We start from the raw sequence: 110429 nt of genomic DNA, 5'->3' as shown, positions 1-110429 counted from the left end.
CGTGGTCGCTGTCATGCAGGCTGGTCACATTCGCACCATTGCGGGCGAAAAGCGCAGGCGTCCTTAACGCCTCGGTCTCGGCGTCGCAGATCACATAGTCGACCGAATAGCGGAAACGGTTCTCGACCGCGCCCTTGCGGCCATGGAAGGTCTGGCCGCGGATATGATCGACCTGCGCCGTCACTCCGCCGCCAAGGGCGCCGCCCGCGCGGCTTGCATCCGTTCGACCACATCCACCGCGCTGGCCAGCCCGTCCTCGTGGAAACCATTGCGCAGCCATGCCCCGCAGAACCATGTGTTATGGCTGCCGTTGAAGGCGCGCACCTCCTCCTGCGCGGCCAAGGCGGCAAGATCATAGACCGGGTGGCGCAGGGTCACTTGGTCGTAAATCAACTCCTCGCGGATGGTGCGTTTGGTGTTGAGCGTCACAAAATGCGGATCATCCTGCGGGATCGGCTGGAGCGAGTTCATCCAATAGGTCAGGTCGATCCGGTCGGACTTCTGCTCGCGATCCTCGGTATAGACCCACGACGCCCAAGTAGAGCGCCGCTTGGGCATGATGCTGGCGTCAGCGTGTAGCACGATGTCATTGGGTTGGTAGCGGATCGCGCCTAGGGCGCGTTGCTCAGCCTCTGTCGGATCGGCCAGCATCGCCAGCGTGTCATCGGAATGGGTGGCAAAGATCACCTTGTCGAACGCCTCCCACTCGCCACCATGGGCGCGAACCTCGGCCCCTTGCGCCGTGCGGCGCACGGACTGCACGGGGCTGTCGGTGCGCAGGTCGACGCCCTTGGTACGCAGGGCGGTCTCCAGCCGGTCGACATATTGCCGCGAACCGCCTTTGACCGTGTACCATTGATGCTGACCGGAATAGTTCAACAGCGCGTGGTTCTCGAAAAAGTTGACCATGGCATGGGCCGGGAAATCCATGATCTTTTCCGTCGGGGTGGACCAGATCGCGCCCGAAAGGGGCGACAGATAGAAGTCGCGGAAATATGGCCCGGTGCCCAGCTGTTCGAGAAATTCCGCAATGGTCATCGACGGATCGCGCGAGACGGCAAGCGCGTTCTTGTTGAAATGGACGATGTCGCGCAGCATCCGCAGAAACGGCGGGCTGAACATATTGCGTTTCTGGGCGAAGACGGCGTTGAAATTGGTCAGCGCATATTCCAGCCGCCCACCGTCAATCGACGCGCCAAAGCTCATGTTCGAGGGCACGACCGGCACGTCCAACTCCGCAAAGAGCGCCGCGAGATGCGGGTAGTTGGCATAGTTGAACACGATGAACCCGGTATCGACCGGCTGATCGCCATTCTTGCCCGCGATCACCGTCCGCGCATGGCCGCCGATCTTGGCCCCCGCCTCATAGAGGGTGACGCGGTCCGCAGGTGCCAGCATATGCGCCGCCCCCATGCCGGAAATCCCGCCGCCAATCACGGCGACACGCCGCCCAAGCGGCTGTGGGGGGAGGGTACTGTCGTTCAGAGCTTCGAAAGGCATAGGCGTCCTGCTTTGGTCCGGAACTTTGGATATGGGGCACCCACGGGTAAAGGGGAGTTAAAGTTGCAGCGCCCGATAGATTTTCTTGGAAAATGCACGCAGCACCGCGACCACGTTCAAAGGCCCTTGGAGGGCACTAGGACAGCAGGCTGTCGAGCGCCGCTTGCCCGCGGCTGAGTTGGCCCAAATAGCTGTCGGTGTCGATATTGGCCCCGCAGACGATCACGCCGACCCGCCGCCCTGACAGTTGCCCGCGCAGGGGGCCGAGCGCCCCCGCCATCGCGGCCCCGGCGGCAGGTTCCACCGCCAGTTTCGCCGCCTGTTGCAGCACCACCATCCCAGCACAGATCGCATCGTCGCTGACCGTGACCACATCATCGACATAGACCGCGCAAAGCGCATGGCCGAAAGGCAGCGCCATTGGCGGCCCAAGGCTGTCGGCGATCGTGTTGACCTGAGGAATGGTCACCGGCGCACCGGAGGCGAGGCTTTGCGACATGCTGTCGGCGCCCTCGGGCTCCACGCCATAGACCCGACAAGCGGGGTTGATCGCCTTGACCGCGGCGGCGACACCGCTGATCAGCCCGCCACCGCCGACCGAGACGACGACCGCGTCCAAATCCGCCACCTGCGTCATCAGTTCCAGCCCCACCCCGGCGGTGCCGAGCGAGGTGTGCAGCCCCTCGAAAGGATGGATAAAGAACCGCCCCTCTTCGCGCACCAACCGCTCGGCCTCGGCAAAGGTCTCTTGCCCGGCGGGTTTCAGGATGACCTCAGCCCCGGTGGCACGGGCGAGGGCGACGCGAAAGGGGTTGGCATTGTCCTGCATCACCACCTTGGCGCTGATGCCAAGCTTGGCCGCGGCCCAGCCTGCGGCAATGGCGTGGTTGCCCGCGCTGGCCGCGGTGATCCCGCGCCCGCGGGTGTCATCGTCAAGCTGTCGCGCCACCGACAGCGCGCCGCGGGCCTTGAAGGTGCCGGTATGCTGAAAACACTCCAGTTTGAGCGCGACCCGCGCGCCGCCCAGCACCTCGTCGACCATGGGAGAAGACAGCGTCACCACCGGCGTTTGCAAGATATCGCTGCGCAACGCAGCGGCCCGCGTCTGCATCGCCTCCAGCGTCATCCCGGTAATGTCTACGTCGTTCATTCAGCCGTTCCCTTCGGGTGTCCTTAGGGGAACAATAGCCTCGGTTTTGGCTTCTGCCAGCTCTTCGAAGTCGAAATTATGCAAGCGCCCCGCGCGTTTGGCGGCTTTTTCGCTGCTGACCTTGATCTCTTCCACGTCCCGTCGGGCTTGGGTGAAATGCCGATCAAGGTTGCCCACCCGCGTCGCCAGACGTTCGACATCCTTGTTCAGATTGCCCAACTCTTTGCGGATCGCGCCTGCCTGTTCGCGCATCCGCGCGTCCTTCAGGATCGCACGCATGGTGTTGAGCGTGGCCATGCAGGTGGTCGGGCTGACGATCCAGACGCGTTTCTCAAAGCCTTCGCGCACGAGTTCGGAAAAATTTGCGTGCAACTCGGCATAGACCGCCTCGGAGGGCAGGAACATCAAGGCGCCTTCCGCCGTCTCCCCCTCCAGAATGTATTTGTCGGCGATGGCATTGAGGTGCACCCGCACGGCGGTTTTCATCTGTTGAGCGGCGGCGCGGGTCTCGGCTTCGGTCTTGGCGCGGCGCAGGGCCTCATAGGCTTCCAACGGGAATTTACTGTCGATCACGATCGGGCCCGGAGGATTGGGCAGATGGATCAGGCAATCGGGCCGCTTGCCGTTGCTGAGCGTGGCTTGCAGCGAATAGCTGTCCGAGGGCAGGGCTTTCGACACGATATCGCGCAACTGGATTTCACCAAAGGATCCGCGCGTTTGCTTGTTGCTCAGAATGTCTTGCAGCGACAGCACGTCGCCCGACAGTTTGGTGATATTGTCCTGCGCCTTGTCGATGGAGGCGAGCCGCTCCTGCAATTGCGCAAGGCTGGAGGTGGTGCGTTTGGACGAGCCGTGCAGCGTCTCGGTCATGCGCTGCTGCATCTCGGCCAGCGAGCGGGCCGAGCGGGCGGCGTTGTCGGCCAGACGGTCCTGCATCTGCTGCTGCACATAGGCCAGCCGCGCTTCCATCGTCTGCATCATCTGCGCTTGGGTATTGCTTTGCGTGTCCGAGACCATTTGCAAGCCACCCCGCAACTGCTCCTGCCCCTGCCCCAACTGCTGCACATGGCCGCCAAGCACGCGCATCTGCTGTGCCAAGGGGGCGGCGACCCGGGCCGACCGACCCGCCGCGCGCACCGCCATGATCAGCAGGATGACGATGAGAAACAGCAGCCCCGCCCCCGCGAGCGCCGCGAGAGTCACAGGGTCAGACAGGGTCAAAGTCGCGCCGCCAAGCTCCATCAGGTGCGCCCGAAAAGCCGTTCGATGTCCGCCAGTTTAAGCTCGACATAGGTGGGCCGCCCGTGGTTGCACTGGCCGGAATGCGGCGTCGCCTCCATCTCGCGCAAAAGCGCGTTCATCTCTTCGGCGCGCATCCAGCGGCCCGAGCGGATCGAGCCGTGACAAGCCACCCGGCTCAGGATTGCTTCGATCTTGGCCTGAACGATGTTGCTGCTCTCGCCCTCAGCCAACTCATCGAGCACGTCGAGGATGAGCGCACGCGCGTTGACGGTGCCGAGGATCGCAGGCGTCTCGCGCACCGCGATGGCGCTGCCGCCGAAGGCTTCGATGCCAAGGCCGAGTTTCGCCAGTTCCTCCGCCAGTTCCAGCAGCCGCGCGCAGTCATTGGCGGACAGTTCGACGATCTCGGGGATCAGCAACGCTTGGGCCGCGACGCCGTTCTCGTTCATCTGCCGTTTGAGTTTCTCATAGACCAGCCGCTCATGCGCCGCATGCTGATCGACGATGACCATGCCATTGGCGGTCTGGGCGATGATGTAATTTTCGTGCACCTGCCCCCGCGCGGTGCCAAGCGGGTAATCGGGGGTGGGCGCGGCCTCTTCCGCTTCGGGGGCGGCGGCATGGCTCGGCGCGGGGGTCTCGGGCAGCGGCGTGCCCTCCACCCGGCCCCAAACGCCTGCGGTCTCGGCAAAGCCCGGGGCCTGCGCCTGATAGGCGGCCTCCCGCGCGGCGGGGCTGGGGCGGTCCATGCCGGCGCGGTCCATCTGGTAGACCCGCGCGCCCTGCGGCTCGGGTTGCATCGCGCCCAAGGTCGCCTGCGCCACGGTGGTCGAGGCACGGTGGCCCGCTTCAGCCAGCGCGTGGCGCAGGGCCGAGACGATCAGCCCGCGCGCCAACCCCGGATCGCGAAAGCGCACTTCGGATTTCGCGGGATGCACGTTCACATCGACCAGCGTCGGCGGGCATTCCACGAAAAGCGCCGCTGCCGGGTGACGGTCGCGGCTGAGGAAATCGAAATAGGCGCCGCGCAGGGCGCCCGTCAGCAGCTTATCCCGCACCGGGCGGCCATTCACGAAGAGATATTGCGCCACGGCAGAGCCGCGCGAGTAGGTCGGCAGGGCAGCGAAACCGGTCAGATGCAGCCCCTCGCGCATCGCATCAATAGGCAGGGCATTCTCGGCAAACTCGCGGCCCAGCACCTGCGCCAGACGCCCATGCAGCGCGTCGAAAAGATCGCCCTGCTCGGCCTCAGCACGGAACACATCGCGGCCTTTACCGTCGCCCGACACATCGCGCAGCACAAAACGCACAAAGGGCTCGGCCATGGCAAGGCGCTTGATGACATCGCCGATCGCCTGCGCCTCGGCCCGGTCGGTACGCAGGAATTTGAGCCGCGCAGGCGTGGCGAAGAACAGATCGCGCAGGGTGACGATGGTGCCGCCGTTCAACGCCGCCGGGCGCACCTCGCCCATGCGGCCGCCGTCGACGGTGATCTCGGCCCCGTCGAACCCAGCCGCGCGGCTGGTGATCGTGAGCCGTCCGACAGCGCCGAGCGACGGCAGCGCCTCGCCGCGGAAGCCGAAGGTGTGGATATCCAGCAGGTCGGAACCGTCGATTTTAGAGGTCGCATGACGCGACAGGGCCAGCGGCAAATCTTCGGGCGCGATGCCGCAGCCATCGTCCGTCACCCGGATCATCGTCTTGCCGCCATCGGCATATTCCACGGTGATGCGCCGCGCGCCCGCGTCGATGGCGTTCTCGACCAATTCCTTGACCGCCGAAGCGGGACGTTCGACCACCTCCCCCGCGGCAATCCGGTTGATCGCGGAATCGTCCAATTGACGGATGACGGGGCGATTTTCGCTTATATTGGGGGTCGGGCTGGGCATACCGCAAGACCTAGCATGGCGGCTTTTGATTCTGCCAGATGTGAATGCGTCTATCAGAGCCGGGTATCAGAGGTTCTGGGGAAAGTCAGCGGACCGCCGCCAAAGGTGGGGCGATCCGCTGCTGGGTCGGCTACTCGGCGCACTGGTGCTTTTGTTATTCCGGTCTTATCAGAGCGGCGGGCGACCCGGGTACAAGTCGTCTCCGGCGGAGCTTGCCACCTGTATAGACGCAGGACGAATCACAGGTCAAAGCAAAAGCGAATCAGTCGCCGATAAAACGAATCGTTGCGATTCGGTTAAGCGGCGGGCGCGGCGGCACCTCTATGCCGATGCGGCCCCATCACTGCCGCGGCGCCAAGGATCAGCCCTGAGACAGTCGCGATCATCCCCGCCGCCGAGACCGAATCCCGCAGCCCAATCCACAGCGGCCCGTAACCTGCCAAGACATAGCCCAAAATCGCGGCCACCGTGGCAAAACCCACCGACCATGCGATCTGATGCTCCAGCCGGTTGGTCATCATCCGCGCGGCAGCGGGCGGGCAGATGAACATGGCGATCACGATGATGCTGCCCACCGCGTCAAAGGCGGCCACGGCGGCAATGGCGGCAACGATCACCAGCCCGAGGCCCAAGGGGCCGGTCTTCATCCCGATGGTGCGGGCAAAGCCTTCGTCGAATGTGCTGATCTTGAGCGGACGCCAGAACACCGCCGTGAAAAGCGCCACGAAAAGAAACGTGATCGCCATGCGCGGCAGCTCCACCGGGATGGTCGCCAGCGCCTCGGGGTCGAGCAGCGACCCCCAGCCGGTCGCATCCAGCCAGATCAGGCTTTCGAGGTTGCCATAAAGCGCATGTTCCACGTCGAGATGCACGTTGCTGGTGTCGGATTGTTCCAGCAGCAGCACGCCGCCCGCGAACATCGCGGTAAAGACCACGCCCATGGCCGCGCCGGATTCGATCTTGCCCAAACGCCGCACGCCTTCGATGGCCAGCACGGCGACCAGCGCCGCGCCCGCCGCGCCCAGCAGCATCGGCCAAGTGCTGACCACACCGGTCAGCAGGAACGCCACGACGATCCCCGGCAGCACCACATGGCTGATCGCGTCACCGATCAGCGCTTGGCGGCGCAGGACAAGGAAGTTCCCCGGCAAGGCGCAGGCCACCGCCACGAAGATGCCCGTCAGCATCGGCACCAAGGACAGGGGGACGAATTCGGAACCGTTCATGCCATCACCCCGCCGCGCATGTCGATGCGGCTGTCGATTTCGCGGATTTGGTCGGCGGTCAGCACCGTCTCAATGGGGGTCAGACCGTCATATTGCTGGGCCGCCGCTTCGTAAGCTGGATCGCGGCGGATCAGTTGCCAGCGGGTTTCATCGCGCAGCGCCTTGGCCGCGCGGCCCCGGCCCGCCTTGGTGGCGACCCCATCGGGCAGGGCGTAGCCCTCGGCCCGCAGCAGGCGGAGGGTAAGTTGTTCGTAGATCGGCTGCCCATGGGCCAAGGCCAAGAGCCCCTGCCGCAGATGGACCCGACGCTGATAGCGCCGATGCCGCAGTAGCGCCGACAGCGCCCCGCGCCCCGGTGCCAACAGCAGCGACAGCGCAAAGAGCGCGAAGCCCACCAGAACGATGATCGGTCCCGTCGGCAGGTTCGGCTGCGCCGCCGACAGCGCCGCGCCGATATAGGCCGCGATGCCGCCGAGCGCGCCCGAGATCAGCACCACATGGTCGGTCCGCTCGCTCCAGAACCGGGCTGTCACGGGCGGGATGATCAGCAGCGCTACGATCAGGATCAGCCCCACGATCTTGAGCCCGACCACCGTCACGGCCAGCACCAGCCCCATCATCGCCAGATCCGTGCGCGGCACGTTCTGCCCGATGGCGGTGCCATATTCGGGATCGAAAGAGGCCAGCGTCAGCGGGCGGCGCAAGAGCAGCACCAGCGCCAGCGTCAGCGCCGCCGCCACGGCGATGATCAGCGCATCGCTGCGCAGCATCCCGGCGGTGGAGCCCAAAAGGAAATCCTCCAGCCCCGCCTGACGCCCCGCGCTCATGGTTTGGATCACCGTGAGCAGCACGATGCCAAGGCCAAAGAAAACCGACAGGACCGAACCGATGGCCGCATCCTCGGCCAGTCGCGTGCGGTTGCTGAGCCATGAGACCAAGAGCAGCCCCACCCCCGCCGACAGCGCAGCCCCCAGCAGCAGGCCGATCAGGTTGCGCCCATCGCCGCCCAAAGCGACCATCACCATGAAGGCCAGCGCCACGCCGGGCAGTGTCGCATGCGAAATCGCATCGCTCACCAACGCCCGTTTGCGCAGAAACAAAAAGGTGCCGCCGACGCCTGCCGCCATGCCCAAAAGCGTGGCCCCCAGCGTCACCAGCGTGGCGTTATAGCCCAGTTGCAGTGTCAGCGCGTCCCAGATCATGACAACTGCAAAGCATCCATCTGCGCGCCTGCCAAACGCCCGCCATAGGCGTCTTGCAGGTGGTTGGACTTGAAGACCTCAGCGACACTGCCTTCGGCGACGCGGTGGGTGTTGATCAGGAAGACATTGTCGAAATACTCAGGCACCGTGGACAGATCATGATGCACGGCGACGACCGTCTTGCCCGCATCCCGCAGGGATTTAAGCACCGCGATGATCGCCTTTTCCGTCGCCGCATCGACCCCGGCAAAGGGTTCGTCGAGCAGGTAGAGATCCGCATCCTGCGCCAAGGCCCGCGCAAGGAACACCCGCTGCTGCTGGCCGCCCGAGAGTTGGCCGATCTGGCGGGTGGCGAAATCCTCCATCCCGACGCGGGCCAGACAATCGGCGGCGCGGGCGCGGTGTACGGGGCGGATGCGGCCCAGAAGGCCCAGTTGCGGGTAAAGCCCCATCAGCACCACGTCGATCACGCGGGTTGGGAAGTCCCAATCCACGCTCGCACGCTGCGGCACATAGGCGATGCGGTGGCGCTGCTCGGCCACCGGCTTGCCATAGACGGTGGCGGTGCCCGCCAGCGGGGTAAGGATGCCCAAAGCGGCCTTGAGCAGCGTCGATTTCCCCGCCCCGTTCGGCCCGATGATCGCCGTCATCTTGCCCGGCGCGACGGTCATATCGACCGAAAAGACCGCAGGCTTCTGCCCGTAGGATACGGTCATCCCACGCACGGCGAGCGGGCTGTCGGCGCGGGCGGTCGGCGCGGTCTCACGCGTGCTGGCGATTTCGAGTGTCATGGATCAGCTTCCCTGTGCCAGCTTGCCGGTCATCCCGCCCGCATCCACCGGCGCGCCGAGCGCGCGGGCGATGGTGGTGACGTTGTGATCGATCATACCGATATAAGTGCCCTCATAGCTGCCGGGTTCCCCCATGGCGTCACTATAGAGCGACCCGCCGATCACGACCTCATGGCCGCGCGCCGCCGCGCCTTCGACCAGTGCGCGCATGTTACGGTCGGACACCGAGGTTTCGACGAAAACCGCGCCGATCTCGCGTTCGACAAGCTCATCGACGAGCGAAGAGATGCGATTGAGCCCTGCCTCGCTGTTGGTCGAGATGCCTTGAATGCCGATCACCTCGAAGCCGAAGGCGCGCCCGAAGTAGCTGAAAGCATCATGCGCCGTGACCAAGACGCGCTGGCCTTCGGGCACCTGCGCCACGGTCTCGGCGGCATAGGCGGCGAGTTGGTCCAGTTCCGCGCGGTAGGTCTTGGCATTCGCGGCAAAGGTCTCGACCCCCGCCGGATGTGCTTCGCTCAGCGCGCGGGTCACCTCATCCACCACGGCGGTCCAAGTGTTGGGGTCCATCCAGACATGCGGGTCATAGCGGCCCTCGTAATCCGGGTGGCTGAGCAGCCCCTCCTTGGGCAGGGCTTCGGCCACGGCGATCACGGCGCGTTTGCGGCCCAGATCCTCAAAGAACCGCTCCATCTGCGCTTCAAGGTAAAGGCCGTGCCAGAGCACCAGATCGGCCCGCGTCAGCGCCACGATGTCGCTGCGCGTCTGGCGGTAGCTGTGCGGATCGACGCCCGACCCCATGAGCGAGCGGACCTCCACCAGATCGCCACCAATCCGCCGGGCGGCGTCGGCGATCATGCCGGTGGTCGCAACGACGTTGAGCTTTGGAGCGGCAAAGGCGGCGGGCGCGGCCCCGAGCAGGGCAAATGCGCTCAGGCTGCCGATCAAAGCGGTGCGGCGGGACGGGCGAAACGGATCAGATGCATGTGTCATGGAGGTATTAGTGAGAACGATTCTCAATTAAGTCAACATTTGAGAATGGTTCTCATTAACAATTTCCGCATTTCGCCTGTTTTTCAGGCATTCGACCGGTGACGCGGGGTTAGCGTCGCTTGCTTTGGCCCCTGCCCCATGCCATTTTGCGCGCCAGACCAAACCGGAGAGACCCCGATGGCCACCCAGACGACCCCGCAGCACCGTGAGACAGAAACCGACGCGCCGGGCCATCTGCCCCAGGTCACCGAACCCCGCGTCGAACCGATGCCGCTTGATATGGATTGGCTGCGCTCGGTGCAGGCGAATACCTCGGCGATCGAACGCCGCGCCGCCGCCCTGCCCGCCCGCCGTTCGCTGAAAAAGGACCACCAAGCCGCGTGGCTGCTGCGCGCGGTGACCTGTATCGACCTGACGACCCTTTCGGGCGACGACACCGCACGCCGGGTCGAGCGGCTTTGCGCCAAGGCGCGCCAACCGATTGCGCCCGATCTGCTCGAGGCGCTTGGCATGGCGCCGATCACCACCGGCGCGGTCTGCGTCTATCACGAGATGATCCCCGCCGCGCGGCGCGCGCTGGAGGGCACGAACATTCCCATCGCCGCCGTCTCAACCGGCTTCCCAGCGGGGCTGTCGCCCTTGGAACTGCGCATTCGCGAGATCGAAATGAGCGTCGAGGCCGGGGCGAGCGAGATCGACATCGTGATCTCGCGCCGTCATGTGCTCTCAGGCGACTGGCAGGCGCTTTACGATGAGATGCGCGCCTTCCGCGAGGCCTGCGGCGAGGCCCATGTGAAGGCGATCCTCGCCACCGGCGAATTGGGCTCGCTGCGCAATGTGGCGCGGGCGTCGCTGGTTTGCATGATGGCCGGGGCCGATTTCATCAAGACCTCGACCGGCAAGGAAAGTGTTAACGCCACCCTGCCCGTGAGCCTCGTCATGATCCGCGCGATCCGCGAGTATTATGCGCGCACCGGCGTGCGCGTGGGCTACAAGCCCGCGGGCGGCATCTCGAAGGCCAAGGATGCGATCACCTATCTGGCACTGATGAAGGAAGAGCTGGGCGACCGTTGGTTGCAGCCTGACCTGTTCCGCTTTGGGGCGTCCTCGCTCTTGGGCGATATCGAGCGGCAGTTGGAGCATCACGTGACCGGCAATTATTCGGCGGCTTACCGCCACGCGACCGCCTGAGCCCGTTGCAGGCTGCGGGAAGGTATTTGGAAAAGGATGAAGGCATGAGCGTGTCCGACATATTCGAAAGCATGGAATACGGGCCAGCCCCGGAATCGGCGGCAGATGCGCTGGCGTGGATCGTCGATCAGGGCGGGCGGTTTGGCCATTTCATCGATGGCGCCTTCACTGCGCCGGCGGCGGGGTTTGACAGCACGAACCCGGCGACGGGTGAGGTCTTGGCCAGTCTAACGCAGGCGTCGCAGGGCGATGTGGATGCCGCCGTGAAGGCGGCGCGCAAGGCGCAGCCCAAGTGGGAGAAGCTTGGCGGCCATGGCCGGGCGCGGCATATCTATGCGCTGGCGCGGCTGTTGCAGAAACACGCGCGGTTGTTTGCGGTCTTGGAGGTCTTGGACAACGGCAAGCCCATTCGCGAGGCGCGCGATATCGACGTGCCCTTGGCGCAGCGGCATTTCTATTATCACGCGGGCATGGCGCAGTTGATGGAGAGCGAGTTGCCCGATGCGCAGGCGCTTGGGGTTTGCGGGCAGATCATCCCGTGGAACTTCCCCCTGCTGATGCTGGCGTGGAAGATCGCGCCCGCGCTTGCGATGGGCAATACCGTGGTGTTGAAACCTGCGGAATACACTTCGCTGACCGCGCTTTTGTTTGCCGATATCTGCCGTCAGGCTGGGCTGCCCAAGGGTGTGGTCAATATCGTGACGGGCGATGGCACCGTGGGCGAGATGATCGTCGGCCATGACGATATCGACAAGATTGCCTTTACCGGCTCCACCGCCGTAGGCCGCCGCATTCGCGAGGCGACGGCGGGGTCCGGCAAGGCGCTGACCTTGGAGTTGGGTGGCAAATCGCCTTACATCGTTTTCGACGATGCCGATTTGGACAGCGCCGTCGAAGGGCTGGTCGATGCGATCTGGTTCAATCAGGGGCAGGTCTGCTGTGCCGGGTCGCGCTTGCTGGTGCATGAGCCGGTCGCGGATCGGTTTTATGCCAAGCTGCGCGCGCGGATGGAGAAGCTGCGCGTTGGCGACCCCTTGGACAAAAGCATCGATGTGGGCGCGCTGGTCGACCCGGTGCAATACAAGCGCGTGAGCGAGATGGTCGAGGCCAATACCGCCGGTGAGCGTTTCGTGACGCCGGGGGAGATGCCGGAGAATGGCTGTTTCTATCCGCCGACGCTGATCACCGGGCTGAACCCGGCGGATCGGCTGATGCAGGAAGAGATTTTTGGGCCTGTGCTGGTCTCCACCACCTTCCGCACGCCCGGCGAGGCGGTGCAGCTGGCCAATAACACGCGCTACGGTCTGGCGGCGACGGTCTGGACCGAGAATGTGAACCTTGCCCTCGACATCGCGCCGAAGTTGGAGACCGGGATCGTTTGGGTCAATGGCACCAATATGATGGATGCCGCAGCCGGGTTCGGCGGCAAGCGTGAAAGCGGCTTTGGCCGCGAGGGCGGTTGGGAAGGTCTGGCGGGCTATACCAAGCCCAAGACGGCGCGGAAGCCTTTGAAGGAGATCGAAGCCTTCTCAGGTGAGGGTGTGCCGGAGGATGGGATCGACCGGACTGCGAAGCTCTATATCGGTGGCAAACAGGCGCGGCCCGATGGCGGCTATTCCGCGCCGGTTTGGGGCAAGTCGGGCGGTCTGTTGGGGCATGTGAGCCTCGCCAACCGCAAAGACCTGCGCAATGCGGTCGAGGCGGCGCATGCGGCGAAGGACTGGTCGAAAACCACCGGCCATCTGCGGGCGCAGATCCTGTACTACATTGCCGAGAACCTTTCCGCACGGGGGGATGAATTCGCAGCACGTCTGGATGCGATGCAGGGCACGAAGACGGGCCGTAGGGAGGTCGATGCGGCCATCGACCGGCTTTTCACCTATGCCGCTTGGGCCGATAAATACGACGGTCAGGTGCACAGCGTGCCGATCCGCGGCGTGGCGCTGGCGATGAAGGAACCCGTGGGTGTGATCGGCGCGCTTTGCCCTGCCGAGGCGCCTTTGCTGGGGCTGATCTCTTGCATGGCCCCCGCCATCGCCATGGGCAACCGGGTGATCCTCTCGGCGTCCGAGCCCTTCCCGCTGGCGGCGACGGACTTCGTTCAGGTGCTCGAAACCTCGGACGTGCCTGGGGGCGTGGTGAATATCCTGACCGGGCCGCAGGGGGATCTGGCCGAAGCGATGGCGCGTCATATGGATGTGGATGCGGTCTGGTCCTTCGGCGCCGCAGCGCTTTCCGGCATTGTCGAGAAAGGGGCCGCGGGCAACATCAAACGCAGCTGGGTCAACCATGGCATGGCGCGGGATTGGTTCGGGGCCGAGGGCGCGGGGCGCGACTTCCTGCAGGCCGCGACCGAGGTCAAGAATATCTGGGTGCCCTACGGCGAATAACGCCCACTGCCCGGCCTAAGCAGAAGCGCCGCCCCCTTTCGGGAGCGGCGTTTTTTTCATTCCTGCGCTGTGTCTGCGGCCTCTAGCCCTTCGGGCTGGCCGACGACAACGAAATGCAGGTTTTCGGGCTCCAACAGCTCGGCAGCGACGCGTTTGACGTCTTTGAGGGTGACCGCCTCGACCCTGTCGTTGCGGGTGGCGATATAGTCGGTCGGCAGGCCAAGCATCTGCATCCCGACGAGGATGTTGGCAATGGGCGTATTCCCATCGAAGCGCAGCGGATAGGCGCCGGTGATATAGGTTTTGGCGGCGTCCAATTCCTCTTGCGTGATGCCTTCGGCGGCGGCCTTGGCCCATTCGGCGCGGATCATCTCGATCGCTTCGGCGATGCGGTCATTGGCCGAACTGACGGAGCCGAGATAGGTCTCGGCCAGATCGCGTGGGGCGAGGTAGGAATAGACGCCGTAGGTCAGGCCACGTTTCTCGCGCACCTCGGTCATCAGCCGGGATTCGAAACCGCCGCCACCGAGGACGTGGTTCAGCACCGTCGCGGTGAACCAATCGGGATCGTCCTGCGCGAGGCCGGGCTGACCAAAGAGCGCGACGGATTGCGGCGTGGCGAAATCGACGACCGTGGTGCCACTGGGGATATCGACCTCGGCCCGGGGCGGCATCGGCGCGCCTTCGGCGGGCAGCCCCCCCAGCAGTCTGTCGAGCATTTGGCCCAATTCCTCGGGTGTGATGTCGCCCACCGCGCCGACGATGATGCGGTCCCGCGCCAGCACCGCGCGATGCGCGGCGAGCAGATCGTCACGGGTCAGGCCCGCGACGCTTTCCAATGTGCCGTTCAGCGAACTGCCATAGGGGTGATCCCCAAAGGCGATCCGGTCAAAGGTCTGTTGGGCGATTTTGTTGGGGTCTTTCTGGTTCGACTGGATGTTCGAAATCACTTGGCCGCGCACCCGCTCAATGGCGTCTTCGTCGAAACGCGGCTCCTGAAGGGCCGCGCGCAGAAGGTCGATCGAGGGCGCGCGGTTCTCGGTCAGGAAACGTGCGGACACGGAAAGCGCATCGTCAGAGACATCAAAGCTGAGGTTCGTGGCCAGCGCTTCGGTCGCGCGGCTGAAGGCGCGGGCGTCCATCTCGCCCGCCCCTTCTTCCAAGAGGCCGGTCATCAGGTTGATCGCGCCGCGTTTGCCGGGGGCATCGAGAGACGCGCCGCCACGGAAACGGATTTCGAGTGCCACGAAGGGGATCGAGTGTTCCTCGACCAGCCAAGCGGTGATGCCGCCGGGGCTGGTCACCTCCTGAATATCGATCTCGGCGCGGGCGGGGAGTGCGGCAATTACCGTCAGGATCAGGGCGTAGATCAGTCTCATTGCGCGTCCTCCTTCATCAGCCAGCCGGTGACCGATGCGCGTTTGTCGAACAGGTCGCGGGCGGCCTGCATGATGTCCTCGGCGGTGACGGCCTGAAGCACATCGGGCCAGACCTGCACGTCTTCGACCGTGAGGCCGATGGCGAGGGCCGAGCCATAACGATGCGCCACGCGGTCCGCGTCGTCGCGGGCGTAGATTTGATCGGCGCGCAACTGCGCCTTGAGACGATCAAGGTGTTCCGGGTCCACACCGGCCTCCATAAACTGCGCGAGCGCCTCGTCCAGCGCCTCTTCGGCCTGTTGCAGGCTGACGCCGGGCACGGGCAGCACGACGAGGTCAAAAGTCGTGTCGTCCAGCGTGTCGGCCTTGTAGAAGGCGCCGGTGTAATTGGCGATCTGCGCATCGAATTGCAGTTTCTCGGCAAGGTAGGACGTGGTGCCGCCGCCCAGCAATTCGCTGAGCAGCAAGAGCGCCGCCGCTTCCTCCTGTTCGCCGCTGTCACGTTCTTGGGCAAGATAGGAGCGGCGGACATAGGGCTGGGCCACGCGGGCGTCTTTGTAGATCAACCGGCGCTCCGCGATCTGGGGCGGCTCTTCGGTGCGCAGGCGTTCCGGCAAGGCGGGGTTGGCGGGGATTTGGCCATAGGTGGCCTCGGCCAGTTCGCGCACCTCTTCCGGCGTCACATCGCCCGAGACTACGAGGATGGCGTTATTGGGCGAGTAGTAGAGTTCATAGAACGACAGCGCATCTTCGAGGTCCAGCTCCTCCATCTCATGTTTCCAGCCGATGATCGGCACGCCGTAGCGGTGATTGAGATATTGCGCGGCGTTGATTTGTTCACTGAACAGCGCGGCGGGGTTGTTCTCGGTCCGCTGGTTGCGCTCTTCGAGGATCACATCGCGTTCGGTTTCGATGTTTTCGGGGGTCAAACGGATGTTCTTCATCCGGTCGGCCTCCATCTCCATCATCAGGCCAAGGCGGTCTGCCGCGACGCGCTGGTAATAGGCGGTGTAATCGTAGCTGGTGAAAGCGTTGTCGCGCCCGCCGTTGGCCGCCACCGTGGCGGAAAATTCGCCCGCTTCCAGCTTGTCGGTAGCTTTGAACAGCAGGTGTTCAAGGAAATGCGCCACGCCCGATGACCCTTTGGGTTCATCAGCCGAGCCTGCGCGGTACCAGACCATCTGCTGCACGACCGGGGCGCGGTGGTCTTCGACGACCACGACCTCCATGCCGTTATCAAGGGTGAAATGGGTGACCGCTTCGTTCTCGGTCTGCCCCGCCTGCGCGGCGGGAGCTGTGAAGAGCGTCGCCACCAGGGCCGCCATCATCGGCAGTCGGATCATTGCTTACCTCGAAATATATCGCCTCTCGCATTACCTACGCGGTCTGGCGCTACTTTCAAGAAGCCTAGCGAAAACGTGTGTCCTGCGGCGGGTAGGACGGCGTGCGTCCGCCTGCCTTGCGCCAGCGCTCCGCCTCGCTATGGGCGTCGAGGATCATGCGCTTGTAGGCTTGGCCGTAGCGGTCAACCGGCACGATACGGAATTGGGTGAAACGGCCCTTGCGCTTGCGGAATTCCGCGTCGGCCTCGGCCAAGCTCTCACGGATGCCGGGCTGCACGCCCATCCGGCCCGCATGTTGGACCAGCGCCGCATCCCCCGCCGGGATGCCAGCAGAGGTATCCAAACGCCCGCCGAATGCCGCCACCCCTTCGGCCACCGCCGAGCGGTCGGTCAGGTTCGCCTGCCCCGGCGCCGGCGTGGGCAGGGTGTTCAAGTTGTCGGGGCGTTCCAGCGGCTTGACCGGTTGGATCAGGAACTCATCGGGCCCTTCAGAAGTCGGCTGCAAATCGCGAAGGCCCTGATTGCTGCAGGCGGCGAGGGCCAGCGGGATCAAGCTGATGAGGGCAATGCGGCGCATGGTGTCTCCTTTCGGGGTCTGCTTGTTCAATATCGCAGGCAAGCGGGCAATGTCACTGACCTTTTTTGCCCCGGCGCTTGGGCGCGCTTTTCGGCTCTCCGGTAAAGAGGATCAGCCCCAAGGCCCCGGCAAAGATAAAGACATCCGCCAAGTTGTAGACGAAAGGGTTGTTGATGCCGCAGCAGGAGTTGTTCAGGAAATCGAGCACATAGCCGTAGATCAGCCGGTCCGCCACATTCGCCAGCGCCCCGCCGACCAGCAGGCCACCGCTGAGCTGCGCCCAACGCCCATGCGGGCTGCGCCAGAGCCATAGGGTGACGCCCGCGCAGATCACTAGCGCCACCACGATCAGCACCCATTGGCTCATGTCGCCGCCAAGGCCAAAGTTGATGCCCCGGTTTTCCCCGTAGCGGAAATTCAGCACCGGCGGCAGCACGTCGATGGAGCGGACACGCGCCAGTTCCATCATGTGAATGACCACGTATTTGCTGATCTGGTCGATCAGAAAGGCCACGAAGGCCGCGATGCCGAATGTCCGCATGGGACTCCCCTTCGTTTAGTGCCGGAAGTGGCGCATGCCGGTGAAGACCATGGCAAGCCCCGCCTCATCCGCCGCTGCGATCACCTCGTCATCGCGCATGGAGCCGCCGGGCTGGATCAGCGCCGTGGCACCGGCCTCAGCGGCGGTGATGAGGCCGTCCGCGAAGGGGAAGAAGGCATCAGAGGCCACGACCGAACCCTGCGTCAGGGGGGCGTCGATGTCCATCACCTCGGCCATGTCTTGGGCCTTGCGCGCGGCGATGCGGGTGCTGTCCACGCGGCTCATCTGGCCCGCGCCCACGCCCACGGTGGCGCCGTCCTTGACGTAGATGATGGCGTTAGACTTGACGTGTTTCGCCACGGTCCAGGCAAAGAGCATGTCATCGAGTTCTTGATCCGATGGCTTGCGCTTGGTCACGACTTTCAGATCATCGCGCGTGATGCGGCCTACGTCCTTGTCCTGCACAAGGAAGCCGCCCGAGACCTGCCGCACCGCCAGTTCGGCAGCGGTCGGATCGGCGAGGCCTTCGGTGGTCAGCAGGCGCAGGTTCTTTTTGGCGGCGAAGATGCGTTTGGCATCCTCATCCGCGCCGGGGGCGATGACGACCTCGGTGAAGATCGCGGCGATGGCCTCTGCTGTCGGCCCGTCCAGCGGCTGATTCAACGCGATGATGCCGCCGAAGGCCGAGGTGCGGTCACAGTCGAAGGCGCGTGTGTAGGCTTCCAGCAGCGTCTCGCCCCGGGCCACACCGCAGGGGTTGGCGTGTTTGATGATGGCGCAGGCGGGGCCGTCCTTGGGGTCGAACTCGCTAACCAGCGCAAAGGCCGCGTCGGTGTCGTTGATGTTGTTATAGGACAGCTCCTTGCCCTGATGCTGCACCGCGTTGGCCAGACCGGGGGCGTTCGAGCCATCGGTGTAGAAGGCCGCCTGCTGATGCGGGTTCTCGCCATAGCGCAGGGTCTGGGCCAACGTGCCGCCAAAGGTGCGGCGGCGCGGCGTGGCCTCGACCTGCGCGGCCATCCATGTGCTGACGGCGGTGTCATAGGCGGCGGTGCGGGCATAGGCGGTCTGCGCGAGACGCTGGCGCAGGGCGTAAGAGGTCTGGCCGTCGTTGGCCTCCAGCTCCGCGATGACCTCGGCGTAATCCTCGACATCCACCACCACATTGACGAAACCGTGGTTCTTCGCCGCCGAGCGGATCATCGCCGGGCCGCCAATGTCGATGTTCTCGATCACCTCGGCGTATTCCGCGCCCTTGGCGACGGTTTCCTCGAAGGGGTAGAGGTTCACCACCACCAGATCGATCGCGCCGATGTTGTGTTCGTTCATCGCGCCGACGTGTTCGTCATTGTCGCGCAGGGCCAACAGACCGCCGTGCACGACCGGATGCAGCGTTTTCACGCGCCCGTCCATCATTTCGGGAAAGCCGGTCACATCGGCTACATCCAGAACCTCCAGCCCCGCGTCGCGCAGCGCTTTCGCGGTGCCGCCGGTGCTGAGCAATTCGACGCCCCGCGCCGCCAAAGCCTTGCCAAGGTCCAAAAGACCGGTCTTGTCGGATACGGAAAGCAGGGCGCGTTTGATGGGATAGAGGTCGGGCATGGGGCTGGTTCCTTGGTCAGTCTTCATCAGCATAGGGATCGTCGATCGACAAATCTCGCACGCCAATCGCAGTTTCCTGCGCTTTTGACAACGACCAGCGCACCCGCGTGGCATAGTTCATGGCATAGCCCGAGAGCACGATCTGCTGCGCGGCGCGCGGTTTCAGACGGGTTGTCTCAAGGTAAACCCCCGGTTCCAAAGACAGATTATGCGTGCCGTCATGGCGAAACACCCAAATCTCCCCGCTTTTCAGCGCCATTGAGATCGCAGCCCCGCCAAGGTCCAACGTGGCATCCACATCCGGGTGCAGGTGAAACCGGATATCGAAGGCGACCCCCTTTGACTGGGCGGCGTTCAGCACTTTGTCAAAACGCCGCTTCTCCGCCCCCTCGATCGCCAGCAGCATATCCTCCCCCGAAAGGCCGCGCCCGTCTGCGGTCAGCTCAAGCCGCCGCGCATGGGTCAGCCCGTGGCTGCGCAGATAGGCGTCATGCGCGCCTTCGAAACGCAGCCCATCCGCCGCCTCTCCGATCTCGACGGGCACATGGCGCGGGCCCGCGATCAGCGCCTCCGCCCCGCTATGCGGATCAGGCTCCGCCAGTCGCGCGCTGGAATGGCCGACGAGCGACAGGGCCGAATGCGACGGCGTGGCCCGCCCCGCCCGCCGCCACTCTAGCCCGAAGGACGCGCCGGAGCCGCAATTCACCACCAAGGGCCGCCGCCCCGAGGTCAGCTCGAATGCCAATGTCGAGGCATGGGCGTTGGTCGAGGCCGCACCGCTTGGCGGGGCTGCCGCATCGACGATCACGCTGGTGCGGCCTGCGGACAGTCTTGCAAAGCCCATGGCCAGCCCATCGGGCTGCCGCGTCCTGACTTTGGCCGCCGCCAGCGCGTGGTCCAGCCAGCCCTCCATGCCGCGCCCGCCGCCGTGAAACCGCGCCAACGCCCCATCCGCATGGCGTAGGCTGCGCAGGGTCGGCGCGATGCGCTCGATCGCGGTCAGATGCTCTTTGGGCGCGCTGCGGCCCGCATCGCTCAGCGCGGCGGCGGCCCATGTCAGCAGGGTGAAGACCGCCAGCAGTTCCTCGGGATTGCGCGTGGGCAGCCCCCCCTCGGCATCGATCTGGCTGGCGCATTCCCGGGCGAGGGCCTTGACCGCCGGATCGGCCAGTTCGGCCAGCCCCTCCAGCGACAGGCTGGCATAGATCAGCCCGGCCAGCGCCTCAAAACGCGGCAGGCCAGGGGCCGCCCCGCGCCAGCGTTTCGACAGGAACCGGGTCTGCTGTTCAAGGGATCGGTAGAAGGCATCGCTCTGCTCGGTCTCCGTCCCCCGCAGCATGAAAAGCGCGTGATTGATCCACCGGATCAGCCGCCGCCCGGTTAGCGCCGGGGTCCAGCCCGGCCCCTGCCCGCGCCCGAAACGGTCTATCCAGCCCCAAAGCCACGCCTGCGCCGCCCCCCGCGCCCGCGCATCGCCCACGGCAGCGAGGTCATCGAGCCACGCAAAACCGTGCAGTTCCGCAGCAAATGCGGGGTCAGGCGGGCTAAGGTCCCACATGGCGGCTTGCGGCGCGGTCAGCAGGCTGCCGGCAAAGAGGTAATTGCCCGCCATCAACTGCCGCCCCCGCGCGAAAGAGCCGATGGTGCGCGGCTCGGGCGAGGAGGTGAACGCGACGACCCGCCCTCGGCCCCGGGTCGCACGCCAAGCGTGCCAGCGGTTCAGAAACCGCGCCCTGCGAGCCATGACGCTGGAAAGATTAATCATATCAAGCTGCCCCTGACGCTCTGCTGGCGTTTGGCGGCAGCATAACCGCGGCCCCACAATGAGTCACCGGATTTTCCCCGCGCGGCGGAGGATCGGCGGGGAACCGACGCTTGCCACCGCGCGGCGGCGCGGCCTAAACAGGAACACCCCAAGCGGAGCCGCCGATGATCGCCAGCCTGATGATGTACCTGCGCCCCGAGACCGCCGAGGCGACAGGGCGCTACTGGGCCATGATCCGTGACGCCCTGCGCGCGCAGGGCATCCCGGCCCCGGAAAGGCTGAGCAATGATGCCGAGGAATTCGCCGTCTGGACAGCGCCCGACCTCACCTTATCCCAGACCTGCGGGATGCCTTACCGCCTGTGGCTGCATGACCGTGTCACGCTGATCGGCACGCCGGACTTTGGCGTCGAAGGCTGCCCGCCGGGGTATTACAACAGCGTTTTCGTGGTCCGCGCCAATGATCCCCGTGAAACAATTTCCGATTTCCACGCGGCGCGCTTCACCTACAACCAGACGTTCTCGCGATCAGGCTATGCCGCCCCTTACGCGCATTGCCGGGCGCGGGGCTTTTGGTTTGCAAAGCGTAGCCAAAGCCACGGTCACCGCGCCTCGGCCAAGGCTGTGGCCGAGGGACGCGCGGATATCGCGGCGCTGGATGCGGTGTCTTGGCGGCTGATCGAAAGCCATGACGCTTTCGCGGGTGACCTGCGGGTGCTGGAACGCACGGCCCCGACCCCCGGCCTGCCCTATATTGCGGCGGCGGATGCCGATGCGGCGGCAATAACCGCGGCGGCGCGCGCGGCCATTGCCGGGCTCACGGCAGCAGATGCCGCCACGCTAGGGCTCCGCGGCCTCATAGACATCCCGAAAGCGGCCTATCTCGTCGTCCCCTCCCCGCCCGACGGGGCGTGAGGGTCAGCCCTTGCGCAGGCAGGCAATGTAGAACCCGTCCATCCCACCTTGATCGGCCCAGAAATCGGGGCGCAGCCGCAGCCCGCCCTCTTCGGTGTGCCAATCGGCCTCGACGCCGGGCACCTCCAGCGCAGCGGTGTCGACGGTCATATCGCCATGCCGCTCCAAGGCTTCGTCGACCTGCACTTCGCCCTCGTCCGGCAGCAGGCTACAGGTGCAGAACACCAGCCGCCCGCCGGGCTTGAGCAGGCTCCACGCGTGGTCGATCAACTCGGATTGCAACTCGATCAGATCACCGAATTCCGATCCGTCTTTGGCATAAGGCAGGTCCGGGTGGCGGCGGATGGTGCCGGTGGCGGAGCAGGGCGCGTCCAGCAGAATGGCGTCGAATGTGCCCTGCACGGCGCGCGCGTCTTTGGTCAGCGTCTTGGCCTTCAGCCCGACGCGGGCGAGGTTTTCCTTCACCCGCTGCATCCGGGGGTGCGACTGGTCAACGGCGGTGACGACCGCCCCCGCGGCGGCCAGTTGCATCGTCTTGCCGCCCGGCGCGGCGCAGAGGTCCAGCACCGTCTCGCCCTCCTTGGGCGCCAGCACCCGCACCGGGATCGCGGCGGCGGCATCTTGCACCCACCAATCGCCCTCGGCAAAACCCGGCATGGTTGAGACCTGCCCGGCATCTGTCACCCGGACGGAGCCTGTCGGCAGCAGTGTGCCCCCCACGGCCTCTGCCAAAGCGGCGGCGTCGCCCTTGGCGGTCAGATCAAGCGGTGCGCCCGCGAAATGCGCCTGTTCCATCGCGGCCATGGCATCGGTGCCCCAAGCTTCGGCCAGCGGTCCGCGCAGCCATTTCGGCAGGCGCGGCGCGCGCAGGGCATCCCACGCCTCGGGCCCCTGAGCGGCGATCTTGCGCAGCACGGCGTTGGTCAGCCCCTTGAGATGGCTCAGCGTGCGGTGTTGCGAGACGAGGTTCACCATCGCATTCACCACCCCATGCGCGGCCCCGCCCTGACAAAGCTCAACCGTGCCGACCCGCAGCACATTGCGCACGGTCAGCGGCGGTGCCTTTTGCAGGTGCTTTTGCAGCAACCGATCCGCCCGCTCCAACCCGCGCAGCGTGTCCTGCGCCAAACGCTGCGCCCGGGCCCGATCATCGGGGGGCAGCTTGTCCAGCGCGCCCGCGGCAAGAAGCTCGGACATCAGCCGCGGCTCATCGTCCAAAATCTGATCCAGCAGATAAACCGCGCTTCTGCGGGCCTGAACGCCTGTGTCTGCCATGGTCATATCCTATCTGGGTCTGGCTTGAGGGGTTGCCGGGTTGTCTGGGCCAGCGGGCGACGTATATCAAGGGAGAACTTGGCTCAAGAGGACCATGATGCCCGATCAACGCCCCATTCCCGACAGCAAACCCGGCCCTGATCCCACGCCCAGCCCCGCGCCGGACCTGCCCCCGCAACCCAAACCGGGGCCGAAACCGATCCCCGACACACCGCAAGACCCAACGCCGGCCCCCGGCCCCGATCTGCCTGCCGCCGCCCAGCGCGCCTTGGCCGAGGCTGCCGCCCGGCGTGAGGCGGCAGCCGCGCTCGACATGCCCACCGAACTTGGCGGGCGCGATGGGCCAGAGCCTGTGCGCTATGGCGATTGGGAGAAGAAGGGCATCGCTGTCGATTTCTAAGCGCTTCAGCGCAGGGTCAGCACTGCCGACTCCCCCGCGCCCCTGTCGGAGGTAAAGCGGAGTTTCGCGCCATCGCGGGCGACCAATTGGCAGTTATAGCCCAGCTCCTTGCCGCCCCAGACCAGCGTGCGGCAGAAATAACCGTCTTGCCACGACCACTTGCCGGTCACCTCCCAAACCGCACCCTTGCCGGAAATGACCCCGCCGGAGGTGACCCGCAGATCGACCAGCGGGCGGGTCAGGCGCTTGCCATTCACCGCCGCGACGAAGTCCGACTTGCTCTGGATACGGGCATATTCCGCCGCAGCGGGCAGACCGACTGACACCAGTATCGCTGTCACGGCCAGTGCAAAGGTAATCTTCATCGAAACCTCCCTTGGGGTGAGTTGCCTGAGGCACTCACGTAGCCAAGGAAGGTAAAGTTTCAGAAAATCTGTTTGCGCCTCAGCCCTTCAGGCCAAGCACGTCCAACATGTCATATTCCCCCGGCGCTTTGCCCTGCCCCCAAAGCGCGGCCTTGAGCGCCCCGCGGGCGAAAAGCGCACGGTCCGAGGCGACGTGGCGCAGGATGATCCGCTCTCCGGCGGCGGCGAACATCACGTCATGTTCGCCCACGATATCGCCGCCCCGGATCGCGGTGAACCCGATATCGCCCTTTTGCCGCGCGCCGGTGATCCCATCGCGGCCCCGGTCCGAAACATCCGCCAGTTTGACACCGCGCCCTTCGGCAGCGGCTTCGCCCAGCATCAATGCGGTGCCCGAGGGGGCATCGACTTTCTGATTGTGGTGCGATTCGATGATCTCAATGTCGTAATCCACGTCCAGCGCGGCGGCGACCTGCCGGGTGAGCTGCGTCAGCAGGTTCACGCCGAGGCTCATGTTCCCCGCACGGACGATGACGGCCCCCTGTTCGGCAGCGGGGGCAAGCTGGGCGATTTCATCTTCGGTCATGCCGGTGGTGCCGATGACATGGACGATCCCGCCCTTGGCGGCCTCACCGGCAAAAGCGATGGTGGCCTGCGGCGCGGTGAAGTCGATGACGGCCTGCACCTTGCCAAAAGCCTCTGCCGCATTGTCCGTCACGGTCACGCCCGAGGCCGTGCCGCCCATCGCCTCGCCCAGATCGCGGCCAATCCAATCATGGCCCGGACGCTCCAGCGCGGCGGCCAGATGCATTTTCTCGCTGGCGTTGATCTCACGGATCAACATTTGGCCCATGCGGCCAGAGGCGCCGGTGACGGCAATGCCGGGGGTCTGTGTCATACTCGGTCTCCTGCGGTTCTGGCCGTGACTGGCAGGGCCGGTTTAGCCCGTCGCGGAGCGCTTGGCAAAGTGCAACCGAAGCCTTAGATGGGGGGCATGGCAAAGAACAAGTTTCATGAGGGCCCCGGCCCGTCGCAACGACAACTCCGCGTGGGCGAAACCGTCCGCCGCGCCTTGTCAGATGTCCTCGCACGCGGGGATGTGCATGACACCGATCTCAATCGGATGTCGATCACCGTGGGCGAGGTGCGCATCTCTCCCGACCTCAAGATCGCCACGGCCTATGTGCTGCCCTTGGGCGGGGAGGGTCAGGATGAGGTTCTCAAACTGCTGGCCCGCAACAAAAGCGAATTGCGCCGTCAGGTCGCCAAGAAACTGACGCTCAAGTTCTCGCCCGATCTGCGCTTTCAGTTGGACCAGACCTTTGACCGGATGGACGACACCCGCCGCATGCTGAACCAAGAGGTGGTGCGCCGCGATGCGGATGCCCCCGATCACGATGATGCGGGCGACAGCGCCGACGGCGCGCCGGACCAGTGATCCGCGCGGGTCTGATCGCATTCGCGCTAATCGCGCTGAAAGGCACGCCTGCGGATGCTGCCGAATGTCGCAACATCACCTTCGACGGCAGTTCCTACACGATCTGCGAAGTCGATCTGGAGCGGGACGACCTGCGGCTTTTCCTCAACGACGAGGCGGGCGCGCCCTATGGGTTCTTCGGCTCGCTTGACGAGGCGCTGAAAGCGCAGGGGCTGCGGCTTGGCTTTGCCATGAACGCGGGCATGTACCACGAAGACCGCTCTCCGGTTGGGCATTACATCGAAGAAGGGGTCGAGACGCGCGGCGTGATCGACAACGCGGGCCCCGGCAATTTCGGCCTGCTGCCCAATGGTGTCTTCTGCCTACGCGAGGGCCGCGCCGATGTGATCGAGACCAAGCGCTATCTCAAGGCCAAGCCGAACTGCCGTTTCGCCACGCAATCCGGCCCGATGTTGGTGATAGACGGGGCGCTGCACCCGCGTTTCCTGCCCGACAGCACCTCGCGCTATATCCGAAACGGGGTTGGCACAACGGCAGATGGCAAACGCGCGGTTTTCGCGATTTCCAACGATGTGGTCACCTTTCACGAATTCGCCCGGCTCTACCGGGATGAGTTGGACCTGCCTAACGCGCTGTATTTCGACGGCAATATCTCGCGGCTGCGCGCACCCGGTCTGCGTCGCAGCGGGGCGGGCTTTACCACCTTGGGGCCGATCGTGGGCATCGTGACGCCCGCAAAGTAAGCTTTTCCCCGCTTGGGGGCTGGGCAGGGCGGCGCGGCTCCGATAGAGGGCAGCACCACAAAAGCGAAGGGGCAAGACATGGCACGCAAACGCAAGGGTCGCGATATTTCTGGTTGGCTGGTGGTGGACAAACCCGCTGGCCCCACCTCGACCGCCGTGGTCAACAAGGTCCGTTGGGCGCTGGAGGCCAAGAAGGCGGGCCACGCAGGCACGCTCGACCCCGAAGCGACCGGCGTTCTGGCCATCGCCTTGGGCGAAGCGACCAAGACCGTGCCCTATATCACCGACGCGCTCAAAGCCTATGAGTTCACCGTACGTTTGGGGATCGCCACCAATACCGACGACGCCGAAGGCGAAGCCATCGGCACCTCTGACCTGCGCCCCGATGACGCCGCGATCAAGGATGCGCTGAACGGCTTTATCGGTGACATTCAGCAGGTGCCGCCGCAGTTCTCCGCCGTGAAGATCGACGGCCAACGCGCCTATAAACGCGCCCGCGACGGCGAAGAGATGGAGATCGCCGCCCGCCCCCTATGGGTGGAAAGCCTGCTGCTGGTCGACCGCCCCGATGCCGATCATGTCACGCTTGAAATGGTCTGCGGCAAGGGCGGCTATGTCCGCTCCATCGCGCGCGATCTGGGGCAGAAGCTTGGCTGTCTCGGCCACGTCCGCGAATTGCGCCGCACATGGTCCGGCCCGTTCGAGGCAGGCAACGCCCTGACGCTGGCGCAGGTGGACGAACTGGCCCGGACACCGGAACTCGACACCTATCTGTTGCCGCTGGCCGAAGGGCTCGCCGACCTGCCCGAGGTCAAAGCCACCCCCGAAGGCGCCACCCGCCTGCGCAACGGCAACCCCGGCATGGTCATCGCCCATGACGTGGAATATGGCGATGAATGCTGGGCCTCGCTCGACGGGCAGCCTGTCGCCGTGGGCCGCTTCAAGGCGGGGGAGCTGCACCCGAGCCGGGTGTTCAACCTGTCGTCGGACGCGAATGAGGGCTGAATGGCCCTAATTACCCGCAGCCACACCAAGGGCGACGCCCCTTCGACCGCGGTCTACTCGCCCTGCGAGCAATACCGCTACAGCCTTACCCGGATCTGGGAGCCAGGCGCGCCGCGGGTGATGTTCGTGATGCTGAACCCTTCCACCGCGACCGAGGTGCAGAACGACCCGACGGTCGAGCGCTGCGAGCGTCGGGCGCGGGTGCTGGGCTTTGGCGGCTTCCGGGTGACCAATATCTTCGCCTTCCGCGCCACCGACCCGCGCGACATGCGCGCAGCGGCCGATCCCATCGGCCCCGACAATGACGCCACGCTGGTCGAAGGGGCCGATTGGGCCGACCGCATCATCGCCGCTTGGGGCGTGCATGGCGCCCATCTCGACCGCGGTCTCGCCGTCGCGGCTCGGCTGGCTGAGGGGGCGAAACCGCTCTACCACCTCGGCCTCTCCAAAGCCGGGCATCCGCGCCATCCGCTTTACCTGCCCTACACCCAAGAGCCGGTTCTGTGGCAGCCCGAGCCCCCGGCGCGGGCAGGCATTCGTTAACCATTTCCCCGCTATTCCTTTGATTTTACAGCCACGACATGCCCTTTTGAAGCTGGGACGATGTGTGGGGCATCAAGCAATCAACGGGTGGAACTGCGGATGTTGTGGCTGGCTGGGGTAATGGGTCTGATGGCGGTCGGCGCCGTCACTTTCGTGGAAATCGAAACGCCGTCGGAGGACGAGCTGCCGGATGGGGACAGCCCGGGCGGTGGCGGCACCACCACGGTCGGAGATATCCTGTCGGGCAGCGATGACGGTGAGACGGTGGAGGGCGGCCCCGGCGACGACCATCTTGGCGGCTACGGCGGGGATGACCTGCTTCGTGGCGGCGGCGGGGATGATGACCTACACGGCCACGGCGGCAATGACACGCTCCAAGGTGGCGCGGGCGGCGACATCCTGCATGGCAATGACGGGGATGACGACCTTTTTGGCGGCGCGGGCAACGACAGCCTCTTTGGCCACAATGACGATGACTTTCTCTATGGCGGGGCGGGCGATGACGCGCTGCATGGCTCTGCCGGTGATGACCTGCTTGAGGGCGAGGCTGGTGATGACGCCCTTCAAGGCGGGCTTGGCGACGATGCGCTGCGCGGCGGCGCGGGCGTGGATACGCTCTTTGGCGGCTGGGGCGACGACACGCTCACCGGGGCCGATGACCAACAAAGCCCCGATTTCCTGAACGGCGGCGGCGGCGACGACCTGATCATCGCGGGCGCCGGGGATGTGGTGACCTCGGGCGACGGCACCGATCAAATCGCCTTGGGGGACTGGATCGGCCAAGGCGGGGCGGCGCAGATCACGGACTACCACGCGGCGGACGATTCGCTGCTCTTTGTCTGGGACGACAGCAGCGCGGGCGGGGCGGAGCCGCCGCTTTCCATCCTGCCCGACCCGGAGGATGCAGGCCAAACCCTCGTCCTGCTGGACGATATCATCGTCGCACGGGTGGCGGGGGACAGCGTCACGCTGGACGATATCGCGCTGATCCCGCTCTCTGCAGCCTTCGACCTCGGCCTCGCGGCCTAAGGCGGGGCGGAGCCCATGCGCAAATCACCCTTTGCCAAAGGCGAAAATTCCTCCTATACGCCCCCATCGCCTGCTGATTCCGTCAGCGGGTGATATCTCCATGGGCCTGCGCTGGACGACATCCCGGCCTGCGCCATCCATTTTAACTCTTTTCGAAAGGAGACCCCGATGTCGATCACTGCTGAAGAAAAAGCAAAAGTCATGAAAGAATTCGGCACCAAAGAAGGCGACACCGGTTCGCCCGAAGTTCAGGTTGCCATTCTGACCTCGCGCATCACCACGCTGACCGAGCACTTCAAGACCCACAAGAAAGACAACCACGGCCGCCGTGGTCTTTTGAAAATGGTCGCGACGCGCCGCAAGCTGCTGGATTACGTTAAGGCCAAAGACGAGTCCCGCTATCAGGACCTGATCAAACGCCTCGGCCTGCGCCGCTAATCGCGCGCAAGCCGCCGGAAGTTCCGGTGACAGGACGACCAAAACCTCCCGGCCCCGCCGGGAGGTTTTTTGTTGCGCGCAGACCGGGGCGCGCTGCGGCGGAGAGAACCCGCCGCTTATGGCCCCGAGGCGACAGAACACTTCCCATTTGCCATGAAAACATGTATGCCCGCGCAATCTGAAATCCGGCGCCCGGACTCCAGCGCCTGAAAAAGAAGATACCGGAGTCAGGGGCAATACGGCCCCTATGCAATGGCCAATGGGCCAAAAAGGAAACGTAGATGTTTAATGTAACGAAAAAATCGATCCAGTGGGGCGAAGAGACGCTGACACTGGAAACCGGTAAGGTTGCCCGTCAGGCGGACGGGTCGGTGATTGCCACGCTGGGTGAGACCAGCGTCATGGCCAACGTGACGTATGCACGTCAGCAAAAGCCCGGGCAGGACTTCTTCCCCCTGACCGTGCACTACCAAGAGAAATACTATGCCGCCGGTAAAGTACCGGGTGGCTTCTTCAAGCGTGAGGCCCGCCCCACCGAGAAGGAAACCCTGACCGCGCGTCTGATCGACCGTCCGATCCGCCCGCTCTTCGTCCCCGGCTTCAAAAACGAAGTTCTGGTGATGTGCACCGTGTTGAGCCACGATCTGGTCAACGACCCCGACATGGTCGCCATGATCGCCGCCTCCGCCGCGCTGACGCTCTCGGGCGCGCCCTTCATGGGTCCGATCGCGGGCTGCCGTGTGGGCTATGAGGGTGGCGACTATGTGTTGAACCCGACCATCGACGACATGCAAGACCTGCGCCTGAACCCCGACCAGCGCCTCGACCTCGTGGTCGCGGGCACCAAGGACGCGGTGATGATGGTCGAATCCGAAGCCTATGAGCTGTCGGAAGAGGAAATGCTGGGCGCCGTGAAATTCGCGCATGAGCAGATCCAGCCGGTCATCGACCTGATCATCGATCTGGCCGAAGAAGCCGCGAAAGAGCCTTTCGACTTCCAGCCCGACGACTATTCGGACCTGTCGGCAGCCGTGAAAGCCGCTGGCGAAGACGAAATGCGTGCCGCTTTCGCGATCGTAGACAAGCAAGAGCGCACCGCCGCCGTTGCCGCCGCCCGCGAAACCATTAAGAGCAAGCTCACCGAAGAGCAGCTTGAGGACAAGAACCTCAGCTCCGCGATGAAGGGCCTTGAGGCCAGCATCCTGCGCGGCGACGTGGTGAAAACCGGCAAGCGTATCGACGGTCGTCGCACCGACGAAATTCGTGACATCGTGGCCGAAACCGGCATCCTGCCACGGACCCACGGTTCGGCGCTGTTCACCCGTGGTGAAACGCAAGGTCTCGTCGTGACCACGCTCGGCACCGGCGACGATGAGCAGTTCATCGACGCGCTACACGGCAACTTCAAATCGAACTTCCTGCTGCACTATAACTTCCCGCCCTACTCGGTCGGCGAAGTGGGTCGCGTGGGCCCTCCCGGACGCCGCGAAGTCGGCCACGGCAAGCTCGCATGGCGCGCCCTGCAGGCGGTTCTGCCCGCGGCAACGGACTTCCCCTACACCATCCGTCTGGTCTCCGAGATCACCGAATCCAACGGCTCTTCTTCGATGGCATCGGTCTGCGGTGGCTCCCTGTCCATGATGGACGCGGGCGTGCCGCTGAAATCGGCCGTGGCCGGTGTGGCGATGGGTCTGATCCTCGAAGATGACGGCTCCTACGCGATCCTGTCGGACATCCTGGGTGACGAAGACCACCTCGGCGACATGGACTTCAAGGTCGCGGGCACCGAAGCCGGCATCACCTCGCTGCAGATGGACATCAAGGTCGCAGGCATCACGCCCGAGATCATGGAGAAAGCCCTGGCACAAGCCAAAGAAGGCCGTATCCACATCCTCGGCGAGATGAACAAGGCGATTTCGGGTGCCGCGGACTTCTCCGTTCACGCGCCGCGTATCGAGACCATGCAAATCCCGACCGATAAGATCCGCGAAGTGATCGGCTCGGGCGGTAAGGTGATCCGCGAGATCGTCGAGGTTTCCGGCGCCAAGGTCGACATCAACGACGAAGGCACCATCAAGATCGCCAGCCCCAACGGCGAAGCGATCAAGAAAGCCTATGACATGATCTATTCGATCGTGGCCGAGCCCGAAGAAGGTGCCATCTACACCGGCACCGTCGTGAAGATCGTCGATTTCGGCGCCTTCGTGAACTTCTTCGGCAAGCGCGACGGTCTGGTGCATGTCTCCCAGATCGAAAACCGCCGCCTGAACCACCCTTCGGACGTTCTGAAGGAAGGTCAGGAAGTGAAAGTCAAGCTTCTGGGCTTCGACGATCGCGGCAAGGTACGCCTGTCGATGAAAGTCGTCGATCAGGAGACCGGCGAAGAGATCACTGCCGAGAAGAAAGAAGCGGCAGAGGGTTAATCAAAACCTGCTGCGGACCCTCACCGGGGTCCGCAGTTTCCCCTCAGGGCAGTACGAGACATGCGCGCAGAAAATCTGGTCACGATTTGCATCACCATGGGGCTGCGCCCCGATGTCTTGCAACAAACGCTCGAAAGCCTCGGCCCCGAGCTGCGCAAGCTCCCGATCATTGGCATCAACGACTTCGGCGATGCCGAAACCAGCGCGGTCTTCGACCAGCTCTGCCCTCATGGGCAACGCATCGATCTGGGCAAACAGGTCGGCCACCACCCCGCCGTCGACGCCATGTATGCCAAGGTGCGCACGCCTTATGTCTTTCACATGGAAGACGATTGGGAATTCACCCGCCACGATTTTTTAGATGACGCCCTGCGCTTGCTAGAGGCCCATCCCGATGTCTCTTCGGTCTGTTTCCGCGACACCGATAACTTCTTCATCGAAGATGCGGCCCGCGCCCAGATCGTCACCGAAGAATGCGCCGGCATCCCCTATGCCCGGATGGATGCGCTCAGCCCCAAATGGTACGGCTATACCTTCAATCCGCATTTGGCCCCGCTTTCCCTTTGGAAAGAGGTCGGCGGCTTCAGCGGTTTCAAACGCGAAAGCCACATCTCGCGCCAATTGCGCAAACAGGGTAAATTCACCGCTTTCATGAAACCCGGCGCTTGCCAGCACATCGGGTTTGTCAGCGTCGCCCACAAACCGCCCTCCGCTTTCAAACGGTTCAAGAACTGGCTGCGCGGGCGGCCCACCCCCAAAGTTTAACCCGTATAAGCCTGTCATCGCCCCGCGCGCCGCAGGAATGAGGTCACATCGATGTCACAGCGCCCAAAGGGATTCGTCATCAATCTGGCCGCCTCCCCCCAGCGACTGGACAGTGCGAAGGCCGAACTGGACGCCGCACAGATCGAGGCGGTCCGCGTGGATGCCTTCGACGGGCGCGAGATCGATCTGGCCCAATTCGCCCCCTATGACGATCGCAAGGCCCGGCGTTTCATGGGCCGGTCGATGACCCAAGGCGAGGTCGGCTGCTACGTCTCGCACCAACGTGCCGCCGCCGCCTTCCTAGAGAGCGGGGATGAGCTTGGTTTCGTCTTCGAAGATGACATCGCCCTGGAACCCACGTTCAGAACCGTCGTGCCAGAGCTGATAGAATGGCTGCGCCCCCGCACCGATTGGCACTGCGTAAACCTGGGCGCGACCCGTTTGAAAATCACCACCCCCATGGCCGAAGTCGCCGGCATTCCGGTGCTCCGCGCTCATTACTTTCCGATGCTCGCCCACGCGCTGATCTGGAACCGTGCCGGGGCCGAGACGTTCCTCGCCGCCTCCGAACCTATCTTCTGCCCCGCCGATAACATGCTCAGACAGGTCCTCACGCGCTCCGACATGGGGCTGGCCACGGCCCAAAGCCTCGTCACAGCAGGCCGGTTCGACAGTGACATTTCCGCTCGCTCTGGAGGGAACAGAGGGCAATACCGGCGCTCCGCCCTCTATGGCCTGCGCAAACAGCGTAGGTTACTATATGAAAAAGCGATGGCTTTCGCCCATAAGCTCGGCCATCGCTAAGGGCACATCAGCCCGGCAGCTGCGCTTTGCGCAAATAGGGCAACACCGTCTTAAACGCCCCGAACTTCGCCTTGGCGTCCTCATCCGACACCGTCGCGGGGATGATCACATCCTCACCCACCTGCCAATCCGCAGGCGTGGCCACAGCGTTCTTCGCCGCCGTTTGCAACCCGTCCAACGCCCGCAGAACCTCGGCAAAATTCCGGCCCACGTTCATCGGATAGGTCATGCTCAGCTTCAACTGCTTATCCGGCCCGATGATGAAAACCGACCGCACCGTGGCGCTGTCATTGGGCGTGCGGCCATCGGGCAGATAGGCCTCCGCAGGCAGCATATCAAAGGCTTTCGACACTTCCAGCCCCGCATCCGCGATGATCGGGAAACCGGCCTCGGCGCCTGCAACCTTCTCGATATCGCCCTTCCACTTCTTATGCTCTTCAACACCGTCGACACTGACGCCGATCACCTTGGTGCCGCGCTTTTCCCATTCCTCGGAAAGCCGCGCCACGGCGCCGAACTCGGTGGTGCAAACAGGGGTGAAATCCTTGGGGTGGGAGAACAGGATCGCCCAATTGTCACCGACGAACTCATGCAGGGAAAATCTGCCCTGATCGGTTTCGACTGTAAGATCGGGAATAGTGTCGTTGATACGCAAGCCCATGATATCCTCCGGGTCAATCTGTGAACAGATAGGTCAGAGGTAATCGCAAACCCCGCCGGTTTCACCCCCCGATCGCCACAAAGCACAACTTCACCGCAGCGCCACGGCCCCCCTTCCCCTTCATCCTTTCTCAAATACCAATCCCGCCCCCACCTCACGGCGCAAGGCCGGGCACGGAGCGCAACTCAAAAAGGCGCCTTGGCCCGCACCTTCGTCGATGCGCCACCCTGCGGATGATTGAACCGCAATTCCTCGCTATGCAGCATCAACCGCGGAAAATCCCGCGCGGGCCCCGTGGCATAGAAAGGGTCGCCCAAAATCGGATGCCCAAGCGCCAGCATATGCACGCGCAGCTGATGGCTGCGCCCGGTCTTGGGGAACAGCCGGAGGCGCGCAGTCTCCCCATCGTTCTTGACCATCTTCCAATCGGTCTGCGCAGGCTTCCCGGTCTCATGGCAGACCATCTGCCGGGGGCGGTTGGGCCAATCGACGATCAGCGGCAGATCGACACCGCCGGATTTCTCCGCTGGCACCCCCCAGACCCGCGCGACATAGGTCTTGCGCGTCATACGCTTTTCGAACTGCAACCCAAGGTGACGCTGCGCATGGGGCGTCAGGGCAAAGATCATCACGCCCGAGGTGTCGCGATCCAGCCGGTGCACCAGCAGCGCTTGAGGAAAGACCGCCTGCACCCGCGTGATCAGGCAATCGGCCAGATGTTCGCCCTTGCCCGGCACGCTGAGCAGCCCCGAAGGTTTGTCGACCAGCAGAACTTCAGCATCTTCATGCAGAATGACCAACGGGTCCTGCGGCGGGTTATATTCGCTATCCATGGCTCCCCCTCGCAGATGCAGCCCCGCGGATCAAGCGGGGGCGATGCCGTCAGGCGACGGCGGCGAAACTATCCTTGAGGATCGCGCTCAGCGCATCGGCATCGGCTTGGGTGAAAGCGTTTGGCTGGTCGCTGTCGATGTCGAAAACGCCCAGCAACTCCCCCGCGCCGTTCCAGACCGGCAGCACCAATTCCGAACGTGTCGAGGAGGCGCAGGCGATATGGCCCGGGAAGGCGTCGACATCCTCGACCAATTGCACCTCGCCCGTGCGCGCCGCGGCCCCGCAGACCCCGCGCGAAAAGGGGATCACCAGACAGCCGTGCCCGCCTTGATAAGGGCCGATCTTCAGCAATTCGGGCGCGGTCACCCGGTAAAAGCCCGTCCAGTCAAAGCGGTCATCCGCGTGATGCACTTCGCAGGCGATGGTGGCCATCAGGGCCACGGCATCGTCTTCGCCCTCGGTCAGGGCGGCGATGGTCTTGGCGAGGGTTTGGTAGTCGACGGTCATGGGGATACTCATATTGCAGACGGGAAAAGGGAGGCGGACCGCCTCTCCCATAAATACTCTAGTTGGCCCGTAGGATCAGGGGCGTTCGATCGCAATCGCGGTGCCTTCGCCACCACCGATGCAGATCGCCGCGACACCACGCTTCAGCCCGCGCTTTTCCAGCGCGTTCAACAGGGTCACCATGATCCGCGCGCCCGAGGCACCGATGGGATGGCCAAGCGCGCAGGCGCCGCCGTTGACGTTTACGATGTCATGCGAGAGGTCCATTTCATGCATGAAAGCCAGCGGCACAACGGCGAAGGCTTCGTTGACCTCCCACAGATCGACGTCCTCTTTCTTCCAACCGATCCGCTCCAGCAGTTTCTGCGCCGCAGGGACAGGTGCCGTGGTGAACAGCCCCGGCGCTTGGGCGTGGCTGGCGTGGCCGACAATGCGGGCGCGGATGGTCTGGCCGCGGGTCTTGGCAGTCTCCTCATCCGCCAGCACCAGCGCCGCCGCCCCATCTGAAATCGACGAAGAATTCGCGGCCGTCACCGTGCCGCCCTCGCGGAAGGCCGGTTTTAGCTGGGGGATCTTCTCGGGCCGGGCGCTGGCGGGCTGTTCGTCGGCGCTGACCGTCGTGCTGCCGCGGCGCGAGGTGACCTCGACCGGGGCAATCTCATCCGCGAAGGCGCCGCTTTCCTGCGCCTCGATGGCGCGCGACAGAGAGGCCAGCGCATAGTCGTCCTGCGTCTCGCGGGTGAACTGGAAGCGTTCGGCGCAATCTTCGGCAAAGGTGCCCATCAGGCGGCCCTTGTCATAGGCGTCTTCCAACCCGTCGAGGAACATGTGGTCGATCACCTGACCGTGGCCGAGCCGCGCGCCGCCGCGCATCTTGGGCAGGACGTAGGGCGCGTTCGTCATGCTTTCCATGCCGCCCGCGACCATCACATCGGTATGACCAAGCGCGATCTGGTCAAAGGCCATCATCGCCGCCTTCATGCCCGAGCCGCACATCTTGTTCAGCGTCGTGGCGGGCACCTCTTCGCTCAGACCGGCTTTGAACCCGGCCTGACGCGCGGGGGCTTGGCCCTGGCCTGCGGGCAGCACGCAGCCCATCAGCACCTCTTGCACCTCGGCAGGATCCGTCTTGCCCAAGGCCGCCTTGATCGCGCTGCCGCCCAATTCCGCGGCGGTCAGCCCTTCAAAGGCCCCTTGGAAACCGCCCATCGGGGTTCTGGCTGCACCGGTTATCACGACATTGCGCATCACGTTCTCCTAGAGTTGCACCGCATACCAGTTGGTAAGGTTTTACGGTTAATCACGTCTCGAACTTCAAAGTCTTGGGGCATGTCTATGGAAGTTTCCGCCAAAACAGAAGACCGCTTTTGCGTGGTCAGCGTGCTGCATGACCGGATCGACGCCGCCGCGGCGCTGGAGTTCAAGGATGCGTTGCGCCGTGCCGCGGCCCATGCGCCGCCGGTGGTGATCCTTGATCTACACCGGGTCAATTTCATTGATTCCAGCGGGCTCGGCGCGATCGTGGCGGCGATGAAACATCTGGCGCCGCAGCGCGCGCTGGTGCTGGCCGGGCTGACCCCGGCGGTGGAAAAGGTCTTTACCCTCACCCGGATGGATAGGGTCTTTGGCATTTTCCACTCGCTTGACGCCGCCCTCACCGCGCATCGAGAATAGCGCGATGCGGCTCTCCGCCGCGCGGTCCGCGCTCTGCCCGTTCGAGATCACCGTTCACAGCGGCCCGCAGGCCGCGCGGGAGGCGCTCACGCTTTTGCTAGACGCGCTCAGCTGCCTTTCGCTCGGGGCCGAGGAGGTCTGCGTGGTGCGTTTGGTGGTCGCCGAAATGCTGAACAATATCGTCGAACACGCCTACCCCGACCCGCACCACCCCGGCCCCATCCATATCGCCTGCCATCACGCGCCCGACGGCCTGCACCTTGCCGTGTCGGACGAAGGGCTGCCGATGCCCGACCTGCAAGTGCCCTTGGGCCTGCCGCAGGAGATCGACCGCCCGGTTTGCGACCTGCCCGAAGGCGGCTTTGGCTGGTTCCTGATCCGCGATCTGGCGAAAGACCTGACGTATCGCCGCTTGGCCCAAGAGAACCGAATCGACCTGCGGCTCCCGGTTGGCTTACCGCCGCGTTAACATCTGCGGCAGCGCGTCCCGCATATTTCCCAAAACGGCCCCGCTGGGATCACAATTGCGCCTTGGTTGCCGGTCATAAACGGGGCTGTAGCTGCATATGGCTTCCCTCGGTGCCGTGTTTAATAGCCCCCACCCAGTACGCGGTGCCGAGGAACTTTCCCCCGCATTGGCAGAACCGAGATCTCCGTCTAGGGTCGCGCTGACGTAATTCAGCGAGGGGCAGCACATGCGCGATTTTCACCTTCCCGGCCGGTCACCGGTCTTGGCCACCAACGGCATCTGCGCCACATCGCATCCGCTGGCGGCGCGGGCGGCGGTCGATATCCTTGCGCGGGGCGGCAACGCGATGGACGCGGCCGTCGCCGGGGCGGTGTTGCTCGGCATTTGCGAGCCGCAGATGACCGGGATCGGCGGCGACTGTTTCGTGCTCTACTCCCCGGCGGGGAGCGAGGAGGTCCATGCCCTTAACGGGTCCGGCTGCGCGCCAGCGGCGCTGGATGCCGCGAAACTGCGGGACCGAGGCGAGCAGACGGTGCCACTGCGCTCGGCGGATGCCGTGACCATCCCCACAGCCATCGACGCCTTCTGCCAGCTCTCCGAAAGCGCCGGCAAACTGGGGTTGGACGCCCTGCTCGCCCCCGCAGTCCACTACGCCGAGGCGGGGGTGCCCGTCGCCCCGCGCGTCGCCTTTGACTGGGCCACCGATGGCGGCACCCTTCAGGGGCGCGCGCGGGATCACTTCCTCATCAACGGCAAAACGCCCCGCACCGGCGACATCTTCCGCGCGCCGGGACAGGCCGAAGTGCTGCGCCGCGTGGCCGCGCAGGGCCGCGATGCCTTCTACACCGGAGAGATCGCCGAGGACATGATCGCCACCTTGCAGGCCGCAGGCGGCAGCCACAGCGCCGCGGATTTCGCCAAGGCCCACGCCGAGGTCACGACGCCCGTGTCAGGCCAGTACAAAGACCTTGAAGTGGTCGAACATCCGCCCAACGGCCAAGGGGCGACCGCCCTGTTGCTGATGAATATCCTTAATCACTTCGACATCGCCGGGATGGACCCGCTGGGGGCCGAGCGGCTGCATATCGAAGCCGAGGCAACCAAACTGGCCTATGACGCGCGCAACCGCTTTCTGGCCGACCCGGACCACACCACCCGGCTTGACCACATGCTGGCGCCTGAAACCGCCCGCGCCCTTGCGGCCCTGATCGACCCCAAACGCGCCATGGCCGCCGCCGCCCCGATCAGCGAGGCGGTGCATAAAGACACGATCTATATCACCGTGGTCGACGGCGACGGCATGTCGGTCTCGCTCATCTATTCGATCTTCCACGGCTTCGGTTCTGGCATCGCCTCGGACAAGTTCGGCATCCTGCTGCAAAACCGTGGCGCGGGTTTCACATTGGAGGAAGGCCACCCGAATGAGCTGAAAGGCGGCAAACGCCCGATGCATACGATCATCCCCGGCATGATCCGCGAGAATGGCCGGGTGACCATGCCCTTTGGCGTGATGGGCGGGGCCTATCAGCCCTGCGGCCACGCGCGCTTTGCCTCGAACCTCACCGATTTCGACATGGACGTTCAAAGCGCCATCGACGCGCCGCGCGCCTTTGCCGATGGGCAGGTGATGAAGGTCGAACGCGGCTTTGGTGGCGATGTGCGCCAAACCTTGAGCGATCTGGGCCATAGGGTCGAAGTGCCCGAAACGGCGATCGGCGGGGCACAGGCGATCCGCATCCGCGAAGATGGCGTGCTGGAAGGTGCGAGCGATCCGCGCAAGGACGGCTGCGCCTTGGGCTATTGATGAAAACGTCTGGCGGGCTGGCAACGGCCCGCCTGGCTCAGTTCATCTGGAAGTGCAGCGGATAGGCACCGTCGGTGAAGGGGCCAAACAGATCGGGGATGTCGGGGTGATCTACAGGCTCCCCCGAATAATCGGCCACGAGGTTCTGCTCCGACACATAGGCCACATAGTAGCTCTGATCGTTCTCGGCCAAGAGATGATAGAACGGCTGATCTTTCACCGGCCGGTTCTCTTCGGGAATCGCCTCATACCATTCTTCGGTGTTGGCGAATTCCGGGTCGACGTCAAAAATCACGCCCCGAAAGGGATGCTTCTTGTGACGGACAATCTGCCCGAGGTGATATTTTGCGCGTGTTCGTATCATAACATGCTGCCCCTACCCCTCGACGGTAGCCCTTTCAAGGGGCTTTTGTCCAATCACAGCGGCTGTGCGCGGGGAAACAGACTGTGAACGCCGCGCCGACAGTGGGTTTCCGGCGGCATCATAGCTGGGGATCAACCGCTTTGCTGCATTTCCGCGAAATACCGCCTGCGCGGAGCCGCATGGTCAGCGCAATACCGCCCAGCAAACCGAGCATTTTCCCAATTTAGTGATGTGATGGAGGGGGTGAATCGGTTAAACTCCTCCGAAAAAACGACCCTAATAAAAAACGAGAGGCGAGAGGCAGATGACCAAGCATTTTTGCGCAATGATGATCGTACTGCTGGTGGCATCCTGCGGCGGCGGGCCTCAAACGGCCCCGCGTGATCTGGATAACGCCTGCACGATCCTGAAAGAGCACCCCGACTACCTGCGCGCATTCCGCGCGACCGAGCGGAAATGGGGTGTCCCCATCCACGTCCAAATGGCCACTATCCACCAAGAGAGCAAATTCGTGGCGGATGCCCGGACGCCGTTCAAATATGTGCTGGGCGTGATTCCGATGGGCCGCCAATCCAGCGCCTTTGGCTATTCGCAGGCTTTGGACGCGACATGGGATGAGTATCTGGAGTCCGAGGGCCGCTGGCGCGCCAAACGCGACCGGATTCGCGACGCGAGCGATTTCATGGGCTGGTACATGAACCTGACGCGGGAGCGGAACGGCGTCTCCCTGCATGACGCCCGCAACCAATACCTCGCCTATCACGAGGGCCACACCGGTTTTGCCCGCAAGAGCTATAACAGCAAGGCGTGGCTGGTCGGGGTCGCGGGCAAGGTCGATTCCCGCGCCAAACTCTATCAACGGCAGATCGCCGGTTGCCGTCTGGGCCGCTGGTAAACCCGCTTACTCCAATGCAAACCGCCCCGGCCTGATCAGCCGGGGCGTTTTTCGTTTCAATAGGGCCGCTTAGCGTCTGCCGCCTGCCCGTGCGCCCGCGGTGTCGAACAGGCTGTTAGAGATATTGCCCCCCACCTGCATGTCACCCAACACAACGGTCGTGGCGCTGCCGTTGCCATCGTTGATGATCCACTGACGCAGCTGCACCGGGTTGCCGGTAAACTTCATCTGGATGTTGCCATATTGCGGGTTGGCGGGGTCTTGGGCCGTGACCGTGGTGGCGGTGCCGTCATAGCTGTGCCCCGTCACCATCTTGGCGCGGCCCAAATTGACGTTGTCGGCCAAGATGATCGACAGCGGTGTTCGCGCCAGCGGATAGGTCTCAGCCGGTTGGTTCGACTTCTTGTCGTAGATCACGACCGTATTCGCCCCCGCGACGACCAGCCCGGAATCCGGCGCGTTATATTCGAAACGTACCTTGCCGGGGCGTTTGATATAGATCGTGCCCGTGCTGATCGACCCGTCATCGTTGATCTGGGTAAAGTCGCCCTTGGCGGTGCGAAGCTGGTTCAGATAGCCCGAAATCTCATTCAGCGACAGTTGCTGCGCCGCCGCCGCGAGGGGGGCTGATACGGCCAGTCCAACCGCCAGAATCGCAGAAGTAAGTTTACGCATGTTGTTCGTCCTGTGTTGCCTCACGTTCAGACATAGGGCGGGTGGCCGTGATATTCGATATCAGGGGGCGGTTTTTCGCTATCGCCCGCCCTGCCCCATAAAAAAAACACCGCCGGGAGGGTGGCCCGGCGGTGTTTCTGATTGTCGCCCCCAAGAGGGGGGGGGGGAGAGGTCGCCCTATGCCTGTTCCGGCACCAGAATCTCACGCTTGCCAACATGGTTCGCCGGTGAGACCAGCCCCTCTTCCTCCATCTGCTCGACCAGACGCGCGGCTTTGTTATAGCCGATCGCCAGTTTGCGCTGAATGTAAGAGGTGGAGCATTTGCGGTCTTTGATCACAACCTGCACGGCGGTGTCATAAAGCGCGTCTTCGCTATCGGTATTGCCGCCAAGGCCCAGCACCGCGTCGATGTTGCTTTCCTTTTCCTCGGACGGCCCTTCGACCACGCCCGAGACATAATCCGGCTCGCCGAATTGCTTGAGGTGGTTGACGATCTCTTCGACCTCTTCGTCGCTGACGAAGGGGCCGTGGCAGCGGGTGATCTTGGCACCGCCCGCCATATACAGCATGTCGCCCATGCCCAAGAGTTGCTCGGCCCCCATCTCGCCCAAGATAGTGCGGCTGTCGATTTTCGATGTCACTTGGAAGGAAATCCGCGTGGGGAAGTTCGCCTTGATCGTGCCCGTAATCACGTCGACCGAAGGGCGCTGTGTGGCCATGATCAGGTGGATGCCGGAGGCCCGCGCCATCTGTGCCAGACGCTGGATGCAGGCTTCGATCTCCTTGCCTGCGACCATCATCAGGTCGGCCATCTCGTCGACGATGACGACGATATAGGGCAGCGCCTCGGGGGTGTTTTCCTCGGTCTCAAAGATCGGCTCGCCGGTGTCCTCGTCGAAACCGGTCTGCACGGTGCGCGAGAACATCTCGCCCTTGGCCAGCGCTTCGCGGACGCGGCCGTTGTAGCCTTCGATGTTGCGCACGCCCATTTTGGACATCTTGCGATAGCGTTCTTCCATCTCGCCCACGACCCATTTCAGCGCCACGACGGCCTTCTTGGGGTCGGTGACGACCGGGCTCAGCAGATGCGGGATGCCGTCATAGACCGACAGTTCCAGCATCTTGGGGTCGATCATGATCATCCGGCATTCCTGCGGTGTCAGCTTGTAGAGCAGCGACAGGATCATCGTGTTGATCGCCACGGATTTACCAGAGCCGGTAGTACCGGCGATCAGCAGGTGGGGCATTTTCGCAAGGTTGGCGACGACCGGATCACCGCCGATGTCCTTGCCAAGCGCCAGCGGCAGGCGGTGGTTGCCATCGCCGAAATCGCGGCTTGAGAGGATCTCGCGCAGGATCACCTTCTCGCGGTTCTCGTTGGGCAGTTCGATGCCGATCACCGAGCGGCCCGGCACGGTGGAGACGCGCGCCGAAAGGGCGGCCATGGAGCGCGCGATGTCGTCTGCCAGACCGATCACGCGGCTGGCTTTGAGACCGGGCGCGGGTTCGAGTTCGTACATTGTGACGACGGGGCCGGGGCGCACGGCGACGATCTCACCTTTCACGCCGTAGTCGTCGAGCACGGTTTCCAGCATCCGCGCGTTTTCCTCCAACGCCTCGTCGCTGAGGTGCAGGCGCTGCACGCTTTCGGGGCTTTCCAGGAGGCTCAGCGGCGGCAGTTCAAACCCGGGGTGCGTGTCGTCGAAGGTCAGGGTGGGCTGCGCTTCGACCTGCGCCTGTTTCGAGGGCTGGACGGGTTTGCGGGCGGGCTGCTGCACCACTTTGCGCGGCTCCGCCACGGGGATCTTCATCGCCTCAGGCGCGGGCGCCTGCTGCAACGGCAGGGTCTCAGACGCCACAGTGTCTTCGTAAGGCGCGGCCATCGGCGCCTGCGCTGCCGGTTCCTGAACCATCGGCTCGGGCTTCGGGGCGGGCGCGGGCTGGGCCTGCGGCCTGCGCAGCAGCGGCTCGGGGCGCAGGGTGGCCGGTTCGGCGGTCAAGGGCGGCTCGGCACGCAGCCCGGCGGGCTGGGCGGCGGGCTGGCTGGTGTTCAGCACCAGCGGGTCCGGCCCACGGCCCCGGCCCTTGGTCAAGGGCGCGGTCGTCGGCGTGTGGATCGCATTGGCATGGCGCACGCGGTTCTTGATGACATCGGCGATCTTGCTTTTGATGCGCTCTTCGCCCGGTGTCTCATCCACGATGGCGTCGCTGTAGGTCTCGATCAGTTCCGGCTCGGGCATGTCGTCTTCGGGTTCGGGCCGTTTGATCAGCCCGGGCATCCGACCAAACAGGCTGCGCGGTTCGGCTTCCGGCTCGGCCACCGGGGCGTGCTGCGGAGCATAGCTCTGCTCGGCTTCCTGCGCGGCCCAGGCTTCGGCGTCTTCGGCTTCCTGACGGCGGCGCTCACGACGTTCGGCCTGACGGGCTGAGAGGTTCTGCGCGGCGACGACGGCCCCATTGGCCCCACGGCCCAAAAGGGTCATCAGCCCGGCATAGGCCATGATCAGACCGACCAGCAGGAACCGCGCAATGCGGAACAGCTCGGCCTTGGTAAAGCCTAGCACAAAGGCGCCCAACGCGAGAATTGCGACGCCCATCAAAAGCGACATCAGCTTGACCGTCAGGGTCGAACCGATGGGCAGGATCGTCAGCAGCGCGCCCATGACGGTATCGCCAAAAAGCCCGCCCAGACCGAAGCTATGGGTCAGCAGCCATTCCTGACCGGGGGCCAGTGTCGCGGCATAGATTGCGCCAAGTGCCACGGCGATGGGCGCAAAGATCAGCCGCCCAAGCGCGCGGTCATCGCCCTGATGCAGCGCGAAACGTCCGCCCCAGAACAGCAGGACGATGGCGATGCCCCAAGCGCCCCAACCGACGATCATGAACAGCGGCGCGGCGATAGAGGCACCGATCCGGCCCATCCAGTTCTGCACCGGCGCATCGGTTGAGACCATCCAGTTGGGATCGTCGGGCGTGTAGCTGCCGATCATCATGGCGGCCATGATGCCCAGCATGATCAGCGCCAGCCCCAGCAGTTCACGACCGCGCTTTTCGATTGCCTCGGCCATGTTGCTGTCTAGCAATGGATCGCGTCCCCGTGTCTGATATGCCATGTCGTCCCTCGCTTATGCCGAATACAGACAGTCGCGGATCGCTTCCAATCCGCGCGTCGTTTCGTCTTTTGGGGCCACCAAGGCGACCCGAATGTAATTCTGCCCCGGGTTCCCCCCGGCGACGTTCTGCGCCAGATAGCTGCCGGGCAGCACCCGCACGCCGGTCTCGCGCCAAAGTTTCAGCGCCGCGGCCTCGTCATCCTCGACCGGAAGCCAGAGGAAGAACCCCGCCTCGGGGCTCGCATAGCCCGGCACATTGCCAAAGATGCGGTCGGCGATGGCGTATTTCTCTTGATAGAGCGCGCGGTTCTCTTCCACATGCGCCTCATCGGCCCAGACCGCGGCGGCGGCCTGCTGCAAGGGCAGCGGCAATGGCGCGCCCGCGTAGTTGCGCAACTGTTTGATCTGGCGCATCGTCTCGCCCCCGCTGGCGGCAAAGCCCGACCGCAGCCCCGGCAGGTTCGAGCGTTTCGACAGCGAGTGAAAGATCACCACGCGGTTGCGGTCGGTGCCCAATTCTTTGACCACCTCCAGCGCCCCGGTGGGCGGCGTGTCGCGGTAGATCTCGGAATAGCATTCATCGGCGAAGATCAGGAAATCATACTTCTCAGCCAGCGCGATCAGCTCGGCCCAGTAATCGCGCGAGGCGACAACGCCCTGCGGATTGGCAGGGGAGCAGAGATAGGCCGCCGTAGTCCGGCGCAGCACCTCTTCAGGCAGGCTGGCGAAATCTGGCAAATGCCCGGTCTCGGCAGTGGCGGGCACCATGATCGGGTCCGCCTCACCGGAAATCGCCCCGATCATATAGACTTGGTAGAAGGGGTTCGGCATCAGGATGGCCGATTTCTCCCCATTCTTGGTGGGCGGGCAAAGCGCGATGACGGCGTTATAGAGCCCCTCACGCGTGCCGTTCAGGGCCATCACCTCGCTGTCGGGGTCCATCTCGACCCCGTAACGCCGCCCGATCCATGAAGCGATGGCCGCGCGCAATTCGGGCGAACCGTCGTTTGGCGGGTATTTGTTGAACCCTGCGGCGTGTTTCGTGATCTCATCGGTCACCCAAGCCGGAAACGCATGTTTCGGCTCGCCAATGGTCATATGGATCGGCGTGCCGCCGCCCTCATGCCCGTCAAGCAATGCGCGCAGGCGCGGCCACACGTGGGCCGGAAGGTTCGAAAACCGCTCGGTATACATCATCAAAACTGCCTCGGATCGGGATCATTCGCGCCCCGTTTGCCCCAAGGTACCCAAGGGCGCCTCTCCCGTCCAGAAAAACCGGGGAGTTTTGCCGCCCTTGTGGCTTTTCGGTCGTGCGCTCTTAGGCCTCGCGCAGGGCCGCTTCAGCCGCCGCACCAAGGCGCAAAAGCTGTTCTTCGGCCCCCGGTGCGCACATCAGAGAAATGCCGCAAGAGGGCGTATCGGTCGGCAAGGTAAGCGCGCAAAGCCCCATGAGATTCGCGACTCGCGTGTTGCGCAAGGATAGGAGATTCTGCGCAAGGTAGTAGTCGTGGTCACTGTTCAGCCGTTCGATGTTCGGCGGCAGCATGGGTGCAGTGGGCACCAACACGGCGTCATAGCCCGCCACGGCCCGGTCATAGCCTGCCCGCGCCAGATCGAGCTTGGCCCAAGCGGCGACGTAATCGGGGCCGGAGAACCCCTTACCCAACCGGAAACGCTCAAGAATTTCGCTGAACATGGCTTCCGGGTCGGCTTCGATCACATCGCGCCACAGCCCATAGGCTTCGGTGGTGTAGAGACAAGAACTTAGCGGCATCGCCTCATCGACTTCGGGCACTGCGATTTCATCTACCTTGGCACCGGCCTCTCGCAACCGCGCCACCGCCGCGTCAAAAGCAGCCTTTGGCTCATCGGAAAGCTCATCCATGACAACATTGGTCAGCACCGCAAAACGGCAGCCCTCCAATTCGCTCTCTTCCAGATCGGCAGGCTTGCCCCCCTCCAAGGCGGCGAGCAGCAGCGCCGCATCTTCGACCGAACGGCAAAGCGGGCCAACCGTGTCGAACTTCGCCGCCAGCGGCACGGTCCCGGCAAGGGACACACGGCCCGCGGTGGTCTTGAGCCCCACCAGATCGTTCCACGCCGCCGGGATGCGCACCGACCCGCCGGTATCCGACCCGATCGCCGCTGCCGCCAAGCCAAAGGCAACCGAGGCCGCCGCGCCTGAGGACGACCCGCCCGAGACGCTGTCCGGCTCGTTCACGCAGGGCGGTGTGGCGGTGCTGGGGTTGTGGCCAAGACCCGAGAAGGCCAATTCACTCATATGCGTCTTGCCCAAGCAGACCAGCCCCAAGGCCGTCGCGCTGGCGAGCACTTCGGCGTCACGCTCTGGCACCCGGCCTTCCAGCAGTTTGGAGCCCGCCTCGGTGGCCGTTCCGGCGGTATCGAAGAGGTCTTTCCAAGAGATCGGCACCCCGTCGAGCGGTGACAGGCGCTGGCCGTCGCGGGCCCGCTCAGCCGCGGCGGCGGCTTCGGCGCGGGCGCGGTCAGGGGTGACGCGGGCATAGATACGGTCGCGCATCGGATGTGCGTCGATGGCATCGAGATAGGCATCGCAAAGCGCCACCGGGTCGATATCGCCCGCCGCGATCCCGCGCCCCAAATCCGCCGCCGTCATTTCCAACCATTCTTGCATGTCGTGCCCCTTACCGCTGTTCTTGGCGAACCTAGCGACCGTTCGGCGCATGGACAATCCCCGCGCGCAGGTCATATCTAGGGCCATGGATTTTGACCACGATATCGCGATCATCGGCGGGGGGCTGAATGGCCCCGCCCTTGCCTTGGCCCTCAGCCGCGCGGGATTGCGCGTGGCTGTGATTGACGCCCAGCCCGCACAGACCTTTGAGAACGCCGCCTTCGATGGGCGCGCCTATGCGCTGGCGCTGACCTCGGTCAGGTTGATGGAAGGCATCGGCATCTGGCCCGACATCGCGGATGACGCCCAGCCAATGCTGGAGATCAAGGTCACCGATGGGCGTGCTGGCACCGGCCCCTCGCCCATGTTCATGCATTTCGATCATGCCGAGATCGAAGAAGGCCCGATGGGCCAGATGGTCGAAGACCGCCATCTGCGCCGCGCGCTGCTGAAAGCGGCTGCTGCTGATCCGGCGATCACGATGATGAACGACACCCGCGTCACGGGGCAATCGGTGGCGCCGACCGGCATCACCCTGACGCTTGAGGGCGGCAAGATTCTACGCGCGCGCTTGGCCGTAGGGGCCGATGGCCGCGCCAGCGGCACGGCGGGACGGGCGGGCATCAAGCGTGTCGCATGGTTCTATGGTCAGACGGCGCTGGTCTGCGTGGTAGATCACGAAAAGCCGCACCACGGCATCGCGCATCAATTCTTCATGCCCCCCGGCCCGCTGGCGATCTTGCCGCTGACCGGTAACCGCTCCCTCATCGTTTGGAGCGAAGCGAGCGCCAATGCCACCGCGATCAACGCCCTGCCGGATGCGCAATACCTCGACGTGCTGCGCCCGCGCTTTGGTAGTTTTCTGGGGGAGCTTTCGCTGACCGGCCCGCGCTACAGCTATCCGCTGGGCCTGTCGCTGGCGCATTCCATGACCGCCCCGCGCGTGGCGCTTTTGGGCGACGCGGCCCATGGGGTGCATCCCATCGCCGGTCAGGGGCTGAACGCGGGCCTGCGCGATGTGGCGGCCTTGGCCGAGGTGATTGCCGATGCGGTTCGCCGGGGCGAAGACCCCGGAAACGACGCGGTCCTCGCACGCTATCAGGAATGGCGGCGCTTCGACAATGCCAGCCTCGCGCTGGCGACCGACAGTTTCAACCGGCTGTTTTCAAACGATAATGCGCTCTTGCGGCTGGCCCGCGACATGGGCATGGCCGCGATCAACGCCCTGCCCGGCCTGCGCCGAACCTTTATCCGCGAAGCCGCAGGGCTGACGGGCGAACTGCCCCGGTTGATGCGTGGCAAGCCCCTTTAACGGAGCCGCAGGCCGTTACAGCCTCCGCGCTTCGTCCGGCAGCATGACGGGAATGCCATTGCGGATCGGATAGGCCAATCCGGCGGCTTTCGACACCAGCTCTTGCTTTTCCGCGTCATAGGTCAGCGTTGTCTGCGTGCGCGGGCAGATCAATGCCTCCAGCATCCGGCGGTCGAATTGAACGGTCGCATCCGTCATTGCATCAAGCCCTCTTCCTGACCGCCGCGCATCGCGAATTCGATCAATGTCACCAATGTCTCCCGCCGGGTTTCCAGCGAAGGCGCCTCCAACAGCGCCTGTTTATCCTCGGCCTCGAACTCCAGCATCATCGACAGGGAGTTGATCAGCAACTCATCTTCGGCATCTTTCAACGTGTCCCAATCGGCGGAAAGCCCGCGGCTGTCGAAATAGCGCCCCAGAAGGTCAAGAAACCGCGCCCGGTCAAAGCTGTCGTCGACCTCATCCTCGCCCAGATCGCGGTCAAAGCCCGACCAATTCACATCGCAGCGGCGATAGGGGGAAAAGCCCTCTATTTCCTCCACCACGCGAAAGCGCGAGACGCCGCCAAGGGTCACCATATAACGGCCATCCTCGGTCTCGGAAAACTGGGTGATGCGGCCTGCGCAGCCGATCTGGTGCAGCCCGTGGCCGTCACGGCCGGGCAGTTCGTTGGGCTGGACCATGCCGATCAACCGCGTGTCGGTCTTGAGCGCGTCTTCGATCATCTGAAGATAGCGCGGCTCAAAGATATGCAGCGGCAGCCGTGAGCGGGGCAGCAGCAGCGCCCCTGCCAACGGAAAGATCGCAATAGTCTTGGGCAGTTCTGCTGGCTTGATCATGACAAGGGACTTAGCGCGACCGACGCCTCAGGCAAATATCATTGATGACAGTTTGCGACGGCCATTCAGCACCACCGGATCATTGGGCTTAAGTGCCTCGAAAATAGTGAAAAGTTGCGTCTTGGCGGCGCCTTCGTTCCACTCCCGATCGCGGCGGAAAAGCTCTAGCAGGTGCTCGACGGCAGCCTCGGCATTGTCATGGGCATAGAGCGCTTGAGCCAGATCGAAGCGCGCCTGATGGTCGTCGGGATTGGCCTCGACCTTCTCGGTCAGCTCGGCCACGGGGCCGGCATCGGCGGCCTGATGCGCCAGTTGCAACTGGGCATGGGCAGCTTCGAGTTCGGGGGCTTTGGAGATTTCGATCGGCGCGCCGTTTAGCAGGGCTTCGGCCTGATCCAATGCGCCCATGGCGATATGGGACCGGACCATGCCGCCATAGGCAGGCGCGTTAATCGGGTCTTCTTCTAGGATCGCGGCAAAGGTCTGCGCCGCGTCGGTGGCGGCCCCTTCGGCCAGCATCTCTTCGGCGGCGGCCACGGCATCGGCCAGCGTGTCACCGGGCGCTTCGCCGCCCCCCGCCTTTACCACGCGGTCGACAAAGGCCTTGATCTCGGACTGCGGCAGCGCGCCTTGGAAACCGTCGACCGGCTGGCCTTTGTAGAACGCATAGACCGTGGGAATGGACTGGATCTGCAACTGACCGGCGATGTTCTGGGCCTGATCGACGTTGACCTTCACCATCTTCACCGCGCCTTTGGCCGCGCGCACGGCGTCTTCCAGCATCGGGCCAAGCGTCTTGCAAGGGCCGCACCATGGCGCCCAAAAATCAACGATGACCGGCACCGTTTGCGAGGCGTCGACGACGTCGGCCATGAAGGTCGCTTCGGTCGTGTCCTTGATCAGATCGGCATCCGCGGGGGCGGCGGTGGAAAGGTTCAGGTCGGTCATATCGTTATCCTCGCTAATCGCGTTTGGCCTTATATGGACGTGCAGGGTCGCGATTCAAAGGTCAAAACTGGCAAAAACCGGCGCGTGGTCGCTGGGTTTCTCCCAACCGCGCGCGTCGCGGACGATGTGGCTGGAGTGCCCGGCCTGCGCGATATCCGATGTGGCCCAGATATGATCCAGCCTGCGGCCCTTGTCGGCGGCATCCCAATCGGCGGCGCGGTAGGACCACCAGCTATAGAGTTTGCCCTCCGGCACATCCTGCCGCGTGATGTCGACCCAATTGCCCGCATCCTGCACCGCACCAAGCGCTTCGACCTCGACCGGGGTGTGGCTGACGATCTTTAGCAGCTTCTTATGATCCCAGACGTCATCCTCACGCGGGGCGATGTTGAGGTCGCCCACAAGGATAGACTTCTCGGGCTTGTCGCCATGGAACCAGTCGCGCATCTCAGAGAGGTAATCGAGCTTTTGGCCAAACTTCTCATTGATCTCGCGGTCGGGTTTGTCGCCGCCTGCGGGGACGTAGAAGTTGTGGATCGTCGCGCCATTCTCCAGCTTGGCCGCCACATGGCGGGCGTGGCCCAGCATGGCGAAATCCTGATCGCCCGCATCCACCAGCGGCAGCTTCGACAGGATCGCCACGCCGTTATAGCCCTTCTGCCCCCGAGCGACCATATGGGTGTAGCCCGCCGCCTTGAAGGCCTCGACCGGGATTTTATCCACGGGGCTTTTGCACTCTTGCAGACACAGAACATCCGGCCCGTGTTCGGCCAGCAGTTTCAGCACCAAAGGCTCGCGCAGGCGGACGGAGTTGATGTTCCAAGTGGCGAGGGTAAAGGACATGGGGGAGGCTCCGGTCTGGGGGTGGTTCGGCACAGTAACGCGGGCGGCGCGGGGGTGCCATGCGGAAATGGGGCTTCCTTGCGGTGAGGGCCATCGTCCACGGCTTGATTTCGGTCCGGGGTGACGATCTCCCCCCACCCCCCAAAAAAAGACCGGGCACAAAGGCCCGGCCAGTCCAACAGGGAGGTATGTACCTTTACCCGGGTACAAAAGTCGGGCTTCAAACCGAGGTGCGGGTCATGAAAACCCCGCCTCTCAGGTATTCCAACCACGGGGGTCGGAATTGGTTCCCGGTTTTTATGCCATCAGGCGATAGCCACCGGATTCCGTCACCAGTAAACGGGCGTTCGAGGGGTCAGGCTCGATCTTCTGCCGCAGGCGGTAGATATGGGTTTCAAGCGTATGGGTCGTGACGCCTGCGTTATAGCCCCAGACCTCATGCAGCAGCACATCGCGCGGCACCACACCGTCATTGGAGCGGTAGAGGAACTTGAGGATATTGGTCTCTTTCTCGGTCAGACGCACCTTGCGGTCGTCCTCCGTGGTAAGCACCTTCATCGCGGGTTTGAACGTATAGGGCCCGAGCTGGAACACCGCATCTTCGGACTGTTCATGCTGGCGCAGCTGCGCGCGGATGCGGGCCAACAGGACCGGGAATTTGAACGGCTTGGTGACATAGTCATTCGCCCCGGCATCAAGGCCGAGGATCGTGTCGGCATCGGTGTCATGGCCCGTGAGCATCAGGATCGGGCTTTTCACCCCCTGTTTGCGCATCAGGCGACACAGCTCGCGGCCATCGGTATCGGGCAGGCCCACGTCGAGGATGATGAGATCGTAAAGCGCCTCTTTCGCCTTGGTCATCGCCTCGGTGCCATTGGCCGCTTCGAAAACATCGAAATCCTCGGTCATGATCAACTGCTCACTCAGCGCTTCGCGCAGGTCATCGTCGTCATCGACAAGCAGGATTTTCTTAAGCTGGGCCATCTGTCTCTCCGTCTGTTGTCTTATACATGCGCCTTGGGCGGGGCCCGGACAAGGGATGTGACCGCTGTCTCACAGCCTCGTGTCAACAAAGCGTGAAATGTTTCAATTCCTTGCGATATAACCTAGATAGACGGGGAAGCCTTTGCGGAGTTGCAACAAACCATGAGTTTCGCCCCGGACATCACCGAACAACTGGCGCGTGCGCGGGCCGATCTGCGCATGGGCGTGCCCGTGATTCTGGCGGATGGCGCGCAGGCCGCCCTCGTGCTGGCAGCAGAGACGCTGACCGCACAGCGCCTTGCGGATGTGCTGGTCTTGGGCGGTGCGCCGGTGCTGGCGATCACGGCGCGGCGGGCCGAAACGCTTAAGGCACGGGCCTATGATGGCCAACTTGCCCGCGTGCTGCTGCCTGCGGGGGCCACCCCGGCTTGGGTGCAAAGCATCGCCGATCCGGCGGATGACCTGCGCGCGCCGATGAAAGGGCCACTTCAGACCGCGCGAGGTGGTGATACCGCGCCGCATCGCGCCGCACTCGATCTGGTGAAAGCCGCGCGGATGCTGCCCGCCGCACTGGTCCTTGACCTGCCGCAGGGCGCGGATTTCGCACGGATGCATGGGCTGACCCTGATCAACCTCACCGCTGCCGCCCCGATCCTTGCCGAGCGCAGCGCGCTGCATCCGGTGGTAAACGCCCGCCTGCCGATGGAGGTGTCCGAGGCCGGGCGCTTGCATATCTTCCGCCCCGAGGATGGTGGCGAGGAGCATTACGCCATCGAAATCGGCCGCCCCGCCCGCGATGCGTCGGTGCTTTGCCGACTGCATTCGGCCTGTTTCACCGGCGATCTGATGGGCAGCCTGAAATGCGACTGCGGCCCGCAGCTGCGCGCCGCGCTGGCGCAGATGGGGGGCGAGGGCCATGGTGTTCTGCTCTATCTCAACCAAGAAGGGCGCGGCATCGGTCTTGCCAATAAGATGCGGGCCTATTCCTTGCAGGATCAGGGCTTTGACACGGTCGAAGCCAATCATCGGCTAGGGTTCGAAGATGATGAGCGCGATTTCCGCCTCGGTGCCGACATCCTGCGCTCAATGGGGTTCTCCGCCGTGCGCCTGCTGACCAACAACCCCCGCAAGGTGGGCATGATGGAGCAAAGCGGCATCGCCGTGACCGAGCGCGTCCCGCTGGCAGTGGGCGAGAACCGCCACAACAGCGCCTATCTGGCAACCAAAGCCGCGAAATCGGGGCATCTGCTATGACCCCGAATGACATGGTTCTCACGCCGACGGGGCTGCGGTTTCAGGGGCGGCGCTACGCCTGTAGCATCGGCAAGGGCGGGCTGACCGATAACAAACGCGAGGGCGATGGCGCCACGCCGCGCGGGGTGCATCGTCTAGTGGGGATGCTCTATCGGCCTGATCGCATCCCGGCGCCAAGCGCCTGGGCCCAGCCGATCGGTCCGGGCGATCTGTGGTCAGATGCCAGCGGCCAGCCCGACTACAACCATCGCGTCCGCGCCCCCTACCCCCATAGTCATGAGGCCCTGCGCCGCGCCGATCCGCTTTATGATCTGGTGATCCTGACCGATTGGAACTGGCCCGACGCCGCGGCAGGGCGCGGCTCTGCGATCTTCATTCACCAATGGCGGCGGCCCGGCTATCCGACCGAAGGGTGCATCGCCTTTGCACGGAGCGACCTCCACAAGATCGCCGCGCATGTGGGTCCGGCAACGCGGTTGATTATCCGCTAACCCGCTCGCCGAAGATGGCTGCCCCCACACGCACATGGGTGGCGCCCAGTGCGATGGCCTGCTCGAAGTCGCCGCTCATGCCCATCGACAAGCCGGTCAGATCGTTGCGCGCAGCGATCTTGGCCAGCAGCGCGAAATGCAGCGACGGCGCCTCGTCCACCGGCGGGATGCACATCAGCCCCTTGATCGGCAGGTCCAGCGCGCGACACTCGGCGATAAACGCATCCGCGTCCCGGGGCATCACCCCGGCCTTCTGCTCCTCCTCGCCGGTATTCACCTGAATAAAGAGGTCGGGACAGCGGCCAATCTCCTGCGCCAGCCGCGCGATGGTCTTGGCCAGTTTGGGGCGGTCGACCGTGTGGATCCCCTCGGCCAGTTCCATCGCCTGCCGGACCTTGTTGCTTTGCAATGGGCCGATGATGTGCAGGTCGATCCCGTCAAAATCCTCGCGAAAACCGGGCCATTTGCCCGCCGCCTCTTGCACGCGGTTCTCTCCGAAAGAGCGGTGCCCCTCTTCCAAGACCGCACGCACACGCGCATCGGGCTGAACCTTGCTGACGGCGATCAGCTTGACCGACCCCGCCGCGCGGCCTGCATCGGCTTCGGCTTTCGAGATGCGGTTTTGGATGTCGCTCAGACTCATTTTCGGCCCTCCATTTCAGGCGCGCAGAAAACAACAGGCCCGCGCAAAAGAAAAGGGGCAGACCGAAAGGCCTGCCCCAATATTCAGAGTATGTCGTTCAACTTAGAAGTTGAAGCGAACACCCATGTCGGCCTGAACGTCGTCGTTCAAAAGCTTGACTACACCGCCACGCAGCGAAGTACCGCCACCAAGGTCATGATTGAAGTCTACACCATAGCTGGTGCCATCTTCGGCCCCACCATCGTTGTCCGATACGTAAACTTCGATATCGGTAGCCGCGCCAACCTCAAAACGGCCCGCCAGAACCATGCGATCGCCAGCTGTGCCGTTGTCAGCGTATGCCAGAGTTACGTCGGCGATGCCGAAGGAACCACCAGCTGTCGCTGTCCACTCGGTGTCGCTTGCCTCGTCGGAATCTTGACCACCAACCGCAAAGGTCCAGCCGCTCCATGTATAAGCAACGTAACCGGCAACGCGGTCGTCTGTATCGGATGCCGACACATGCACAGCCAGATCGCCCGCGGAGTAAAGAACTTCAACAGCGTTGTCACCAGAGTTACCCAGAGTACCAGAGGAATACTGGTCACCACGATCATCAAATGCAACATAGTCATAGCCCAAGCCTGTCAGACCCATGTCGACAGGGTACTGACCCGGCATGGATTCCAGAGCACCGAAGATGTTACCAACGCCAACTTCAAAGCCACCGGAACGCGCAAAATAGCGCACACCGTTGAACTCAGGACGCTTGCCGCCGGCTGCATCGCGTTCTTCACCTTCAAGGCGAACACGTGCACCGAAAACAACGCCAGCATCGGATTCTGCTGTTGCGTCGATCTGCAGGCGGAAACGGCTGGTAATATCTGTGGAGTCCGTGCCTGCGGAATCGTCGTCCGTGTACAAGACACCAAAACGGCCGTAGCCGCCGAATGTCACGTCTGCTGCTGCTACACCGGCGGTCGCAACCAGGGCTGTTGTAGCGAAGAGAACTTTTTTCATGAGTTTTCCCTCGGTTTGAATTCATATGCCCAGACCGGGGAATCCGGTAAGGGTATGCAGGCTGTTTGCCCCCAATCCCCTGCACTTGGCAAGGTTCACGGCCTCCCCACCCGCAATGTCGCCGGGGTTGGTGCAGCTATGCCACAGTTCCTTTACCCCAGGGCCGCGGCTTTGCCTATGGCGGCGCCCGATGCCGCGCAGCGCGCTCCTATGACATAGACCTTGCCGATAAGGGCCTGCTTGGATAGACCGGAGCGCAAACAGGCAAAGGAAAGCTGCAATGGCCCTTCGTACCGCTTGCAAGATGGCAATCTCCGTTCTGGCGCTCAGCGCGCTGACCGCCTGTGGCGGGAGCTTTGGCAGCCCGGCCACAGATCGGCCGGATCAATACACCAATCCGAACAACCCCAATAACATTGAGACCAATCCCGACAATACGATCTGGTCGATCTTCAACCGCAAGAACACAGACACCAGCGTTTCGGTGAACAAATACCTCTGGTCGGCCTCGCTCGAAGTGCTGAACTTCCTGCCTGTGCAATCGGTCGATCCTTTCACCGGGGTGATCGTCACAGGCTATGGCACCCCGCCGGGCGGGGGCCGTGCCTATCGCGCGACCGTTCTGATCGACGATCCGGCGCTTGATGCACGTTCGCTCAATGTGGCGCTGCAATCCTCGGGCGGCCAGCCCGTGGCACGGGCCACCACCCGCGCGGTCGAGGATGCTATCCTCAGCCGAGCGCGGGAAATGCGCGTGTCCGACAGCAAATTCTGAGCCCGCTTAACTCAACACCGTTCCAACGCCGGGCCTTGTGAAAACAGCAGCCCGGCGTTTTTCATGTCACGAAGGTCCCCTCATGCCCCGCTATACCCCCGCCGAGATCGAAGCCCGCTGGCAGCAAGCCTGGGAAAAGGACGGCATTTTCCAGGCCGTTCGCAACGCTGACAAGCCGAAGTACTATGTGCTTGAGATGTTCCCCTACCCTTCGGGGCGCATCCACATGGGCCATGTGCGCAACTACACGATGGGCGACGTGATCGCGCGCTACAAGATCGCGACCGGGCATAACGTGCTGCACCCGATGGGCTGGGACGCCTTCGGCATGCCCGCCGAGAACGCCGCCATGGCCATCGGCGGCCACCCGGCGGATTGGACCTATGACAACATCGCCGAGATGAAGAAGCAGATGAAACCTCTCGGCCTGTCGATTGACTGGAGCCGCGAGATCGCCACCTGCCACCCCGGCTATTACGGCCAGCAGCAGGCGCTGTTTTTGGACTTCCTCGAGAAGGGTTTGGTCTACCGCAAGAACGCCGTGGTGAACTGGGACCCGGTCGACATGACCGTGCTCGCCAACGAGCAAGTCGAGAACGGCTGCGGCTGGCGTTCCGGTGCACCGGTGGAGCGGCGCGAGCTGACGCAGTGGTTCTTTAAGATCTCCGACCATTCCGAAGAGTTGCTTTCGGCGCTCGACAGCCTCGACAACTGGCCCGCCAAGGTGAAGCTGATGCAGGCCAACTGGATCGGCAAGTCGCGCGGGCTGCAATTTGCCTTCTCGACCATCGAAGCGCCCGAGGGCTTTGACCGGATCGAGGTCTATACCACCCGCCCCGACACGCTTCTGGGTGCCTCCTTCGTCGGCATCTCGCCCGACCATCCGTTGGCCAAGACGCTGGAGCGCGACGACGAAGCCGTGGCCGCCTTCTGTGCCGAATGCCGCAAGGGCGGCACCACCGAGGAGGCCATTGAGACCGCCGAGAAGCTCGGCATGGACACCGGTATCCGCGTGCGTCACCCCTTCGACACGGCCCATGAACTGCCCGTCTATATCGCAAACTTCATCCTGATGGACTATGGCACCGGCGCGATCTTCGGTTGCCCGGGCCATGACCCGCGCGATTTCGAGTTCGCCACGAAATACGACCTGCCGATCATCTCGACCTTCCTGCCGTCCGAGGATGCCGCGCCCGAGCTGGACGCCGCTTTCGTCCCGCCGAAGACCGAAAAGGTGTTCTACAACCGGGGCTTCGCGGGCGACCAGTGGCAAACCGGCGAAGAGGGTGTCGACGCCGCCATCGCCTTTTGCGAGGAAAACGGAATCGGCCACGGCGTCACCAAATACCGCCTGCGCGACTGGGGCCTCTCGCGCCAGCGCTACTGGGGCTGCCCGATTCCTGTGGTGCATTGCAACGACTGCGGCGTGGTGCCCGAAAAGAAAGAAAACCTGCCGATCGAGCTTCCTTACGACGTCAGCTTCGACACGCCGGGCAACCCGCTCGACCGCCACCCGACATGGCGCAACTGCGCCTGTCCCGCCTGCGGCAAGGACGCCCTGCGCGAGACCGACACGATGGACACTTTCGTCGACAGCTCGTGGTATTTCGCCCGTTTCACCGCGCCGCGTGCCGAGACGCCGACCGTCATGGAAGACGCGCAATACTGGATGAACGTCGATCAATATATCGGCGGCATCGAGCATGCGATTCTGCATCTGCTCTACTCGCGTTTCTTTGCCCGTGCGATGCAGATCACCGGCCACCTGCCCGAAAGCGCGGTGGAGCCGTTTGACGCGCTCTTCACCCAAGGCATGGTGACCCACGAGATCTACCAGACCCGCGACGATAATGGCCGCCCGGTCTATCACCTCCCCGAAGAGGTGACCGAGGGCAAATTGGTAGATGGCACCGAGGTTGAGATCATCCCCTCCGCCAAGATGTCGAAGTCCAAGAAGAACGTCGTCGACCCGCTGCACATCATTTCGAACTACGGTGCCGATACTGCGCGTTGGTTCGTGCTGAGCGATTCGCCCCCCGAGCGGGACGTGGAATGGACCGCCTCTGGCGCGGAAGCCGCCTATAAACATCTCTCGCGCGTGTGGAACATCTGTGACCGCGTGGCCGAGATGGACCGCGAGTCGGCGGGCTCGGGCGACGACGAGTTGCTGCGCGCCATGCATAAGACGATCCATGACGTGACCATGGGCATCGAATCCTTTGGCTTTAACGCCGCGATTGCCAAGCTCTATGCCTTCACCGCGACCTTGCAGAAGTCCAAGGCGGGCTACGCCGCGCAACGCGAAGCGATCATGACGCTGGCGCAGCTCATGTCGCCGATGACCCCGCACCTGTCGGAAGACATTTGGGCGCATCAGGGCGGCGAAGGGCTGATCGCCAAGGCCCCATGGCCCAAAGCGGATGAGAAGATGCTGGTCGACGACACCGTGACCCTGCCCATCCAGATCAACGGCAAACGCCGAGCCGAAATTCAGGTGCCCGCCGATATGCCGAAGGAAGAGGTTGAAAAAACCGCGCTGGCGCATGAAGCTGTCATTCGAACGCTGGACGGGGCCACGCCGAAAAAGGTCATCGTCGTGCCCGGACGGATTGTGAATGTCGTTGCCTAAGACCACCCATATGCGCCGCTGCTTCCTGCTGGCCCTGCCCCTACTGGCGCTTGCCGCCTGCGGGTTCGAGCCGGTCTATGGACCCGGCGGCGCGGGCACGGCATTGCAAAACCGCGTGCTGGTGGACGCGCCGGAAGACCGCTTTGGCTATTTTCTGGTGCGCGAGGTGGAAAGCCGCCTTGGCCGCGCCGCCACCCCCCGCTGGGGGCTCGCCCTGACCACCACCACGGTCGAAGACGGGCTGGCCATCGACAGCGAAGGCAACACACGGCGCTACAACCTCGTGGGCACAACCGCCTATGCGCTGCGTGACCTCGACAGCGGGCAGATCGTGACCTCGGGCAAGGTCGAAAGCTTCACCGGCTATTCCGCCACCGGCACCACCGTGGCGACCCGCGCGGCGGAACTGGACGCGCAGGAACGTCTGATGACCATCCTCGCGGACCTCGTGATTAGCCGCCTCTATGCGGCCGACCTGCCCCAATGAAACTGACCCCGCGCGAGGCGAAACCCTATTTCGCGCGGCCCGATCCCGCGCGCACGGGGCTGTTGATCTATGGCAGCGACGCGATGCGCGTGGCGCTGAAGCGGCAGGAATTCCTGAAAAACCTGCTCGGCCCCAATGCCGAAGAGGAAATGCGCCTCAGCCGGATGCCCGCGGGCGAATTGCGCCGCGACCCGGCGATGCTGCTGGATGCGATCAAGGCGGTGGGCTTCTTCCCCGGTCCGCGTGCCGCGTTGGTGGAAGAGGCGAATGACAATATCGCGAAAATCCTGCTCGACGCGCTCAAGGGATGGCAGCCGGGCGATGCGCAGATCGTGGTCACCGGGGGCGATCTCAAGAAGACCTCCAAAGTGCTGAAGGCGTTCGAGACCCACCCCAACGCCTTTGCCACCGCGATTTACGACAACCCGCCCGACCGGGCCGAGATCGAGCAGATGCTGAAGGACGCGAAGCTCACGCCTGAGGCCGACGCCATGGCCGCCCTGACCGATCTGGCCCGCACCCTCGACCCCGGCGATTTCCGGCAAACGCTGGAGAAGATCACGCTTTATAAACTGGGCGACAGCACTCCCATCGGCCTTGATGACATCGCCGCCTGCGCCCCCACCTCGACCGAGGCCGAGGTGGACGACATCCTGCATGTGGTGGCCGAGACCCGCGCCGCCGAGATCGGCCCGGTGATGAGCAAGCTGCAAGGCCAAGGCGTGAATCCGGTGACCCTGACCATCATGGCGACCCGGCATTTCCGCACCCTCTACCGCATCGCCGCCAACCCCGGCGCGCCGATCTACGGCGTGCGCGACCGCGACCGCGCCATGCGCCAAGCCCGCAACTGGGGCGCAGTGAAGTTGGAAACCGCGCTGGCGGTGCTGACCGAGACCGACCTAAAGCTGCGCTCCGCAGGCCAGCACGCCCCGGCGTTAGCGTTGGTCGAACGGGCCTTTATCCGTCTGGCGATGCTGGGCGCACAACGTTGATTTTGGGAGAGGAAATTCAATGTACACAGTCATCGGCGGCACCAAGACCCGCGCCTTTCGCGTCATGTGGATGCTCGAAGAATTGGGCCAGCCCTACGATTTGAACCCCGCCGCGCCCCGCTCGGAAGAGGCACGCAAATACAACCCTTCGGGCAAGATCCCGGCGCTGGTGGATGGCGATGAGGTGCTGACTGATTCCGTCGCGATCATGACCTATCTCGCCGACAAACATGGCGCGCTTACCGCCCCTGCCGGAACCCCCGCGCGGGCGCGGCAAGACGCGATGACCTTTTGGCTGATCGATGAGTTCGACGCGATACTTTGGGCCGCGGCAAAACACAGTTTCGTCTTTCCCGAGGAAGCCCGCGTACCCGCGATCAAGGACAGCCTAAAGGCCGAGTTCGAACGCGCGGCCAGCACCCTGTCGGGACGCCTTGAGGGGCCGTTCCTGATGGGCGATCAGATCACCCTGCCCGACCTTCTGGCCGTGCATTGCATCAATTGGTCGATCGGCGCGAAGTTTCCGCGGGTGGATGACAAGCTGAACCTATGGGCAAAAACCCTGCGCGAACGCCCGGCCTTCAACGCCGCGATGACCAAGGAAAACGGCTAACGCCCGGCCCAGTCCGCCGCATGGCGGCCCGCCCAATGGCCGGTCGCCAGACAACCGTTGATCAGATAGCCGCCCGTGGGCGCTTCCCAATCGAGCATTTCCCCGGCGGCAAAGACGCCCGGCACCTCGCGCAGCATCAGCCCTGCATCCAGCGCGTCGAGCCGTATCCCCCCCGCCGTCGAAATCGCCTCACCCATCGGGCGCAGCCCGGCGTGGGCGATGGGCAGGTCTTTCAGCAAGGCGGCCAGCGCCTCGGCCTCCTGCGGCAGCGGGCGCGCCATCTCTTGCAGCAGTGCGATCTGGGCGGGGCTGAGCTTCAGCCGTTTGCGCAGATGGTTGGCCTGACTGTCCTTGCCGCGCGGTTTTGCCAGACGCGCCGCCACCTCGCGGACCTGCAAGTCCGGCAGCAAATCAAGCGTCAGCGGATGCCCCTCGCGCAGCCCGCGCGAGACGCTGTAGATGCCGCCCCCCTCCAGCCCGCGAGCCGAGATCACCGCCTCCCCGCGCGAGCGGTAGGGGCCCGCGCGCCACGCCACCCCTTTCAGCGCCGCGCCGAAATGGCGGGTCATATGCGCGGACCAATCGACCAACAGCCCGACATTGGCCGGAGCAAAATCCTGAAGGGCCACGCCGCGCGCCGCCAGCAGGTGCGCCCATTCGCCGGTGGCGCCAAGCCGCCGCCAACTCGCGCCGCCAAGGGCCAGCACCGTCACATCGGCCTCGACCAATTCCCGCCCGGCGGGCGTATCGAAGGTGAATGCGTCCCCCTCCCAGCCCCGCCAGTGCCAGCGGGTGTTGATCGTCACCCCGCCTTCAGCCAGCCGCGCGAGCCATGCCCGCAGCAGCGGAGAGGCTTTCATCGCCCGGGGGAAAACCCGCCCGGTGGAGCCGGTAAAGACCTCCTGTCCCAGCCCTTCGGCCCAGTCCTGCACCGCTTGGGCATCGAAAGCCTCCAGCATCGGGCGCAAGGCAGGCTGCGCTTCTTCATAGGCGGCGAGGAAGGGGGCCAAGGGCTCGGACTTGGTCAGGTTCAACCCGGATTTGCCCGCCATCAAGAACTTGCGCCCGACCGAGGGTTTCGCCTCGCAAAGCGTGACCGACAGCCCCGCCTGTGCCATGACCTCTGCCGCCATCAGCCCCGCCGGGCCGCCCCCGATGACCAAGGCGCGGGTCACGCGGCGCGCCCTTGGGTCTGCTTGTCTGACGGGGAAGCCATGGGCCTGTCCTTGCCTTAGGGAGGATTTGACACATCCTCTTGCCTGCCGTGGCCCTGCAATGCAAGCGAAAGGGAGGACCGTGACCCAAGGCGAAACCGTGCCACATTGCCCGCTCTGCCACCGGCCCATCCCTGAGGACGTGCCGCAGAGCCTGCATCACCTGATCCCCAAGCTGCGCGGCGGCAAGGGCGGGCCGACGGTGCTGATGCATCACATCTGCCACCGAGAGGTGCACGCCGCCCTGACCGAGACCGAACTGGCGCGGCACTACAACACGCCCGAAGCGCTGCGCAGCCACCCGCGGCTCGCCAAATTCGCCGCATGGGTGGCGAAACGCCCGCCGGGCTTCCGCTCCAAAGTGCCCGGAGGCACGCGCAAACGTTAAGCGGGGCCGCACATCCGTTTGATTTCCTGCGCGACGTCCGGACTTGCCGCCACTGTGTCGGCGGCCAGCGCCTGCGCGTGTTCCTGCACCTCCTCCGCCGCGACGATGCGGTCGATCAGGCCAAAACGCAGCGCCTCCTCCGCCGTGATCTTCTGCCCGCCCATCAGCAAAAGCTTGGTCCGCGCAGGGCCGATCAGCGCCGCCATCCGCGCCGGGTCAGAGGGCTGCGGCAGGAAGCCCAGCTTCATCACCGGATAGAAGAACTTCGCCCCCGGCACCGCGATGCGCAGATCACAGGCCAGCGCCATGCCCATCGCACCGCCCGCCAACGTGCCGTTGAGCGCGGCGATGCTCAACCCCGGCAAGGCGGCCACCGCGCCCGACAGACGCTCCCAAACATCCGATTTCGCAAGGCCCGCGCGGGCTTCGTCCAGATCGGCCCCGGCGCTGAACACCTTGCCGCGCCCGGTCAGGATCACCGCGCGGGCGGCCTGCGCCTCTTCCATGATCTCGGCCAATTCGACCAGCATGGCATGGGTCAGGGAATTGGCCTTGTCGGGGCGGTTGATCGTGACGGTCCAGATGTCGCCCGCGCGGTCAAGCTCGATCATATCAGGCCCACCGCCTTGCGGATGCCTTCGTCGCGCAGGGAAATCTCATCACCCAAGAAACGATCCGCCTCCGGGCCGCACATCCACAGCAGCGCGCGGGCGGGCCAATCGGCGGGGATATGCACGTCCCAATCCAACTGGCTGACCGGGTTCACGCCGCTGTCCTTGATGTCGCGCTGCATGTCGGTGGCCACGGTGCCGGGAGACAGGCCGATGGCGCGGATGCCGTTCCCGCCCTCTTCGTGGTGCAGACACTGGGTCAGCATATTCGCCGCCGCCTTGGACGCGCAGTAATGGCTCCACGCCTCGACCGGGTTATGCGCCGCGCCCGAAGAGATCGTCAGCACCGTGCCGCCGCCGTTTTCCTTCATCAAGGGCAGCGCCGCGCGCATGCCGTGGAAGACCCCCGTGACATTGATGTTGATCGCCTTCGCCCAATCCGCGGGATCGGCCTCTCCCATGAGCGAAATCGGGTCGATCACGCCTGCGTTGTTGATCAGCACGTCGAGGCCACCAAAGGCCCGGCGCGTGGTCTCGACCGCCGAGGTCATCTCGTTATAGCGGGTCACGTCGCAGGGGATGGCGATGGCCTGTTTGCCCAACTCTCCGGCCAATTCGGCGATGGCATCCTGACTGCGCGCCAACAGGGCGACATTGCCGCCCGCCTCGGCGAACACACGCGCGGCGGCGGTGCCGATGCCCCGGCTGGCGCCGGTAATCATGATCGTCTTGCCTGTCATGTCCATGGGGGATCCTTCCGCTTGTTTTGTACATTGCTTGAGGGCTGTGGTAATCTGCCGATCAACCCGGGTCCAGCCTCGCATCGCTTGACCCTGCGCGGGGATTGGCAGACCCTATGCGTAACTCATTGCCGAAAAGGATTTTCCGATGTCTCGCATTTCCACCGCGTCGCTGTTCCTCGCCCTGCCGGTCACGCTGGCTTCGACGCCCCTCTGGGCCGATCTGACCCCTTCCGACGTCTGGGGCGATTGGCGCCAGTATATGGAGAGCATGGGCTATGAGGTCGAGGCAAGCGAAGCCTTCAACGGCGATGACCTGACCGTCAGCGATGTGACCCTGAAAATGGACATGGCCGAAGAGGGCGGCGATTTCTCCATGTCGCTCGGCACGCTGAGCTTTGCGCCCGAAGGTGACGGAGCGGTCAATATCCGCATGCCCACCGTCATGCCGATGACGATCAACGTCGCGCCCGAAACGGCGGAGGATGAACCGGTGTCGATGGTGTTGAACTACGCCCAGACCGCGCCGGTGATGCGCGCCAGCGGCAGCGCCGAGGCACTGCAATACGACTATGCCGCCGACAGCATCTCTCTCACGCTGGCCGGGCTCAAGGTGGGTGAGCAAAGCTATACCGAGGAAGAAGCCAAGTTCACGCTGATCGGCACCGGTGTCAGCAGCCGGACCGAGATGACCGGGACCGAGACGCGCCGCTATGACCAATCGGGCCGCATCGACAGCCTGCAATATGACGTGGTTATGAAAACCCCCGAAGACCCGGCCCGCGTTGCCGTCACGGGCGGGGTCGATCAGGTGGTCTTTGACGGCAGCGGCACGCTGCCGATGATCGACGCAGGCGCCGACGTGGCCGCGATGATGCGCGAAGGTCTTGCCTTCGACGGCAGCTTTACAGCAGGCGCGGGCCGCACCGACATGCAGGTTTCCGACCCCGAGAATGGGGAGTTTCAACTGATCTCAAGCTCGACCGGGGCAAAGCTCGGCGTAGCCATGGGGCCGGAGGGGCTTTCCTATGACGGCGGCCAGCAGGACATCGAGGTCAGCGTGACCGCCGCCGACATGCCCTTCCCGATCCAGTTCAGCATGGCAGAAAGCGCCTTTAACCTCAAAATGCCGGTATTGAAGTCCGAAGAGCCGCAGGATTTCACTTTTGGCGTCACACTCGACCGTTTTGAGATGTCGGACATGATCTGGGGCATCTTCGACCCCACCGGCCAATTGCCCCGCGACCCGGCGACCTTGGTCGTGGACCTGTCGGGCAAGGCCAAACTGCTGTTCGAACTGATGGACCCCGAAGTCACCGCCACCATGGGCGATGAGGCACCGGGCGAGATTCACGCGCTGAACGTGAACGAAGTGTCGCTGGACGTGGCCGGGGCCGAGTTCGACGCCTCGGGCGCGATCACCTTTGACAATGACGATATGCAAACCGTGCCCGGCATGCCGAAACCCGTGGGCGCACTGGATCTGTCGCTGGTCGGCGGCGTGGCCCTGCTCGACAAACTGGTGGCGATGGGCCTCGTGCCGCAGGATCAGGCGATGGGCGCGCGGATGATGATGGGCCTCTTCACCGTACCGGGCGAGGGCGAAGATTCCCTGACCTCCAGAATTGAGTTCACCGAAGAGGGCGGCATCCTCGCCAACGGTCAGCAGATCAAATAACCGGCGGCGCGGCCCTGCGCCGCGCCTGCCTTATCTGGGAAAATAGAGCCCAGCCCTTGCCCCCTGCGGGGCGGGGGATTACCCCTTTTCCAACCCCAAAAGGAGCCAGACCATGCCAGACGCCCTTGATGCATTGACCAAGTCCCTCCTTCACGCGGCCACCAAGGCCGGGGCGGATGCGGCCGATGCCATGGCGATCACGGCAAGCTCTGTCTCGATCGAAGTGCGCGGCGGGGCGCTGGAACAGGCCGAACGCTCCGAAGGAACGGACATCGGGCTGCGGGTCTTCGTCGGCCAACGTTCGGCCAATGTCTCGGCCTCCGACACGTCCTCGCGCACGATCGAAGAGATGGCCGAACGCGCCGTCGCCATGGCCCGAGAAGCGCCCGAAGACCCTTATTCCGGGCTGGCCGATCCCGATCAACTCTCACCCCGCCGCGATGCCGACGGGCTGGAGCTTTGCGACCCCACGCCCGAACCCTCCCCCGAAGCCCTGCAAGAGGACGCCGCCCGCGCCGAAGCCGCCGCGCTGGCCGTCAAAGGGGTCAGCCAAGTGCAATCGGCGGGCGCGGGCTATGGCGCGCAAGAGATTTACCTTGCCGCGACAAACGGGTTCGAGGGCGGCTATGCCCGCAGCGAACGCGGGCTGTCCTGTGTCGCCATCGCAGGCAGCGGCACCGGGATGGAGCGGGACTACGACGGCGACAGCCGCATCTTTCAGGCCGATCTGCGCGACGCGCAGGAGATCGGCACACGCGCCGGCGAACGCGCGCTGGCGCGGCTCGACGCCCGCAAGCCCCCCACCGGCAGCTACCCGGTGCTGTTCGACGAACGCATCGCCGCCTCGCTGATCGGGCACCTCTTAGGGGCGATCAACGGTCAGGCGATTGCGCGCGGCGCGTCCTTCCTGCGCGATGCTAAGGGCGAGCAGGTGCTGCCCGAAGCCCTGTCCTTGATCGAAGACCCGACCCGCATCCGCGCCACCGGCTCGCGCCCCTTTGACGCCGAAGGGCTGCCGACCCAGCGGCGGGCCATCGTCGACAAAGGCATCTTGCAAGATTGGACGCTCGACCTCGCCACCGCCCGCAAGCTGGAACTCAGCCCCACCGGCAACGCCGCGCGCGGCCCCGGCTCTGGCCCGCAGCCGTCGAACTGGAACATCGCGCTGACCCAAGGGGAGGCCAGCCGCGACGATCTGATCGCCGAGATGGGTACGGGGCTATTGGTGACCTCCATGATCGGCAGCACGATCAACCCCAACACAGGCGACTATTCGCGCGGCGCCTCGGGCCTCTGGGTTGAGAAGGGTGAGATCACCCATGCGATCAACGAATGCACCATCGCGGGCAACCTGCGTGACATGCTGCGGGCGATGATCCCCGCTAATGACGCGCGGACGCATCTTAGCCGCGTCGTGCCTTCGCTGCTGGTGCCGGGAATGACCCTTGCCGGTGCCTGAGGACGATCTTTCCCTCCTGATCGACGCCGCCCGCAAGGCAGGTGCCGTGGCGCGCGGCTTTGTCGGGGCCACGGCGAAACGCTGGGACAAGCCCGATAACGCAGGCCCGGTGACCGAAGCCGATCTGGCGGTGAACGATCTGCTGCTGTCGGAGTTGCGCGGCGCGCGGCCCGACTATGGCTGGCTGTCTGAGGAGACGGAGGACAATACCGACCGGCTGAGGCATGAGCGGGTCTTCATCATCGACCCGATCGACGGCACCCGCAGCTTTGTCGAAGGGTCCGACACTTGGGCGCATTCGCTGGCGGTGGCCGAGGGCGGCACGGTGACGGCGGCGGTGGTCTATCTGCCGATGCGCGACATGCTCTATGCCGCGCACCGGGGCGGTGGGGCCACGTTGAACGGCGCGCCGATCCGCACCTCCGAGGTGGGCAGGCTGGCCGAGGCGACCGTGCTTGCCGCGCGGCCCGCGCTGGTGGCCGAACGCTGGCACGGCGGCGCGGCACCGGTGTTCAAACGCAGCTACCGCCCCTCGCTGGCCTACCGTATGGCGCTGGTGGCCGATGCCTCTTTCGACGCGATGATCACCCTGCGCCGCACATGGGAATGGGACATTGCCGCCGGCACGTTGATCGTGGCCGAAGCGGGCGGCAGTTGCACCACCGCCACGGGCGCGCCGCTTAGGTTCAACAACCCGGACCCGCGCGTCGATGGCATCGTGGCGGGTGGCCCCTCGGTGCAGCGCGCGCTGATCGACGCCCTTGCGTGACCGGCCTCATCTGCTAGGCACTATGCGCAGCACCGCAGCTTTGACAGATCAAAGGACAGCTCCATGACCCAACGCCTGCACCTTGTTTTCGGTGGCGAACTTGTCGATCCGACCAAGAACGCGTTCAAGAATGTCGACGACATCCATATCGTCGGGATCTTCCCTAATTACGCCAGCGCCTATGACGCATGGAAATCCGAAGCGCATCGCACCGTGGATAACGCGCATATGCGCTATTACATCGCCCATCTGCACCGCCTGCGCGACGAAGAGACATCGGCCTCGCCCACCGAAGAGCTGGAATAAACCACCATGGCGGCGCGGTCGCTGGGGCTTGCAGCCTATCGCGCCCTCGTGCGCCGGGGCGGGGCCGAAGACGCGCCGCCCTACGCCCCCCGCCCCGAGGGGGAGCTGGTCTGGATGCATGCCGCCGAAGCGGGCAACGTGCTGGCCGTGCTCGACCTCGCCAAACGGTTCATGGCGATGCGCGACCGGGCCGCGGTGCTGGTCACCCTCTCGGAAAGCGCGGCGGCCCAAGAGCTGCCCACGCCCGAGACGCGCGATCTGTTCATCCTCCCCGCCCCCAGCGAACACCCCGACAATGTGGCGCGCTTCCTTGGCCATTGGCGGCCCGATTTCTGCCTGTGGACATGGGGCGGGCTGAGGCCCAACCTCGTGTTGGAGACCGCAGGGCGCGGTTGCCCCATGATGATGATCGACGCCGACAGCGCCGGTTTCGATGGCCGCCGCGACCGCTGGCTGCCCGATGTGACGCGGCAGTTGCTGGCGGCTTTCGATCAGGTGCTGGCCCGTTCCCCCGCCGTGCTGCGCCGTCTCGTGCAACTGGGCCTGCCGCGCAATAAGGGGCAGGTGACCTCGCCGCTGTTGGCAGGCGGTCAGGCGCTGCGCTGCGCGGAATCGGATTTGGCGGATATGTCGGCCTGCCTTGTCGGGCGTCCGGTTTGGTATGCGACGCAGGTTTTGACCGAAGAGATACCCGTCATTCTCACTGCCCATCGCCAAGCGCTGCGCCTCTCGCATCGGTTGCTGCTTATCCTGCACACCCATGATTACCCGACCGCCGATATCGCCCATGAGCGCGCCCGCGCGCGGGGGTTCACCACGATGCGGTGGGGCGATGACCCCTACCCCGACGAGACGACGCAGGTCATGGTGGCGGACGATCCGGGCGACCGGGGGCTGTTCTTTCGGGTGGCGCCGGTGTCTTTCCTCGGATCTTCGCTGGTCTCGGGCCACGGCGGCTGCGACCCGTTCGAGGCCGCGGCACTTGGCTCGGCGGTGCTTTACGGCCCCAAGGTGCGCAACTTCCTGCCCTCTTACGGGCGGCTCGCCACGGCGGGGGCGGCGCGGATCGTGAATGACGCGGGCGCGCTCGGCAATGCGGTGTCGCGCTTGATCGCGCCGGATCAAGCGGCCACGATGGCCCATGCGGGCTGGGACGTGATCAGCGAAGGGGCCGAACTGGCCGATAGGGTGATTGAAATGGTGCAAGACCGGCTCGATGAACAAGCGGGAGCATCCGATGCGCGCGCCTGATTTCTGGCATCTGCCCCGCCCCGACTGGCGCGCGCGGTTGTTGCAACCTCTGGGCGCGCTTTATGCCACGGCCAGCGCGCGGCGGCTGGCGGGCGGCAGGCCGCTGCGGTTGGGGGTGCCGGTGATCTGCGTCGGCAACATCAACGCAGGCGGCACCGGCAAGACGCCCACGGTGATGGCGGTGGTGCAATATTTGCTGGAGTGCGGCCATCGCCCGCATGTCGTCTCACGCGGCTATGGCGGCACGCTGGAGGGGCCGGTGCGGGTCGCCCCCCTGCAGCACAGCGCCGAGGAGGTCGGGGACGAGCCACTGCTGCTCGCCGCCTTTGCGGATGTCTGGGTCGCCCGGGATCGCGCAGCGGGTGCGCAGGCCGCCGAAGCTGCGGGGGCAACGGTGGTGGTGCTGGATGACGGTTTTCAGAACCCCGCGCTGGTGCAGGACCTGAGCATCGTCGTGGTAGATGCGGTCAAAGGGTTCGGCAACGGCCTCTGCCTGCCCGCCGGGCCGTTGCGTGAGCCTGTCGCGGCGGGGCTGGCGCGGGCCGATCTCTTGCTCTCCATCGGGGATGAGGCGGCCCAAGCGCGCTTTGCGAAACGACTGCGCAAGACGGACCTGCCGCACGCCCGCGCCGAACTCGCCCCGCTGCAAACCGGAATGGATTGGTCGGATTCCCAAGTCCTCGCCTTTGCAGGCATCGGCCATCCTGAGAAGTTTTTCGCCACGCTGCGCGGGCTGGGGGCAACGATCCTTCACGCCGAGGCACTGGAGGATCACCAGCCGCTCACCTCGCGGCTGATGCTGCGGCTGGAGGCCGAGGCCGCGATGCGCGGCGCACAGCTTGTCACCACCGAGAAAGACGCAGTGCGCCTGCCGATAGAGTTCCGCGCCAAGGTGCTGACCCTGCCGGTGCGCCTGGCCCTGCCCGAAGGCAACGCGCTGCACGCAGCGCTGGACAGGCTGCCACCGCCCTAGGCCTTGTTGTCCTCGCCCAGTTTCGGCGCGGGCCGGTGCAGCGAAAGCTCGGCCCCCGAAAAGGTAAAGGGTGACCGCAGCCCCGGCACACCGTCCAGTTCGATCTGCATGCCCCGCGCCACGACCTGCGGATCGGCCATGACATCGGCCATGTCGTTGATCGGCCCGGCAGGCACGCCATGCGCTTCGCAAGCGGCCAAAAGGTCGTCACGGCTGCGCAGACGGGTGGCTCCGGTCAGGCGGCGGATCATCTCGGGCCGGTTGGCGACCCGGTCGGCGTTCTTGAGGTACTCCGGCGCGGTGGCCATGTCATCGAGCCCCAGCAATTGACACAGACGCTGGTACTGCCCGTCATTGCCCGTGGCGATGATGAGATGGCCGTCGGAACACTCAAACACCTCATAAGGCGTCAGGTTGGGGTGGGCATTGCCCATCCGCGTCGGCGCCTTGCCGGTGGTGAGATAGTTCATCGCCTGATTGCCGGTGATCGCCACGGCGCAGTCGAGCAGGGCCATGTCGATATGCTGGCCCACGCCGGTTTGGTGACGTTGGTGCACAGCCGCCAGAATCGCGGTGCTGGCATAGACCCCGGTAAAGATATCGGTGATCGCCATGCCGGATTTCTGCGGCTGGCCGTCCGGCTCTCCGGTGATCGACATCAGGCCGGACATGCCTTGGATGATGAAATCATAACCCGCGCGATGGGCGTAAGGCCCGGTATGGCCGAACCCCGTGATCGAACAATAAATCAACTTCGGGAACTGGGCAGACAGGCTGGCATAGTCCAACCCGTATTTCGCCAATCCCCCGGTCTTGAAATTCTCGATCAGGATATCCGCATCGGCCAAAAGCTCTTTGACCTGCGCCTGACCTTCCTCAGTGCGAAAATCCACGGTGACCGAGGCTTTGCCCCGGTTGGTCGAGTGGAAATAGGAAGCGGTGACATCCTCGTCCCGGGTGACGAAGGGTGGCCCCCATTGGCGGGTGTCATCCCCCGCCGGGCTTTCCACTTTGATCACCTCGCATCCGAGGTCCGACAGTGTCTGACCGGCCCAAGGGCCAGCCAGAACACGCGCCAATTCGACGACTTTCAGTCCTGCAAGCGGTGCGGTCATTAGCCAGCCAGCGCGTCGTCGAGGATTTCTTTCATGTCGGCATAGGACATGTTGGAGTGTTTCTTGCCGTCGATGACAAAGCTCGGCGTGCTTGAGATGTCATCCTCTTTGGCGTTTGCGGTGTACCATGCCACCAGCGCCTCGGCCTTTTCGCCGTCTTTCAGGCATTCATCCAGCGTCTCGTTATCGAGCCCGGCCAGACGGCCAATCTTGCGCAGCTCATCGACGATGGCGGCAGGCTCGCCCGCGCGGGTCCATTCGCTTTGCGATTTGTATATCAGGTCAGCGATGCCAAAGAACTTCTCTTGACCGCCGCAGCGCGCCACCATGGAGGCCCAGAGACCGTAGCGATCGAAATAGACTTCGCGGTAGATGAACTTGACCTTGCCGCTGTCGATGTAATCGGCCTTCAGCTTTTTGAAGGTGTCGTTGTGGAAGGTCGCGCAATGCGGGCAGGTGAAAGAGGCGTATTCGACAACCGTCACCGGCGCGTTCTCATCACCCAAGACCATCTCGGTGATGCCGGAGGTGTCGACTTCGCCCTCGGTCGTTTGCGCGTTCGCAGCGCCGACGAAGGGGGTCAGCGCAGTGCTGCCGAGGGGGGCCGAGCCAAAGCTGCTGGCAGCGAACCAGCCGCCGACGCCGAGGGTGGCAAGACCGCCAAGGATTACGTTTCTGCGATTCATAGGATGTTCCTTCCGTTTGACCAGCTATCAGATCGTCAGCTTTGGTTCTTGTTCAATATGTTCTCGCCCAGACGTGCAAGGGCCTCGCGCAGCCCCTCATCGGCCACCGGCTTGGCGGCTTCGGCTGCTTTTTGTTGCAACGCGGGGTTGGGGCGGGGCTTCTCGCCCTTGGGCTTGTGATCGAAAGCGACGCGCCCCTCGGCAAAGCCGGTCGCCGCCGTTTGGGTGATCCGCACCCGCGCGATGGCGTTGTAGCCATAGACCGCGTTGACCCGCGCGCGCAGTTGCTCTTTCTGCATTTCCAGCATGGGCGCATTGGCCCCGGTGGTCAGCAGGGTCAGGGTGGCACCGATGCCCTCCTTGCGGCCATAGCTGACCTCGACAGGGCGCGAGATGGCGGCGGTTGCCTCGCCCGCGATCTCGGCCCAATGGGTCAGCAGACGCGATTGCGCAAAGCCGCGCGTCTCGCTCGCCTTGCGGATCTGTTGCGAGAGCAGGCTGTTGGTGCGTTTGAACCCTTTTGTAGTCGTACGACGTGGCGGCATGGCTTTGTTTCCCGAATGTGCTGACATACATAACCATTTGCCCCAGCGTCACCAGCCCCTGCCCCGTCGAAAGGCCTAAACATTGCGTGAGAAAACCCGCGTCAGCGAGCTGCCGCCGATCCTGCTAGAGTGGTACGACACCCATGCCCGCGCCCTGCCATGGCGGATGCCGCCACAGGACCGGATCGCCGGGGTCATGCCCGACCCCTACCGCATCTGGCTGAGCGAGGTCATGTTGCAGCAGACCACCGTGGCCACGGTAAAGGATTACTTCGCACGGTTCACCGCCCGCTGGCCGGATGTCGCCGCCCTCGCCGCTGCCGAGGATGCCGATGTGATGGCCGAATGGGCCGGGCTTGGCTATTACGCGCGCGCCCGCAACCTGCTGAAATGCGCGCGGGTGGTGGTGGATGAGCATGGCGGCAATTTCCCCGCAGATCACGACGCGCTGCTGAAATTGCCGGGGATCGGGCCCTATACGGCGGCGGCGATTGCCTCCATCGCCTTCGATCTGCCCCATGCGGTGCTCGACGGCAATGTGGAGCGGGTGATGGCGCGGGTCTATGACATCCATACGCCCCTGCCCGCCGCCAAGCCCGAGCTGATGGCCCGCGCCGCCGCGCTGACCCCCGCGCACCGGCCCGGAGACTATGCCCAAGCGGTGATGGATCTGGGTGCCACGATCTGCACCCCCAAATCCCCCGCCTGCGGCATCTGCCCGTGGCGCGGACCCTGCGCCGCGCGGGCGGAAGGCACGGCGGCGCTCCTGCCAAAGAAGACGCCCAAAAAGCCGAAGCCCATCCGCCACGGCACGGTCTACCTCGCACAGCGCGAAGACGGTGCGTGGCTGCTGGAGACGCGGCCCGACAAGGGCTTGCTTGGCGGCATGCTCGGCTGGCCCGGCTCTGACTGGGTCGACACATCTGAGCCGCGCCCTGAGGGGACGCCGCCCTTGGCCGCCGATTGGCGCGCCCTGCCGGGTGAGGTGCGCCACACCTTCACCCATTTCCATCTGATGCTGACGGTGCAGCACGCGCGGGTCGGCCATGATGCCGCGCCGCAAAACGGCGACTTCATCGGCCAGAACCAGTTCCGCCCCAGCGATCTGCCCACCGTGATGCGCAAAGCCTTCGACCTCGCGCGCTAGCGCCGCGTCAGGCTTTGTGCCTCGGGCAAACTGCGGTATATCTGGCGCGCAACTATGAGGTGCCCCATGGCCAACCGCATCATCGCCGCCCAAGACCTCGCCCGCCTGTCCCGCGCCCTGCCTTTCTGGATGTCCCTGCTACTGATCCCGCTGGCGTGGTTCTGTGCGGCGCAGGGCGGCTGGACCATCGCGCTGCTGCCGCTGGTGACATGGTATCTGTTTTCGATGCTCGACGCGGTGCTGGGGCTGAACCTCGACAACGCCGATCTGGAGGCGACGGAGGATGACCTTTATTGGTACCGCCTTGTCACCCTGCTCTGGACCCCGCTGCAATTCCTCACCGTCTTTGGCCTGATCTACTACGCCACACGCGCCGGGCATCTGGACACGGCAGAGCGGATCTTTCTGTTCTTTGGCGTCGGCGTCATCACCGGCACTATCGGGATCAACTACAGCCATGAGCTGATGCACCAGCGGAACAAGACCGAACGGCGGCTGGCGGATATCCTGCTGGCCATGGTGCTATATTCGCATTTCCGGTCAGAGCATCTGTTGGTGCACCACCGCCATGTCGGCACCCCGCGCGACACGGTGACGGCGCGCTACAACGAGGGGTTTCACCGCTTCTACCCCCGCGTGCTGCGCGAGTCGCTGACCTCGGCCTTTCAAGCGGAAAAGAACATGCTGGCCCGCAAGGGGCTGCCTTGGACCGATCCGGGCAATCCCTTTTTCAAATACTGGGCGCTGCAAGCCACCTTTTTGCTGCTGGCGCTGATCTTGGGCGGGTGGAGCGGTCTGGGCCTGTTCCTTGTCCAAGCCGGGGTGGCGATCTGGCAATTGGAACTGGTCAATTACATCGAACACTACGGGCTGACGCGCAAACATCTGGGCGGCGGGAAATATGAACATGTCCAGCCGCGCCATTCGTGGAACGCGGCGCATAAGGCCAGCAACTGGCTGCTGATCAACCTGCAACGCCATTCCGATCACCATTACAAACCCGACCGGCGTTTTCCGGTCTTGCAGACCTACGGCACGGGCGATGCGCCGCAGCTTCCCTATGGCTACCCGGTGATGACCATGGCCGCCATGGTGCCGCCGCTGTGGCGGCGCGTCATGAACCCGCGGGTGCGCAAATGGCGCGAGATGTATTACCCCGAGATCACCGACTGGAAAGCCTACAACAAGGCGAGCAACCCCCTGCCCCGGCTTTGAACACGGCAACGCAAAGTTAAACTTTGCCTGCCAGAAAAGCTGCGATTGTTACCAGTGGAGTGGTATTGATGCAGCACCAACAAACACCCGCGCGGGCGGCCTATGATGGCACCTGTCTGATCGTCGAAGACAGTGAGTTTGACCGAGAAAGGCTGCGCCGCGTTCTGGCCCGCGCCTATGGCGGGATGCAGGTCGAATTCGCCCCCAGCATCGAAGCGGCACGCCGGGCGCTCAGCGCCGGGGACAAGGCGCTGATCCTGCTCGACAACAACCTGCCCGATGGGCTGGGCGCGAATTTCGCGCTGGAACTGGCCTGTGATCATCGCCACGCCCAAACCCCCGTCATCATGCTCAGCGATTGGCCCTCTCCGGTCATGTGGGAGAAAGCCGCCTCTGCCGGGGTGCTCTATGTGGTGAATAAATGCGATTTCGATGCCAGCTACCTCGCCGCTGCGCTGCGCGCGCTTCAGAGCCGCAACCGGCAGATGCATTAGGCCAGCCTTACAGGCTGATTCAAAAAAACCCCGCCATCGGGCGGGGTCAAGGTAGGCACCCGTGTGCATGCCCCTCACGCAGAGGGGCCACGGGTGCCGGCGCTGTTCGATTATCCGGGGTGGATCAGTTCGCCATCTCGGCTCTGATCTGCTGACGCAGAATGTCGATGGGGACATTCTTGCCGTCTTTCTTGTAGCACCAATAGGTCCAGCCGTTGCAGCTGGGGGCTTTCTCATAGGCGGCGCCCACCTGATGGATCGACCCTTTGACATCGCTGCCGATCAGGGTGCCATCGGCACGGACCTTGGCCTTGTGGCGTCCATTCATGGAATAAAGGTTCTCACCCGGGCGCAGCATGCCACGCTCGACCAACTGACCGAAAGGCACACGCGGCTCGGCGCGTTTGGAGGTGGTGGTTTGCAGCGCTTCGTTGTCGAATTTGCGCACCATCGCGATCCGCTTCTCGGCCACCTTGCGATAGGCTTCCTCACGTTCAATCCCGATAAAATCGCGGCCCAGCATCTTGGCCACGGCGCCGGTGGTGCCGGTGCCGAAGAACGGGTCGAGGATCACGTCGCCGGGGTTGGTCGAACCGACAAGGATGCGGTGCAGCAGGCTTTCGGGTTTTTGCGTCGGATGCGCCTTCTCGCCCGCCTCATCCTTCAGACGCTCGTGGCCGGTGCAGATCGGCAGCACCCAATCGCTGCGCATCTGGATGCCTTCGTTCAGCGCCTTCAGCGCCTCGTAGTTAAAGGTGTATTTGCTGTTCTCGCTCTTACCGGCCCAGATCATCGTCTCATGGGCATTGGTGAAACGCTTGCCACGGAAGTTCGGCATCGGGTTGGACTTGCGCCAGACCACGTCGTTAAGGATCCAGAAGCCTTGATCCTGAAGCGCGGCACCGACGCGGAAAATGTTGTGGTAGCTGCCGATCACCCAGATTGCGCCATCGGGCTTGAGCAGACGCCGCGCGGCTTTCAGCCAGGCGCGGGTGAATTCGTCATAGGCTTTGAAGCTGGCGAATTGGTCCCACTCGTCATCAACTGCATCGACCTTGGAGTTGTCGGGGCGATGCAAATCACCTCGCAACTGCAAGTTGTAGGGCGGATCCGCGAAGATCAGATCCACCGATTCTGCTGGGAGGGCGTTCATTGCCTCAATGCAATCGCCCGCAACAATAGTGTTCAAGGGAAGCGCCGCGGCGCCCTTTGTCATCGTTTTCATATCTCTGCCTCATTACCCGGCGCTTAAGCGCTCATTGGTTGTGGATAAAATGAGCCATCAGAGAATCGTGGTCAATTTCTTTTTTGAATCAATCGGTTAACAAATTGGCTTGATACAAGATATTGTGTACCGGTTTGAACAAACGTCTATGGTGTGGGGTGACACCAAGATCCTGCAGGGCGGCGATGTGGCTTTTCGAGCCATAGCCCATATTGGTTTCCCAGCCGTAACCCGGATGCTGTTGCGCCAAATCCACCATGAGGTTATCGCGCACGGTTTTCGCAACGATAGAAGCCGCCGAGATCGACAGACAGCGCGCATCGCCCTTCACCACAGGTTGCGCGGGCAGCGCCAAATCACGCGGAAGCATATTGCCGTCGATCAGCGCATAGTCCGCTTTGCAGGCCAAACCGGCCAAGGCGCGGGTCATGGCCAGATGGCTGGCACGCAAGATGTTGTGTTCCTCGATCTCTTCGACCGTGGCATGGGCCACGCAGACCACGGCGACCGACATGATCTCTTCATAGAGCCGCTCACGGGCGCGGGCGGTCAGTTTCTTGGAATCGTTCAGCCCCTCGGGGATCTCCCCTTCGGTAAAGACCACCGCGGCAGCTGTGACCGGCCCGGCCAAGGGGCCACGGCCTACTTCGTCGACTCCGGCGATGGTGCGAAAGCCGCGTGCAGCCGCGCCGCGTTCAAGATCATAGTCAGGTATCATGGGGCTGGTGAAACCGCATGCGCCCAAAAGGTGCAACAAAAAAGAGAAAGGGGAGGCGCCCGAACACCCCCCCTTTCAAAACCCGAGCGACAGGGACGTGCCGCTCGGTCAAGGCACGCCGGATTTACCGACGCGCCAAGCTGTAACCCGAGTCGCGCAGACAGCGGGCGTCATAGCCGTAGCGCGCGCCCTCGGCGGTACTGACGCGTTTGGCGCAGTAGCGGGGCAGGCGATCGGCATAGGAGTAATTCTTTTCAAGGCAAGGTTCGCCAAACATCATGACCTTGCCCTCATCGCCCTCATAGCTGCGGAAGCACTGCTGCGGCAGCAGTTTGCGGTCCACCCGGTCCGGCAGGGGGCGCACTTCGCGCTCAGGGTACGTGGTACGGTCGCGCTCAGGGCGGGACCAGTCGTCGCGGCGCGGCGCGGGGCGCGGATCGACATAGGGGCGCGGATGGGGCCGTTTGGAAACCGTGGGATAATAACGGGGCGCCTCATAGACCGGCGCGGCACGGCGGCGGGTGACCGTCTCACGCTCCTCGCGCTCTTTCTTGTTGTCGTAGATCATCTTGCCCACGATCGCGACACCGGCAATCGCGGCAAGCGTGCGCAGCACCTCTTTTTCATCGGCAGCAGCCGGGCGGGCGCCAAAGGCAGTGATGGCAACCGACAGGGCGGCGATGGTAGCAATGAACTTGCGGTACATGGGTCTGGTCCCTTCTCGTTATCGGCGCGTTTCGCTGCGCCCTTGATCCTCTGCGGCCATAACTCGGGGGCCGCGTATCGGTTCGTGTGTCTGTTGGTGCCACCAAATTGGGATGAGGGCCAAAGACAGGCAATAACAGGGGGTCGTTATCCAATAACAAGGCGCTCAAAACGCCTTGGTTATTGAATATCAGCGGGTGAAAGCGCATTAAAAACATATGAAAAACCCATGTCTCTCATTGCTGACCGCGCTGGCGGTCATTCTGGCCCTGCCCGCCGCGGCAACGGCTGGATGCTTTGCCGATTACAAGGCCAAGCAAGACAATCCGCTGCGCCTTCACTATGGTGTGGCGCAGATCTCCGGGGCCTGTGAGCCAGCCTCCGCCGAAACCGAACTCACGCCGCGTCTTGCAGCGGAGGGCTGGACATTGTTGAATGTGCTGTCTGTTTTCGGGGACGAAGGCTTGGATCAAAGGAAAGACAGTGCAGGAACATTCTACCTCCGCTTCTGACATGCGCAGATTTGGCGGGCGTTTCGTGATCGGTGGCATCGCCGCCGTGGTCGCCGTGCTTTTGGTCGGGGCGCTTGTGCTGCTCTGGGCGCTGCCGGATGCGAACGTCTTTAACGCCCGGGTTGAGCGGATCTTTATCGATAATGACGATCTGACCACCCAGGCCGAGATCAAGCTGCTGGAAATCCTCGCCCAGTCCGGCACCGCCTTTTCCGAGACCTTGGCCAGCTACCGTATCGTGATCGTGGTGCTCTTGGTCTTTGCCAGCGCCATGCTGGTCGCGGCGATGGTGTTTCTGTTTATGCTGATCGGCTTCAACCGTCGCATGGCCCAGATTGAGCGGACGGGCATTCAAGTGAACTCTCTGCTGATCAGCCGGGAAGAGAATACCGTCTATCTCAACAACCTCGGCTTCAAACTGACCACCGCCGCGATGGAGACGATGTCGGTCCTTGCCGAGGCGCGGATGGATGATGACGTGCTCTCAGGCTCCGAGATCGAAGGCATGATCTCGGGCCGCAGCCCTGCCGACTGTGATGAGGCCGCGGGCGCCACGCGGATCAAACGCCTGCGCGACACGCTTGGCAACCAGCTGGTGTCGGAACTGCTGGTCAAGAACATCGCCCGCCGCGGCTATATGCTGGCGATCAACAAGGACGTGATCAAGGTTCTCTGACCCCGGCAAAGCACCGCCCTGCCCCGCCCGCGCGCGGCTGGCCCTAGCCAATGCCCCGCAGGCACGTTAAATGGCGTCAAATTAAATTGGACAGACTGGAGTAATCAAATGGGTTATCGCGTCGCCGTCGTCGGTGCCACAGGCAATGTGGGCCGTGAAATGTTGAACATCCTTGCGGAGCGTCAGTTCCCCGTGGACGAGATCGTGGCCCTTGCCAGCCGCCGTTCACTCGGGACCGAGATCACCTTCGGGGACAAGACCCTTAAGACCAAAGACCTCGACACTTTCGATTTCACTGGCTGGGACATGGCGCTTTTCGCCGTGGGCTCTGAAGCGACCAAGAAATACGCGCCTGCCGCTGCCAAAGCGGGCTGCGTGGTGATCGATAACTCTTCGCTCTACCGCTACGACAACGAAGTGCCGCTGATCGTGCCGGAGGTGAACCCCGAAGACGTGCACGGTTATTCCAAGAAGAACATCATCGCCAACCCCAACTGCTCCACCGCGCAGATGGTCGTGGCGCTGAAGCCGCTGCATGACCGCGCCAAGATCAAGCGCGTCGTGGTCAGCACCTACCAGTCGGTTTCCGGCTCGGGCAAAGAGGCCATCGACGAGCTTTGGGACCAGACCAAATCGGTCTACAACCCGACCGACAATTACGAGGCCAAGGTCTATCCCAAGCAGATCGCCTTTAACGTGATTCCGCATATCGACGTCTTCCTCGAAGACGGTTCGACCAAGGAAGAATGGAAGATGGTCGCTGAGACCAAGAAGATCGTCGACCCGTCGATCAAGGTCACCGCGACCTGCGTGCGCGTGCCGGTTTTCGTGGGCCATGCGGAATCGATCAACATCGAATTCGAAGACCACCTCGATGAGGCCGAAGCCCGCGACATCCTGCGCGAAGCGCCGGGCATCATGGTGATCGACAAGCGCGAAGACGGCGGCTACGTCACGCCGGTCGAATGCGTCGGCGATTTCGCCACCTTCATCAGCCGCATCCGTCAGGACAGCACCATCGACAACGGCATCAACCTGTGGTGCGTCAGCGACAACCTGCGCAAGGGTGCCGCCCTGAACGCCGTGCAGATCGCCGAGCTGCTGGGCCGCGAAGTGCTGAAAAAGGGCTGAGGTTCAGCCCCAGCTTAGGAATAAGAAAGGGGGCCAAGCGGCCCCCTTTTTCGTCTCTGCCATCTGTCTGCGCAAGCGTCAGACCGGCTCGAATTTCTGCGCCTTGGCGTCATAATATTCCAAGCTGCCCTCGCCGATGTCGGTCCACAGGCCGTGCAGGCTCAGCGTGCCGTCTTCGACCTTTTCCTTGATCCACGGGAAGGTCATCAGGTTTTCGAGCGAGGTTAGCACCGCCTGACGCTCCAGCAAAAGCTGCTGCTCTGCCGGGTCTTCGACCTTTTCCACCGTCTCGTATTTCGGGCGCAGCAGGTCCATCCAGCGGCCCACGAAACTGTCTTGGTTCTCAAGCTCGGGCGCGTTGCCTTTGCACATTTCGATGCAGCCCGCCACGCCGCCGCAACTGGAATGGCCCAGCACGATCAGATGCGCGACCTTCAGCGCGTTGACGGCATATTCCACCGCCGCCGAGGTGCCGTGCTGCTTGCCATCCGGCTCATAGGGCGGGACAAGGTTGGCGATGTTGCGGTGGATAAAGAACTCCCCCTGATCCGCCCCGAAGATCGAGGTCACATGCACGCGGCTGTCGCAGCAGGAGATCACCATCGCACGCGGGCGCTGCCCCTCGGCGGCCAATCGGCGATACCATGTTTGGTTCTCGGCATAGCCGGTCGCCTTCCACCCCTGATAGCGTTGCAACAGATACGACGGCAGAGCCTTGGCCTTGTCCATGTGTAAACGTCCCCTAATGCGAAATGCGGTTTTAGCGCAGATAGCGCAAATGCCATACGAATTCGAGAGAAAAGGCACAATCATCGCAACCCTTTGCACACCTTCACGCGCCATATTGCCCCTGAGGCCGTGGGGGCGTTTGAAGGATGTTAGCAATGCAACTTATGCAAATTCGCCCGACCGAACAGGTCTGCGTCGATCAAGAGCGGCTGGCGCTGCTCTACACACAACTGGGTGAGGTGGGGGCCGAAGATGTTCTCTGCCGCGCGATGGAGGAATTGGCCCTGCGCCTGTCCCATTGCAAAAGGCTCCATGAGGGCCAAGATCGCGCCGGCCTGCGCAAAAGCGTGCACCGCCTGATCGCCATCGCCGATCAAATCGGCATGGCGCTCGTCGCCCGGGTGGCGGCGGATGTGATGGTCTGTATCGACGACGGGGATGACATCGCCACCGCGGCCACGCTCTCGCGGCTGCTGCGCAGCGGGGAACGGTCACTGACCGCAATATGGGACTTGCCCGAGATCACGATCTGATCGCTTGCGGGTGGCGAAGGAAAAGGTAGGCTGCGCGCAAATCCAGATTTGCAAAGGTTTGTCATGTCCGCCGAATTCGCCACCCCCTCCGCCAATGCCCTGCCGCTTCATGTCTTGAGCGAGACCGCGCTTGAAGGCTGGCTTGCCGATCAGCCCGGCGCGGTGCAGGCATGGGTAAAGGCCAGCGGCTTTGTGGGCGGCCTTGGTCAGGCGCTTGTCGTGCCGGGTGCCGAGGGCGCGCCGGTGATGGCACTGGCGGGCTACGGGTCCGAAGCTGCCCGCCGCAGGGGCCGGTTTCACCTCGCCGCCGCTGCAGCCAAGCTTCCTGGCGGGGACTACCGGATCGAAAGCGGCCTGCCCGATGATCAGGCGGCGACAGAGGCGCTTGGTTGGCTGCTGGCGGGCTATCGTTTCGACCGCTACCGCGACCAGCCTGCGCTGACCGCCCGCCTTGTCGCGCCCGAGGGGGTCGACGCCGAACAGATCACCGCGCTGGCCACGGGTGAGATGCTGACCCGCGACCTGATCAACACGCCCGCCTCCGACATGGGGCCGCCCGACCTTGAAGCCGCCGCGCGCAACCTGGCCGAGCGGCATGACGCGCAGATCGAGGTGACAACCGGCGATGCCCTGCTGGAAAACAACCTGCCGATGATCCACACCGTGGGCCGCGCCGCCGACCGCGCGCCGCGGCTGATCGACATGACATGGGGCAACGCTGGGCCAAAGCTGACGTTGGTGGGGAAAGGCGTCTGTTTCGACACCGGCGGGCTGAACCTGAAGCCCGGCGCCTCGATGGCGCTGATGAAAAAGGACATGGGCGGGGCCGCCGCCGTGCTGGGGCTGGCGCATATGATCATGGCCACCGGCATGGAGGTGCAGCTTCGCGTGCTGATCCCGGCGGTTGAGAACTCCGTCTCGGGCAATGCCTTCCGCCCCGGCGACATCCTGACCTCGCGCAAGGGGCTGACGGTTGAGATCAACAACACCGATGCCGAAGGGCGTTTGGTGCTGGCCGATGCGCTGGCGCTGGCGGATGAGGACAAGCCCGATCAGATTATCTCAATGGCGACGCTGACCGGGGCCGCGCGGGTGGCCGTGGGGCCGGACCTTGCGCCCTATTACAGTGACGACGCCGCCTTCGTCTCGGCCTTGGAAAGCGCCGCTGCCGGGTCAGCCGATCCGGTCTGGCGGATGCCATTCCACGACGCCTACGAGGCGCTGATCGAGCCCGGCATCGCCGACCTCGACAACGCGCCCAAGGGCGGCTTTGCCGGGTCGATCACCGCCGCGCTCTTCCTGCGCCGCTTTGTGACCGACAGCAAATACGCGCATTTCGACATCTACGGCTGGCAACCTGCCGACGCCCCCGCCCGCCCAAAAGGCGGCACCGGCCAAGGCACCCGCGCGATCTATGCCGCCCTGCCCGCCTTGCTGAAACCATGAGCGATCCGCGTCTCACCCCGGACCCGGCACTGGCGACCCAGAACCGCCCCGCGCAGGTGGCGGTGCCGGTGGCCGACCTCTGCCGCCGCCCTGACGGGCCACGCGACCGGCAGTTGTTGTTCGGCGAGCAGATGACCGTACTTCATGAGGCGTCGGGCTGGGCCTATGTGCAGGCCGAGAAGGACGGCTATTGCGGGCATGTTCTGCAAAGCACCCTCAGCACCCCGCGCAGCGCCACCCACCGCGTCTGCGTGCCTGCCACCCATGCCTATCGCGACGCCGATCTGAAATCGCCGGACCTGCTGAGCCTCAGCTACGGTGCGCGCGTCACCGTCACGGCAGAGACCAAGGATTTCGCCGAAACCCCGCAGGGGCACATTCCGCGGGGCCATCTTGCCCCCGTCGAGAGCCGAGAGGCCGACCCGGCGCAGATCGCGGCGCTGTTCATTGGCACGCCCTATCTCTGGGGCGGGAATAGCCGTTGGGGGATCGATTGTTCGGCCCTTGTTCAAGCGGCGCTGCTGGCCTGCGGCATCCCCTGCCCCGGTGACAGCGACCAGCAAGAAAAGACGGTGGGCGCCCCCGTCAGCGATGCCTATCAGCGCAATGATCTGTTGTTCTGGAAAGGCCATGTCGCGCTGGTGGTGGACGGCGAGACGATGATCCACGCCAATGCCCACGCCATGGCCGTGAGCTATGAAAACATCGTCGAGGCCATCGCCCGGATCAAAGCGGGCGGTGACGGCCCGGTGACGGCACATCGCCGGCCCGGCGTTTAATCTACTGCACGGATCAGCTTGCGCTCCAACACGCGCAGCACGGCCTTCAGGTCATGGCCCCGGCGCAGCACCTGCCCGCCGGTGCCCACCACCGCATACATCCCCTGCCGGTTGCGCAGCTTGGGCCGCTTTTCGATCCGGTAAAGCGGTATCTCAGCCGTGCGGCGAAAGACCGAAAAAACGGCCACGTCCTTAAGGTGCGAAATCCCATAGTCCCGCCACTCCCCCGCCGCGACCATACGCCCGTAGAGCGATAGGATCAGCGACAGTTCGGTGCGGTGGAAAGCGACCTGTTCGGCAGGGCGCTCGAAAGCCGTGATTGGCGATGGGGGCTCTATGCTCATGGCTTTACAGTTGACCCTGACGGGGGCCAAATCAAGCCCTGAGATGGCCGAAAGCGCGGCTCAAAATTTCTTGAAAGCGTTACAGAATTGTGCAACCAATCTTGAAACTGAAACACAAAGGCATGACGGAATGACCCCAGACGCCCGCGCCCGCAAATGTGCCGAGGTGATGTTCGCCCGAGATCCCGCCTCGGCCGGATTGGGCATGAGGATCGACGAGGTCACCCCCGGCGGCGCGGTTTTGTCGATGTCGGTGCGCCCGGAGATGCTGAACGGGCATGGGATTTGCCACGGCGGTTTCATCTTTACGCTGGCCGACAGCGCCTTTGCCTTTGCCTGCAACAGCTACAACCAGACCACTGTCGCCCAGCAGAACCAGATCACCTATCTCAGCCCCGGCCAGCCGGAGGAGCGGCTGACTGCCACCGCACGCGAAGTGTCGCGCAGCGGTCGGTCGGGCATCTATGACGTGACCGTCACGGGCGAGGATGACCGTGTCGTGGCCCTGTTTCGCGGGCTGTCCCGCAGCATTAAAGGCCAGCTATTTACCGAGGAGGAGCCGACCTGATGAAAGACCTGACCCCCGCGAAGGATACGCTCGACCCGATTGAGATCGCCAGCCGGGACGAGATCAGCGCCCTGCAATTGGACCGACTGAAATGGTCCCTGCGCCATGCCTATGACAACGTGCCCTTCTACAAGCAAAGCTTCGACGATGCGGGCGTGCATCCCGATGATCTGAAACAGCTTTCCGATCTTTCGCGCTTTCCCTTCACGGTAAAGACTGACCTGCGTGACAATTACCCCTTTGGCATGTTCGCCGTGCCGCGCGATCAAGTGGCGCGCATTCACGCGTCCTCCGGCACCACCGGGCAGCCGACCGTCGTGGGCTATACCAAGGACGATCTGGCGAACTGGGGGCAAGTCGTCGCCCGCTCCCTGCGCGCGGCGGGGATGCGCCCGGGCGACATGCTGCACAATGCCTATGGCTATGGGCTGTTCACCGGCGGCTTGGGCATCCACCTCGGCGCCGATGCGCTTGGCCTGTCGACCGTGCCGATCTCGGGCGGGATGACCCCGCGCCAAGTGCGCCTGATCGAAGATTTCCAGCCCAAGGGCATCACGGTCACCCCGTCCTATGCCCTGTCGATCCTCGATGAATACGCCAAACAAGGCATCGACCCGCGTCAATCCTCGCTTGAGGTCGGCATCTTCGGCGCAGAGCCCTGGACCAACGCCATGCGGTTGGAAATTGAACAGGCCTTTGACATGCATGCCGTCGATATCTACGGCCTCAGCGAAGTCATGGGGCCGGGCGTGTCGATGGAATGTGTGGAGACCAAAGACGGGCTGCACATCTGGGAGGATCACTTCTACCCCGAGATCATCAACCCCGAGACGGGCGCCCCGGTCGAGGATGGCGAAATGGGCGAGTTGGTCTTCACCTCGCTCACGAAACAGGCCTTCCCGATCATTCGCTACCGCACCCGCGACCTCACCCGTTTGCTGGCGGGCACCGCGCGTTCCATGCGGCGGATGGAAAAGGTGACCGGGCGCAGCGACGACATGATCATCCTGCGCGGCGTTAACGTCTTCCCCACCCAGATCGAAGAGGCGCTGATGGCCACGCCGGGCTTGGCTCCGCATTTCCAGATCGAACTCTCGCGCCCCGACCGGATGGATCAGATGCGCGTGCTGTGTGAATGCGCTGACGCCAGCGTCACGACCGATGCCCGGGCTGCTGCGATCAAAGCGCTGTCGGCACAGATCAAACAGACCGTCGGCATTTCGGTCACGGTTGAGGTGATGGATGTGGGCGGCGTTGCCCGGTCAGAGGGCAAAGCCGTGCGCATTCTCGACAATCGGCCAAAGGGCTAGGGGCACACCCTAGCCGCAGGTGACCTTGGCGATTTTCCCCTCCGCGTCCAACACGATGTTGGTGCGGTTGGGGTTGGCATCCATGGTCACCGGGTCGCCCTCGGTATAAACGCGCTTGGGCTCGGAAACGATGCTCGCCGCCGACTTCGGGCGGCCGATCAGCCCCCACCAACTGCCTTCTTTGCAGGTGTCGATCGGGCGCTCGGCGGCGGCAAGCTCTTCTTGCCCGTCATCTTCAGAGGGGCTGGAGCTGTCGTTCACCGCGTTCACGACCGACTCCGGCAGCGGTTTGGGCTTGGCCGGACTGCTGGGGGTTTCGGACCGCGCCGGGGCCTCGGGCTCCGGCGATGGCGGCGGCGGTGGGGGTGTGGTGGCCGCAGGCGCGGGGGCCGGGATCGGGTTCTGCACCGGCGCTGTCGACAATTCAGCGCATCCGGCCAGCACTAGGGGTGCCAAGAAAACTACTCTCATATTCCAAACCTCGTTCTTCGCGTGGCGTCCATCCCGCAACAGGTAGCGCCCTGACCCGCCCCGCCAAGGGCCGAGCGCTTTGCCCTTGCCGGAACCCGCCGATAGGACTGCTGGGGCGGCGAGATCACGGAGCCGCCCGGGGCGTTCCCGCTGGCCGCAACCCCATGAGCGCGCGGGTGACGTCGATCGGTTCAGCCAAGGCCCAAGCCCCTGCCCCATTGCACCCCAAGGGCGGGCTGGCTAATGCTTGACCCATGGTCGCGATCTTCCTGAAAACCCTGCCGTTCTTTGCGCTGATCGGCCTTGGCTACTGGGCCGGGCGCACGCGGTTTTTCTCTGCCGAAGCGACGGCCTATCTCACCAAATTCGTCTTCTACTTCGCCCTCTCGGCGATGCTGTTCCGTTTTTCCGCCAATCTGTCCTTGGCCGAGGTCTGGGACAGCCGCCTTGTTGCCGCCTACCTCTGGGGGACGGCCTTCGTCTATGCCATCGCCAGCCTCGTCGGTTTTTTGCGCGGGCTCGATGTGGCCACCAATGGGATCGAGGCGCAATGCGCCGTGATCGGCAACACCGGCTTTCTGGGCGTGCCGATGCTGACGCTGCTCTTAGGGCCGGATGCCATCGGCCCCGTGCTGCTGGCGCTGACCGTCGACATGATCATCTTTTCCAGCCTCATCGTGATCCTGATCACCGGCTCCCGCGAGGGGCAATTGCGGCTGGCGACACTCAAAACCGTCGGGATCGGCCTGCTGAAAAACCCGATGATCGTGGCCATCACGCTGGGGTTCCTCTGGTCCGGCTTCGGCATCCCGATCCCGGTGCCGCTGAACGAATTTCTGGCCATCCTCGGCGGCGCTGCCACCCCCGGTGCGCTGTTCGCCATTGGCGCCTCGCTGGCTTCAAAATCCGCCGAACGGATCGAGATCGCGGGCTGGCTGACTTTCTGCAAGCTGGTGCTGCACCCGCTCTTCGTGGCCTTTGGCGCGCTGTTTCTCTTCGGCGTCGACCCGTATAAAGCCGGGGTCATCATCGCCACGGCCTCCCTCCCGGTCGCGGGCAATGTCTATATGCTCGCCCAACACTACGGCGTCGCCCCTCAGCGGGTCTCTGCCGCCATTCTCGTTTCAACCACGGTCAGTATCGTGACCGTCAGCCTTGTCGTAGGCTGGGTCTCGGCCCTGTGACACACTCAAGTTCGAAAGGAACGCTGCCATGAAAACCATCTCGGAAAACGCCTGTTTCGGTGGCACGCAGGGGGTCTACTCCCACGCCTCCGACTCCTGCGGCTGCGACATGACATTCGGCCTGTTTCTCCCTGCCGAGGCGCAGGACGGCCCGGTCCCGGTGCTGTGGTATCTCTCGGGCCTGACCTGCACCCATGAGAACGCCATGACCAAGGCCGGCGCGCAGGCTTGGGCCGCGGAACACGGCATCGCGCTGGTCTTCCCCGACACCTCCCCGCGGGGTGAAGCTGTGGCCGATGACGACGCTTACGACCTTGGCAAAGGCGCGGGGTTCTATGTGGACGCGACCCAAGACCCTTGGGCGGCGCACTACCAGATGTGGGATTATCTGGCCGAGGAGCTGCCCGCCCTGCTGGCCGAGAATTTCGCCCTCGATATGGAGCGTCAAGGCATCACCGGCCACTCCATGGGCGGGCACGGCGCGCTGACGCTGGCGATGAACCTGCCGGGGCGTTTCCTCTCGGTCTCGGCCTTCGCACCGATCACCCATCCGACGGCGAGCGACTGGGGCAAAAAGCAACTCACCGCCTATCTCGGGGCCGACGAGAGCACATGGACGAAACACGACAGTACGCTCCTGATGCGCGAAAAGGGCTTCGACGGGCCGGTGCTGATCGACCAAGGGGCGAGCGACCAGTTCCTCGACCTCTTGATGCCCGAAGCGCTGGCCGAGGCCATGGCGGCAAAACGTCAGCAGGGCAGCTTCCGCATGCAGCCGGGCTATGACCACAGCTATTTCTTCGTGGCGAGCTTCATGGAGGATCACGTCGCCTTCCATGCCGACGCGCTCTACGCGGGCTGAGCCATGACCGCGCTCTACATCGACGCCGACGCCTGCCCCGTGAAGGCCGAGGCCGAGCGGGTGGCGACCCGGCACAAGATCAAGATGTTCCTTGTCTCCAACGGCGGGCTGCGCCTGTCGCAGAATCCGCTGGTGGAGGTGGTGATCGTGCCCGACGGGCCCGATGTGGCCGACATGTGGATCGCCGAGCGTTGCGGGCCGGGCGACGTGGTGGTCACCGGGGACATCCCGTTGGCCGCCAAATGCGTCGAAGCGGGCGCAAGGGTGCTGAAACACAATGGCGAGGCGCTGACCGCGCGCAATATCGGCAACGTGCTGGCCACCCGCGACCTGATGGCCGACCTGCGCGCCGCCGACCCCTTTCGCCAAGGCGGCGGCAAGGGGTTTACAAAGGCCGACCGCTCCCGTTTCCTCGAAGCATTGGAGCGGGAACTGCGCGCGGCGGCGCGGGGGTAGCCCCGCGTTAAGCAATTGTTAGGGCAAGTGATATGACACCACAGGCGGTCGTTTTCGACATCGGCAACGTATTGATCGAATGGCAACCGGAGCGGTTTTACGACAGTGTCATCGGCGAAGATCGCCGCCGCGCCATGTTCGACGCCGTGGACCTGCACGGCATGAACGACCGCGTCGACAGCGGCGAGAATTTCCGCGACACGATCTATGCCATGGCCGAGGCGACGCCTGAGTGGGGCGATGAAATCCGCCTCTGGCACGACCGCTGGATCGAGATGGCCGCCCCGGTGATCGACCACTCCCTGCGGTTGAAGAATGCGCTGCAAGCGCGCGGCGTCCCGGTCTTCTCGCTCACCAACTTCGGCATCCAAAGCTATGATCTGGCCGCGACCCATTACCCTTTCCTGCGCGAGTTCGACCGTGATTTCATTTCCGGCCACCTCGGCATGATCAAACCCGCGCCCTCAATCTACGAGGCCGTGGAAAAGGGCAGCGACCTGCCGCCCGAGGCCCTGCTCTTCACCGACGACCGCGCCGACAACATCGCCGCCGCTGCTGCGCGGGGCTGGCAAACCCATCATTTTACCGGGCCGCAGGGCTGGGCCGACCGTCTGGTCGCCGCAGGCCTGCTGACCCGCGAGGAGGCCGCATGACCGACATCCCGAACATCTCCTTCGAGGCGGGGGAGGCGCTGCTGGATTGGATCGCGCTCACCGACGCGCTGGCCGCGGGCCACGACCTGCCGAAGGCCGAGATCGGCGACACCTTCCTCTATCGTGGCAAGGACACGCTTCTAAGCCGCGCGGCGTGGATCGACGGGCTGGGCATCGCCGTCAAATCCGCCACGATCTTCCCCGGCAACCCGGACCGCGAGGTGCCGATGGTCAACGGCGGCGTCTCGCTTTTCGATGATGTCACAGGCACACTCTCCGCCATCGTGGACTTCCACCTTGTCACCAAGTGGAAGACCGCGGGCGACAGCCTCTTGGCCGCGCGCCGCCTTGCCCGACCGGACAGCGAGAACATCCTGATCGTCGGCGCGGGCACTCAAGGTCGGGCGCTGCACGCCGCCTATTCCGCGGCCTTCCCGCAGGCGCGCTTCACGGTCTGGAACCGGACGCCCAAGAACGCCGAGGCGATGGCCGCAGAGCTCAAGATCAACGTGGCGACCGATCTGGAGCAGGCCGTGCGCGCCGCAGATATCGTCACCTCCGCCACCATGTCGACCGACCCGCTGATCGAGGGCGATTGGTTGCAGCCCGGCCAGCACCTCGATCTCATCGGCGCCTACCGCCCCGACATGCGCGAGGTGGACGACACGGCGCTGCTGCGCGCCCGCGTCTTCGTCGACAGTTTCGACACCACCATCGGCCATATCGGAGAGATCAACATCCCGCTTGAGGCAGGCACCATCACCCGCGATCACCTGATCGCGGATTATTACGATCTGGCTGCCTTCACCCGGCAGAGCGATGACGAAATCACCCTCTTCAAGAACGGTGGCGGCGCACATCTGGACCTGATGACCGCCAACCACATCCTCGAACGCTGGCGCGCGCGTTAAGCGGTCACCAGCCCCTCGAGCCGTTTCTCGCGGATCGGCAGATGCACCACGGCGCTAAACGCGCCCACGGCCACGCCAACCCACCAGACGGCGGTGTAGCTGCCGTAGATGTCGTACATCCGCCCGCCCAGCCAGACGCCGAGGAAACTGCCCAGCTGGTGGCTGAAAAAGACGATCCCGTAAAGCGTGCCCATGTAGCGCAGCCCGTAGATATGCGCGACGAGGCCGGAGGTCAGCGGCACCGTGGCGAGCCAGAGCGCGCCCATCCCCACAGAGAACAGGATCACCGTCATCGGCGTGATCGGGAACATGATGAAGGCCGCCGCGATCACCGTGCGCCCGACATAGATCCCCGCCAGCAGGTATTTCTTGGAATAACGCTTGCCCGCCCAACCCGCCAGCAGCGTGCCCGCGATATTGGCCAGTCCAATCAGCGAGATCGCCACCGCGCCAAGCGCCGAGGTGGTGGTGATGCCGATGTTGTGCAGCACGCCCCCGGCAAGGATCGGACCACACACCTCGGTCACGAAAGCCGGGAAATGCGCGGTGATGAAGGCGAGTTGGTAGCCGCAGGAAAAGAAGCCCAGAAAGATCAGCGTATAGGAGGGATCGCGGAAGGCCTTGCCGAGGATCTGGCCCATTGATTCCTCAAGCTCCGCGCGGCTTGCCATCGCGGGCGCGCGCATCATCGGCAAGGTGAGCAGCATCAACAGGATCACCCCCGCGAAGCTGACGAAGGTCATCTGCCATGATATGAAGCTTAGCATCCATTCCGCCACTGGCGCGCCGAAGACTTGGCCCGCGCTGCCCGCCGCCGTGGCGATGGCCAGCGCCATCGAGCGGTTCTCGTCAGACGCCGCGCGCCCCACCACGGCGAGGATCACGCCAAAGCCAGTACCCGCGATGCCGAAGCCCACGAGCCAGGCATAGGTCTGATGCTCGATCGGCGTTGCGGAGTTGGCCGACAGGAGCAGCCCCACGGCGTAGACCACCGCCCCGATGATAATCGCCCGCCTATCGCCAATCTTCTCGGCCAGCGCGCCAAAGATCGGCTGCCCGATGCCCCAGGCGAGGTTCTGGATCGCGATGGCGAGGGAGAATTCACTGCGCGCCCATGCGAATTCCTCGGCAATGGGGATCTGGAACACGCCGAAGGAGGCCCGCACGGCGAAGCTGACCATGATGATGATACATCCGACCATCAGGACCGGGGTGAACAGGGGCGCGCGGCTTTGCATGGAAGTGTTCCTTTCCGCGGCAGATTATGGGTTTCCCGGGCGTCGTCAATCGGACATCTCCAAAGACTGGCCAGCCCGCCCGCGCTGCCGTAAACCCTATTCAACAAAGCAAACGGGATCCCCCATGGACGAGATCGACAATAAGATCATCGCAGAACTGCGGCGCGACGCGCGCATGTCCTATTCCGCGCTGGCCGCCACCACCGGCCTGTCGCGGGTGACGGTGCGGGCGCGGGTGGAACGTCTGGTCAGCTCGGGCGCGATTTTGGGCTTCACGCTGATCTTGAAAGAGGACATGCGGCACAGCCCGATCCGCGGCCATACGCTCTTGGCCATCGAAGGGGCGGGCACCGACCGGATCAAACGCATTCTTGCGGGCATGCCCGCGGTGCAGGCAATCCATGCGACCAATGGCAAATGGGATTTGATTGTAGAGACGGGGACAGAGACCGTCGAAGAACTCGACAGCGTGTTGGGCCAAATTCGCCGGATTCAGGGGGTAAGCTCAAGCGAGACGAACCTGCTGCTGGCCACCCAGATGACGGTCACGACCTAGGCTATTGCACCGAGAGAACGACCACCTCGACCCGCCGGTTCTGTTCGCGCCCCGCTTCGGTCAGGTTGCTGTCGCGCGGCGCGAGATAGCCAGCGCCCTGCGCCTCCAGCCGGCCGGGGGCCACGTCATAGCGCTCAACCAACCGATCCCGCACCGCCTCTGCCCGCCTGCGCGACAAGGCGGTATTGGCGTCCAAACTGCCCACCGCATCAGTATGACCGACCAGCGCCACCCGCAGACCCGGCTCTGCCTTGAGCAATTCGGCAAGCCGCGCGAGGGTCGCAAAGGGGCCGGGGCCAAGCGCGGAGGTGCCGGTCTCGAACTCCAAACGGTTGAGCACCAGATGCCCCTCGGCCTTCAGCACCGCCGCGAAATCCTCCGTGGCGGTGGCAAGCGGCACCGCGCCGGTTGGGGCGGGCGTGACGGGGGGGGTGCCGTCTTCCGGCGCATCCCCGCTGCGGGCTTGGATGATCTGCACATAGGCCGAGGTCGCCGCCGTGCTGGCAAGGATGCTGATCGCCTCGGTCGGTGTGCCATCCTCATCTCGCCGCAGGGCGGTGATGAAGTGGAAGGCGCGCAGGTTCACATACATGTTCGGCCCCGGCAGCACCTCTATCGCAAAGCGGAAATCGAACCCACCGCACTCCCGCGCGGCGCAGTCGAGCACGATGTCAAAGCCCGCCCCTTCAAGTTGCCGCCGCAGGGGGCGCATCACTTGCAAGGCGGTCAGCCCCGGCGTGTCCATCCGCCAAGCGGCGCGGCGCACGTCGCCATCGACATGGACCCGCGCCACCTGCCCTTCGGCATAGACACCCACGGGCGCAGCGTAGCGATCCGGCGCGGTGTTGCGTTCCGCCGTCAGCCGCGCGGTGCTGGGCAGCGCCAGTTCAAGCGCCGCCGCCGGGGCCGCCAGCAGCATCCCGGCCAGAGCCGCCGCGACGCGCGCCCGGATCATCGCGCCTGCGCGTGGTAATCGTCGTTCGGGCGCATGTCGGTGGCGCTGGCCACCCGGTTGGTCATGTTAAAGAAACCCGCCACGCTGGCGATGTCAAAGATGTCACGGTCGGTGAAGCCTACGTCGCGCAGCGCCTGACGGTCGGCTTCTTCGACCTTGGCGCTGGCCTCGGTCAGCTTGACGGCGAAATCCAACATGGCGCGTTGTTTGGCGCTGATCTTGGCCACGCGGTAGTTCATCACCAGCGCCTCGCCCAACTGCGGATCGCCCGACATTTCGCGCACCGCCGCCCCATGGGCCACAAGGCAATAGTAGCATTTGTTGACCGAAGACACCGCCACCGCGATCATCTCACGCTCAAGCTTGCTGAGCGCGCTGTCGCCCAGCATCAGATCGTTATACATGCCGGTAAAGGCGTTCAGCTTGTCGATGTCAAAGGCATAGGCCCGCAGCACATTGGGCACCATCCCGAGCTTTTCCTGACAGACATCGAAATACTTCTGCGTCGCCTCGGGCAGCGGATCGACCATCGGCAGATCAAGGGCGGTGGGCATGTCGTTGGCCATGGGCTTATCCTTCACTCGGTGCTTTGACGGTAATGATAGTGCCCGACCGGGGCAAAGCCCAGCTTGGCATAGAGCGCCTGCGCGCGGGTATTGGTATCGACGCAGAGCACCGACAGCCGCGCGGCCCCCTGCGCCTGCCCCCAATGGGCGGCGGCCCGCATCAGCCAAGTCGCCACGCCTTGGCGTCGTTGATGGGGCAGCACCTCGACCGCGTGGACCATGCAGATGTCCTCGTGCACTCCAGCAAAGGCGACGCCCGCGGGTTTCTCGTTCCAGCGGGCAAGGATGCCGGTCTTGGTTGCGGCCCGGTCCATCACGGCAAGGCGCGCGGGGCCGACCCCGCCGGCGGCCCAGACCTCGGCCATGATCGCCAGCGGCTCCCAGATGCAAAAGGCGGTGACCGGGGGCATCGGTATATCGGTGAGGCGAGTGATCGGCAGGCTCAGCACGGTGACCGGATCGACCACGTCGTAGCCCCGTGCGGCTAACAGCGCGTCGAGGTCATCTTCCCCGGCGCGCACCATGAACAGCGGGCGCTGGTCCATCTCGCGCATCGCCGCTTCGGCGGTCGGAATGTCGGCGTCGGTTATCGCTCCGCGCGCCGTCGCCGCCGAGACGCGTTTGCCGCCGCCCTGCCCTTCGCGCAGTATCCATGGGCCGTGCTCAAAGCGCCGCGCAGCGGGCCATGTCGCGTCGCCCGCGTCGAAAAACGCCTGCGCCTCGCTCATGCGAAGGCGGCCTTGAGCTTGGCCATTGCGGCTTCGACCATCCCCGGATCGCTGCCCCGGATCACCACATGCGCGCCAAAGACACCGTCCTTTTGAAACGGGTAGCTGCCCATCGACAAATGCGGATATTCCTCGGCCAGCGCCCCCAGCGGCCCGGCGATATCGCCTTCGCCCCGGTCGATGCGCAGGGTCTCACTGATCAGCGGCTGGCCCCCGATCAGCCCCGGCAAGACACTGGCGACCATGGCTTGAAACACCGCAGGTACCCCGGCCATTACATGCACGTTTTCGACGATGAACCCCGGCGCGGCAGAGACCGGGTTCTCGATCAGCGCGGCGCCTTCAGGGATGCGCGCCATGCGCAGGCGCGCCGCGTTCATCTCGGTCCCCGCGCGGGCGTAATGTTCCGCCAAAATCTCGCGCGCATCGTCGCGCACGTCGATGTCGCGGTTAAAGGCGGCGGCGATGCAATCGGCGGTGATGTCATCATGGGTCGGCCCGATCCCGCCCGAGGTGAAGACATGGGTATAGGCCGACGACAGCGCCTGCACGGCGGCGATGATCGCCCCATGATCGTCCGAGACCACGCGCACTTCGCGCAGGTCGATCCCCACTTTCGTCAACTCCCCCGCAAGGTGATGCATATTGCTGTCACGGGTCCGGCCCGAGAGGATTTCGTCGCCGATCACGATCATCGCGGCGGTGGGGTTTGACATGGGGCGGCTCCTTGAGGATGGCGTCCCTTCGGTATAGGCCGCGCCCCATGCGCTTTCAAACCCAACTTGTCCCCGCCCGGCTGATCCGCCGCTACAAACGCTTTCTGGCCGATTGCAGGCTGGAGGAGACGGACGAAGAGGTGGTGGCCCATTGCGCCAACCCCGGCTCGATGATGGGGCTGGCGGAACCGGGCAGCCGCATCTGGCTGGAGCCGAACGACGATCCAAAGAAAAAGCTGAACTACGGCTGGCGGTTGGTGGACCATGAGAACGGCCATTTCACCGGCGTCGACACCGCCCTGCCGAACCGCGCGATGAAGGCGGCGTTGATCGCGGGTGAAGTCGCGCCACTTGCCGCCTATACCGAGGTGCGACCGGAGGTGAAATACGGCGAAAACTCCCGCATCGACTTCCTGCTCAGCGGCAATGGCCTGCCCGATGCCTATGTCGAGGTGAAATCCGTCACCCTGTCACGCGAAACCGGGCTGGCCGAATTCCCCGACAGCGTGACCGCCCGCGGGGCGAAACATCTGGGCGAGTTGGCGCGGATGGCGCAGGCCGGGCACCGCGCCGTGCTGCTCTATCTGGTGCAGCGCACCGATTGCTCGCAGATGCGCCTCGCTGCCGATATCGACCCGACCTATGCCGCCGCCTCCCAAGCCGCGCGGGCGGCGGGGCTGGAAATCTACGCCATCGGCACCCATATCACGCCCCAAGCCGTCACACTGGCGCAACCGATCCCCTTCGCGGGCTGAGCCGCTCTGGCCCTCGCCCGAAAGCCACGTTAAGTAGGAGCGAACACAAGCATGGAGAGAGCGGTGAACAACGCACACCGAGGCCGCCAGACGCGTGACGGCATTCGCATTTACGAGCCTTCCGATCATGCCGGGATGCAGGCAGCGGGCCGTCTCGCCGCCACCATCCTTGACGAGATCGCAGAGCATGTCTTCCCCGGTCAAACCACCGGAGAGTTGGACCGCCTGATCGAAGAGAAGGTCAACGCCGCCGGGGCGAAATCCGCCACCATTGGCTACAAGGGCTACAAACACGCCAGCTGCATCTCGGTGAACCATGTGGTCTGCCACGGGATCCCCAGCGACAAGAAGCTGAAAGACGGCGACATCCTGAACATCGACGTGACCGTCATCGTCGATGGCTGGTTCGGCGATACCAGCCGCATGTATGTGGCGGGCAAACTTTCGCGCAAGGCCGAGCGGCTGATCAACGTGACCCACGACAGCCTGATGCGCGGGATCGAAGCGGTGAAGCCGGGCAATACCTTTGGTGACATCGGCCACGCGATCCAGACATTCGTCGAAGGCCACCGCATGTCGGTCGTGACCGACTTCTGCGGCCATGGACTGGGGCAAGTCTTTCACGCGCCGCCCAACGTGCTGCACTATGGCCGCCCCGGCACCGGTGCTGTGCTTGAGCCAGGCATGTTCTTTACCATCGAGCCGATGGTGAACCTTGGCCGGGCCGAGACCAAGACCCTCGCCGACGATTGGACCGCCGTCACCCGCGACAAATCCCTCTCGGCACAGTTTGAACATTCGGTCGGCGTGACCGAAGACGGGGTGGAGATCTTCACCCTCTCGCCCGGTGGTTTGTTCCACCCGACCTACAAGACTGACTAAATGCGGCGGGGGCACGGCCCCCGCCCGCCTATGCGTCGATGGCAACCAAATGGTTGTCCCACGCGCGCTTGGCCGTGGTCAGCCGCGACAGCGTCGCCTCTTGCAGCGACAGGATACCGCCCAGCCCATCCGTAGCCACGAAGCCCCCGCGGCCCGGTGCCAGCCCGCAGACATCCGCGCGGCGATGGCTGGCGAGGAAAGAACCTTTGTTGTCAAAGACATGCAGCCGCCCGCCGCGCGGTGACGTGATCCCGACCGCCCCGCCATCGGCGGCAAATGCCACGCTGCCCGCGTAGCCCTGCATCGCGATTTGCTCGGCCAGATCGGCCTCGGCCAAGATCGGCTCTTCCCCGCGCCGATGCAGACCCAGCAGCGGCACGCCGTCGCCCGGTTCCCCCTGCCATTGCATCGCAAAGGCCACCTGCCCGTCCGGCGCCAAGGCCAGATGACGGATCGAATTTTTATGCAGGCCATCGGGCAGCGGAACCTGCTCCAGCACTTCGCCCGAGAGGCTGACATAAGACAGATTGGGCCGCATCACATCAATGTTCAACTTCTCCCGCCCGCTGTCGGGATGGGTGCGGATGCCGCCATTGGCCACGACCAGCACATCCTCGGCCCAGCGGCGGATTTCATGGGGGCCGACCCCGCCCGAGGCGATCTCTCCGATCCGGGCATAGCCCTTGTCGCGGGACCACAGGCCGATGCGCCCTTCGCCGCTGTCGATGTCATTCTCGCTGGTGGCGAGGATGGTCCCGCCTTGCAAAAATGCCCCATGCCCGTAGAAATGCCGCCCCTCTGGCGCGTCGAGCCGATGGGCCACACGGCCCTTCTCGCAGTCGATCACCAGCGCGAAACGTCCCGGGCGGCGGGCAAAGGCGACCGCCTCGGCCGCGGTGGGATGGGCGGCGGCGGCATGGCCCCGGTCGGGCAGCGGAATACGGAAAATGTCGTGGCCGGTCCCGTCCAGCCCGAAAAGCGCATAGGCCCCCGAAGGATCACGCGCGGCGGCAAGGTAGACGGGGCTCCCGGCGGCGGCCCAGCCCATCGCCGGCAGGCTCGACGCGGCGGCGATACCGGCGAGGAAATGGCGGCGCGAGGGCATCAATCCCCATCCGCCGAGTTGAACCCGACCGAGACGCCAAGCGCCGGGGCGATCTCTGCCCCCACCGCCTCGGAAATGGCGCGCACATCGTTTTGCAGCGCTTCGACCCGGATACGGCTGATCGGATCGGCCACCCCGGCAAAAACGGGGTCTTCCAATGCACGCGCGGCGCTCAATGCGCGGTCGAATGCGGCATCGGTCTTGGGGGTGGGCGCGTCCGACAGGGTGTCGGCCAGACCGTGCAGCGCTTCGAGGGACAGGACCACATTGCGCAGGCTACGACCCGAACGGCGGGCCTCCGCCACCTGCGGCTTGGGGGCGTCGAAGCTGCCCGTCGGGCGCCCCAAACGTTGGTCGGCGACGAAGTCCAGCCCGGTTGCCAAAGCCGTATAGAGCCCCTGAGACGCCTCGCGCGGGCTGAGGAAACGGCTGTTGTCCGCCTCTCCGGCGCTGCTCAGCGTGGCGGCGAAATCTTCACGCCATGCGGTGTCGACCTCCCGCGCCAGTTCCGCCAGATCGGCCGCCATCGCGCGGGCCAGTGCGCAGCTATAGCTGTCAGCCTCGTAGCCCGCGAAGTCATCGTCATAAAGCAGCCGTTCCAGCGCAAAGAGCCCACGCGCGGCGATGGAGACTTCGGCGTAATCACCGCTTGTCGCAATCGGGTCTTCTTCGGCCACCATCCGCGCCACGCTCCGCCCCACCATGCCGCGCGTGTCGGGCCAAAAGGCGATGGCCAGCCCGCGCCCGTCCTCTTCCAACGGTCCAAGGGTCAGATGCGCGATGCCCATCCATGCGTCGAAGGCCTCCTGATAGGCCGGGCGCAGGGCGGCATCGGTGCAATCGGCCTGCGCCGCCGTGTCGAGGTCCGCCGTGGCCGTGGCGAAACGGGCGGTGCCGGGCAACGCGTGATCTTGGATCACCTCCTCTACCCCGGCGAGGGCGGGGGCGGCGGTCAGAAGGAATGTGGCGGTCAGCAGGCTGCGCATCAGAGGCTCTCCAGATAGCGGATCAGGGCGTCACGGTCGGCTTTGGGCATGTCGACCACGGCATCGCGGGCGGGCTGGGCTTCGCCGCCGTGCCAGAGCACCGCTTCGAGCAGCGACCGCGCCCGCCCATCGTGCAGGAATTGGGTATGGCCGTTGACCTGTTCGGTCAAGCCGATGCCCCAGAGCGGCGCGGTGCGCCATTCGCGCCCGTTCGCGCGGCCCTCGGGGCGGTTGTCGGCCAGCCCTTCGCCCATGTCATGGAGCAAAAGATCGGTCATCGGCCAGATCAGCTGAAAGCTCTGCTCGGGCTGGTCCTCCAGCCGTTCGGTCACGAATTTCGGCTGGTGGCAGGAGGTGCAGCCGACCTCATGGAACACCGCCTTGCCGCGCAGCACCTCAGGCGCGCCGACATCGCGGCGGGCGGGCACGGCAAGGTTGCGGCTGTAGAAGGTCACCAGATCCAGCCCCTCGGCGTCGATCTCGGTGCCACGGTCGTCACCATCCCCATGGGGTGCCGCGCGGCAGGCGGTCTGCTCTGCCGTGCAATCGCCCCATGCCGCGTCGAAAATGGGGGAGGAAATGCCAATGTCGCCTGCAAAGGCGCTGGCGGACTGCTCGCGGATCGTCGGCGCCCCGGCTTTCCAGCCGAAACGGCCCAGCATCGGACGCGCATGTTCAAAGGACCAGACGATCTGCGCCCGGCCCGAGATGCCATCGCCATCGGCGTCCTCCGGGTCGGCCAGCGCCAAGATTTCGGCCGCTGGGATCGCCTCCAACAGGCCCAAGCCGATCATCGGCGGGGCGACGCGGGGGCTGAGCATCGCGCCGTCGGCCAAGGGGCCATAGCCGAGGTCTTCGGCACTGTAGGTCGGGCGGCGCAAACTGGCGGTCTCCCCCTCCGAGAGCGCGACTTCCACCTCTTCATAACGCACGCCGAGACGGTACTCCGCCGGATGGCCCGCCACCCCGAAATCCTGCAATTGCCCACCATAGACCGGATCGGGCCGCGTGCGCGGGGTCTCATCCCCGACCGAGAGCAGGAAGGCTTCGATCTCGCTCATCGCCTCTTCGGGGGGCGTGGGAACCGAGATGCGCAGGAACATCGACACCGCGTCATCCTCGGCCCCCTCGGGCGGATGGCCGCGCCCGTCTTTCAGGTGGCAGCGCTGGCAGGAACGCGCGTTGAAAAGCGGCCCCAGCCCGTCAGAGGCCAGCGTCGACGAGGGCGAAGAGACCCAAAGCTTTTTGAACAGCCCATTGCCGACCTTGAAATCCAACTCCCGCTCGAAAGGAATGTTGCCCGAAGGCAGCGAAAACGCATCGGCATTGCCGCGCGGGCTGACCGTGGCGGCCCCTGCGGGGTTCGTCTCAAAGGGTTCGGGCTTGTCGAAATCGGTCGCGGGGGCGGTGACCTTGGCGATCCGGGCGGCCTCTTCCGCGGTGCGGGGGATCACCTTCAGATGCGGTTCCTCCAAGGCTTGCGGGGCGGCGGCGGCCATGCTCGCGGCGGCCACCGTGAGCATCGGAATAAGGAATCGCATGGGGAATGCCTTGGATAAGCGGCAGGCCCGAAACCGGGCCTGCCTGTCGCGGTTACTTGCTGTCGTCTGTCGGCTTGGCCTGAAGCTGACCATAGACGGCCTCGCCCAGTTCCGCCTGAAGCGCCAGTTGGGTTTCGAGGAAGTCGATATGCCCTTCCTCATCGGCGATCAATTCTTCGAACAGGTTCTTCGAGACATAATCGCCCACCTGATCGCAGTGATTGCGCGCTTCGATATAGAGGGTGCGGGCCTCATGCTCGGCGGCGAGATCGGCCTCCAGACATTCCTTGACCGTCTCACCGATACGCAGCGCGTCCAGCTTTTGCAGGTTGGGGTGCCCTTCGAGGAAGATGATCCGCTCGATCAGCTTGTCGGCGTGGTTCATCTCTTCGATGCTTTCCTCGCGCGATTTATCGGCAAGCCGACCATAGCCCCAGTCTTCTTGCAGGCGGTAATGCAGCCAATACTGGCTGACCGCCGTCAATTCGCTGCGCAATGCAGCGTTGAGATATTCGATGACCTTGTCGTCGCCCTTCATGAACCTGTCTCCTTGTTTGGTTTCGCCTGACGTAGAGTGGTTTTCAGCACAGGCACGGAAAAGTTGCCATTTCCGCGCATGGTAGACAAGAACAGAGGCATGCAGCCCCCACAATCGGCCGCTTTGCCCAAGGCGCGGTAGACTTTACCGGCCGTGATGACCGTGCGTGCGTCAGAGGCCCGCATCCAGTCGATGGCATTGTTGATGTCGCGATCGGTGATGTTCTGACAGTGACAAACAATCATGGTGTTGCGTATTCCTTGGCTGGCCCCGGGCCGCGACACGCGCGGCCCGGGGGAAAGTTTAGGATTACTGGAAGACGGCCTCCGGCGCGTCGAGGCTGTCGGAGCCTTCAAAGGCGATCTCGTCACCGCCCAGAGCCGTCACCGCGCGTTCAATGGCGCGGGTCTGGTTCACAAGCGCGTCGACCGCGCCCATGATCAGTGCCTCGCCCTCGGCATTGCCGCGCTCAAGCATCATGTCATAGCTGAAACCCGCTTCGGCGGCGGTCTTGATCTGGCCCAGCTCCACCATGGAAGCGTTCAGCTTGGCGCGCAGGTCTTCATCGACACCCGCGTCGGCGCTGGCCACCAGATCGGACAGCGACGCGCCCGAGACCACACGCCCATCGACGCGCAGGTATTCGCCCAGATAGACGTTCCGCACACCCAACCCGTCGTAGTAGTGGCTGTTGTGGGTGTTGTCCGAGAAGCAGTCGTGCTCTTCCTCGGGGTCGTTGAGCATGACGCCCAGCTTCATCCGCTCCCCGGCCTGTTCGCCGTAGGAGAGCGAGCCCATGCCGGTCAGGATCGCGTCGATCCCGGCGTCTTCGTCGGCCAGCACGGTGGCGCGTGCCTCACCGCCTTCGGCCCATTGACCGGCCATCCATTCCAGATCGCTGACCAAGAGATCGGTGGCGGCCTTGAGGTATTGCCCACGGCGGTCGCAATTGCCGCCGGTGCAGTCGTCGCCCGCTGCGTAATCGGTCCAAGGACGGTCACCCGCGCCGTGGTCGGTGCCGTTCAGGTCTTGGCCCCAAAGCAGGAATTCGATGGCATGGTAGCCGGTGGCGACATTGGCCTCGACCGCGCCCGCCTCCTGCAACTGCCCTTCGAGCAGTTCTGGCGTGATCTCGGTGGCGTCCACCTCTTCCCCGCCAAGCGTGAATGTCGGGTTGGCGATGACGTTCAGAACCGCCAGTTGGTTCTCATCCGTCTCACCGCCATAGGAGGCGTCGACATAGTCGATCAGACCTTCGTCCAGCGGCCATGCGTTTACCTTGCCTTCCCAGTCATCGACGATGGCATTGCCAAAGCGGAACACCTCGGTCTGCTGGTAGGGCACGCGGGCGGCCAGCCATGCGGTTTTCGCGGCCTGAAGCGCCTCCGCAGAGGGGGAGGCGATCAGCGTCTCGACGGCGGCTTGCAGGGTCTGCGCGGTGGTCAGGCTGTCTTCGTATCCGGCCTGCGCGATGTCGGCATAGGTGTCCAGCACCTCGGCCTTGCCTTGGGCGAATGCCGGGGCGGCGGCGAATGTGATCAGCGCAATGGCCGTGGACGCTTTGAGGCGCATCGGATGTCCTTCCTTGAAAATCACCATGGTCCCGACACAGGGCGTATCGGGCCTTCGGGCAATAGGTGACTTATTTTGTCGGAAAATACAAGGTACAACCTCACGCGGGCTGAACCTAGGGAACCCCGTTAGGTGGTGGCCCTTTCCAACAGGGTCACATGGGTATCGCCATATTTGCGCGTGTCGATCCCGGCGAATCCCTCAGGCGCCTGCATGGGGGCGCTTTCTTCCCAGACGACCATCGCCCCGGGGGCGAGCCAGCCACCTTCGGCCGCCGCGACAAGCGCCTTTTGCCCCATGGACTTGCCATAGGGCGGGTCGAGAAAGACTAGACCGAAAGCCGCCTGCGTCCACGGCCCCAGCCGCGTGGCATCGTGGCGCAGCAATTGGGTGTCTGCCGCCGCGTCCAGCTTGCGCATATTCTCCCCGATCAGCCGCTGCCCGCTGCGGCCATTCTCGACGAAACAAACCGACGCGGCCCCGCGCGACAGCGCCTCAAACCCAAGCGCGCCGGTGCCTGCAAAAAGGTCCAGCACCCGCGCGCCTTCGATTACGTCGTGATGGGTCAGCATCGAAAAAAGGCTCTCGCGCACCCGGTCCGAGGTCGGGCGCAGATGCGCCCCGGCGTCGCCCTTGCCAAGTGCCGCCAGCGGGCGGCCCCGGTATTTTCCAGCGATGATCCTCATGCCCGCAGCAGCGCCTTGAGGTCCGTCTCGGGGTCCGCGACCAAGGCGGGGTCGGGCGATTTGCCCGCCTCAATCAACCGTTTGCCGACCATATAGCCCCGTGGATCATTTGCGGCATCGACGGCCAGCAAAGTCTCACCGCGGTAATACCAGAAGGACGCACTGCCCTCGCCCCGGCGGGTGACGACGCGGTCATAGCCTGTGTTCAGCCCGGCGATTTGCAGTTTCACATCATATTGGTCAGACCAGAACCACGGTTTGGCGACATATTCCTTGCCCGCGCCGAGGATGTTTTCGGCCACGACCTCGGCCTGATCGATGGCGTTCGGCACGCTTTCTAGACGGATGCGCCCGCCGCGATAGGGGAATGAGGTGCAGTCCCCCGCCGCCCAGATGCCGGGCAGGTTCGCGCGCCCCTGCGCGTCAACCTTGATGCCGTTGTCGATCTCGACCCCCGCGCTGGCGGCCAGCGCGATGTCGGGCTCGATGCCGACGCCGGTGATGACGAAATCGGCGGCGATCTCTGTCCCGTCGCTCAGCCGTGCGCCGGTGACATGGCCCTCGCCCAAAAGCCCCTCCAGCCCCACCCCTTCGCGCAGGCGTACGCCGTAGCTTTCGTGCAGGGCGCGGAAATAATCGCTGGTCTCCGGCGCCGCGACCCGTCGCAGGATCCGGTCGGCCATTTCCACCAGCGTGACCTCAAGCCCCAGCTTGGCCGCGACCGCCGCCGCCTCCAGCCCGATATAACCGCCGCCGACGATCAGCACCTTCGCGCCCTTGACGAAACGCGGGGCCATGGCATCGACATCCGCCAGATCGCGCACGGTAAAGACACCCTCCAGCGCCCCGCCGATCGCGGCGGGCAAGCGGCGCGGGATCGAGCCGGTGGCGAGCACCAGTTCGTCATAGGCGACAGCGCCGTCGGAGGTGCTCAGCACCCGCGCCTCAGGGTCAATCGCCGTGACGCGGCAGTCGGTTTTCAGCGTGATCCCTTGATCGGCGTAGAATGCCTCGGGCCGGAGCAAGAGACGCTCTTGGCTCATCTCCCCCAGCAGGTAGCCTTTGGACAGGGGCGGGCGTTGGTAAGGGGGGCACGGCTCGCCGCCGATGAGGGTGATTTTCCCCTCGAACCCGCCGCTCCGCAGTTTTGCCACGCATGACGCCCCCGCCTGCCCGGCTCCGATCACCACCACATGCTGCATCTGCCATCCCCCGATTGATCTGGTCTCGGTCGCGGTCAAAGCCTATATCTGGCCCCAAGACAACCGCAATGACAGGAGAGGCTATCCCATGACGATTTCTCAAGGTTCGACACTGCCGGACGCGAAACTGGTTCAGATGGGCGCCGACGGGCCCGAGCCGGTGCAGATGGCCGACAAGGTCAAAGGCCGCAAAGTGGTGATCTTTGCCGTGCCGGGCGCCTTCACGCCGACTTGCCACTCTGCCCATGTGCCCAGCTTCGTGCGCACCAAGGATCAGTTCGACGCCAAGGGCGTGGATGAGGTGATCTGCATCTCCTGCAATGATCCTTTCGTGATGAAGGCTTGGGGCGAGGCGACCGGCGCGACAGAGGCCGGGATCACCATGCTCGCCGATGCCAGCAGCGCGTTCACCCGCGCCATCGGCATGGAGTTCGACGCCGAGGGCGCCGGGCTGGTGGGCCGGTCCAAACGCTATGCGATGCTGGTCGAAGACGGTAAGGTCATGCTCTGGCAGCCCGAAGAAAGCGCAGGCACCTGCGAGATTTCCGGCGGTGAAGCGTTGCTGGATAATATGTAAAGTGAAGGGCAGCGACTGAGCGGATCAGGCGCTGCCCTTCCAACGATCCGCCCGGTGGCACACCGGGCATCGCCCGCCCTCCCCCCGGAGGGCGATTTTGCAAGGGTCTGGCAGACGGAACCTCAATTTAGGGTGAACCGGCCCGCCATACAGCGAGCCCCTCATCGCCCCGCAGGGAGGGCGATGCCCTTCTTTTCAGCAGGCAACGCCCTTCAGACGCCTTACTCCGCCGCCTGAACGATCGTGCGCGTGGGGAAGGGGATATCCACCCCGCCCTCATCCAGCGCCTCTTTAACCTTGCGGGTCATATCGGCCTTGAAGGCAAAGTAATCATCCGCGCTGCACCAGACCCGCACAAGGAAATCCACCGAACTGTCGTTGAGGTTGTTCACCTGAATGAAGGGCTCGGGGTCCGTATGCGCGCGCTCATCGGACATGATCGTGCTGCGGATGATATCCTCGGCGGTCTTGAGGTTCGCGCCATAGCCCACACCAAAGGTCCACTCCGCCCGGCGCGTCGGGTTGACGGAATAGTTGGTGATCACATTGCCCCAAACCTCGGAGTTCGGCACGATGACCTGCACGTTGCTGAGATCGGCGAGAACCGTGTAGTTCAGGTTGATCTGTTTGATCGTCCCCATCTCGCCCGCGATCACAACGAAATCGCCGATCTTGATGGGGCGGAACAGGATCAGCATGACCCCCGCGGCCACGTTCGACAGGGTGCCTTGCAGGGCCAGACCAATCGCCAGACCCGCGGCACCAATGACCGCCACGACCGATGTCGTCTTGACCCCGAAAGTGTTGAGCACGAACAGAACAGTGAAGCCCAGCACCACATAACGCACGATGGAAGCCAGAAATTCGAACAGCATCTCATCAAGGTGTTTGTGCCGCTTGCCAAGGTTCTCGACCCGGTGTTGCAGCCAGCTTGAGATGACCCAGCCCAGCAGCAAAATGGCAATCGCGGCGATCACCGAGCCCGCCGCGCTGGCCAAGAACTCCAGCGTCAGCAGATCGGCAACTGTCTTGCCCTGCCACAACTCGGTTTCAAACAAATCTTGCATCCGGTCTCTCCATCAGTCTTTGCCGGCCCCAAAGAGACCATCCATCTTACGCGCCAGCTTCGCATCGAGCGAGCTGAGGCCATCCACGTCATGGGTGATCAACGTTACCTCCACCCGGTTGTAAACGTTGCTCCATTCCGGGTGGTGATTCCACTTTTCCGCCCAAATAGCCACCCTTGTCATCCAGCCAAGGGCATCCACGAAATCACTGAACTTGAAGGTCTTGTGGATCGCATCCCGGCCTTCCACCATCTCCCAGCCCGTGTTGAACAGCGGCTGAAGCAGGGTCTTTCGGGTTTCGATGCTCAATCTCTCGGTCATTCTTGTTCCTCGATCGTCGTCTTTTTGAAAGGTCCGTAGTCGGTCAGCACGCTGATCTCTTCGTCCACGGCGTCGCGTTCGGCCTGCAAATACTCCCCCACGGCGGCGGCAAAGCCCGGGTCGCGCATCCAATGCAGCGACCATGTGGGCGAAGGCAGATAGCCCCGCGCGAGCTTGTGTTCGCCCTGCGCGCCCGCCTCGACACGGGCAAGCCCATGGGCAATGGCGAAATCCATGGCGCGATAATAGCACAGTTCGAAATGCAGAAAGGGGTGGTGTTCGGTGCAGCCCCAGTAGCGGCCAAAGAGCGTCTCGCGGCCTATAAAGTTCAGCGCCCCCGCGATCCAACGCCCGTCGCGCTCGGCCAGCACCAGCGCGATATCGTCGCGCAGGCTTTCCTGCGCATGGTCAAAGAATTCCCGCGTAAGATAGGGCGAGCCCCATTTTCGCGCGCCGGTGTCTTGGTAGAACAGCCAAAAAGCGTCCCAATGTTCGGGTTCAATCTGGTCTCCGGTGAACGTATGGATCGTGCCGCCGAAATCCTGTGCCTGCGCGCGTTCCTTGCGAATGTTCTTGCGCTTGCGCGAGGACAGGCTCGCAAGGAACCCATCGAGATCCGTATAGTCGCGATTGTGCCAATGGAACTGCTGACTCTTGCGGCTCATCAGACCCAGACCTTCGGCCCGCGCGACTTCTTCTCCGGTGCAAAAGGTCACATGCAGCGACGACAGCGCGTTGTTGTCAGTGAGTTGCACCGCCCCTTGAACCAGCGCTGCGGTGCCTGCCTCTTCAAACTCGGGCCGCACCAGAAAACGCCGCCCGGTGGCGGGGGTATGCGGCACCGCGATCTGGAGTTTCGGGTAATAGCGCCCGCCCGCGCGTTCATAGGCATGGGCCCAGTTGTGGTCGAAGATATATTCGCCTTGGCTGTGGGATTTGGCATACATCGGCGCCACGGCGATCACTTGGCCCGCGATCCGCGCCACCAGATACTGCGGCTGCCAGCCGGTGCCGGGGCCGACCGAGCCGCTGCGCTCAAGCGCCGAGAGGAAGCGATAGGTGGTGAAAGGATCGCGCGGACGGCCCCCATCCGCGGCCTCGGGACAGGCGCAGGCGTCCCAATCCTCTTGGCCGATCTGCGCCAATTCCGGCACCACGGTAATCTCGATTTCCTGCGCGTTCATCTGAGCCTTGCCTGCCTTGCGTCCTATGTGTGGCCTCGGCCTCGCGGATCAAGGGCGCGGGCGCGGCAGATAGTCCTCAAAGGTCACGTTCTGCGCCACCTGACGCGCGATTTCTTCCTCCGCTAGGCTGCGGATCGTCCAGCAGAGCACCGCCGCCCCTTCGGCCTTGAGTTCAGCCACACGCGGGCGGCTCAGATCGTCGGCCTCATGGCTGATGAAACTAGACCCGCTGTCGGCGTAATCGGGAATCTCGCGCAGCCGGTCGCAGGTCGCGGCGGGCAGCGGCCATTCATCGGGGCGATAGGCGCTGGTGGTCAGACCGCGCGGCACCTCGGGCAAAAGCCGGGCCAGCGCGCGCACCGAATGCGGGTTGAAGGACATGACCGCCAGATCACCGCGGTAGCGGCCAAGCAGTTCCGCCGCGGCGGCCTCAAGCGCACCAACATCGGGCCCCATGGCACCGTCCTGATCCTTGAACTCCACCAAGAGCGGCACGCGCCCGGCAACGAGGTCGAGGATGTCCTCAAGCGTCGGAATCCCCTCATCACCGCCCATCAGCGGGACCGCGGCGAGGGCGCTCGCATCGCGCAGCCGAACCGCGCCCTGCTCTGCCGTCAGCCGTTCCAACCCGTAATCGTGGAACACCATCGGCTTGCCATCGGCGCTGAGTTGCAGGTCGATCTCGATACCCAGCCCCGCATCGACAGCCGCGCATACGGCGGCGCGGCTGTTTTCGGGCCGTCCAGCGGCGAGGTCATGCAGCGCGCGATGCGCCAGCGGAATGTTCAAAAAGGCGGCAGAAAGGGTCATTCGATCTCAAAGATGCCTTCGATTTCGACGGCGACACCCAGCGGCAGCGACGCGGCAGAGACCGCCGAACGGGCGTGACGGCCCGCATCGCCCAACGCCTCGACCATGAAGTCAGAGGCGCCGTTGATCACCTTGGGCTGGTCAGTGAAATCGGCGGTGGAGTTCACGAAGCCGGTCAGTTTCACCACACGTTTGAGCCGGTCCAGATCGCCATCACAAGCGGCGCGGACCTGCGCCAGAAGGCTCAGCGCACAGCTGCGCGCGGCGGCGGCACCGGCGTCGACATCCATATCGGCGCCCAAACGCCCGGTGATCAACCCATCCGGCCCGCTGGAGATCTGGCCCGAGACATAGACGGTATTGCCGGTGACCACGAAGGGCACGTAGTTCGCGGCGGGTGCGGGCGCGTCGGGCAGGGTGATGCCGAGATCGGCAAGGCGGGCGGTCAGGGACATGACGGGCTTCCTTTGGTTGCGGTTCTGGGCGGACGCTAACCGCCAGCCGCGCCAAGGGAAAGCCCCTTTGCCACCTGCCCCGCCTCAGCTTTCGCGGAAGGCGCGGGCGAAATAGTCGGCCATCGGTTTCAGCAAATAGGCCATAGGAGAGCGCTCCCCGGTGCGGATGAAAGCCTCAACCGGCATGCCGGGGAGGAGGATGGTGCCTTCCTCCAGCTTATCCGTCTCACCGGGGTTCAGCGCGATCTCGGCCCGGTAATAGCTCTGACCGGTGGCGTCATCTTCGATGGAATCGGCAGAGACCTGCAAGACCTTGCCCACCAGTTCCGGCGTGGTGCGCTGGTTCAGCGCCGAAAGACGCAGGTTGACCTCTTGGCCCACGGCGACCTGATCGATGTGAATGGTCTGCACCTGCGAGGCGATGATCAGCGGACGGTCCTGCGGAACGAGATACATCAGCGGCTCCGCCGCGCGCACGACGGAACGCGGGGTTTGCACCTGCATGCCATAGATCACGCCGGATACCGGCGCGCGGATATCAAGGCGGTCGATCTCGGCCCTCAGCGCGCGGCGTTGCTCGGCCATCTCCAACTCACGGTAGCGCAGATCGCGCAGTTGGGTGATCGCCTCTTCCCGTCCGGCGGAGCGCAGTTTGAGCCGTTCGATGTCGATCTCGGTCACCCGCTCTTGCGACTGGGCCTTTTGCGCCGACAGCTCTCCGATCTGGCCGCGCAGGCGGGCCTGTTCGCGCATGAGGGTCAGCACGGCAGAAGCCTGCGTCAGACCCCGGTCCAGCAGCGATTGCTGATTGGCCAATTCCTCTTCAATCAGCTCCAACTGCCGCGAAAGCGCGGCCTCCTGCGCGTCGACCCCGCGGATTTGTGCGTTGATCTGCGCCCGGCGTTTGCCCAATTGCTCAAGCTCTTGCGCCACGCTGACGCGGCGCGCGTCAAAAAGGTTGCGCTGCCCGTCCACCAATTCCTGCACGTCAGGGTTCGTCGCCCCGGCTGATAGCAACTCTTCGTCAAATGTGACCGTCTCGACCTCGTCGCGCTGCGCCTCTAGCCGTCCCCGGCGGGCCATAAGCTCGTAAAGCTGCCCCTCGACGATGGCCAATTGCGAGGTCAACTGCTCCGCATCCAGCCGCAGCAGCACATCCCCGGCAGCGACGCTGTCGCCCTCATCTACAAGGATGTCGGCCACCACGCCGCCGGTCTCATGCTGGACGATCTGCCGGTTGCGGTCGACTTCGATCCTGCCCGAGGCCACGACCGCCCCGGCGATTTGGCTGGTCACCGCCCATGTGCCAAAACCGCCGAAGAGCAGGAACAGCCCGATGAACCCAAGGATCAGGGGCCGCCTCGCCGACCAGCGCTTGTCCTCGCGGGCGTTCATACCACGCCCCCCGAGCGCGCGGGCGCTTTCTGGATCTCGCGGTGGTTTTGCACCATCCCGGCCAGCACCTCATCCTTGGGGCCAAAGGCTTTGCGCATGCCGTTATCCAGCACCAGCAGCGTGTCGCATTCCTGAATGGCTGCCGGGCGATGCGCCATGATCAGCACGGACCGCCCGCTGGCCTTCATCTGCCGGATCGCGTGGTTCAGCGCCTGAGAGCCGGTATTGTCGAGGTTCGAGTTCGGCTCATCCAGCACGACGATCACCGGGTCATCATAAAGCGCCCGCGCCAGCCCGATCCGCTGCATCTGCCCGCCCGAAAGCCGCACCTGCCCCGCGCGGATGGGCGTGTCATAGCCTTGCGGGAATTCGAGGATCATCTCATGGGCCGCCGCCATCTTGGCC

The 110429-nt window shown here is 64.1% G+C and carries 118 protein-coding genes (2 of these 118 running past the window's edge); 52 read left to right on the top strand and 66 right to left on the bottom strand.

Features of this window, described 5'->3' with window-relative positions:
• From HKX24_RS03675 to HKX24_RS03635, 9 genes are all read right to left on the bottom strand, one after another.
• On the bottom strand, positions 1-184 hold the beginning of the coding sequence (locus HKX24_RS03675; RefSeq protein ID WP_271692933.1) for a DUF1365 domain-containing protein. 605 nt of this gene lie to the left of the window's left edge; 184 of the gene's 789 nt are visible here — the first part of the coding sequence; the start codon lies at positions 182-184; the stop codon falls past the left edge of the window.
• On the bottom strand, positions 181-1500 hold the full coding sequence (locus tag HKX24_RS03670) for an FAD-dependent oxidoreductase (RefSeq protein ID WP_271692932.1): 1320 nt from the start codon (positions 1498-1500) through the stop codon (positions 181-183). Before HKX24_RS03670 ends, HKX24_RS03675 begins: the two co-directional genes overlap by 4 nt.
• A gap of 136 nt (positions 1501-1636) precedes the next feature.
• Complete coding sequence (locus tag HKX24_RS03665; RefSeq protein ID WP_271692931.1) at positions 1637-2650, bottom strand: pyridoxal-phosphate dependent enzyme; 1014 nt, start codon at positions 2648-2650, stop codon at positions 1637-1639.
• Positions 2651-3895, bottom strand: coding sequence for a DNA recombination protein RmuC (gene rmuC / locus HKX24_RS03660; protein ID WP_271693782.1), 1245 nt, complete (start codon positions 3893-3895; stop codon positions 2651-2653).
• On the bottom strand, positions 3892-5781 hold the full coding sequence (gene mutL, locus HKX24_RS03655) for a DNA mismatch repair endonuclease MutL (RefSeq protein ID WP_271692930.1): 1890 nt from the start codon (positions 5779-5781) through the stop codon (positions 3892-3894). The genes rmuC and mutL overlap by 4 nt, the downstream gene beginning before the upstream one ends.
• A 296-nt stretch (positions 5782-6077) precedes the next feature.
• Positions 6078-7007, bottom strand: coding sequence for a metal ABC transporter permease (locus HKX24_RS03650; RefSeq protein ID WP_271692929.1), 930 nt, complete (start codon positions 7005-7007; stop codon positions 6078-6080).
• A complete protein-coding gene (locus tag HKX24_RS03645; RefSeq protein WP_067266713.1) occupies positions 7004-8209 on the bottom strand; it encodes a metal ABC transporter permease in 1206 nt (401 codons plus the stop codon). Before HKX24_RS03645 ends, HKX24_RS03650 begins: the two co-directional genes overlap by 4 nt.
• Positions 8206-9000, bottom strand: a complete 795-nt coding sequence (locus HKX24_RS03640) for a metal ABC transporter ATP-binding protein (RefSeq protein WP_271692928.1) — start codon at positions 8998-9000, stop codon at positions 8206-8208. Before HKX24_RS03640 ends, HKX24_RS03645 begins: the two co-directional genes overlap by 4 nt.
• A gap of 3 nt (positions 9001-9003) precedes the next feature.
• The gene (locus HKX24_RS03635; RefSeq protein ID WP_271692927.1) at positions 9004-9993 is read right to left on the bottom strand and encodes a zinc ABC transporter substrate-binding protein; all 990 of its coding nucleotides are present in this window, start codon (positions 9991-9993) and stop codon (positions 9004-9006) included.
• A 177-nt stretch (positions 9994-10170) separates the two neighbouring features.
• On the opposite strand from HKX24_RS03635, the gene deoC reads away from it, so the two are divergent.
• Positions 10171-11184: a deoxyribose-phosphate aldolase gene (deoC, locus tag HKX24_RS03630; RefSeq protein ID WP_209218436.1), complete on the top strand. Its 1014-nt coding sequence runs from the start codon at positions 10171-10173 to the stop codon at positions 11182-11184.
• Between the two features lie 44 nt (positions 11185-11228).
• Positions 11229-13574 (top strand): aldehyde dehydrogenase family protein, encoded by a 2346-nt coding sequence (locus HKX24_RS03625; RefSeq protein WP_271692926.1) that lies wholly within the window; start codon positions 11229-11231, stop codon positions 13572-13574.
• A gap of 56 nt (positions 13575-13630) precedes the next feature.
• On the opposite strand, the gene HKX24_RS03620 is transcribed toward HKX24_RS03625, so the two are convergent.
• The 6 genes from HKX24_RS03620 to HKX24_RS03595 form a co-directional block, all read right to left on the bottom strand.
• Entirely contained in the window at positions 13631-14953 is a 1323-nt protein-coding gene (locus HKX24_RS03620) for a pitrilysin family protein (protein WP_271692925.1), read from the bottom strand.
• Positions 14950-16296, bottom strand: a complete 1347-nt coding sequence (locus tag HKX24_RS03615) for a pitrilysin family protein (protein ID WP_271692924.1) — start codon at positions 16294-16296, stop codon at positions 14950-14952. Before HKX24_RS03615 ends, HKX24_RS03620 begins: the two co-directional genes overlap by 4 nt.
• Before the next feature lie 64 nt (positions 16297-16360).
• Positions 16361-16873 (bottom strand): DUF3035 domain-containing protein, encoded by a 513-nt coding sequence (locus tag HKX24_RS03610; protein WP_271692923.1) that lies wholly within the window; start codon positions 16871-16873, stop codon positions 16361-16363.
• 52 nt (positions 16874-16925) lie between these two features.
• A complete protein-coding gene (lspA, locus tag HKX24_RS03605) occupies positions 16926-17414 on the bottom strand; it encodes a signal peptidase II (protein ID WP_067266723.1) in 489 nt (162 codons plus the stop codon).
• A 15-nt stretch (positions 17415-17429) separates the two neighbouring features.
• Positions 17430-19016: a bifunctional phosphoribosylaminoimidazolecarboxamide formyltransferase/IMP cyclohydrolase gene (gene purH, locus HKX24_RS03600; protein ID WP_271692922.1), complete on the bottom strand. Its 1587-nt coding sequence runs from the start codon at positions 19014-19016 to the stop codon at positions 17430-17432.
• A gap of 16 nt (positions 19017-19032) precedes the next feature.
• Entirely contained in the window at positions 19033-20781 is a 1749-nt protein-coding gene (locus HKX24_RS03595) for a heparinase II/III family protein (protein WP_276153827.1), read from the bottom strand.
• Positions 20782-20945: 164 nt separating this feature from the next.
• Between HKX24_RS03595 and HKX24_RS03590 the strand changes: the two genes are divergently transcribed.
• On the top strand, positions 20946-21695 hold the full coding sequence (locus HKX24_RS03590) for a PhnD/SsuA/transferrin family substrate-binding protein (protein WP_271692920.1): 750 nt from the start codon (positions 20946-20948) through the stop codon (positions 21693-21695).
• 3 nt (positions 21696-21698) lie between these two features.
• Here the strand turns inward: HKX24_RS03590 and HKX24_RS03585 are convergent, their stop codons facing one another.
• Complete coding sequence (locus tag HKX24_RS03585) at positions 21699-22970, bottom strand: RsmB/NOP family class I SAM-dependent RNA methyltransferase (protein ID WP_271692919.1); 1272 nt, start codon at positions 22968-22970, stop codon at positions 21699-21701.
• A 199-nt stretch (positions 22971-23169) separates the two neighbouring features.
• On the opposite strand from HKX24_RS03585, the gene HKX24_RS03580 reads away from it, so the two are divergent.
• Entirely contained in the window at positions 23170-23370 is a 201-nt protein-coding gene (locus tag HKX24_RS03580) for a DUF1674 domain-containing protein (RefSeq protein ID WP_271689916.1), read from the top strand.
• 5 nt (positions 23371-23375) lie between these two features.
• Here the strand turns inward: HKX24_RS03580 and HKX24_RS03575 are convergent, their stop codons facing one another.
• A complete protein-coding gene (locus HKX24_RS03575; protein ID WP_271692918.1) occupies positions 23376-23735 on the bottom strand; it encodes a dihydrodipicolinate reductase in 360 nt (119 codons plus the stop codon).
• 79 nt (positions 23736-23814) lie between these two features.
• Complete coding sequence (gene dapB, locus HKX24_RS03570; RefSeq protein WP_271692917.1) at positions 23815-24633, bottom strand: 4-hydroxy-tetrahydrodipicolinate reductase; 819 nt, start codon at positions 24631-24633, stop codon at positions 23815-23817.
• Positions 24634-24729: 96 nt separating this feature from the next.
• Here dapB and rbfA point away from each other — a divergent pair, with 96 nt between their 5' ends.
• The 9 genes from rbfA to HKX24_RS03525 all read left to right on the top strand — a co-directional run bounded on the left by rbfA (position 24730) and on the right by HKX24_RS03525 (position 32923).
• Positions 24730-25173: a 30S ribosome-binding factor RbfA gene (rbfA, locus tag HKX24_RS03565; RefSeq protein ID WP_271692916.1), complete on the top strand. Its 444-nt coding sequence runs from the start codon at positions 24730-24732 to the stop codon at positions 25171-25173.
• Positions 25170-25916, top strand: coding sequence for a phosphodiester glycosidase family protein (locus tag HKX24_RS03560; protein ID WP_271692915.1), 747 nt, complete (start codon positions 25170-25172; stop codon positions 25914-25916). Before rbfA ends, HKX24_RS03560 begins: the two co-directional genes overlap by 4 nt.
• Before the next feature lie 78 nt (positions 25917-25994).
• Positions 25995-26921: a tRNA pseudouridine(55) synthase TruB gene (truB, locus tag HKX24_RS03555; RefSeq protein ID WP_271692914.1), complete on the top strand. Its 927-nt coding sequence runs from the start codon at positions 25995-25997 to the stop codon at positions 26919-26921.
• Entirely contained in the window at positions 26922-27464 is a 543-nt protein-coding gene (locus tag HKX24_RS03550; protein ID WP_271692913.1) for a DUF1643 domain-containing protein, read from the top strand.
• 60 nt (positions 27465-27524) lie between these two features.
• Entirely contained in the window at positions 27525-28493 is a 969-nt protein-coding gene (locus tag HKX24_RS03545; RefSeq protein ID WP_333909705.1) for a calcium-binding protein, read from the top strand.
• A gap of 168 nt (positions 28494-28661) precedes the next feature.
• Complete coding sequence (gene rpsO / locus HKX24_RS03540) at positions 28662-28931, top strand: 30S ribosomal protein S15 (protein ID WP_067266742.1); 270 nt, start codon at positions 28662-28664, stop codon at positions 28929-28931.
• Positions 28932-29212: 281 nt separating this feature from the next.
• A complete protein-coding gene (gene pnp / locus HKX24_RS03535) occupies positions 29213-31354 on the top strand; it encodes a polyribonucleotide nucleotidyltransferase (protein ID WP_271692912.1) in 2142 nt (713 codons plus the stop codon).
• 60 nt (positions 31355-31414) lie between these two features.
• Positions 31415-32119: a glycosyltransferase gene (locus HKX24_RS03530; RefSeq protein WP_271692911.1), complete on the top strand. Its 705-nt coding sequence runs from the start codon at positions 31415-31417 to the stop codon at positions 32117-32119.
• A 51-nt stretch (positions 32120-32170) separates the two neighbouring features.
• Complete coding sequence (locus HKX24_RS03525) at positions 32171-32923, top strand: glycosyltransferase family 25 protein (protein ID WP_271692910.1); 753 nt, start codon at positions 32171-32173, stop codon at positions 32921-32923.
• A gap of 7 nt (positions 32924-32930) precedes the next feature.
• Here the strand turns inward: HKX24_RS03525 and HKX24_RS03520 are convergent, their stop codons facing one another.
• The 4 genes from HKX24_RS03520 to HKX24_RS03505 form a co-directional block, all read right to left on the bottom strand.
• A complete protein-coding gene (locus HKX24_RS03520; RefSeq protein ID WP_271692909.1) occupies positions 32931-33584 on the bottom strand; it encodes a peroxiredoxin in 654 nt (217 codons plus the stop codon).
• A 185-nt stretch (positions 33585-33769) separates the two neighbouring features.
• On the bottom strand, positions 33770-34417 hold the full coding sequence (locus HKX24_RS03515; protein ID WP_271692908.1) for a pseudouridine synthase: 648 nt from the start codon (positions 34415-34417) through the stop codon (positions 33770-33772).
• 49 nt (positions 34418-34466) lie between these two features.
• Positions 34467-34925, bottom strand: a complete 459-nt coding sequence (locus tag HKX24_RS03510) for a GAF domain-containing protein (protein WP_209218454.1) — start codon at positions 34923-34925, stop codon at positions 34467-34469.
• Positions 34926-35000: 75 nt separating this feature from the next.
• Complete coding sequence (locus HKX24_RS03505; protein ID WP_271692907.1) at positions 35001-36173, bottom strand: acetyl-CoA C-acyltransferase; 1173 nt, start codon at positions 36171-36173, stop codon at positions 35001-35003.
• 87 nt (positions 36174-36260) lie between these two features.
• Here HKX24_RS03505 and HKX24_RS03500 point away from each other — a divergent pair, with 87 nt between their 5' ends.
• The 3 genes from HKX24_RS03500 to HKX24_RS03490 all read left to right on the top strand — a co-directional run bounded on the left by HKX24_RS03500 (position 36261) and on the right by HKX24_RS03490 (position 38872).
• A complete protein-coding gene (locus tag HKX24_RS03500) occupies positions 36261-36599 on the top strand; it encodes an STAS domain-containing protein (RefSeq protein ID WP_271693780.1) in 339 nt (112 codons plus the stop codon).
• A 4-nt stretch (positions 36600-36603) separates the two neighbouring features.
• The gene (locus HKX24_RS03495) at positions 36604-37068 is read left to right on the top strand and encodes an ATP-binding protein (RefSeq protein ID WP_271692905.1); all 465 of its coding nucleotides are present in this window, start codon (positions 36604-36606) and stop codon (positions 37066-37068) included.
• A 226-nt stretch (positions 37069-37294) separates the two neighbouring features.
• Positions 37295-38872: a gamma-glutamyltransferase family protein gene (locus HKX24_RS03490; protein ID WP_271692903.1), complete on the top strand. Its 1578-nt coding sequence runs from the start codon at positions 37295-37297 to the stop codon at positions 38870-38872.
• A 37-nt stretch (positions 38873-38909) separates the two neighbouring features.
• Here the strand turns inward: HKX24_RS03490 and hspQ are convergent, their stop codons facing one another.
• Positions 38910-39236: a heat shock protein HspQ gene (gene hspQ, locus HKX24_RS03485; RefSeq protein WP_067261750.1), complete on the bottom strand. Its 327-nt coding sequence runs from the start codon at positions 39234-39236 to the stop codon at positions 38910-38912.
• A 304-nt stretch (positions 39237-39540) separates the two neighbouring features.
• Here hspQ and HKX24_RS03480 point away from each other — a divergent pair, with 304 nt between their 5' ends.
• Positions 39541-40131 carry a lytic transglycosylase gene (locus HKX24_RS03480; protein ID WP_271692902.1) on the top strand — a complete coding sequence of 197 codons (591 nt, stop codon included), beginning with the start codon at positions 39541-39543 and terminating at the stop codon, positions 40129-40131.
• A 69-nt stretch (positions 40132-40200) separates the two neighbouring features.
• On the opposite strand, the gene HKX24_RS03475 is transcribed toward HKX24_RS03480, so the two are convergent.
• The 4 genes from HKX24_RS03475 to HKX24_RS03460 all read right to left on the bottom strand — a co-directional run bounded on the left by HKX24_RS03475 (position 40201) and on the right by HKX24_RS03460 (position 46573).
• Entirely contained in the window at positions 40201-40806 is a 606-nt protein-coding gene (locus HKX24_RS03475) for an outer membrane lipoprotein carrier protein LolA (protein WP_271692900.1), read from the bottom strand.
• A 177-nt stretch (positions 40807-40983) separates the two neighbouring features.
• A complete protein-coding gene (locus HKX24_RS03470) occupies positions 40984-43920 on the bottom strand; it encodes a DNA translocase FtsK (protein WP_271692899.1) in 2937 nt (978 codons plus the stop codon).
• 12 nt (positions 43921-43932) lie between these two features.
• The gene (locus HKX24_RS03465) at positions 43933-45117 is read right to left on the bottom strand and encodes an aminotransferase class I/II-fold pyridoxal phosphate-dependent enzyme (RefSeq protein ID WP_271692898.1); all 1185 of its coding nucleotides are present in this window, start codon (positions 45115-45117) and stop codon (positions 43933-43935) included.
• A 121-nt stretch (positions 45118-45238) separates the two neighbouring features.
• A complete protein-coding gene (locus HKX24_RS03460; protein ID WP_271693779.1) occupies positions 45239-46573 on the bottom strand; it encodes an amidase family protein in 1335 nt (444 codons plus the stop codon).
• Positions 46574-46658: 85 nt separating this feature from the next.
• Between HKX24_RS03460 and HKX24_RS03455 the strand changes: the two genes are divergently transcribed.
• Positions 46659-47885 (top strand): FAD-dependent oxidoreductase, encoded by a 1227-nt coding sequence (locus HKX24_RS03455; RefSeq protein WP_271692897.1) that lies wholly within the window; start codon positions 46659-46661, stop codon positions 47883-47885.
• A gap of 15 nt (positions 47886-47900) precedes the next feature.
• Here the strand turns inward: HKX24_RS03455 and HKX24_RS03450 are convergent, their stop codons facing one another.
• The 5 genes from HKX24_RS03450 to HKX24_RS03430 all read right to left on the bottom strand — a co-directional run bounded on the left by HKX24_RS03450 (position 47901) and on the right by HKX24_RS03430 (position 51499).
• Positions 47901-48083: a Trm112 family protein gene (locus HKX24_RS03450; protein WP_271692896.1), complete on the bottom strand. Its 183-nt coding sequence runs from the start codon at positions 48081-48083 to the stop codon at positions 47901-47903.
• Positions 48080-48724, bottom strand: coding sequence for an LON peptidase substrate-binding domain-containing protein (locus tag HKX24_RS03445; protein ID WP_067261736.1), 645 nt, complete (start codon positions 48722-48724; stop codon positions 48080-48082). The genes HKX24_RS03450 and HKX24_RS03445 overlap by 4 nt, the downstream gene beginning before the upstream one ends.
• 27 nt (positions 48725-48751) lie before the next feature.
• Positions 48752-49672, bottom strand: coding sequence for a thioredoxin (trxA, locus tag HKX24_RS03440; protein WP_271692895.1), 921 nt, complete (start codon positions 49670-49672; stop codon positions 48752-48754).
• 54 nt (positions 49673-49726) lie between these two features.
• The gene (locus tag HKX24_RS03435; protein WP_067261733.1) at positions 49727-50515 is read right to left on the bottom strand and encodes an exodeoxyribonuclease III; all 789 of its coding nucleotides are present in this window, start codon (positions 50513-50515) and stop codon (positions 49727-49729) included.
• Between the two features lie 297 nt (positions 50516-50812).
• Entirely contained in the window at positions 50813-51499 is a 687-nt protein-coding gene (locus HKX24_RS03430; protein ID WP_067261731.1) for a response regulator transcription factor, read from the bottom strand.
• Positions 51500-51661: 162 nt separating this feature from the next.
• Here HKX24_RS03430 and ribA point away from each other — a divergent pair, with 162 nt between their 5' ends.
• Complete coding sequence (gene ribA / locus HKX24_RS03425; RefSeq protein ID WP_271692894.1) at positions 51662-52753, top strand: GTP cyclohydrolase II; 1092 nt, start codon at positions 51662-51664, stop codon at positions 52751-52753.
• On the top strand, positions 52750-53244 hold the full coding sequence (locus HKX24_RS03420) for a L,D-transpeptidase family protein (RefSeq protein WP_271692893.1): 495 nt from the start codon (positions 52750-52752) through the stop codon (positions 53242-53244). Before ribA ends, HKX24_RS03420 begins: the two co-directional genes overlap by 4 nt.
• Here the strand turns inward: HKX24_RS03420 and HKX24_RS03415 are convergent.
• Both HKX24_RS03415 and HKX24_RS03410 read right to left on the bottom strand, forming a co-directional pair.
• Positions 53234-53887 (bottom strand): YggS family pyridoxal phosphate-dependent enzyme, encoded by a 654-nt coding sequence (locus HKX24_RS03415; protein WP_271692892.1) that lies wholly within the window; start codon positions 53885-53887, stop codon positions 53234-53236. The two genes, HKX24_RS03420 and HKX24_RS03415, sit on opposite strands and share 11 nt — an antisense overlap.
• Before the next feature lie 102 nt (positions 53888-53989).
• A complete protein-coding gene (locus tag HKX24_RS03410; RefSeq protein WP_271692891.1) occupies positions 53990-54886 on the bottom strand; it encodes a porin in 897 nt (298 codons plus the stop codon).
• Positions 54887-55166: 280 nt separating this feature from the next.
• On the opposite strand from HKX24_RS03410, the gene HKX24_RS03405 reads away from it, so the two are divergent.
• The 5 genes from HKX24_RS03405 to HKX24_RS03385 all read left to right on the top strand — a co-directional run bounded on the left by HKX24_RS03405 (position 55167) and on the right by HKX24_RS03385 (position 60385).
• Complete coding sequence (locus tag HKX24_RS03405; RefSeq protein WP_067261722.1) at positions 55167-55661, top strand: DUF3576 domain-containing protein; 495 nt, start codon at positions 55167-55169, stop codon at positions 55659-55661.
• Between the two features lie 82 nt (positions 55662-55743).
• A complete protein-coding gene (leuS, locus tag HKX24_RS03400; RefSeq protein ID WP_271692889.1) occupies positions 55744-58290 on the top strand; it encodes a leucine--tRNA ligase in 2547 nt (848 codons plus the stop codon).
• The gene (gene lptE / locus HKX24_RS03395) at positions 58277-58777 is read left to right on the top strand and encodes an LPS assembly lipoprotein LptE (RefSeq protein ID WP_271692888.1); all 501 of its coding nucleotides are present in this window, start codon (positions 58277-58279) and stop codon (positions 58775-58777) included. The genes leuS and lptE overlap by 14 nt, the downstream gene beginning before the upstream one ends.
• Entirely contained in the window at positions 58774-59772 is a 999-nt protein-coding gene (gene holA, locus HKX24_RS03390; RefSeq protein WP_276153826.1) for a DNA polymerase III subunit delta, read from the top strand. Before lptE ends, holA begins: the two co-directional genes overlap by 4 nt.
• 19 nt (positions 59773-59791) lie before the next feature.
• Positions 59792-60385 (top strand): glutathione S-transferase, encoded by a 594-nt coding sequence (locus tag HKX24_RS03385; RefSeq protein WP_271692886.1) that lies wholly within the window; start codon positions 59792-59794, stop codon positions 60383-60385.
• Here the strand turns inward: HKX24_RS03385 and HKX24_RS03380 are convergent.
• A complete protein-coding gene (locus HKX24_RS03380) occupies positions 60382-61560 on the bottom strand; it encodes a TIGR03862 family flavoprotein (protein WP_271692885.1) in 1179 nt (392 codons plus the stop codon). The two genes, HKX24_RS03385 and HKX24_RS03380, sit on opposite strands and share 4 nt — an antisense overlap.
• Positions 61561-61681: 121 nt before the next feature.
• On the opposite strand from HKX24_RS03380, the gene HKX24_RS03375 reads away from it, so the two are divergent.
• Positions 61682-61987, top strand: coding sequence for an HNH endonuclease (locus HKX24_RS03375; RefSeq protein WP_231886283.1), 306 nt, complete (start codon positions 61682-61684; stop codon positions 61985-61987).
• On the opposite strand, the gene HKX24_RS03370 is transcribed toward HKX24_RS03375, so the two are convergent.
• Both HKX24_RS03370 and HKX24_RS03365 read right to left on the bottom strand, forming a co-directional pair.
• Positions 61984-62598 (bottom strand): enoyl-CoA hydratase/isomerase family protein, encoded by a 615-nt coding sequence (locus HKX24_RS03370; protein WP_271692884.1) that lies wholly within the window; start codon positions 62596-62598, stop codon positions 61984-61986. The genes HKX24_RS03375 and HKX24_RS03370 overlap by 4 nt on opposite strands.
• Positions 62595-63344: an SDR family oxidoreductase gene (locus HKX24_RS03365; RefSeq protein ID WP_271692883.1), complete on the bottom strand. Its 750-nt coding sequence runs from the start codon at positions 63342-63344 to the stop codon at positions 62595-62597. Before HKX24_RS03365 ends, HKX24_RS03370 begins: the two co-directional genes overlap by 4 nt.
• A gap of 142 nt (positions 63345-63486) precedes the next feature.
• Between HKX24_RS03365 and HKX24_RS03360 the strand changes: the two genes are divergently transcribed.
• The 6 genes from HKX24_RS03360 (at position 63487) to lpxK (ending at position 69774) form a co-directional block, all read left to right on the top strand.
• A complete protein-coding gene (locus HKX24_RS03360; protein WP_271692882.1) occupies positions 63487-65016 on the top strand; it encodes a DUF2125 domain-containing protein in 1530 nt (509 codons plus the stop codon).
• 112 nt (positions 65017-65128) lie between these two features.
• A complete protein-coding gene (locus HKX24_RS03355) occupies positions 65129-66475 on the top strand; it encodes a TldD/PmbA family protein (protein WP_271692881.1) in 1347 nt (448 codons plus the stop codon).
• The gene (locus HKX24_RS03350) at positions 66468-67244 is read left to right on the top strand and encodes a 3'(2'),5'-bisphosphate nucleotidase CysQ (protein WP_271692880.1); all 777 of its coding nucleotides are present in this window, start codon (positions 66468-66470) and stop codon (positions 67242-67244) included. The genes HKX24_RS03355 and HKX24_RS03350 overlap by 8 nt, the downstream gene beginning before the upstream one ends.
• 63 nt (positions 67245-67307) lie before the next feature.
• Positions 67308-67550: a DUF4170 domain-containing protein gene (locus HKX24_RS03345; protein WP_067262181.1), complete on the top strand. Its 243-nt coding sequence runs from the start codon at positions 67308-67310 to the stop codon at positions 67548-67550.
• 6 nt (positions 67551-67556) lie between these two features.
• Positions 67557-68801 carry a glycosyltransferase N-terminal domain-containing protein gene (locus HKX24_RS03340; RefSeq protein ID WP_271692879.1) on the top strand — a complete coding sequence of 415 codons (1245 nt, stop codon included), beginning with the start codon at positions 67557-67559 and terminating at the stop codon, positions 68799-68801.
• A complete protein-coding gene (gene lpxK, locus HKX24_RS03335) occupies positions 68788-69774 on the top strand; it encodes a tetraacyldisaccharide 4'-kinase (RefSeq protein ID WP_271693778.1) in 987 nt (328 codons plus the stop codon). Before HKX24_RS03340 ends, lpxK begins: the two co-directional genes overlap by 14 nt.
• On the opposite strand, the gene HKX24_RS03330 is transcribed toward lpxK, so the two are convergent.
• The 3 genes from HKX24_RS03330 to HKX24_RS03320 are packed head-to-tail and all read right to left on the bottom strand — an operon-like array spanning position 69771 to position 72120.
• Positions 69771-70889 carry a CaiB/BaiF CoA-transferase family protein gene (locus HKX24_RS03330; protein ID WP_067624451.1) on the bottom strand — a complete coding sequence of 373 codons (1119 nt, stop codon included), beginning with the start codon at positions 70887-70889 and terminating at the stop codon, positions 69771-69773. The two genes, lpxK and HKX24_RS03330, sit on opposite strands and share 4 nt — an antisense overlap.
• Positions 70889-71575 (bottom strand): DsbA family protein, encoded by a 687-nt coding sequence (locus HKX24_RS03325; RefSeq protein ID WP_271692877.1) that lies wholly within the window; start codon positions 71573-71575, stop codon positions 70889-70891. Before HKX24_RS03325 ends, HKX24_RS03330 begins: the two co-directional genes overlap by 1 nt.
• Before the next feature lie 35 nt (positions 71576-71610).
• Positions 71611-72120, bottom strand: coding sequence for a DciA family protein (locus tag HKX24_RS03320; protein ID WP_271688827.1), 510 nt, complete (start codon positions 72118-72120; stop codon positions 71611-71613).
• Positions 72121-72202: 82 nt separating this feature from the next.
• Between HKX24_RS03320 and mutY the strand changes: the two genes are divergently transcribed.
• The 3 genes from mutY to HKX24_RS03305 all read left to right on the top strand — a co-directional run bounded on the left by mutY (position 72203) and on the right by HKX24_RS03305 (position 74976).
• The gene (gene mutY, locus HKX24_RS03315; protein WP_276153825.1) at positions 72203-73267 is read left to right on the top strand and encodes an A/G-specific adenine glycosylase; all 1065 of its coding nucleotides are present in this window, start codon (positions 72203-72205) and stop codon (positions 73265-73267) included.
• Positions 73268-73333: 66 nt separating this feature from the next.
• A complete protein-coding gene (locus HKX24_RS03310; protein WP_271692876.1) occupies positions 73334-74482 on the top strand; it encodes an alkane 1-monooxygenase in 1149 nt (382 codons plus the stop codon).
• Between the two features lie 68 nt (positions 74483-74550).
• The gene (locus HKX24_RS03305; RefSeq protein WP_271692875.1) at positions 74551-74976 is read left to right on the top strand and encodes a response regulator; all 426 of its coding nucleotides are present in this window, start codon (positions 74551-74553) and stop codon (positions 74974-74976) included.
• A 124-nt stretch (positions 74977-75100) separates the two neighbouring features.
• On the opposite strand, the gene HKX24_RS03300 is transcribed toward HKX24_RS03305, so the two are convergent.
• From HKX24_RS03300 to HKX24_RS03290, 3 genes are all read right to left on the bottom strand, one after another.
• Positions 75101-76201 carry a site-specific DNA-methyltransferase gene (locus tag HKX24_RS03300; protein ID WP_271692874.1) on the bottom strand — a complete coding sequence of 367 codons (1101 nt, stop codon included), beginning with the start codon at positions 76199-76201 and terminating at the stop codon, positions 75101-75103.
• 88 nt (positions 76202-76289) lie between these two features.
• Positions 76290-76919: a ribonuclease HII gene (locus HKX24_RS03295; RefSeq protein ID WP_271692873.1), complete on the bottom strand. Its 630-nt coding sequence runs from the start codon at positions 76917-76919 to the stop codon at positions 76290-76292.
• 124 nt (positions 76920-77043) lie between these two features.
• Positions 77044-77625, bottom strand: a complete 582-nt coding sequence (locus HKX24_RS03290) for a hypothetical protein (RefSeq protein WP_271692872.1) — start codon at positions 77623-77625, stop codon at positions 77044-77046.
• Positions 77626-77842: 217 nt separating this feature from the next.
• Between HKX24_RS03290 and HKX24_RS03285 the strand changes: the two genes are divergently transcribed.
• The 3 genes from HKX24_RS03285 to HKX24_RS03275 all read left to right on the top strand — a co-directional run bounded on the left by HKX24_RS03285 (position 77843) and on the right by HKX24_RS03275 (position 79943).
• Entirely contained in the window at positions 77843-78136 is a 294-nt protein-coding gene (locus HKX24_RS03285; protein ID WP_067265999.1) for a hypothetical protein, read from the top strand.
• A 1-nt stretch (position 78137) separates the two neighbouring features.
• Complete coding sequence (locus tag HKX24_RS03280; RefSeq protein WP_271692871.1) at positions 78138-78812, top strand: hypothetical protein; 675 nt, start codon at positions 78138-78140, stop codon at positions 78810-78812.
• A gap of 108 nt (positions 78813-78920) precedes the next feature.
• Positions 78921-79943 (top strand): aspartate-semialdehyde dehydrogenase, encoded by a 1023-nt coding sequence (locus tag HKX24_RS03275; protein ID WP_067266005.1) that lies wholly within the window; start codon positions 78921-78923, stop codon positions 79941-79943.
• A gap of 78 nt (positions 79944-80021) precedes the next feature.
• On the opposite strand, the gene HKX24_RS03270 is transcribed toward HKX24_RS03275, so the two are convergent.
• Positions 80022-80672 (bottom strand): carbonic anhydrase, encoded by a 651-nt coding sequence (locus HKX24_RS03270; RefSeq protein ID WP_209218489.1) that lies wholly within the window; start codon positions 80670-80672, stop codon positions 80022-80024.
• Positions 80673-80827: 155 nt separating this feature from the next.
• Between HKX24_RS03270 and HKX24_RS03265 the strand changes: the two genes are divergently transcribed.
• The 3 genes from HKX24_RS03265 (at position 80828) to HKX24_RS03255 (ending at position 83430) form a co-directional block, all read left to right on the top strand.
• Entirely contained in the window at positions 80828-81205 is a 378-nt protein-coding gene (locus HKX24_RS03265) for a hypothetical protein (protein ID WP_271692870.1), read from the top strand.
• A 63-nt stretch (positions 81206-81268) separates the two neighbouring features.
• Positions 81269-82651, top strand: coding sequence for a leucyl aminopeptidase family protein (locus tag HKX24_RS03260; RefSeq protein WP_271692869.1), 1383 nt, complete (start codon positions 81269-81271; stop codon positions 82649-82651).
• Positions 82648-83430, top strand: coding sequence for an NlpC/P60 family protein (locus HKX24_RS03255; protein ID WP_271692868.1), 783 nt, complete (start codon positions 82648-82650; stop codon positions 83428-83430). The genes HKX24_RS03260 and HKX24_RS03255 overlap by 4 nt, the downstream gene beginning before the upstream one ends.
• Here HKX24_RS03255 and HKX24_RS03250 read toward each other — a convergent pair.
• A complete protein-coding gene (locus HKX24_RS03250) occupies positions 83427-83774 on the bottom strand; it encodes a DUF2794 domain-containing protein (RefSeq protein ID WP_209218493.1) in 348 nt (115 codons plus the stop codon). The genes HKX24_RS03255 and HKX24_RS03250 overlap by 4 nt on opposite strands.
• Positions 83775-83904: 130 nt before the next feature.
• On the opposite strand from HKX24_RS03250, the gene paaI reads away from it, so the two are divergent.
• Positions 83905-84342, top strand: a complete 438-nt coding sequence (gene paaI / locus HKX24_RS03245) for a hydroxyphenylacetyl-CoA thioesterase PaaI (protein ID WP_271692867.1) — start codon at positions 83905-83907, stop codon at positions 84340-84342.
• Positions 84342-85652, top strand: a complete 1311-nt coding sequence (paaK, locus tag HKX24_RS03240) for a phenylacetate--CoA ligase PaaK (protein ID WP_271692866.1) — start codon at positions 84342-84344, stop codon at positions 85650-85652. The genes paaI and paaK overlap by 1 nt, the downstream gene beginning before the upstream one ends.
• Before the next feature lie 9 nt (positions 85653-85661).
• On the opposite strand, the gene HKX24_RS03235 is transcribed toward paaK, so the two are convergent.
• Positions 85662-86123: an I78 family peptidase inhibitor gene (locus HKX24_RS03235; protein ID WP_276153824.1), complete on the bottom strand. Its 462-nt coding sequence runs from the start codon at positions 86121-86123 to the stop codon at positions 85662-85664.
• 254 nt (positions 86124-86377) lie between these two features.
• Here HKX24_RS03235 and HKX24_RS03230 point away from each other — a divergent pair, with 254 nt between their 5' ends.
• Genes HKX24_RS03230 through HKX24_RS03210 form a run of 5 tightly spaced genes read left to right on the top strand, consistent with a single transcriptional unit; the run spans position 86378 to position 90189 of the window.
• Positions 86378-87307, top strand: a complete 930-nt coding sequence (locus HKX24_RS03230) for an AEC family transporter (protein ID WP_271688814.1) — start codon at positions 86378-86380, stop codon at positions 87305-87307.
• Positions 87308-87335: 28 nt separating this feature from the next.
• A complete protein-coding gene (gene fghA, locus HKX24_RS03225) occupies positions 87336-88169 on the top strand; it encodes an S-formylglutathione hydrolase (protein ID WP_271692864.1) in 834 nt (277 codons plus the stop codon).
• Between the two features lie 3 nt (positions 88170-88172).
• A complete protein-coding gene (locus HKX24_RS03220) occupies positions 88173-88625 on the top strand; it encodes a YaiI/YqxD family protein (RefSeq protein ID WP_209218498.1) in 453 nt (150 codons plus the stop codon).
• A 32-nt stretch (positions 88626-88657) separates the two neighbouring features.
• The gene (locus HKX24_RS03215) at positions 88658-89278 is read left to right on the top strand and encodes an HAD-IA family hydrolase (protein WP_271692863.1); all 621 of its coding nucleotides are present in this window, start codon (positions 88658-88660) and stop codon (positions 89276-89278) included.
• Positions 89275-90189, top strand: coding sequence for an NAD(P)-binding domain-containing protein (locus tag HKX24_RS03210; RefSeq protein WP_271692862.1), 915 nt, complete (start codon positions 89275-89277; stop codon positions 90187-90189). The genes HKX24_RS03215 and HKX24_RS03210 overlap by 4 nt, the downstream gene beginning before the upstream one ends.
• Here HKX24_RS03210 and HKX24_RS03205 read toward each other — a convergent pair.
• Positions 90186-91427, bottom strand: a complete 1242-nt coding sequence (locus tag HKX24_RS03205; protein WP_271692861.1) for an MFS transporter — start codon at positions 91425-91427, stop codon at positions 90186-90188. The genes HKX24_RS03210 and HKX24_RS03205 overlap by 4 nt on opposite strands.
• Positions 91428-91551: 124 nt before the next feature.
• On the opposite strand from HKX24_RS03205, the gene HKX24_RS03200 reads away from it, so the two are divergent.
• The gene (locus HKX24_RS03200) at positions 91552-91983 is read left to right on the top strand and encodes an Lrp/AsnC family transcriptional regulator (protein ID WP_067262523.1); all 432 of its coding nucleotides are present in this window, start codon (positions 91552-91554) and stop codon (positions 91981-91983) included.
• A gap of 1 nt (position 91984) precedes the next feature.
• Here HKX24_RS03200 and HKX24_RS03195 read toward each other — a convergent pair whose 3' ends face one another.
• From HKX24_RS03195 to HKX24_RS03180, 4 genes are read right to left on the bottom strand one after another with little or no spacing between them, the layout of a single operon-like run.
• Positions 91985-92938: an OmpA family protein gene (locus HKX24_RS03195; RefSeq protein ID WP_271692860.1), complete on the bottom strand. Its 954-nt coding sequence runs from the start codon at positions 92936-92938 to the stop codon at positions 91985-91987.
• On the bottom strand, positions 92935-93504 hold the full coding sequence (locus HKX24_RS03190; protein WP_209218503.1) for a peroxidase-related enzyme: 570 nt from the start codon (positions 93502-93504) through the stop codon (positions 92935-92937). The genes HKX24_RS03195 and HKX24_RS03190 overlap by 4 nt, the downstream gene beginning before the upstream one ends.
• Before the next feature lie 11 nt (positions 93505-93515).
• On the bottom strand, positions 93516-94232 hold the full coding sequence (locus HKX24_RS03185; RefSeq protein ID WP_276153823.1) for a GNAT family N-acetyltransferase: 717 nt from the start codon (positions 94230-94232) through the stop codon (positions 93516-93518).
• Positions 94229-94948 carry a molybdopterin-binding protein gene (locus HKX24_RS03180; protein ID WP_271692858.1) on the bottom strand — a complete coding sequence of 240 codons (720 nt, stop codon included), beginning with the start codon at positions 94946-94948 and terminating at the stop codon, positions 94229-94231. Before HKX24_RS03180 ends, HKX24_RS03185 begins: the two co-directional genes overlap by 4 nt.
• A gap of 47 nt (positions 94949-94995) precedes the next feature.
• Between HKX24_RS03180 and sfsA the strand changes: the two genes are divergently transcribed.
• Complete coding sequence (gene sfsA, locus HKX24_RS03175) at positions 94996-95703, top strand: DNA/RNA nuclease SfsA (protein WP_271692857.1); 708 nt, start codon at positions 94996-94998, stop codon at positions 95701-95703.
• Between the two features lie 51 nt (positions 95704-95754).
• Positions 95755-96585, top strand: a complete 831-nt coding sequence (gene map / locus HKX24_RS03170) for a type I methionyl aminopeptidase (protein ID WP_271688803.1) — start codon at positions 95755-95757, stop codon at positions 96583-96585.
• 28 nt (positions 96586-96613) lie between these two features.
• Here map and HKX24_RS03165 read toward each other — a convergent pair whose 3' ends face one another.
• From HKX24_RS03165 to HKX24_RS03130, 8 genes are all read right to left on the bottom strand, one after another.
• On the bottom strand, positions 96614-97690 hold the full coding sequence (locus HKX24_RS03165; RefSeq protein WP_271692856.1) for a DUF1513 domain-containing protein: 1077 nt from the start codon (positions 97688-97690) through the stop codon (positions 96614-96616).
• Positions 97690-98676 carry an imelysin family protein gene (locus HKX24_RS03160; protein WP_271692855.1) on the bottom strand — a complete coding sequence of 329 codons (987 nt, stop codon included), beginning with the start codon at positions 98674-98676 and terminating at the stop codon, positions 97690-97692. The genes HKX24_RS03165 and HKX24_RS03160 overlap by 1 nt, the downstream gene beginning before the upstream one ends.
• Positions 98676-100199 carry a di-heme oxidoredictase family protein gene (locus HKX24_RS03155; RefSeq protein WP_271693775.1) on the bottom strand — a complete coding sequence of 508 codons (1524 nt, stop codon included), beginning with the start codon at positions 100197-100199 and terminating at the stop codon, positions 98676-98678. Before HKX24_RS03155 ends, HKX24_RS03160 begins: the two co-directional genes overlap by 1 nt.
• Positions 100200-100269: 70 nt before the next feature.
• Positions 100270-100755 (bottom strand): bacterioferritin, encoded by a 486-nt coding sequence (gene bfr / locus HKX24_RS03150; RefSeq protein WP_136720255.1) that lies wholly within the window; start codon positions 100753-100755, stop codon positions 100270-100272.
• A complete protein-coding gene (locus tag HKX24_RS03145; RefSeq protein ID WP_271692854.1) occupies positions 100752-101000 on the bottom strand; it encodes a (2Fe-2S)-binding protein in 249 nt (82 codons plus the stop codon). Before HKX24_RS03145 ends, bfr begins: the two co-directional genes overlap by 4 nt.
• Positions 101001-101064: 64 nt before the next feature.
• Positions 101065-102327 (bottom strand): imelysin family protein, encoded by a 1263-nt coding sequence (locus tag HKX24_RS03140; protein ID WP_271693773.1) that lies wholly within the window; start codon positions 102325-102327, stop codon positions 101065-101067.
• Between the two features lie 128 nt (positions 102328-102455).
• Positions 102456-103013 carry a 16S rRNA (guanine(966)-N(2))-methyltransferase RsmD gene (gene rsmD, locus HKX24_RS03135; protein WP_271692853.1) on the bottom strand — a complete coding sequence of 186 codons (558 nt, stop codon included), beginning with the start codon at positions 103011-103013 and terminating at the stop codon, positions 102456-102458.
• Complete coding sequence (locus HKX24_RS03130) at positions 103010-104215, bottom strand: FAD/NAD(P)-binding oxidoreductase (protein WP_271692852.1); 1206 nt, start codon at positions 104213-104215, stop codon at positions 103010-103012. Before HKX24_RS03130 ends, rsmD begins: the two co-directional genes overlap by 4 nt.
• An 88-nt stretch (positions 104216-104303) precedes the next feature.
• Here HKX24_RS03130 and HKX24_RS03125 point away from each other — a divergent pair, with 88 nt between their 5' ends.
• Positions 104304-104792 (top strand): peroxiredoxin, encoded by a 489-nt coding sequence (locus HKX24_RS03125; RefSeq protein ID WP_271692851.1) that lies wholly within the window; start codon positions 104304-104306, stop codon positions 104790-104792.
• Between the two features lie 221 nt (positions 104793-105013).
• Here the strand turns inward: HKX24_RS03125 and HKX24_RS03120 are convergent, their stop codons facing one another.
• From HKX24_RS03120 to HKX24_RS03090, 7 genes are all read right to left on the bottom strand, one after another.
• Positions 105014-105859, bottom strand: coding sequence for a mechanosensitive ion channel domain-containing protein (locus HKX24_RS03120; RefSeq protein ID WP_067266837.1), 846 nt, complete (start codon positions 105857-105859; stop codon positions 105014-105016).
• A 12-nt stretch (positions 105860-105871) separates the two neighbouring features.
• Positions 105872-106180, bottom strand: a complete 309-nt coding sequence (locus HKX24_RS03115; protein ID WP_271692850.1) for a 4a-hydroxytetrahydrobiopterin dehydratase — start codon at positions 106178-106180, stop codon at positions 105872-105874.
• Complete coding sequence (locus tag HKX24_RS03110) at positions 106177-107364, bottom strand: GNAT family N-acetyltransferase (protein ID WP_276153822.1); 1188 nt, start codon at positions 107362-107364, stop codon at positions 106177-106179. Before HKX24_RS03110 ends, HKX24_RS03115 begins: the two co-directional genes overlap by 4 nt.
• A gap of 48 nt (positions 107365-107412) precedes the next feature.
• A complete protein-coding gene (locus tag HKX24_RS03105; protein ID WP_271692848.1) occupies positions 107413-108174 on the bottom strand; it encodes a glycerophosphodiester phosphodiesterase family protein in 762 nt (253 codons plus the stop codon).
• Positions 108171-108629, bottom strand: a complete 459-nt coding sequence (locus HKX24_RS03100; protein WP_271692847.1) for a RidA family protein — start codon at positions 108627-108629, stop codon at positions 108171-108173. Before HKX24_RS03100 ends, HKX24_RS03105 begins: the two co-directional genes overlap by 4 nt.
• An 84-nt stretch (positions 108630-108713) precedes the next feature.
• Positions 108714-110024, bottom strand: a complete 1311-nt coding sequence (locus HKX24_RS03095; RefSeq protein WP_271692846.1) for an HlyD family type I secretion periplasmic adaptor subunit — start codon at positions 110022-110024, stop codon at positions 108714-108716.
• Positions 110021-110429 carry the 3' end of a type I secretion system permease/ATPase gene (locus HKX24_RS03090; RefSeq protein WP_271692845.1) on the bottom strand. Its footprint extends 1328 nt past the window's final position, so 409 of the gene's 1737 nt are visible here — the last part of the coding sequence; its start codon lies beyond the right edge, outside the window; its stop codon occupies positions 110021-110023. Before HKX24_RS03090 ends, HKX24_RS03095 begins: the two co-directional genes overlap by 4 nt.

It is taken from the genome of Sulfitobacter sp. M85, assembly GCF_029285915.1.
GTDB classification, from domain to species: Bacteria; Pseudomonadota; Alphaproteobacteria; order Rhodobacterales; family Rhodobacteraceae; genus Sulfitobacter; species Sulfitobacter faviae.
This window is presented reverse-complemented; position numbering and strand designations above follow the sequence as displayed.

Excerpts from the sequence above, each read along its gene's own strand:
- HKX24_RS03670 (WP_271692932.1), bottom strand. The coding sequence starts at position 1,500 with ATGCCTTTCGAAGCTCTGAACGACAGTACCCTCCCCCCACAGCCGCTT.
- HKX24_RS03665 (WP_271692931.1), bottom strand. The coding sequence starts at position 2,650 with ATGAACGACGTAGACATTACCGGGATGACGCTGGAGGCGATGCAGACG.
- mutL (WP_271692930.1), bottom strand. The coding sequence starts at position 5,781 with ATGCCCAGCCCGACCCCCAATATAAGCGAAAATCGCCCCGTCATCCGT.
- HKX24_RS03650 (WP_271692929.1), bottom strand. The coding sequence starts at position 7,007 with ATGAACGGTTCCGAATTCGTCCCCCTGTCCTTGGTGCCGATGCTGACG.
- HKX24_RS03645 (WP_067266713.1), bottom strand. The coding sequence starts at position 8,209 with ATGATCTGGGACGCGCTGACACTGCAACTGGGCTATAACGCCACGCTG.
- HKX24_RS03640 (WP_271692928.1), bottom strand. The coding sequence starts at position 9,000 with ATGACACTCGAAATCGCCAGCACGCGTGAGACCGCGCCGACCGCCCGC.
- HKX24_RS03635 (WP_271692927.1), bottom strand. The coding sequence starts at position 9,993 with ATGACACATGCATCTGATCCGTTTCGCCCGTCCCGCCGCACCGCTTTG.
- deoC (WP_209218436.1), top strand. The coding sequence starts at position 10,171 with ATGGCCACCCAGACGACCCCGCAGCACCGTGAGACAGAAACCGACGCG.
- HKX24_RS03625 (WP_271692926.1), top strand. The coding sequence starts at position 11,229 with ATGAGCGTGTCCGACATATTCGAAAGCATGGAATACGGGCCAGCCCCG.
- HKX24_RS03620 (WP_271692925.1), bottom strand. The coding sequence starts at position 14,953 with ATGAGACTGATCTACGCCCTGATCCTGACGGTAATTGCCGCACTCCCC.
- HKX24_RS03615 (WP_271692924.1), bottom strand. The coding sequence starts at position 16,296 with ATGATCCGACTGCCGATGATGGCGGCCCTGGTGGCGACGCTCTTCACA.
- HKX24_RS03610 (WP_271692923.1), bottom strand. The coding sequence starts at position 16,873 with ATGCGCCGCATTGCCCTCATCAGCTTGATCCCGCTGGCCCTCGCCGCC.
- lspA (WP_067266723.1), bottom strand. The coding sequence starts at position 17,414 with ATGCGGACATTCGGCATCGCGGCCTTCGTGGCCTTTCTGATCGACCAG.
- purH (WP_271692922.1), bottom strand. The coding sequence starts at position 19,016 with ATGCCCGACCTCTATCCCATCAAACGCGCCCTGCTTTCCGTATCCGAC.
- HKX24_RS03595 (WP_276153827.1), bottom strand. The coding sequence starts at position 20,781 with ATGATTAATCTTTCCAGCGTCATGGCTCGCAGGGCGCGGTTTCTGAAC.
- HKX24_RS03590 (WP_271692920.1), top strand. The coding sequence starts at position 20,946 with ATGATCGCCAGCCTGATGATGTACCTGCGCCCCGAGACCGCCGAGGCG.
- HKX24_RS03585 (WP_271692919.1), bottom strand. The coding sequence starts at position 22,970 with ATGGCAGACACAGGCGTTCAGGCCCGCAGAAGCGCGGTTTATCTGCTG.
- HKX24_RS03575 (WP_271692918.1), bottom strand. The coding sequence starts at position 23,735 with ATGAAGATTACCTTTGCACTGGCCGTGACAGCGATACTGGTGTCAGTC.
- dapB (WP_271692917.1), bottom strand. The coding sequence starts at position 24,633 with ATGACACAGACCCCCGGCATTGCCGTCACCGGCGCCTCTGGCCGCATG.
- rbfA (WP_271692916.1), top strand. The coding sequence starts at position 24,730 with ATGGCAAAGAACAAGTTTCATGAGGGCCCCGGCCCGTCGCAACGACAA.
- truB (WP_271692914.1), top strand. The coding sequence starts at position 25,995 with ATGGCACGCAAACGCAAGGGTCGCGATATTTCTGGTTGGCTGGTGGTG.
- HKX24_RS03550 (WP_271692913.1), top strand. The coding sequence starts at position 26,922 with ATGGCCCTAATTACCCGCAGCCACACCAAGGGCGACGCCCCTTCGACC.
- HKX24_RS03545 (WP_333909705.1), top strand. The coding sequence starts at position 27,525 with ATGTGTGGGGCATCAAGCAATCAACGGGTGGAACTGCGGATGTTGTGG.
- rpsO (WP_067266742.1), top strand. The coding sequence starts at position 28,662 with ATGTCGATCACTGCTGAAGAAAAAGCAAAAGTCATGAAAGAATTCGGC.
- pnp (WP_271692912.1), top strand. The coding sequence starts at position 29,213 with ATGTTTAATGTAACGAAAAAATCGATCCAGTGGGGCGAAGAGACGCTG.
- HKX24_RS03530 (WP_271692911.1), top strand. The coding sequence starts at position 31,415 with ATGCGCGCAGAAAATCTGGTCACGATTTGCATCACCATGGGGCTGCGC.
- HKX24_RS03525 (WP_271692910.1), top strand. The coding sequence starts at position 32,171 with ATGTCACAGCGCCCAAAGGGATTCGTCATCAATCTGGCCGCCTCCCCC.
- HKX24_RS03520 (WP_271692909.1), bottom strand. The coding sequence starts at position 33,584 with ATGGGCTTGCGTATCAACGACACTATTCCCGATCTTACAGTCGAAACC.
- HKX24_RS03515 (WP_271692908.1), bottom strand. The coding sequence starts at position 34,417 with ATGGATAGCGAATATAACCCGCCGCAGGACCCGTTGGTCATTCTGCAT.
- HKX24_RS03510 (WP_209218454.1), bottom strand. The coding sequence starts at position 34,925 with ATGACCGTCGACTACCAAACCCTCGCCAAGACCATCGCCGCCCTGACC.
- HKX24_RS03505 (WP_271692907.1), bottom strand. The coding sequence starts at position 36,173 with ATGCGCAATGTCGTGATAACCGGTGCAGCCAGAACCCCGATGGGCGGT.
- HKX24_RS03500 (WP_271693780.1), top strand. The coding sequence starts at position 36,261 with ATGGAAGTTTCCGCCAAAACAGAAGACCGCTTTTGCGTGGTCAGCGTG.
- HKX24_RS03495 (WP_271692905.1), top strand. The coding sequence starts at position 36,604 with ATGCGGCTCTCCGCCGCGCGGTCCGCGCTCTGCCCGTTCGAGATCACC.
- HKX24_RS03490 (WP_271692903.1), top strand. The coding sequence starts at position 37,295 with ATGCGCGATTTTCACCTTCCCGGCCGGTCACCGGTCTTGGCCACCAAC.
- hspQ (WP_067261750.1), bottom strand. The coding sequence starts at position 39,236 with ATGATACGAACACGCGCAAAATATCACCTCGGGCAGATTGTCCGTCAC.
- HKX24_RS03480 (WP_271692902.1), top strand. The coding sequence starts at position 39,541 with ATGACCAAGCATTTTTGCGCAATGATGATCGTACTGCTGGTGGCATCC.
- HKX24_RS03475 (WP_271692900.1), bottom strand. The coding sequence starts at position 40,806 with ATGCGTAAACTTACTTCTGCGATTCTGGCGGTTGGACTGGCCGTATCA.
- HKX24_RS03470 (WP_271692899.1), bottom strand. The coding sequence starts at position 43,920 with ATGGCATATCAGACACGGGGACGCGATCCATTGCTAGACAGCAACATG.
- HKX24_RS03465 (WP_271692898.1), bottom strand. The coding sequence starts at position 45,117 with ATGATGTATACCGAGCGGTTTTCGAACCTTCCGGCCCACGTGTGGCCG.
- HKX24_RS03460 (WP_271693779.1), bottom strand. The coding sequence starts at position 46,573 with ATGCAAGAATGGTTGGAAATGACGGCGGCGGATTTGGGGCGCGGGATC.
- HKX24_RS03455 (WP_271692897.1), top strand. The coding sequence starts at position 46,659 with ATGGATTTTGACCACGATATCGCGATCATCGGCGGGGGGCTGAATGGC.
- HKX24_RS03450 (WP_271692896.1), bottom strand. The coding sequence starts at position 48,083 with ATGACGGATGCGACCGTTCAATTCGACCGCCGGATGCTGGAGGCATTG.
- HKX24_RS03445 (WP_067261736.1), bottom strand. The coding sequence starts at position 48,724 with ATGATCAAGCCAGCAGAACTGCCCAAGACTATTGCGATCTTTCCGTTG.
- trxA (WP_271692895.1), bottom strand. The coding sequence starts at position 49,672 with ATGACCGACCTGAACCTTTCCACCGCCGCCCCCGCGGATGCCGATCTG.
- HKX24_RS03435 (WP_067261733.1), bottom strand. The coding sequence starts at position 50,515 with ATGTCCTTTACCCTCGCCACTTGGAACATCAACTCCGTCCGCCTGCGC.
- HKX24_RS03430 (WP_067261731.1), bottom strand. The coding sequence starts at position 51,499 with ATGGCCCAGCTTAAGAAAATCCTGCTTGTCGATGACGACGATGACCTG.
- ribA (WP_271692894.1), top strand. The coding sequence starts at position 51,662 with ATGAGTTTCGCCCCGGACATCACCGAACAACTGGCGCGTGCGCGGGCC.
- HKX24_RS03420 (WP_271692893.1), top strand. The coding sequence starts at position 52,750 with ATGACCCCGAATGACATGGTTCTCACGCCGACGGGGCTGCGGTTTCAG.
- HKX24_RS03415 (WP_271692892.1), bottom strand. The coding sequence starts at position 53,887 with ATGAGTCTGAGCGACATCCAAAACCGCATCTCGAAAGCCGAAGCCGAT.
- HKX24_RS03410 (WP_271692891.1), bottom strand. The coding sequence starts at position 54,886 with ATGAAAAAAGTTCTCTTCGCTACAACAGCCCTGGTTGCGACCGCCGGT.
- HKX24_RS03405 (WP_067261722.1), top strand. The coding sequence starts at position 55,167 with ATGGCCCTTCGTACCGCTTGCAAGATGGCAATCTCCGTTCTGGCGCTC.
- leuS (WP_271692889.1), top strand. The coding sequence starts at position 55,744 with ATGCCCCGCTATACCCCCGCCGAGATCGAAGCCCGCTGGCAGCAAGCC.
- lptE (WP_271692888.1), top strand. The coding sequence starts at position 58,277 with ATGTCGTTGCCTAAGACCACCCATATGCGCCGCTGCTTCCTGCTGGCC.
- holA (WP_276153826.1), top strand. The coding sequence starts at position 58,774 with ATGAAACTGACCCCGCGCGAGGCGAAACCCTATTTCGCGCGGCCCGAT.
- HKX24_RS03385 (WP_271692886.1), top strand. The coding sequence starts at position 59,792 with ATGTACACAGTCATCGGCGGCACCAAGACCCGCGCCTTTCGCGTCATG.
- HKX24_RS03370 (WP_271692884.1), bottom strand. The coding sequence starts at position 62,598 with ATGATCGAGCTTGACCGCGCGGGCGACATCTGGACCGTCACGATCAAC.
- HKX24_RS03365 (WP_271692883.1), bottom strand. The coding sequence starts at position 63,344 with ATGGACATGACAGGCAAGACGATCATGATTACCGGCGCCAGCCGGGGC.
- HKX24_RS03360 (WP_271692882.1), top strand. The coding sequence starts at position 63,487 with ATGTCTCGCATTTCCACCGCGTCGCTGTTCCTCGCCCTGCCGGTCACG.
- HKX24_RS03355 (WP_271692881.1), top strand. The coding sequence starts at position 65,129 with ATGCCAGACGCCCTTGATGCATTGACCAAGTCCCTCCTTCACGCGGCC.
- HKX24_RS03345 (WP_067262181.1), top strand. The coding sequence starts at position 67,308 with ATGACCCAACGCCTGCACCTTGTTTTCGGTGGCGAACTTGTCGATCCG.
- HKX24_RS03340 (WP_271692879.1), top strand. The coding sequence starts at position 67,557 with ATGGCGGCGCGGTCGCTGGGGCTTGCAGCCTATCGCGCCCTCGTGCGC.
- lpxK (WP_271693778.1), top strand. The coding sequence starts at position 68,788 with ATGCGCGCGCCTGATTTCTGGCATCTGCCCCGCCCCGACTGGCGCGCG.
- HKX24_RS03330 (WP_067624451.1), bottom strand. The coding sequence starts at position 70,889 with ATGACCGCACCGCTTGCAGGACTGAAAGTCGTCGAATTGGCGCGTGTT.
- HKX24_RS03325 (WP_271692877.1), bottom strand. The coding sequence starts at position 71,575 with ATGAATCGCAGAAACGTAATCCTTGGCGGTCTTGCCACCCTCGGCGTC.
- HKX24_RS03320 (WP_271688827.1), bottom strand. The coding sequence starts at position 72,120 with ATGCCGCCACGTCGTACGACTACAAAAGGGTTCAAACGCACCAACAGC.
- HKX24_RS03310 (WP_271692876.1), top strand. The coding sequence starts at position 73,334 with ATGGCCAACCGCATCATCGCCGCCCAAGACCTCGCCCGCCTGTCCCGC.
- HKX24_RS03305 (WP_271692875.1), top strand. The coding sequence starts at position 74,551 with ATGCAGCACCAACAAACACCCGCGCGGGCGGCCTATGATGGCACCTGT.
- HKX24_RS03300 (WP_271692874.1), bottom strand. The coding sequence starts at position 76,201 with ATGAAAACGATGACAAAGGGCGCCGCGGCGCTTCCCTTGAACACTATT.
- HKX24_RS03295 (WP_271692873.1), bottom strand. The coding sequence starts at position 76,919 with ATGATACCTGACTATGATCTTGAACGCGGCGCGGCTGCACGCGGCTTT.
- HKX24_RS03290 (WP_271692872.1), bottom strand. The coding sequence starts at position 77,625 with ATGTACCGCAAGTTCATTGCTACCATCGCCGCCCTGTCGGTTGCCATC.
- HKX24_RS03285 (WP_067265999.1), top strand. The coding sequence starts at position 77,843 with ATGAAAAACCCATGTCTCTCATTGCTGACCGCGCTGGCGGTCATTCTG.
- HKX24_RS03280 (WP_271692871.1), top strand. The coding sequence starts at position 78,138 with ATGCGCAGATTTGGCGGGCGTTTCGTGATCGGTGGCATCGCCGCCGTG.
- HKX24_RS03275 (WP_067266005.1), top strand. The coding sequence starts at position 78,921 with ATGGGTTATCGCGTCGCCGTCGTCGGTGCCACAGGCAATGTGGGCCGT.
- HKX24_RS03270 (WP_209218489.1), bottom strand. The coding sequence starts at position 80,672 with ATGGACAAGGCCAAGGCTCTGCCGTCGTATCTGTTGCAACGCTATCAG.
- HKX24_RS03265 (WP_271692870.1), top strand. The coding sequence starts at position 80,828 with ATGCAACTTATGCAAATTCGCCCGACCGAACAGGTCTGCGTCGATCAA.
- HKX24_RS03260 (WP_271692869.1), top strand. The coding sequence starts at position 81,269 with ATGTCCGCCGAATTCGCCACCCCCTCCGCCAATGCCCTGCCGCTTCAT.
- HKX24_RS03255 (WP_271692868.1), top strand. The coding sequence starts at position 82,648 with ATGAGCGATCCGCGTCTCACCCCGGACCCGGCACTGGCGACCCAGAAC.
- HKX24_RS03250 (WP_209218493.1), bottom strand. The coding sequence starts at position 83,774 with ATGAGCATAGAGCCCCCATCGCCAATCACGGCTTTCGAGCGCCCTGCC.
- paaI (WP_271692867.1), top strand. The coding sequence starts at position 83,905 with ATGACCCCAGACGCCCGCGCCCGCAAATGTGCCGAGGTGATGTTCGCC.
- paaK (WP_271692866.1), top strand. The coding sequence starts at position 84,342 with ATGAAAGACCTGACCCCCGCGAAGGATACGCTCGACCCGATTGAGATC.
- HKX24_RS03235 (WP_276153824.1), bottom strand. The coding sequence starts at position 86,123 with ATGAGAGTAGTTTTCTTGGCACCCCTAGTGCTGGCCGGATGCGCTGAA.
- HKX24_RS03230 (WP_271688814.1), top strand. The coding sequence starts at position 86,378 with ATGGTCGCGATCTTCCTGAAAACCCTGCCGTTCTTTGCGCTGATCGGC.
- fghA (WP_271692864.1), top strand. The coding sequence starts at position 87,336 with ATGAAAACCATCTCGGAAAACGCCTGTTTCGGTGGCACGCAGGGGGTC.
- HKX24_RS03220 (WP_209218498.1), top strand. The coding sequence starts at position 88,173 with ATGACCGCGCTCTACATCGACGCCGACGCCTGCCCCGTGAAGGCCGAG.
- HKX24_RS03215 (WP_271692863.1), top strand. The coding sequence starts at position 88,658 with ATGACACCACAGGCGGTCGTTTTCGACATCGGCAACGTATTGATCGAA.
- HKX24_RS03210 (WP_271692862.1), top strand. The coding sequence starts at position 89,275 with ATGACCGACATCCCGAACATCTCCTTCGAGGCGGGGGAGGCGCTGCTG.
- HKX24_RS03205 (WP_271692861.1), bottom strand. The coding sequence starts at position 91,427 with ATGCAAAGCCGCGCGCCCCTGTTCACCCCGGTCCTGATGGTCGGATGT.
- HKX24_RS03200 (WP_067262523.1), top strand. The coding sequence starts at position 91,552 with ATGGACGAGATCGACAATAAGATCATCGCAGAACTGCGGCGCGACGCG.
- HKX24_RS03195 (WP_271692860.1), bottom strand. The coding sequence starts at position 92,938 with ATGATCCGGGCGCGCGTCGCGGCGGCTCTGGCCGGGATGCTGCTGGCG.
- HKX24_RS03190 (WP_209218503.1), bottom strand. The coding sequence starts at position 93,504 with ATGGCCAACGACATGCCCACCGCCCTTGATCTGCCGATGGTCGATCCG.
- HKX24_RS03185 (WP_276153823.1), bottom strand. The coding sequence starts at position 94,232 with ATGAGCGAGGCGCAGGCGTTTTTCGACGCGGGCGACGCGACATGGCCC.
- HKX24_RS03180 (WP_271692858.1), bottom strand. The coding sequence starts at position 94,948 with ATGTCAAACCCCACCGCCGCGATGATCGTGATCGGCGACGAAATCCTC.
- sfsA (WP_271692857.1), top strand. The coding sequence starts at position 94,996 with ATGCGCTTTCAAACCCAACTTGTCCCCGCCCGGCTGATCCGCCGCTAC.
- map (WP_271688803.1), top strand. The coding sequence starts at position 95,755 with ATGGAGAGAGCGGTGAACAACGCACACCGAGGCCGCCAGACGCGTGAC.
- HKX24_RS03165 (WP_271692856.1), bottom strand. The coding sequence starts at position 97,690 with ATGCCCTCGCGCCGCCATTTCCTCGCCGGTATCGCCGCCGCGTCGAGC.
- HKX24_RS03160 (WP_271692855.1), bottom strand. The coding sequence starts at position 98,676 with ATGCGCAGCCTGCTGACCGCCACATTCCTTCTGACCGCCGCCCCCGCC.
- HKX24_RS03155 (WP_271693775.1), bottom strand. The coding sequence starts at position 100,199 with ATGCTCACGGTGGCCGCCGCGAGCATGGCCGCCGCCGCCCCGCAAGCC.
- bfr (WP_136720255.1), bottom strand. The coding sequence starts at position 100,755 with ATGAAGGGCGACGACAAGGTCATCGAATATCTCAACGCTGCATTGCGC.
- HKX24_RS03145 (WP_271692854.1), bottom strand. The coding sequence starts at position 101,000 with ATGATTGTTTGTCACTGTCAGAACATCACCGATCGCGACATCAACAAT.
- HKX24_RS03140 (WP_271693773.1), bottom strand. The coding sequence starts at position 102,327 with ATGCGCCTCAAAGCGTCCACGGCCATTGCGCTGATCACATTCGCCGCC.
- rsmD (WP_271692853.1), bottom strand. The coding sequence starts at position 103,013 with ATGAGGATCATCGCTGGAAAATACCGGGGCCGCCCGCTGGCGGCACTT.
- HKX24_RS03130 (WP_271692852.1), bottom strand. The coding sequence starts at position 104,215 with ATGCAGCATGTGGTGGTGATCGGAGCCGGGCAGGCGGGGGCGTCATGC.
- HKX24_RS03125 (WP_271692851.1), top strand. The coding sequence starts at position 104,304 with ATGACGATTTCTCAAGGTTCGACACTGCCGGACGCGAAACTGGTTCAG.
- HKX24_RS03120 (WP_067266837.1), bottom strand. The coding sequence starts at position 105,859 with ATGCAAGATTTGTTTGAAACCGAGTTGTGGCAGGGCAAGACAGTTGCC.
- HKX24_RS03115 (WP_271692850.1), bottom strand. The coding sequence starts at position 106,180 with ATGACCGAGAGATTGAGCATCGAAACCCGAAAGACCCTGCTTCAGCCG.
- HKX24_RS03110 (WP_276153822.1), bottom strand. The coding sequence starts at position 107,364 with ATGAACGCGCAGGAAATCGAGATTACCGTGGTGCCGGAATTGGCGCAG.
- HKX24_RS03105 (WP_271692848.1), bottom strand. The coding sequence starts at position 108,174 with ATGACCCTTTCTGCCGCCTTTTTGAACATTCCGCTGGCGCATCGCGCG.
- HKX24_RS03100 (WP_271692847.1), bottom strand. The coding sequence starts at position 108,629 with ATGTCCCTGACCGCCCGCCTTGCCGATCTCGGCATCACCCTGCCCGAC.
- HKX24_RS03095 (WP_271692846.1), bottom strand. The coding sequence starts at position 110,024 with ATGAACGCCCGCGAGGACAAGCGCTGGTCGGCGAGGCGGCCCCTGATC.